The sequence below is a fragment of the Vagococcus allomyrinae genome (assembly GCF_017829975.1).
GTDB lineage: Bacteria > Bacillota > Bacilli > Lactobacillales > Vagococcaceae > Vagococcus_D > Vagococcus_D allomyrinae.
This window is the reverse complement of sequence record NZ_JAEEGA010000012.1, coordinates 57,672-173,014: the sequence shown is the minus strand read 5'-3', so window position 1 is coordinate 173,014 and position 115,343 is coordinate 57,672. Positions and strand designations below refer to the sequence as shown.

Annotated in this window: 107 protein-coding genes and 3 pseudogenes (2 of these 110 cut by a window edge); 92 read left to right on the top strand and 18 right to left on the bottom strand. The window is 39.5% G+C overall.

The window, feature by feature from the left end:
- The 3 genes in view from I6N95_RS17825 to I6N95_RS17815 are tightly spaced (each overlapping or abutting the next) and all read left to right on the top strand, a layout consistent with a single transcriptional unit that may run on beyond the window.
- Window positions 1-524: the 3' portion of a PTS mannose/fructose/sorbose/N-acetylgalactosamine transporter subunit IIC gene (locus I6N95_RS17825; protein ID WP_209530532.1), read on the top strand. The gene continues 280 nt to the left of window position 1, outside the view; only the last 524 of its 804 coding nucleotides appear in the window; its start codon lies off the left edge, out of view; its stop codon occupies window positions 522-524.
- Window positions 517-1,338 (top strand): PTS system mannose/fructose/sorbose family transporter subunit IID, encoded by an 822-nt coding sequence (locus I6N95_RS17820; RefSeq protein ID WP_209530530.1) that lies wholly within the window; start codon window positions 517-519, stop codon window positions 1,336-1,338. The genes I6N95_RS17825 and I6N95_RS17820 overlap by 8 nt, the downstream gene beginning before the upstream one ends.
- Entirely contained in the window at window positions 1,339-2,412 is a 1,074-nt protein-coding gene (locus I6N95_RS17815) for an SIS domain-containing protein (RefSeq protein ID WP_209530529.1), read from the top strand.
- 109 nt (window positions 2,413-2,521) lie between these two features.
- On the opposite strand, the gene I6N95_RS17810 is transcribed toward I6N95_RS17815, so the two are convergent.
- From I6N95_RS17810 to I6N95_RS17795, 4 genes are all read right to left on the bottom strand, one after another.
- Window positions 2,522-3,745 (bottom strand): carboxylate--amine ligase, encoded by a 1,224-nt coding sequence (locus I6N95_RS17810; RefSeq protein WP_430727547.1) that lies wholly within the window; start codon window positions 3,743-3,745, stop codon window positions 2,522-2,524.
- A gap of 331 nt (window positions 3,746-4,076) precedes the next feature.
- The gene (locus I6N95_RS17805; protein ID WP_209530525.1) at window positions 4,077-4,538 is read right to left on the bottom strand and encodes a GNAT family N-acetyltransferase; all 462 of its coding nucleotides are present in this window, start codon (window positions 4,536-4,538) and stop codon (window positions 4,077-4,079) included.
- A 100-nt stretch (window positions 4,539-4,638) separates the two neighbouring features.
- On the bottom strand, window positions 4,639-5,061 hold the full coding sequence (locus I6N95_RS17800) for a DUF3788 family protein (RefSeq protein WP_209530523.1): 423 nt from the start codon (window positions 5,059-5,061) through the stop codon (window positions 4,639-4,641).
- Between the two features lie 52 nt (window positions 5,062-5,113).
- A complete protein-coding gene (locus I6N95_RS17795; RefSeq protein ID WP_209530522.1) occupies window positions 5,114-6,034 on the bottom strand; it encodes a helix-turn-helix transcriptional regulator in 921 nt (306 codons plus the stop codon).
- A gap of 628 nt (window positions 6,035-6,662) precedes the next feature.
- On the opposite strand from I6N95_RS17795, the gene I6N95_RS17790 reads away from it, so the two are divergent.
- The gene (locus tag I6N95_RS17790; RefSeq protein ID WP_209530520.1) at window positions 6,663-7,346 is read left to right on the top strand and encodes a PRD domain-containing protein; all 684 of its coding nucleotides are present in this window, start codon (window positions 6,663-6,665) and stop codon (window positions 7,344-7,346) included.
- A 4-nt stretch (window positions 7,347-7,350) separates the two neighbouring features.
- Here I6N95_RS17790 and I6N95_RS17785 read toward each other — a convergent pair whose 3' ends face one another.
- Entirely contained in the window at window positions 7,351-8,163 is an 813-nt protein-coding gene (locus tag I6N95_RS17785; RefSeq protein WP_209530518.1) for a MerR family transcriptional regulator, read from the bottom strand.
- 140 nt (window positions 8,164-8,303) lie between these two features.
- On the opposite strand from I6N95_RS17785, the gene I6N95_RS17780 reads away from it, so the two are divergent.
- From I6N95_RS17780 to I6N95_RS17755, 6 genes are all read left to right on the top strand, one after another.
- A complete protein-coding gene (locus I6N95_RS17780; protein ID WP_209530516.1) occupies window positions 8,304-9,053 on the top strand; it encodes a tyrosine-protein phosphatase in 750 nt (249 codons plus the stop codon).
- A 591-nt stretch (window positions 9,054-9,644) separates the two neighbouring features.
- Window positions 9,645-10,937, top strand: coding sequence for a hypothetical protein (locus tag I6N95_RS17775; RefSeq protein WP_209530514.1), 1,293 nt, complete (start codon window positions 9,645-9,647; stop codon window positions 10,935-10,937).
- A 79-nt stretch (window positions 10,938-11,016) separates the two neighbouring features.
- On the top strand, window positions 11,017-12,207 hold the full coding sequence (locus I6N95_RS17770; RefSeq protein ID WP_209530512.1) for an amidohydrolase: 1,191 nt from the start codon (window positions 11,017-11,019) through the stop codon (window positions 12,205-12,207).
- 62 nt (window positions 12,208-12,269) lie between these two features.
- Window positions 12,270-13,466 carry a MalY/PatB family protein gene (locus tag I6N95_RS17765; RefSeq protein WP_209530511.1) on the top strand — a complete coding sequence of 399 codons (1,197 nt, stop codon included), beginning with the start codon at window positions 12,270-12,272 and terminating at the stop codon, window positions 13,464-13,466.
- A 123-nt stretch (window positions 13,467-13,589) separates the two neighbouring features.
- Window positions 13,590-14,102 (top strand): GNAT family N-acetyltransferase, encoded by a 513-nt coding sequence (locus I6N95_RS17760; protein WP_347340575.1) that lies wholly within the window; start codon window positions 13,590-13,592, stop codon window positions 14,100-14,102.
- Window positions 14,103-14,121: 19 nt separating this feature from the next.
- Window positions 14,122-14,646, top strand: coding sequence for a GrpB family protein (locus I6N95_RS17755; protein WP_209530509.1), 525 nt, complete (start codon window positions 14,122-14,124; stop codon window positions 14,644-14,646).
- 121 nt (window positions 14,647-14,767) lie between these two features.
- Here I6N95_RS17755 and I6N95_RS17750 read toward each other — a convergent pair whose 3' ends face one another.
- Both I6N95_RS17750 and I6N95_RS17745 read right to left on the bottom strand, forming a co-directional pair.
- Window positions 14,768-15,088: a YrdB family protein gene (locus I6N95_RS17750; RefSeq protein ID WP_209530507.1), complete on the bottom strand. Its 321-nt coding sequence runs from the start codon at window positions 15,086-15,088 to the stop codon at window positions 14,768-14,770.
- A gap of 398 nt (window positions 15,089-15,486) precedes the next feature.
- On the bottom strand, window positions 15,487-16,515 hold the full coding sequence (locus I6N95_RS17745; RefSeq protein ID WP_209530505.1) for an AraC family transcriptional regulator: 1,029 nt from the start codon (window positions 16,513-16,515) through the stop codon (window positions 15,487-15,489).
- A 166-nt stretch (window positions 16,516-16,681) separates the two neighbouring features.
- Between I6N95_RS17745 and I6N95_RS17740 the strand changes: the two genes are divergently transcribed.
- The 4 genes from I6N95_RS17740 to I6N95_RS17725 all read left to right on the top strand — a co-directional run bounded on the left by I6N95_RS17740 (window position 16,682) and on the right by I6N95_RS17725 (window position 21,829).
- A complete protein-coding gene (locus I6N95_RS17740; RefSeq protein WP_209530503.1) occupies window positions 16,682-18,109 on the top strand; it encodes a PTS transporter subunit EIIC in 1,428 nt (475 codons plus the stop codon).
- Window positions 18,110-18,138: 29 nt separating this feature from the next.
- Window positions 18,139-20,769, top strand: coding sequence for a glycoside hydrolase family 2 (locus I6N95_RS17735; RefSeq protein WP_209530501.1), 2,631 nt, complete (start codon window positions 18,139-18,141; stop codon window positions 20,767-20,769).
- 423 nt (window positions 20,770-21,192) lie between these two features.
- Window positions 21,193-21,456: a hypothetical protein gene (locus tag I6N95_RS17730; RefSeq protein ID WP_209530499.1), complete on the top strand. Its 264-nt coding sequence runs from the start codon at window positions 21,193-21,195 to the stop codon at window positions 21,454-21,456.
- Window positions 21,446-21,829 carry a hypothetical protein gene (locus I6N95_RS17725; RefSeq protein WP_209530496.1) on the top strand — a complete coding sequence of 128 codons (384 nt, stop codon included), beginning with the start codon at window positions 21,446-21,448 and terminating at the stop codon, window positions 21,827-21,829. The genes I6N95_RS17730 and I6N95_RS17725 overlap by 11 nt, the downstream gene beginning before the upstream one ends.
- Window positions 21,830-22,194: 365 nt before the next feature.
- On the opposite strand, the gene I6N95_RS17720 is transcribed toward I6N95_RS17725, so the two are convergent.
- The 3 genes and pseudogenes from I6N95_RS17720 to I6N95_RS17710 all read right to left on the bottom strand — a co-directional run bounded on the left by I6N95_RS17720 (window position 22,195) and on the right by I6N95_RS17710 (window position 23,187).
- Window positions 22,195-22,479, bottom strand: a complete 285-nt coding sequence (locus I6N95_RS17720) for a helix-turn-helix transcriptional regulator (protein ID WP_209530552.1) — start codon at window positions 22,477-22,479, stop codon at window positions 22,195-22,197.
- 99 nt (window positions 22,480-22,578) lie between these two features.
- Window positions 22,579-22,713: pseudogene (locus I6N95_RS17715) on the bottom strand (type II toxin-antitoxin system RelE/ParE family toxin); the annotation flags it as partial.
- 240 nt (window positions 22,714-22,953) lie between these two features.
- Window positions 22,954-23,187, bottom strand: a complete 234-nt coding sequence (locus I6N95_RS17710; RefSeq protein WP_209530488.1) for a hypothetical protein — start codon at window positions 23,185-23,187, stop codon at window positions 22,954-22,956.
- A gap of 350 nt (window positions 23,188-23,537) precedes the next feature.
- Between I6N95_RS17710 and I6N95_RS17705 the strand changes: the two genes are divergently transcribed.
- The 7 genes from I6N95_RS17705 (at window position 23,538) to dagF (ending at window position 30,891) form a co-directional block, all read left to right on the top strand.
- A complete protein-coding gene (locus I6N95_RS17705; RefSeq protein WP_209530486.1) occupies window positions 23,538-26,360 on the top strand; it encodes a sigma 54-interacting transcriptional regulator in 2,823 nt (940 codons plus the stop codon).
- 106 nt (window positions 26,361-26,466) lie between these two features.
- On the top strand, window positions 26,467-26,868 hold the full coding sequence (locus I6N95_RS17700) for a PTS sugar transporter subunit IIA (protein WP_209530484.1): 402 nt from the start codon (window positions 26,467-26,469) through the stop codon (window positions 26,866-26,868).
- A 22-nt stretch (window positions 26,869-26,890) separates the two neighbouring features.
- On the top strand, window positions 26,891-27,385 hold the full coding sequence (locus I6N95_RS17695; protein WP_209530482.1) for a PTS sugar transporter subunit IIB: 495 nt from the start codon (window positions 26,891-26,893) through the stop codon (window positions 27,383-27,385).
- Window positions 27,386-27,427: 42 nt separating this feature from the next.
- Window positions 27,428-28,177 (top strand): PTS mannose/fructose/sorbose/N-acetylgalactosamine transporter subunit IIC, encoded by a 750-nt coding sequence (locus I6N95_RS17690; protein WP_209530480.1) that lies wholly within the window; start codon window positions 27,428-27,430, stop codon window positions 28,175-28,177.
- On the top strand, window positions 28,177-29,022 hold the full coding sequence (locus tag I6N95_RS17685) for a PTS system mannose/fructose/sorbose family transporter subunit IID (RefSeq protein ID WP_209530478.1): 846 nt from the start codon (window positions 28,177-28,179) through the stop codon (window positions 29,020-29,022). The genes I6N95_RS17690 and I6N95_RS17685 overlap by 1 nt, the downstream gene beginning before the upstream one ends.
- Before the next feature lie 15 nt (window positions 29,023-29,037).
- Window positions 29,038-30,132, top strand: a complete 1,095-nt coding sequence (locus tag I6N95_RS17680; protein ID WP_209530476.1) for a DgaE family pyridoxal phosphate-dependent ammonia lyase — start codon at window positions 29,038-29,040, stop codon at window positions 30,130-30,132.
- Between the two features lie 21 nt (window positions 30,133-30,153).
- The gene (dagF, locus tag I6N95_RS17675; protein ID WP_209530465.1) at window positions 30,154-30,891 is read left to right on the top strand and encodes a 2-dehydro-3-deoxy-phosphogluconate aldolase; all 738 of its coding nucleotides are present in this window, start codon (window positions 30,154-30,156) and stop codon (window positions 30,889-30,891) included.
- A gap of 153 nt (window positions 30,892-31,044) precedes the next feature.
- On the opposite strand, the gene I6N95_RS17670 is transcribed toward dagF, so the two are convergent.
- Both I6N95_RS17670 and I6N95_RS17665 read right to left on the bottom strand, forming a co-directional pair.
- Window positions 31,045-31,257 carry a helix-turn-helix domain-containing protein gene (locus I6N95_RS17670; protein WP_209530461.1) on the bottom strand — a complete coding sequence of 71 codons (213 nt, stop codon included), beginning with the start codon at window positions 31,255-31,257 and terminating at the stop codon, window positions 31,045-31,047.
- A gap of 136 nt (window positions 31,258-31,393) precedes the next feature.
- On the bottom strand, window positions 31,394-32,305 hold the full coding sequence (locus tag I6N95_RS17665; RefSeq protein WP_209530459.1) for a GNAT family N-acetyltransferase: 912 nt from the start codon (window positions 32,303-32,305) through the stop codon (window positions 31,394-31,396).
- Between the two features lie 754 nt (window positions 32,306-33,059).
- Between I6N95_RS17665 and I6N95_RS17660 the strand changes: the two genes are divergently transcribed.
- From I6N95_RS17660 to I6N95_RS17645, 4 genes are all read left to right on the top strand, one after another.
- On the top strand, window positions 33,060-33,497 hold the full coding sequence (locus I6N95_RS17660) for a MerR family transcriptional regulator (protein WP_209530457.1): 438 nt from the start codon (window positions 33,060-33,062) through the stop codon (window positions 33,495-33,497).
- Window positions 33,494-34,699 carry a glycosyltransferase gene (locus tag I6N95_RS17655; protein WP_209530455.1) on the top strand — a complete coding sequence of 402 codons (1,206 nt, stop codon included), beginning with the start codon at window positions 33,494-33,496 and terminating at the stop codon, window positions 34,697-34,699. Before I6N95_RS17660 ends, I6N95_RS17655 begins: the two co-directional genes overlap by 4 nt.
- 320 nt (window positions 34,700-35,019) lie before the next feature.
- On the top strand, window positions 35,020-35,937 hold the full coding sequence (locus I6N95_RS17650) for a helix-turn-helix transcriptional regulator (RefSeq protein WP_209530453.1): 918 nt from the start codon (window positions 35,020-35,022) through the stop codon (window positions 35,935-35,937).
- Window positions 35,934-36,659 carry a phosphotransferase family protein gene (locus I6N95_RS17645; RefSeq protein ID WP_209530451.1) on the top strand — a complete coding sequence of 242 codons (726 nt, stop codon included), beginning with the start codon at window positions 35,934-35,936 and terminating at the stop codon, window positions 36,657-36,659. The genes I6N95_RS17650 and I6N95_RS17645 overlap by 4 nt, the downstream gene beginning before the upstream one ends.
- 67 nt (window positions 36,660-36,726) lie before the next feature.
- Here I6N95_RS17645 and I6N95_RS17640 read toward each other — a convergent pair whose 3' ends face one another.
- A complete protein-coding gene (locus I6N95_RS17640; RefSeq protein WP_209530449.1) occupies window positions 36,727-36,981 on the bottom strand; it encodes a hypothetical protein in 255 nt (84 codons plus the stop codon).
- A 128-nt stretch (window positions 36,982-37,109) separates the two neighbouring features.
- Here I6N95_RS17640 and I6N95_RS17635 point away from each other — a divergent pair, with 128 nt between their 5' ends.
- A complete protein-coding gene (locus tag I6N95_RS17635) occupies window positions 37,110-37,625 on the top strand; it encodes a TetR/AcrR family transcriptional regulator (protein ID WP_209530447.1) in 516 nt (171 codons plus the stop codon).
- A gap of 81 nt (window positions 37,626-37,706) precedes the next feature.
- Here I6N95_RS17635 and I6N95_RS17630 read toward each other — a convergent pair whose 3' ends face one another.
- Window positions 37,707-40,337 carry an ABC transporter permease gene (locus I6N95_RS17630; RefSeq protein WP_209530446.1) on the bottom strand — a complete coding sequence of 877 codons (2,631 nt, stop codon included), beginning with the start codon at window positions 40,335-40,337 and terminating at the stop codon, window positions 37,707-37,709.
- Between the two features lie 9 nt (window positions 40,338-40,346).
- The gene (locus tag I6N95_RS17625) at window positions 40,347-41,048 is read right to left on the bottom strand and encodes an ABC transporter ATP-binding protein (RefSeq protein WP_209530444.1); all 702 of its coding nucleotides are present in this window, start codon (window positions 41,046-41,048) and stop codon (window positions 40,347-40,349) included.
- A 156-nt stretch (window positions 41,049-41,204) separates the two neighbouring features.
- Here I6N95_RS17625 and I6N95_RS17620 point away from each other — a divergent pair, with 156 nt between their 5' ends.
- Window positions 41,205-41,756 (top strand): TetR/AcrR family transcriptional regulator, encoded by a 552-nt coding sequence (locus tag I6N95_RS17620; RefSeq protein WP_209530442.1) that lies wholly within the window; start codon window positions 41,205-41,207, stop codon window positions 41,754-41,756.
- Here the strand turns inward: I6N95_RS17620 and I6N95_RS17615 are convergent.
- Window positions 41,737-42,018, bottom strand: coding sequence for a hypothetical protein (locus tag I6N95_RS17615; protein WP_209530440.1), 282 nt, complete (start codon window positions 42,016-42,018; stop codon window positions 41,737-41,739). The genes I6N95_RS17620 and I6N95_RS17615 overlap by 20 nt on opposite strands.
- Before the next feature lie 390 nt (window positions 42,019-42,408).
- The gene (locus I6N95_RS17610) at window positions 42,409-43,878 is read right to left on the bottom strand and encodes an AcpB/EbpR/MafR family transcriptional regulator (protein WP_209530438.1); all 1,470 of its coding nucleotides are present in this window, start codon (window positions 43,876-43,878) and stop codon (window positions 42,409-42,411) included.
- 170 nt (window positions 43,879-44,048) lie between these two features.
- Here I6N95_RS17610 and I6N95_RS17605 point away from each other — a divergent pair, with 170 nt between their 5' ends.
- The 3 genes from I6N95_RS17605 (at window position 44,049) to I6N95_RS17595 (ending at window position 48,846) form a co-directional block, all read left to right on the top strand.
- Window positions 44,049-45,146, top strand: coding sequence for a DUF871 domain-containing protein (locus I6N95_RS17605; RefSeq protein WP_209530436.1), 1,098 nt, complete (start codon window positions 44,049-44,051; stop codon window positions 45,144-45,146).
- Between the two features lie 88 nt (window positions 45,147-45,234).
- Entirely contained in the window at window positions 45,235-46,569 is a 1,335-nt protein-coding gene (locus tag I6N95_RS17600) for a PTS sugar transporter subunit IIC (protein ID WP_209530434.1), read from the top strand.
- A gap of 321 nt (window positions 46,570-46,890) precedes the next feature.
- A complete protein-coding gene (locus I6N95_RS17595; RefSeq protein WP_209530432.1) occupies window positions 46,891-48,846 on the top strand; it encodes a heavy metal translocating P-type ATPase in 1,956 nt (651 codons plus the stop codon).
- 1,289 nt (window positions 48,847-50,135) lie between these two features.
- Here I6N95_RS17595 and I6N95_RS17590 read toward each other — a convergent pair.
- Complete coding sequence (locus I6N95_RS17590; RefSeq protein ID WP_209530430.1) at window positions 50,136-51,020, bottom strand: hypothetical protein; 885 nt, start codon at window positions 51,018-51,020, stop codon at window positions 50,136-50,138.
- Between the two features lie 324 nt (window positions 51,021-51,344).
- Here I6N95_RS17590 and I6N95_RS17585 point away from each other — a divergent pair, with 324 nt between their 5' ends.
- From I6N95_RS17585 to I6N95_RS17280, 62 genes and pseudogenes are all read left to right on the top strand, one after another.
- Window positions 51,345-51,557, top strand: coding sequence for a hypothetical protein (locus tag I6N95_RS17585; protein ID WP_209530428.1), 213 nt, complete (start codon window positions 51,345-51,347; stop codon window positions 51,555-51,557).
- 20 nt (window positions 51,558-51,577) lie between these two features.
- Complete coding sequence (locus I6N95_RS17580) at window positions 51,578-51,820, top strand: DUF2922 family protein (protein ID WP_209530426.1); 243 nt, start codon at window positions 51,578-51,580, stop codon at window positions 51,818-51,820.
- Window positions 51,821-51,878: 58 nt separating this feature from the next.
- Window positions 51,879-52,181 (top strand): hypothetical protein, encoded by a 303-nt coding sequence (locus I6N95_RS17575; RefSeq protein ID WP_209530417.1) that lies wholly within the window; start codon window positions 51,879-51,881, stop codon window positions 52,179-52,181.
- The gene (locus I6N95_RS17570) at window positions 52,150-52,437 is read left to right on the top strand and encodes a holin (RefSeq protein WP_209530415.1); all 288 of its coding nucleotides are present in this window, start codon (window positions 52,150-52,152) and stop codon (window positions 52,435-52,437) included. The genes I6N95_RS17575 and I6N95_RS17570 overlap by 32 nt, the downstream gene beginning before the upstream one ends.
- Window positions 52,434-53,399: a GH25 family lysozyme gene (locus I6N95_RS17565; protein WP_209530413.1), complete on the top strand. Its 966-nt coding sequence runs from the start codon at window positions 52,434-52,436 to the stop codon at window positions 53,397-53,399. The genes I6N95_RS17570 and I6N95_RS17565 overlap by 4 nt, the downstream gene beginning before the upstream one ends.
- Before the next feature lie 13 nt (window positions 53,400-53,412).
- Window positions 53,413-54,018: a helix-turn-helix domain-containing protein gene (locus I6N95_RS17560; protein ID WP_209530412.1), complete on the top strand. Its 606-nt coding sequence runs from the start codon at window positions 53,413-53,415 to the stop codon at window positions 54,016-54,018.
- A complete protein-coding gene (locus I6N95_RS17555) occupies window positions 54,015-54,218 on the top strand; it encodes a hypothetical protein (protein WP_209530410.1) in 204 nt (67 codons plus the stop codon). Before I6N95_RS17560 ends, I6N95_RS17555 begins: the two co-directional genes overlap by 4 nt.
- A gap of 13 nt (window positions 54,219-54,231) precedes the next feature.
- The gene (locus tag I6N95_RS17550) at window positions 54,232-54,447 is read left to right on the top strand and encodes a DUF2922 domain-containing protein (protein WP_209530409.1); all 216 of its coding nucleotides are present in this window, start codon (window positions 54,232-54,234) and stop codon (window positions 54,445-54,447) included.
- 1,198 nt (window positions 54,448-55,645) lie between these two features.
- A complete protein-coding gene (locus tag I6N95_RS17545; protein ID WP_209530401.1) occupies window positions 55,646-56,413 on the top strand; it encodes a signal peptidase I in 768 nt (255 codons plus the stop codon).
- Between the two features lie 74 nt (window positions 56,414-56,487).
- Window positions 56,488-57,699, top strand: a complete 1,212-nt coding sequence (locus I6N95_RS17540; protein WP_209530399.1) for a hypothetical protein — start codon at window positions 56,488-56,490, stop codon at window positions 57,697-57,699.
- Between the two features lie 44 nt (window positions 57,700-57,743).
- Window positions 57,744-58,424 (top strand): LPXTG cell wall anchor domain-containing protein, encoded by a 681-nt coding sequence (locus tag I6N95_RS17535; RefSeq protein ID WP_209530397.1) that lies wholly within the window; start codon window positions 57,744-57,746, stop codon window positions 58,422-58,424.
- Window positions 58,425-58,517: 93 nt separating this feature from the next.
- Window positions 58,518-59,402 (top strand): BsaA family SipW-dependent biofilm matrix protein, encoded by an 885-nt coding sequence (locus I6N95_RS17530; RefSeq protein ID WP_209530394.1) that lies wholly within the window; start codon window positions 58,518-58,520, stop codon window positions 59,400-59,402.
- Window positions 59,403-59,423: 21 nt separating this feature from the next.
- On the top strand, window positions 59,424-60,119 hold the full coding sequence (locus I6N95_RS17525) for a hypothetical protein (RefSeq protein WP_209530391.1): 696 nt from the start codon (window positions 59,424-59,426) through the stop codon (window positions 60,117-60,119).
- 21 nt (window positions 60,120-60,140) lie between these two features.
- Window positions 60,141-64,448, top strand: a complete 4,308-nt coding sequence (locus tag I6N95_RS17520) for a hypothetical protein (RefSeq protein WP_209530389.1) — start codon at window positions 60,141-60,143, stop codon at window positions 64,446-64,448.
- Between the two features lie 63 nt (window positions 64,449-64,511).
- Window positions 64,512-67,415 (top strand): SpaA isopeptide-forming pilin-related protein, encoded by a 2,904-nt coding sequence (locus I6N95_RS17515; protein ID WP_209530387.1) that lies wholly within the window; start codon window positions 64,512-64,514, stop codon window positions 67,413-67,415.
- A gap of 75 nt (window positions 67,416-67,490) precedes the next feature.
- Window positions 67,491-67,829: a hypothetical protein gene (locus tag I6N95_RS17510; RefSeq protein WP_209530384.1), complete on the top strand. Its 339-nt coding sequence runs from the start codon at window positions 67,491-67,493 to the stop codon at window positions 67,827-67,829.
- Window positions 67,830-67,866: 37 nt separating this feature from the next.
- Complete coding sequence (locus I6N95_RS17505) at window positions 67,867-68,409, top strand: LysM peptidoglycan-binding domain-containing protein (protein ID WP_209530383.1); 543 nt, start codon at window positions 67,867-67,869, stop codon at window positions 68,407-68,409.
- Between the two features lie 23 nt (window positions 68,410-68,432).
- Window positions 68,433-68,984, top strand: coding sequence for a recombinase family protein (locus I6N95_RS17500; RefSeq protein WP_209530381.1), 552 nt, complete (start codon window positions 68,433-68,435; stop codon window positions 68,982-68,984).
- A 19-nt stretch (window positions 68,985-69,003) separates the two neighbouring features.
- Window positions 69,004-69,333: a hypothetical protein gene (locus I6N95_RS17495; RefSeq protein WP_209530371.1), complete on the top strand. Its 330-nt coding sequence runs from the start codon at window positions 69,004-69,006 to the stop codon at window positions 69,331-69,333.
- A 30-nt stretch (window positions 69,334-69,363) separates the two neighbouring features.
- Window positions 69,364-70,080 (top strand): recombinase family protein, encoded by a 717-nt coding sequence (locus I6N95_RS17490; protein ID WP_209530370.1) that lies wholly within the window; start codon window positions 69,364-69,366, stop codon window positions 70,078-70,080.
- 28 nt (window positions 70,081-70,108) lie between these two features.
- Window positions 70,109-70,663, top strand: a complete 555-nt coding sequence (locus I6N95_RS17485) for a recombinase family protein (RefSeq protein ID WP_209530368.1) — start codon at window positions 70,109-70,111, stop codon at window positions 70,661-70,663.
- A 10-nt stretch (window positions 70,664-70,673) separates the two neighbouring features.
- A complete protein-coding gene (locus I6N95_RS17480) occupies window positions 70,674-70,988 on the top strand; it encodes a recombinase family protein (RefSeq protein ID WP_209530366.1) in 315 nt (104 codons plus the stop codon).
- A 43-nt stretch (window positions 70,989-71,031) separates the two neighbouring features.
- Window positions 71,032-72,768 carry a LysM peptidoglycan-binding domain-containing protein gene (locus I6N95_RS17475; RefSeq protein ID WP_209530359.1) on the top strand — a complete coding sequence of 579 codons (1,737 nt, stop codon included), beginning with the start codon at window positions 71,032-71,034 and terminating at the stop codon, window positions 72,766-72,768.
- A 45-nt stretch (window positions 72,769-72,813) separates the two neighbouring features.
- The gene (locus tag I6N95_RS17470; protein ID WP_209530357.1) at window positions 72,814-73,353 is read left to right on the top strand and encodes a hypothetical protein; all 540 of its coding nucleotides are present in this window, start codon (window positions 72,814-72,816) and stop codon (window positions 73,351-73,353) included.
- A 19-nt stretch (window positions 73,354-73,372) separates the two neighbouring features.
- Window positions 73,373-73,603: a hypothetical protein gene (locus I6N95_RS17465; RefSeq protein WP_209530355.1), complete on the top strand. Its 231-nt coding sequence runs from the start codon at window positions 73,373-73,375 to the stop codon at window positions 73,601-73,603.
- 769 nt (window positions 73,604-74,372) lie between these two features.
- Window positions 74,373-74,455: pseudogene (locus I6N95_RS17460) on the top strand (IS6 family transposase); the annotation flags it as partial.
- An 81-nt stretch (window positions 74,456-74,536) separates the two neighbouring features.
- Window positions 74,537-76,336 (top strand): Ig-like domain-containing protein, encoded by a 1,800-nt coding sequence (locus I6N95_RS17455; protein WP_209530353.1) that lies wholly within the window; start codon window positions 74,537-74,539, stop codon window positions 76,334-76,336.
- Between the two features lie 106 nt (window positions 76,337-76,442).
- Entirely contained in the window at window positions 76,443-76,790 is a 348-nt protein-coding gene (locus I6N95_RS17450) for a hypothetical protein (RefSeq protein ID WP_209530352.1), read from the top strand.
- A gap of 13 nt (window positions 76,791-76,803) precedes the next feature.
- Window positions 76,804-77,091, top strand: a complete 288-nt coding sequence (locus I6N95_RS17445) for a transposase domain-containing protein (RefSeq protein ID WP_209530350.1) — start codon at window positions 76,804-76,806, stop codon at window positions 77,089-77,091.
- Between the two features lie 631 nt (window positions 77,092-77,722).
- Entirely contained in the window at window positions 77,723-77,947 is a 225-nt protein-coding gene (locus I6N95_RS17440; protein ID WP_209530348.1) for a transposase, read from the top strand.
- Window positions 77,948-78,391: 444 nt separating this feature from the next.
- Window positions 78,392-78,751: pseudogene (locus tag I6N95_RS27855) on the top strand (tyrosine-type recombinase/integrase); the annotation flags it as partial.
- 139 nt (window positions 78,752-78,890) lie between these two features.
- Complete coding sequence (locus I6N95_RS17430; RefSeq protein ID WP_245249649.1) at window positions 78,891-79,487, top strand: site-specific integrase; 597 nt, start codon at window positions 78,891-78,893, stop codon at window positions 79,485-79,487.
- Between the two features lie 396 nt (window positions 79,488-79,883).
- Window positions 79,884-80,579, top strand: a complete 696-nt coding sequence (locus I6N95_RS17425; protein ID WP_209530344.1) for a prepilin-type cleavage/methylation protein — start codon at window positions 79,884-79,886, stop codon at window positions 80,577-80,579.
- 13 nt (window positions 80,580-80,592) lie between these two features.
- Complete coding sequence (locus tag I6N95_RS17420; protein WP_209530342.1) at window positions 80,593-81,285, top strand: PulJ/GspJ family protein; 693 nt, start codon at window positions 80,593-80,595, stop codon at window positions 81,283-81,285.
- A complete protein-coding gene (locus I6N95_RS17415) occupies window positions 81,272-83,290 on the top strand; it encodes a hypothetical protein (RefSeq protein ID WP_209530340.1) in 2,019 nt (672 codons plus the stop codon). The genes I6N95_RS17420 and I6N95_RS17415 overlap by 14 nt, the downstream gene beginning before the upstream one ends.
- Before the next feature lie 12 nt (window positions 83,291-83,302).
- Window positions 83,303-84,871, top strand: coding sequence for a GspE/PulE family protein (locus tag I6N95_RS17410; RefSeq protein ID WP_245249636.1), 1,569 nt, complete (start codon window positions 83,303-83,305; stop codon window positions 84,869-84,871).
- A 20-nt stretch (window positions 84,872-84,891) separates the two neighbouring features.
- Complete coding sequence (locus I6N95_RS17405) at window positions 84,892-86,061, top strand: type IV pilus twitching motility protein PilT (protein ID WP_209530338.1); 1,170 nt, start codon at window positions 84,892-84,894, stop codon at window positions 86,059-86,061.
- Complete coding sequence (locus I6N95_RS17400) at window positions 86,061-87,272, top strand: type II secretion system F family protein (RefSeq protein WP_209530336.1); 1,212 nt, start codon at window positions 86,061-86,063, stop codon at window positions 87,270-87,272. Before I6N95_RS17405 ends, I6N95_RS17400 begins: the two co-directional genes overlap by 1 nt.
- A gap of 86 nt (window positions 87,273-87,358) precedes the next feature.
- Window positions 87,359-87,868: a pilus assembly FimT family protein gene (locus I6N95_RS17395; protein ID WP_209530334.1), complete on the top strand. Its 510-nt coding sequence runs from the start codon at window positions 87,359-87,361 to the stop codon at window positions 87,866-87,868.
- A 67-nt stretch (window positions 87,869-87,935) separates the two neighbouring features.
- Entirely contained in the window at window positions 87,936-88,715 is a 780-nt protein-coding gene (locus tag I6N95_RS17390) for a prepilin peptidase (RefSeq protein ID WP_209530332.1), read from the top strand.
- Between the two features lie 19 nt (window positions 88,716-88,734).
- Window positions 88,735-89,757 carry a type IV pilus biogenesis protein PilM gene (gene pilM / locus I6N95_RS17385; RefSeq protein ID WP_209530330.1) on the top strand — a complete coding sequence of 341 codons (1,023 nt, stop codon included), beginning with the start codon at window positions 88,735-88,737 and terminating at the stop codon, window positions 89,755-89,757.
- 3 nt (window positions 89,758-89,760) lie between these two features.
- A complete protein-coding gene (locus I6N95_RS17380; RefSeq protein ID WP_209530328.1) occupies window positions 89,761-90,372 on the top strand; it encodes a hypothetical protein in 612 nt (203 codons plus the stop codon).
- Window positions 90,365-91,000, top strand: coding sequence for a hypothetical protein (locus tag I6N95_RS17375; protein ID WP_209530326.1), 636 nt, complete (start codon window positions 90,365-90,367; stop codon window positions 90,998-91,000). The genes I6N95_RS17380 and I6N95_RS17375 overlap by 8 nt, the downstream gene beginning before the upstream one ends.
- A gap of 28 nt (window positions 91,001-91,028) precedes the next feature.
- A complete protein-coding gene (locus I6N95_RS17370; protein ID WP_209530324.1) occupies window positions 91,029-93,809 on the top strand; it encodes a DUF5057 domain-containing protein in 2,781 nt (926 codons plus the stop codon).
- Between the two features lie 521 nt (window positions 93,810-94,330).
- Window positions 94,331-95,245 carry a M15 family metallopeptidase gene (locus I6N95_RS17365; RefSeq protein WP_209530322.1) on the top strand — a complete coding sequence of 305 codons (915 nt, stop codon included), beginning with the start codon at window positions 94,331-94,333 and terminating at the stop codon, window positions 95,243-95,245.
- Window positions 95,246-95,321: 76 nt separating this feature from the next.
- The gene (locus I6N95_RS17360) at window positions 95,322-96,068 is read left to right on the top strand and encodes a CPBP family intramembrane glutamic endopeptidase (protein ID WP_209530320.1); all 747 of its coding nucleotides are present in this window, start codon (window positions 95,322-95,324) and stop codon (window positions 96,066-96,068) included.
- A 29-nt stretch (window positions 96,069-96,097) separates the two neighbouring features.
- A complete protein-coding gene (gene lepB / locus I6N95_RS17355) occupies window positions 96,098-96,679 on the top strand; it encodes a signal peptidase I (RefSeq protein ID WP_209530319.1) in 582 nt (193 codons plus the stop codon).
- A 956-nt stretch (window positions 96,680-97,635) separates the two neighbouring features.
- Window positions 97,636-98,730, top strand: coding sequence for a tyrosine-type recombinase/integrase (locus I6N95_RS17350; RefSeq protein WP_209530317.1), 1,095 nt, complete (start codon window positions 97,636-97,638; stop codon window positions 98,728-98,730).
- Window positions 98,731-99,496: 766 nt separating this feature from the next.
- Window positions 99,497-100,237, top strand: a complete 741-nt coding sequence (locus tag I6N95_RS17345) for a signal peptidase I (RefSeq protein WP_209530315.1) — start codon at window positions 99,497-99,499, stop codon at window positions 100,235-100,237.
- 99 nt (window positions 100,238-100,336) lie between these two features.
- On the top strand, window positions 100,337-101,587 hold the full coding sequence (locus I6N95_RS17340) for a hypothetical protein (protein WP_209530312.1): 1,251 nt from the start codon (window positions 100,337-100,339) through the stop codon (window positions 101,585-101,587).
- Window positions 101,588-101,628: 41 nt separating this feature from the next.
- The gene (locus I6N95_RS17335; RefSeq protein WP_488225871.1) at window positions 101,629-102,321 is read left to right on the top strand and encodes an LPXTG cell wall anchor domain-containing protein; all 693 of its coding nucleotides are present in this window, start codon (window positions 101,629-101,631) and stop codon (window positions 102,319-102,321) included.
- 15 nt (window positions 102,322-102,336) lie between these two features.
- A complete protein-coding gene (locus I6N95_RS17330; RefSeq protein ID WP_245249631.1) occupies window positions 102,337-103,209 on the top strand; it encodes a BsaA family SipW-dependent biofilm matrix protein in 873 nt (290 codons plus the stop codon).
- Window positions 103,210-103,220: 11 nt separating this feature from the next.
- On the top strand, window positions 103,221-103,853 hold the full coding sequence (locus I6N95_RS17325) for a hypothetical protein (RefSeq protein ID WP_209530309.1): 633 nt from the start codon (window positions 103,221-103,223) through the stop codon (window positions 103,851-103,853).
- Window positions 103,854-103,865: 12 nt separating this feature from the next.
- On the top strand, window positions 103,866-107,015 hold the full coding sequence (locus I6N95_RS17320) for a C-type lectin-like domain-containing protein (RefSeq protein ID WP_209530307.1): 3,150 nt from the start codon (window positions 103,866-103,868) through the stop codon (window positions 107,013-107,015).
- 189 nt (window positions 107,016-107,204) lie between these two features.
- Window positions 107,205-107,864 (top strand): type II secretion system protein, encoded by a 660-nt coding sequence (locus I6N95_RS17315; RefSeq protein ID WP_209530305.1) that lies wholly within the window; start codon window positions 107,205-107,207, stop codon window positions 107,862-107,864.
- 15 nt (window positions 107,865-107,879) lie between these two features.
- Complete coding sequence (locus I6N95_RS17310) at window positions 107,880-108,572, top strand: prepilin-type N-terminal cleavage/methylation domain-containing protein (RefSeq protein ID WP_209530303.1); 693 nt, start codon at window positions 107,880-107,882, stop codon at window positions 108,570-108,572.
- Window positions 108,559-110,592 (top strand): hypothetical protein, encoded by a 2,034-nt coding sequence (locus I6N95_RS17305; protein WP_209530301.1) that lies wholly within the window; start codon window positions 108,559-108,561, stop codon window positions 110,590-110,592. The genes I6N95_RS17310 and I6N95_RS17305 overlap by 14 nt, the downstream gene beginning before the upstream one ends.
- A 71-nt stretch (window positions 110,593-110,663) precedes the next feature.
- A complete protein-coding gene (locus I6N95_RS17300; protein ID WP_430727548.1) occupies window positions 110,664-112,163 on the top strand; it encodes a GspE/PulE family protein in 1,500 nt (499 codons plus the stop codon).
- 16 nt (window positions 112,164-112,179) lie between these two features.
- Window positions 112,180-113,325, top strand: a complete 1,146-nt coding sequence (locus tag I6N95_RS17295) for a type IV pilus twitching motility protein PilT (RefSeq protein ID WP_209530297.1) — start codon at window positions 112,180-112,182, stop codon at window positions 113,323-113,325.
- Window positions 113,325-114,536, top strand: a complete 1,212-nt coding sequence (locus I6N95_RS17290; RefSeq protein ID WP_209530295.1) for a type II secretion system F family protein — start codon at window positions 113,325-113,327, stop codon at window positions 114,534-114,536. Before I6N95_RS17295 ends, I6N95_RS17290 begins: the two co-directional genes overlap by 1 nt.
- Before the next feature lie 83 nt (window positions 114,537-114,619).
- On the top strand, window positions 114,620-115,090 hold the full coding sequence (locus I6N95_RS17285) for a prepilin-type N-terminal cleavage/methylation domain-containing protein (RefSeq protein ID WP_209530293.1): 471 nt from the start codon (window positions 114,620-114,622) through the stop codon (window positions 115,088-115,090).
- 47 nt (window positions 115,091-115,137) lie between these two features.
- Window positions 115,138-115,343 carry the 5' end (the start) of a prepilin peptidase gene (locus I6N95_RS17280; RefSeq protein WP_209530292.1) on the top strand. 574 nt of this gene lie beyond the right edge of the window, so only the first 206 of its 780 coding nucleotides appear in the window; its start codon is at window positions 115,138-115,140; its stop codon lies beyond the right edge, outside the window.

The following is a 115,343-nucleotide window of genomic DNA, read 5'->3' as shown; positions in this document are numbered from 1 at the left end:
CGTTGACATTTGCTGTTCCGATTTCAATGTTAGGTTCATTTTTAATTGTGTTGGCGTATATTATTCGTGGTTTGTTTAACCCAAAAGTGGAACAGTTAATTAACGACGGGAATGGTAAAGGACTGGAGCGCTTGTATTATGGATTGGCTGTTATTCCAGAAATACCACGGGTGTTAGCCGCATTTATTACATTGCTAATCGGTTCCAATTTCGCCAAGACAATTATTGATTTTATTCCAGCGACAGTTATTGATGGCTTGAATTTTGCAACAGATTTGATGCCTGCAGTGGGGATTGCCTTATTATTAAGAATGATGTGGAACAAAAAATATGGGATTTATTATGTTCTCGGTTTATTGTTAGTCTCATTTTTCCAATTGGAAGTAATCGGTGTGGCTGCCGTTGGTGTCGTTTTGGCAGTGATTTTATACATTGAAGGAGATAAACTGTCTGGATCTGGCCAAGCGAAGCAGGTCGTAACGACGGGAGCAATGAGTGTAGAGGAGGAGCTATTTAATGATTAACAATCAAGTTTCGATTGAGAAAAATGATAAAAAAATGTTGAATAAAGTGTTCTGGCGAACCATGACCCTCAGTGTTAATTATAACTATGAAAGAATGCAAGCCTTTGGATTCGTCTTTACGATGATCCCTGTCATTGAAACGTATTATCAAGATCAAGCTGATAGGAAAGAAGCATATCAACGTCATTTTGAGTTGTTTAATACAACACCAACTATGGGTGGGTTTATCACAGGTCTAACAGCTTCAATGGAAAAAGAAGCGGCCTCTGATCAGCTGTTTGATAAGAGCTCAATTAATGCCATAAAGGTTAGTCTAATGGGACCTTTGGCAGGAATCGGGGATTCAATCTTCTGGGGATCATTACGAGTTATTTCATTAGGTTTGGGGATCTCTTTAGCCAGTCAAGGCAATTTTCTGGGAATCATTTTGCACCTGCTGCTATTTAATATTCCGGCAACCCTAGTTCGTTACTATGGCACAACTTTAGGCTTTGGCTTAGGTAGCTCATTCATAAAGAAAGCATCTGAAAGTGGTTTGTTCAATTCTATTACTAAAGGTGCGAGTATTGTAGGATTAATGACGGTAGGTGCAATGACCTGTACGCTGATTAGTTTTAAAATCGAAAAGGTTTTAACTTTTGGAAGTGAGAAGTTAGCTGTTCAAGAGATTTTTGACAGTATTTTTCCTAATATTCTGCCGATACTATTGACCTTTATTTGTTTTAAAGCTGTGACTAAAAATGTTAAACCGATAACGATTATGATTTGGATGATTTGTTTAAGTGTTCTTGGAAAAGTGATCGGGGTGATTTAGATGGAGACAGTGACCTTTTTGGATTGTATTAGAAGAATTCCCTCCCTTATTGAAGAGGTAGTTCGTGATGGGATACCCGCCATTCAACGATGGCTTGAGACTACGCCAGATCTTCAAGAGGTAACGGAAATTATCATTGTTGGGTCTGGTACATCGGATACAGCGGCACAAACAGCACGTCCCTTTGTGACTAAAATGAGCCACCTACCCGTTAGAACCATTGTGCCAACTGAATTTTTGGAAGCCACCTACCTGTATCCGGAAAATGCGTTGTATCTTTTTGTTTCGCAAACGGGAACCTCCACATTAACACGACACGCGTTGCAATTTGTAAAAAAACAAGGGTTTCTTCATGTGGCTTTAACGGAATCAGCTGAGACGCCGCTTGCAAAAGAGGCTGAGTACCATTTACTACTGGGCTGTGGCCACGAAGAATTTCCAATGAGGACCATCGGTTATTCAACAAGTGCATTTACCTTAATGATGATTGGGCTGGAACTGGGACGTTCCAAAGGGTTGATTTCAGAGACAGACTATCAAAGACAATTAAAAGAAGTTGAGCAAGCAACGACACATCAAGTAGAATTAGTGGACAAGACATTGAGCTGGATGGAGGGCTGCCAGCAAAAAATGAGTCAATCAAGTTGCATTTTGTTTGTGGGAAGTGCTGACCTAATAGGATTAGCTAGGGAAGGTGCAATGAAAATCTGGGAAATACCTCAAATTGCTTCTATTGGCTATGAAATTGAAGAAAGCTTACATGGGCCAAATTATGGCTATAACAGCAGTCATTGTGTGATTGTCCTGAATGATCATAGTCAAAATGAACAAAAGTTATTATCTTTGGCTCGATACACCAAAGATATTAAAAAAAATGGTTATGTTCTTGGAGAAACAGTTATTGATAAACATGATCTTCAGTTTGATATCCGTAATCATGACTTTAAGTTTCTGGAGTTTTCAATTGTCATCCAAGTCATTGCTTACAAGCTGGCATTATTTGTTGGCAGAGACATGGTTTCACCTCATGACAATTCAGTCATGTACAGCTATTTCACAACACATGATAACTAGCATAATGTGCTTCTGTAGACGAAAACCAATTAGTTAACTCCTAACTAATTGGTTTTTTTTATGTTTTAATAGTCGTCATAGCATAATCAGAAAGACTTCTGGGGGGAGGCTATTTTTCAGAAAAATAGGTTTTGAAGCCTTTTTTATAGTTGTAGTAAGCGTATTTCATCAAAATATATCGTCTCAGGTTCATATCTTTTGAATAAAACAGCGTATGACCACATTGTTTAGCTGCAATTAATGCCAAAGCCTGCTCTTTATCTGCTCCATCCTTAGCGTATTTTTTTAAGACAGATTCAGGAGCGCCTAGCCAAAGTTTCTGGCTTTTAGCGAAGGTGGTTTGCTCAAAAGGAGTGTTCATGATCCGATCTTCTACTAGGTATTTAGCCAGATTATAGCCATTCCATGTCACATAATAGCTGGAACGACCTTGTCTAATATTGATCTCAAATAACTTATATTGTTGATCTCGAGTATCGTACTTCATATCAAAGTTAGCAAATCCTACGTAGCCGATTCGCTCTAAAAAGGATTTGATTCGATCGTAGATCTCTTGATTAAAATCAGGCAAGATGGCGCTATAATTGCCGATTGAAGCGGGAGAAGGGTCTTCGAGCAGTGGATGTCCCAAACACATCATTCTCACTTTAGAATCCTGATCCACATAAGCATTTAAAACCCTCATGTTTTCATCGCCACCAGGGATAAAATCCTGACAGACCATTTCAGAGGTGTAACCACATTGATAGATTTTTTGACAGATATCCTTGACTTCCTCAAGGGAATCTAGAACATAGGCCTTCTTTCGTCCAGCGAAGTCAACATCCAAGTATTCGATACTGTTTGCTGCTTTAAGGGCAACTGGAAATGAAAAAGGGATTTTTAAGTCGCCTTTTTCAACGAGATCTTTCGTGATGATATAGGTATCGGGATAGGGAAGCTCGTATTGCTCACAAATCGAGTAGAAACTTACCTTATTTGTTAATTTTTCCATCAACTCCTCATTAATATAAGGACAAATAAAGAACTCTGACAATTCCTCCTTGTGGCGACCAACTAATTCAACGTAGCCGTCACCGCAAGCAATTAGAAGATAGGTGACATCTTTCTTTTTTTCTTTACCAATTTTTCTCATGGTATTGATGAAGACTGGATCAGTGTCGAAACCAGGTTCCACATGCACATTGACGATAGCTGAATACTTTGTTGGAGCTAAAGCCGTCGAAGCGTAGGCATCACTTACAATGCCGTATTCTTCATGAAATGATCTGGCCATACCGTATACATTAATATCGCTACCTAATAAAATAGGTTGAAATTTATTATTTTTCATTATCTTTTCCCCCATAGTTCCTAAGTTACAATGTTATTAAAATTCCCCGTTTTTTAAAAAATAATTCAAACATTTCAAAAAGTAAAGTGAAATCGTTCGTTTAGCTGTAGTTATTTGAGCGGTTATGTCTGAAACAAATCTCTCAGATAACACTCTATTATATCGGAAAAGTGGCATAGATTCAATTACTAACTGGAAATTGAATCTATGCTGTTGACTATTTAGTAGCTATATAGTTGAGAAAGACAATTTGATTAGTTAATAGGTAGCAGTCACTAGATCTCATGAGAAGGGCTGAAAAAGTAAGGAAGATGACCACCTTGCCCAGTGGTCATCTCTGAGATATTTTTCTCATCGTTACATAGCATAATACATCCTGATTGTCGGTTATAACCTGCTTGAAACCTGTCACTTGATAGCCATTTTTGAAATAAAATGCTTGAGCGGGTAAAGAAGTATCTAAGGTAACATTGCTACCTTTGTTAAAAATAAGCCTTTCAGCAAAGGCCAACAACAGTTTACCAATTCCTCGGTGTTGTTTTTCTGGCAAAATAAAGAAGCGAGTGATTTCATTGTCGATAATCGAGATGGTGCCTAGGGGAGTGTCATTCTCTAAAAAGAGATAGACATTACCTAAGGCAATATCTTTCGCAATTTGTGCCGAGTGGTGATGGGCCTGAAAATGACGAACGGCGCCCATGGGATAATACTTGGGATAGATTGATGCGATGGTTTTTTGGGTGATCGCTTCAATGCTTGCTAAGTGGCTAATATTAGCTCGTATAATGGTCATAGAGTGGTCCTTTCATTTTTTGTCATTGATTAAGCGCGAAGAAGGCACAGTCATATTAGTCTTGATGCTATTAATTGTAACCTAACGCCTCATTTGACTATTAATTGGTGTATTTGATTGCTAATAAACGCCTTACCTCATCAACATCTTCATGATCTACTATGTCAAACATAATTGGGCGACCTTCGGCGTAACTAGTGGCCTCTTTAAGTGACTCTTGAACAGTGACAGAAAAATTTTCTTTTAAAATCACTTCGGTGGCTTTTTGACCAAAGACAAAGTTAACTTTAATGGTGTCTTGGGCTGGTATTAAGTAAATCAAAGTTCGTTTATTGCTTTTAATTACGAGCGACCAGCCAGCCTTTTTGCTATAAAACTTCCATTCCTCGGTAATTTTGGGGTAACTTTCGTTAATTAATTGGCGAATTGCTTGCCATAACTCATATTGCTGATGATTACAGTGGCGTTCAACTAGTGCATCTGTTGGCATCAGGGTTTTATCATCAAAGATACTAAGGGACATCAAAATCTCTCCTTTTTTGAAGCGTTAGGTTATGATTATTTTAACATACCTATTATGACAACTGATTGTCATATTGGGCGACAATTTTTTCAGCTGCTAGTTTGACGTCATTTTTTAGACTGGCTGGGAAAATGACGGTCGCAGCCCCTTGAAATCCCAAAATTAATGAAACTAACCAGTCATTTATCGGCATTTTTTTTCGAACAATTAGTTGGTCTGCTTGTTCCTTAATCTCATCTTCTGAAAATAAATCCAAGACCTTTGCTTTAACCTGTTTGGTGAAATGAAGTTCAATGAGTTGAATCTCTGGTGCTAGCTCAAGATTAGTCAAAAGGGAGTTCAGATCTTCATGGCATATGGTTTGATAATGGTTAACAAATGTGGTGGTCAGCTGCTGTAAATCCCTTATTCTTGAGATGCGAAATAATCGGTAAGCCTCTCTGATCTGACAAAAGCCGTACAAATACCAGTGGTTAGCTTTATAGACCAAGTTAAGCGGGCAGACTAGACGCTGTGATGCTTCTCCTAGATAAGAGGTATAGCTAAAGCTTACTTTTTTAGACTCTTGGATAGCAGCGTCGATTAATTCAATAGGTTCAGAATTTATCTCCCATTGACTAAAATCGATTAGAAACGTGTCACTTTTAGCGGTTTTGAAAGGTTCTAATTTTTTGCTGATGGACTCAATCTCAGCCAGATTGGTAATCTCTGCTAAATTTTGGCTGAGATTAAGTAGGGTTTGCCGTTCTTGAGCTGTTAATAAAAAACCATCGAGCGTAAAATCCTGATCGATGAAAAAACCGCCAGACTGGCCTCTTTCAGTATAGATTGGGATTCCTGAAAGAGAGAGGGTCTCCATATCTCGATAAATAGTTCGAGTAGTGACATGATATAATTCTGCTAAATCTTTTGCGATTACTTTCTTTTTGATCAGCAATGTTAGCAGAATAGATAATAAACGTTCTACTTTCATAATACTCCTTTCAGATAATAGTTTGCTAATGAATGGTAGCTTATCACTGTTTGCTGACTTTCAAAATATATACATCATGTTAAATAATCAGACAGATAGTTCCATTGGATAATTCGCATAATCAGACCTAAAGAGTGGCACTTTCAGCTTCTTTTTAGCTGGAAGTTTAACGATTGATCGTCATTATTTAATAGGAGCTATATAGCTGGAAGTTTAACGGTAAAGTGCCTTCACTACGTTGTCCCTTATCTTTAACGAATAAATTCGTAAGAATAACGGCAAATCTCAGTGCTCAGCACATAGAATTTGATGAGATCGAAGCTTTGCGTAGTGATTATTTAATGGGAACTATATAGGTGAAATCCGCCTCTTTAAAATGCCAGACAATTTTGGAATAATGAAACTGCAAAATGTGATGCGTCGCTTGATAGTCTTCAAGGTATAAGGCTCAATCAGGAAGCCCTAGTGGCCAATGCCGATCTCCACCCACATCTTTACCATCTTCATTCTAGTGATCACGACCTGATAAGGGCTATACAACTTGATAAAGTAAAAATCCTGAAAAAGGGCTTGCTTGTATAGCCACTATACAAGTTATAATAAACAATAATGAGAGGAGAGGTTTAAGATGAAAGATGATCTATTAACGATGAACACCCAACCTTCTTTTAATGAGCGTGATGAATTAGTCTTAAAACTGATGGATTTGGCCAATACTAAGTATATATTTCGCAAAAATTCAGGTTTAGAGGAGAAGCTGCGCCAGCATCTGCCTCGCATACTTGAAGGAAGCACTCTAAGTCAATCTGGTGACAGTTGCTATCAAGGCATTCTTAGGAACGTTTTTCGGGAAGAATTTTTGTTTGCAGAAGAAGGACTGACGTGTCTGTCTCAAATGACAGAAATTTCCGTCGATCAAAAAAAGATTTCTTTTCTATGTGAATTGACAATCTGTGCCAATTATATGTTATCTTTTACAGCCAACGATCATATTGAATTGATTCGCTTGATTGAGGAATTAATCAATCAGATCAGTAGACAAATCAGCATTTCTCAACAATCACTAATTGAGGCATATCCGCGTTTTACTAATCACGTTAAGTTTTTAGCTTTGCAGATATTGGCGGATGATTTTAGCACCGCTATTTTGGGAGAGGATTTTTATGATTATATCAAAAAGACCTATCCGATATCAGCGACTGTTTCTGAGAATATCCAAGCCTTTGTTGCTGAAACCTGTAAAGTTAATCTATCACAAGACGATGTCAGCTACTTGGCTTTGCATATCGAAAGAGTTTCTACACTGCTGTGAAAGTTTAATTAGGTGTTTTTATGACGCGAACCATCATTTTTAAACGGAAATCGTTAAAGTTGTCTGCAATCAGTTCGTTGGCCACAAAATCAAGATAGAAATCACTATCGATTGACAGATGGTGTTTTTTGGCATAGTCGACCAGATGTTGATAGGGTTTTTCAAAGGCCAAAGAATTAGTTGTATAGATCGACAGATAATCACCCTTTGGTCGAGAACGATTTGAGACAGGAACTTTCGCATATAATTGAATACAAGCAGCTTGTTCGGGAGTATTGTCTAAGTCAGTTTGTCTTAGGACAAAGCCAGAGGGATAGGGAAACTCATACCCGTGACTTGAGCAATATTTATAAAAAGCCGTAATTGAAACAGAGAAGCGAAAGGATTTTTGTGAATAGGGCGACTCATCAAAAAATAGTGGAACTTCTTCATAGGAATTGTATTCAACCGTACAGGGATCGTCGGTTAAATTACGGCTGATCGACTGGATTTGCATATCCAACATTTGTTCCATTTTTGCGAAGTAGACACTTCGCTGATTGGCCATCTGCTTTTGTTTCTGAAGCATGGCTAAGATCGCTTCTGGAGTTTGTTCAGTCATATAGTTTTTGATTTCTTTTAAGGATATTCTGACCTCTTTTAGTGCAATGATCATATTGATCGTATAGAGCTGATGATAGTGGTAATAACGAAACCCTTTGTCACTGACTTTTTCAGGTTTGAGCAAGTCAATCCGGTCGTAATAAATCAGGGTTTTTCGTGGAACACCAGAGAGCTCAGCGAATTCTCCAATGGTTAGATAATCTTCTCGTGTCATGTTAATCACCTCACTAAAAGTCTATTTCTTAGTGAAGGAGATGTCAAGAGGTGTTTTATGGTAGGTGAGACGTGAGCCTTTGGAAAAGATCAGCTAAAGAATAATAGCGTTGTTTAATTGAAGAAAGGGAGTGGTGAGAGATGACGAATTCAGTAATAACTAATTTTAGAGATATTGGAGGGGATGAGACTCCTTATGGCACATTAGCGACTGGTTCTTTTTATCGAAGTGGTGAGTTAACGAACTTAACTGAAGAACAAGTCGATTTTTTAAAGAATGATAAAAAGATTAAACATATTTTTGATTTTCGCAGTGTTAAGGAAATTCTTCAAAAACCAGATACCGAAATCTCCGGTATCACTTTTGAGAATATTGATGTCTTAGCTTCTGAATCAAATGACAATGGCTCATTAAAGGGAATGTTGGCTAATGTTAAAAATCCCCATGGAGAGATGCTGAAAACCTACGAAGAGCTAGTGACTAATCAGTCGGCTCAAAAAGGGTATCGCCAATTTTTAGAAAAATTGCTCAAAATAGAGGGGCCTATTTTGTTTCACTGTTTTGCCGGGAAAGATCGGGCTGGCTATGCCGCAGCCTTAATCCTCAAAATTGCCGGTGTTCCAGAACGCAATATTCTCAAGGATTATTTATTGACGAATTCATTGCGCCAACAAGCCAATCAGCAGATTATTGACACCTATCAAGCTGAGCTGTCGGCCCCAGAAGTTACTCAATTAAAGCAACTGCTGAGGGTGGATCAAGCATACTTAGAACAAGCTAAAAAAGTGATGGAACAAAAGTTTGGCACCTTTGAGAATTATTTGTTTTTTGGACTAAAGCTAGACCCGATTTATCTGGAATTGTTTCGCAGTAAGTTTATCCTATCATAAGGGCCAAACACTCAGTGTCATTCGTTGTGAGAAGCGATATACCAATTTGGCACCTTGTGACAAAAATCGACAGCTAGATTCGTCTTGGAAAAATTATATTATCCATAATTGACGAGTGTTGGCCTTCCATTATTTTAAACTAAAAAGAACCATCGATGGAGTCAACCAACCCCTTCAATCGCCCTTACCAATAAGTTATTTAATAAAAAAACAGCTTGACAACGCTTACTTGTCGTCGTACAATGTGGGCGTTAGGAGCTACCCGTACAACTACATACGTTCCATTGGCTACTGCACACCGGAGTTGGCGCTCCAGTGTGAGTATGAAGCCTTGACCAATCAGCGATGACTGACTAATCAAGCACCAATAGGTTAACGCCGAAGCGCTAACATCTTTATTATACGCAATCCCTCCCCATTTTTCTAGGGATTTTTGGCGTATTGGCTAAAAGATATCAGTGCAAGAGCTAGCAGCTTTGGCAAGAGTCCTTTTTTAGTGACACTATTGAGCGGTATTAGACACGACGTCTGATGCCGCTTTTTTGTGTGTGATGGAGATGGTGCTGTAAGGGAAGAGGATTGACGAGTCCTGTGACTTTTTGGGTTGACGAATCTGGAAAGGTCCTCCTAATTTTGAATAATGTGGAAGTGTTGCTGTCGGCCGACTTAGGATCTGTTAGAGAGAAGGGATTGTGTAAGATGTTAACCCTTAATATGGGCTCGGCTTTGGCGATTGTGATTGTGACAATGTTGATCGGTGATGTTATCTCTAATCTTACCAAAGGCTTAGTGCCCCAAATGTTAGTTGTCGCAGTGATTTTTTTAGTTGGGTTTTGGACGGTGTTTCCAGCGGACATTTTGGAAATTGCTGGCATTAAAACCTTGTCGGATATTATGGTGTCCTTTATTTTAATTCATGTTGGGACAATGTTTAATGTGAAAGATATGATACGTGAGTGGAAGGTTGTGGTCATTACCTTGGCCGCCGTAGTGGGAATTGTGGCAGCCACCTTGGCAGTTGGAACTTTGTTGTTTGGTAAAACAACGGCTTTTACAGCTGCGGCTCCCATGACTGGTGGAGGTATGGCTGCCTTGATTATTCAAGGGGCGGCTAATGAAGCAGGGCGTCCTGATTTGGGAATGTTAGCTATGATGATTTTTGTGTTGCAGGGGTTCTTAGCGTTTCCTTTAACCGCCAGAGTTTTGGGCCAGGAAAGCAAGCGTTTGTTAAAAGATTATCGCCAACAAACTGTGACTCAAACTGAGACCAGTGAGGTTGTGGACGAATCCGAAACCAAGAAACGCATTTACGAGTATGTACCGGAAAGATTTCGTTCGCCCACTTATTATTTGGCAGTACTGGCAATCATTGGTTACCTTTGTGGCGTTCTCACAACTGCTACTGGTGTCAATAATGCCATCATTCAAATTTTAGTCGGAATTGTCTTGAGCTTTTTTGGCATTATTGAGCCAAAGCCTTTGGATAAATCAGCCTCAACAGGAATCTTAAATTTGGCCTTATTTGCTAGCTTTATGAGTTCCTTTGCGCTGGCCACCTGGTCACTAATGGTCGCTTTGCTAGCTCAAATCGCGGTCTTATTGGTGGTCGGAGTTATCGCCACCTTTGTGGCCACGTTTTTCTTTGGCAAACCCCTTGGTTTCTCCCGTCCGATGACGTTTGCCATTGGCATGAACTGTTTCCTGGGCTTTCCTTTTAATTTTGCCTTAACTACCGAAGCGGTTAAAGGGGCCACTGATGATCCTGCTGAAGCCGATTATTTAACGGCTTACTTAATGCCTAAAATGATCATCGCGGGTGTCGTCTCGATTTCCTTGGTGTCAGCGATTTTAGCAGGTGTCTTTGCGCCAATTGCGTTTCGCTAAGCAGTGTGTTGTAAGCGTTTGATAAACTGGGAGTAATTCACGATGAATGCTCCCTTTCTAAAAGAAAGGATGTTGACTGATGATTGATAATCAGGAATTACTGAAACGAATAAAAGAATTAGATCCCTATATGAGAGAGACGAGAGGCTATCTTCATCAACACCCGGAAGTCTCCTCAGAAGAATGGGAAACCCGTAAGTTTTTACAAGCTGAAGTCGCTAAACTAGACTTGCCTATTACCGATGTGCCAAGGACGGGATTTTATGTCACCTTGGATACGGGACGGCCAGGTCGAACAGTAGCGTTGCGAGCAGATATTGATGCCTTACCGATTCAAAAGCAGCCCAATAATTTAAAAGGGCCACGGAAGTGGGTCTCAAAGAAAGATGGTGTCTCCCATATGTGTGGTCATGACGGGCATATGGCCGTCCTTTTGGCGGCCATGGAACTGTTGTATGATCTAAGAGAAAAATTAAGTGGGAAGATTATTTTCTTGTTTGAAGAAGGTGAGGAAGTAGGGTCAGGAATTGCCGCCATGTTAGAAGCGATTGAACCTTTAGGCATTGAAGCGATTTACGGGACTCACTTGACGGCCTTTATGCCAACTGGTCAAATTTGCTTGGATGGGGGCCCGCGAATGGCCGGGGCGGCCGTGATTGACCTTGAAGTTGTCGGACAATCTGGTCACGGTTCGCGACCAGATCTATCGATTAACCCGGTTTTTGCTGGAGCCAATGTGTTGACAGGGTTAAGCAGTGCTTGGGCCAACCAAATTGATGTCAGTAAAACAGTGACCTTAGGTTTAACCCAATTTCATGCCGGTGCGATTAACAACATTATTCCCGAAACGGCTTTTATTGGCGGTAGTCTTCGTTACTTTGATGTGGCAGAAGGCTTAAAAGCGGTTGAAACCCTTAAGAAAGTGGCGGAAAAAACCGCTGAGGCTCACAATTGTCAAATCCGTTACTTGGATACGATGAGAATTGCGACCATTCCGGTCATTAACGACGATAATTTGGCAGAGTTAGCCCAATTAGGGGCAGAAAATCTCTTCCCAGGCAGTGTTGTGGAAGGGGTTCAATGGTATGCTTCAGAGTCTTTCTCTCATTATGCGAAAGTTGCTCCAAGTGTTTTTGCTTTTGTGGGCATGGGAAATGAAGCTGTCGGCAGCGGGGCAGAGCATCATAACGACTATTTTGATTTGGATGAAGATGCTTTGAGCTACAGTTTAGGAGCGACCGTGAAATTTGCCATTAACTTTTTAATGTAACTGTAAGGGACAGGCAGACCTGGAGAAATCCAGGTCTGTTAATGAGAGAAAGGATGACCATGATGACTCATTATAATTTTAATCAATCTGTTGGTCGTAGAAATCAAGGGTCTCTTAAGTGGGCCCAAATGGATGAACAAGTGAGAAACTTGCCTGAGGAAATTGTGCCATTTTCTGTTGCTGATACCGATTTGCCTCCTTTGCCGGAGCTGGTTCAGGGATTAAAGACGTTTCTCGACGAGATGGTCTTAGGCTATACAGGTCCGACAAAAGCCTACTATCAAGGGGTGATCAACTGGTTTAACACTCGTCACAACTGGCAGGTGAAAGAGGAGTGGCTGATACCAACAGCGGGCGTAGTTGCGGCTCTTTATCAATCAGTCAGAGCTTTTAGCGAACCAGGGGACGGGGTTTTGATTTTGTCACCTGTTTATTACCCTTTTAGAGCAGCCATTGAACATTCCGATCGGGAAGTGATTGCCAGTTCTTTAGTGGTAGAGCAGGGCCGATATACTATTGATTTTGATGACTTAGAAGCGAAATTAAAAAATCCGGCCTTGTCATTGATGATTTTTTGTAGTCCTCATAATCCAGTTGGTAGAGTCTGGACCAGAGAAGAATTAACCTTAGTAGACCGCTTGTGTCGCAAGCATCAGGTAACCTTGGTTTCAGATGAAATTCATTTTGATCTTATTTTGCCGGGCTTTGAGCATCAAGTATTTAGCACATTATCCTTAGAAGCCCAATGGAATAGTGTGATTTTAACAGCTCCAAGCAAGACCTTTAATGTGGCAGGCTTACAAACTGCCAATGTGGTGATTGCCAATCCTGATTTACGAAAAAATTTCCAAGCTCAGCTAGCGAAAGACGGGCAGCAGTTGCTGAACTGCATCGGTCCCAAAGCGTGTGAACTGGTTTATCGTCACGGAGCTTTATGGTTAGAAGAGTTTCTGGAATTGATCGAAGACAATCGCCTGTATTTTGAAACGTTTATGGTTAAAGAGTTGCCCCAAATTCGGGTTGTGCCACTGGAAGGGACCTATTTACAGTGGTTTGACTGTCACGGTCTAGGCATGTCAGATCAAGAGTTAAATCGCTTTTTAGTCCATGACTGTCAATTGTTCTTAGATCCAGGTAATTTGTTTGGCAAGGAAGGCGAGCAGTATCAACGCATGAGCTTGGCTTGTCCTAAGACTGATTTAAGTAGGGCTTTGGAGCGCTTAGCGGCTGGTGTGAAAGCCAGAGAAGAGCGGATGTGATTGGTTGTTCAGTAGCTGCTGTTTTTTTGTTTATGGTACAGCCTGAAGATATGATAAACTATTAGTAACAACATAGTCTGTCAAAAAGATGAGGTGCTTATAATAGAAACAGAAGAATTAATCGTGAGACGCTTTCAGCCAGAGGACTGGCAAGATTTATATGAGTATTTATCCGATGAAGAAGTGGTCAAATTTGAACCCTATGGCGTGATGACAGAGCTGGAATGTCAAAGGGAAACTAATAGACGGGTAACCGATCCAAGCTTTTGGGCTGTTTATTTAAAAAACTGTCACAAAGTGATTGGTAATATTTATTTTGCAAAAGAGGATTTTTTAACTTGGGAATTAGGCTATGTCTTTAATTCCCATTTTCAAGGGAAAGGTTTTGCCACAATGGCAGCTCATTTAGTGATTCAAAATCAACTTAAACAGGGAGACATCCACAGAATAATAGCGATGTGTGACCCGAAAAACCGTCCCTCTTGGCAATTGCTAGAAAGAATTGGCATGAGGCGAGAAGGACATAAAATAAGCAATGTCTACTTTGAGCTAGATGAAAAGGGGCAGCCTATCTGGAAAGACACTTACGAATATGGCATATTGATAAGGGAATACACAGCTAGTCACTCTGGCTAAAAGGGAGGAGAGAATCAACATGCAAAAAATAGTAGTGGTTCCTTATAACCCGCAATGGCCATTAAAGTTTCAAGCAGAAAAAAGTCTGATTGAAGGAGCAGTAAAAGATAACTTAGTGGCCTTGTACCATATTGGTAGCACGTCGGTGCCAAAGCTAAAAGCTAAACCAATCATTGACATGCTCTTAATTGTCGAAGATATTAACAAGTTGGATGAAGAGTCTCTTGTTTTTGAAAAAATGGACTACGAGGTGATGGGGGAGTTTGGGATATCTGGTCGTCGCTACTATCGCAAAGGTGGCAATCATCGATCCCATCAAATTCATGCCTTTCAGTTTGATCAGCTCTATGATATTCAGCGACATTTGGCTTTTCGAGATTATTTGAGAGCCCATGACAACGTAGCTCAGGAGTATGGAGAGCTAAAAGAAACATTAGCGTTGCTATACCCAGAAAGCATTGCTGACTATGGTGATGGAAAAGATGCATTTGTTAAACAGACGGAAAAAGCAGCTTTAATTTGGGAATGGCAAAATCGGGAATAGTGGTAAACGTAAGTCCTCCCAATGTGGAGGACTTTTGTTACGTTATCGTCAAAAAAGGAAAGTTTGGCTAAACGTTTGCTGATTATGGTGGATAAGCGATTAAGCGTAACTGCTCCGATCACTAGAGCATGTGATCGAGAAAAGTGCTGACAATTGCCCACACAGAATAGATTTTGAAAAGTTCTTTTTCTCCATTGTAATAGAGTAGAAAAGCGATACTGCCGAAAAGGATCAGTTCGATGATTAGTCGGAAAATTTCATTAACTCGATAGGCTGATTTAGGGGCCATCAAAATCGACCATAAAACAATAATGGCTATTGGTAGGATCAGTGCAACCACTAATTTAAGCAGTCCGGTGTAATGCTTAAAGCCAGAGATAACTAATAGCAGAATGGATGATACTTCCAAGGTGAACCTAAAAATATTACTAATGTTTTTCATCTTTACCTCCAAAGGGTTAGTGAATATCAAACTAATCATATTTATATTTTAACTAATTTGATTAGTTCGGTCAATTGGTAATGGTTGGAGATTGGTGTTTTATGGCTATATACCTCCTGTTAAATAATCAAACAGATAGTTCCATTGGATAATTCGCATAATCATCCGCCAAGAGTGGTACTTTCAGCTTTTTTCTGGCTGAAAGTTTAACGGTAAAGGATGATTATTTAATGGGAACTATATAGCTTGAGAGGAAGGGGAGGCAAAAAACAGTTTCCATTTTCTGTATATGGAAACTGTTTTTTTAAAGAATTAATTGTGAAAATAGAAGGCTTTAAAGATTGATTCAATCCCATCGATCATTGCCAACTGCTGGGAAGTGTTCACGCTGTTCTAGTCTAAACAGGATCAACTGTCTCAAGATGTGTCTTACGATACTCACTAGGAGAGAGACTATAGCGTTCCCGAAAAAGAGTGTTAAAGAAGCCATGGTTGCGATAGCCGACTTCGGCAATGATGGTTTCCACTGAGTCTTGGGTGTTGAGCAGTAGAAAGCTGGCTTTATTGAGTTTTTGCTCTTGTACCAACTGTTTAAAGCTTTTCCCCGTATGTTTGCGAATGTAGCGGCTTAAATAATTGGGATGGAAGGCAAAGGTTTCTGCCACACTGGCCAAGGTACAGTCACTGTAGTTTTCTTCAATGTGTTCCAGAATTTCTCTGACGTTTATCAAGGCACTTTCTTCAATCGCGGTAATTTGACTGGCTTGGTAGTGATACAAGAGTTCTGCAAAAATCAAGATCATATAGGCATTGATGACTTCTTTGGTACAAAAAGAAAAATCGTAATATTCGCACAATAAGTTTTCAACAAAAAGAGTGAGCTTTTGACTGGATTTGCTGTGAAACAAGATATAACGATCGTGCTCTTGACTTTTAGAAATGACCTCAAGTAAGAAATCAGAAATAATGCTATTGCTAGACAATTGGCTTAAAATTGAGGTATTAAAGTAACTTTTTTTCATCAAAAAGTTAATCACGATATCCTCTTCATTGACGTCCTTAATCGTGTGGGGGACGTTGGTGTCCATGATGCAGACATCTCCTTGATGAAGTGTCAATGTGGTGTCTTGAATGGTAACACTACAAGAGCCTGCATAGACATAGTTCATTTCGATATAATCATGGATGTGCATGGGAATAACCGAAAAACGGGAGTGCTTAACAATGCCTAGTTTGGGATTAAAGGTGTAAGGATGAATTTTATCTTTGACCTGTTCGTCAAATTTAAAGACGCAAACTTCTTGACCGTTAACATATTCCTTAGTTAAATCGTCGTAAGTAGTGTCAGTGGCACTAGCCTGCGCTTGATATTTCAATTCACTGGCTGTCATGGTCATGAGTTTTTCCCGCAATGTTTCGACATTCATATTACTACCTCCAAGGTTAAGTTTGGTAAGGCGATTGGTTAAGTATCGCAATTAAAGTTTAGCCTAAAACTTTGTATAATACAAATGAAAGCGTTGATAATTTTTAGTTTGGTAATTTAGTCGCGATAAATTCCGATTGTTAATGCTTTTATCAGGCCTGAAAAAGATGAGTAGAATGCACGTAGATGGTTACTTAATTGATAGAAATGGGGCAGACAAAATGAACGACAAAAAATTAGCGTCTGAGATTCTTGAACTTGTCGGTACAAAACGCAATATTCAAGGCGTGACACATTGTATGACACGATTGAGATTTAATTTAAAAGATGACACTCAGGCGGAGACGGATAAAATTAAAGAGCTCGAGGGGGTCATGGGCGTGGCTACTTCTGGTGGTCAGTATCAAATTATCATCGGCACGAATGTCTCACAAGTGTATCTGGAGGTAGAAAGTATACTGGCAGATAGTGTTACACCAAAGGAGCCTGAGACTTCACAAGCATCCGCCGTTGAAGAAGGCAATTTATTTAATCGCTTTTTTAAGTTAATTTCAGGTATTATTTTTCCTGTTATGGGGGTGATGACGGCAACAGGGATTCTCAAAGGGGTTTTGGCGGGGCTAACTTCTTTTAATGTTATTGGAACAGATTCTGGTATTTATTCCATCCTTTATTCGTTTGCTGATGGTTTCTTCTATTTTATGCCGATCATCCTGGGCTTTTCTGCTGCAAATAAACTGAAGTCTAATCCCTATATTGGGGCAACAATTGGCGCGGCTTTGGTTTATCCAGGGATTGTCACCCTGTACAATGATGGGGTTGACTTAACCTTTTTCAAAGTTCCTGTAGTGTTGACTAGCTATGGTAATTCTGTTTTCCCAGTGATTGCCGGTGTGATGCTAGCGGCTTGGCTTGAGAAAAAGCTGGAACCTAAGATTCCGGCGGCCATCAAATTATTTACTGTTCCCTTGTTGACCTTGCTAATCACAGTGCCTTTAACCTTTTTAGTCTTAGGGCCATTGATGACGGTGATCAGTGATGTTTTAGCTACTGGGACTCAATCCATCTACAATTTTAGCCCGATTTTAACAGGGATAATTTTAGGGGCCTTTTGGCAATTGGTAGTCATTTTTGGCTTACACTATGCCTTTATTCCCATCTTGATCAACAATATTGCCACACTGGGAGAAGATCCGATTAATGCGATTTTAAATGTGACAGTCTTTGCATTAGCTGGAGCGGCCATTGGTTTTGCTTTAAAACAGAAAGATCAAAAGAAACGAGCGTTAGGTTTTTCAACCGGGATTACCGGGTTATTCGGTGTCACTGAACCGATTATTTACGGGATTGCGATTCCTTATAAAAAACCATTCATAGCGGCTTTTATCGGAGGTGGCTTGGCTGGTGCCATCACAGCTGGTATGGGGGCCCGCATGTATGGGTTTGGTGGCAACGCCTTGTTTGCCGCACCGCTGTTTATCAATCCTAAAGGCATGGATGTTAGTTTTACAGCTTATTTAATCGCATCACTGGTGGCCTTCGTGGTGCCTTTAGTTATTTCTTATGTCATCACCAAAGCAGATGACACGATTTAGTTGAGACTTAAAGAATGGTAGGGATTAGAATGGAAAAAATTCAAAAATTATTGACTGATAAAGGTGACAATTACATTTTTCCTTTTCTCTGGATGCACGGAGAAGAGGAAGGGATCATTCGTGAGTATGTTGGGAAAATTGCGGAATCTGGGATAAGGGCTCTTTGTGTGGAGCCCCGTCCTCACCCTGACTATGTTGGGGAAGCTTGGTGGCGGGATCTAGGCATTGTGCTGGATGAAGCCGAAAAGCGGCAGATGAAGGTGTGGTTGTTTGATGACGCCCATTTTCCAACAGGCTATGCCAATGGCGCCATCTTAAAAAAGCATCCTCATTTACGAAAAAAATATTTGAAGATTAATCAAACAGATTACCATGGTCCGCAAAAAGATGCGGGGATCATCGTTAAGTGGCAAGCAGGTGGTAAGCGCCAATCGATTATGGAAGTAGGAACGGATAATCACCAGTTGAAAGCCGAATTAACCGCATCAGAAGATCAGATAATAGCCGTTTTAATGGCGAAAGTCATTGATTATCAAACCGTTGATACTACCACTATGGTGGATATCAGTCAATCACTAGTAGAGGGAACGATCTATCTGGATCTGCCAGCCGGCAATTGGCGGGTATTTACCTTAGTTGAAACCTTTGAAGGTGGTGAAAGTTCGACAGAAGGTTATTTAAACCCCTTAGACGAAGTCGCAACGCAAGTTTTAATCGAGGAAGTCTACGAAAGTCATCAGCGACACGTGGGCGAGCATTTTGGCAAGACGATTGCCGGCTTTTTTACCGATGAACCCCGTTTTGGCAATATTAAAGGGCCAGATGCCATTATCGGTCAAGACATGTTGCTACCTTGGCGGAGCGATATGTTGTCCCTTTTGCAGAAGGAACTGAAAGAAGAGGCCTTGCTGCTTTTGCCATTGTTAGTCGTCAACGGCAATCATAAAACTGATCTGATTCGTTTTACCTACATGGATACGGTGTCAACCTTATACGCCAAGAACTTCACTAAAAAAATAGCCGATTGGTGCACTAGCCATCAGCTTGAGTACGTCGGCCATTTGATCGAAGATAATAACGCCCATGCCCGTCTTGGTTATGGTGCTGGTCATTATTTTCGAGCGATTGAGGATCAAACTATGGCAGGAATTGACGTTGTCCTACATCAGCTCCTGCCTGGGCAAGACCAAGGTTATTTTAAATCCTTTACGTCAACTGGCTGGGACGGCGAGTTCTTTCATTATGCCTTAGCAAAAATGGGCACGTCATTGGCTTATTTGGATCCTAAAAAACAAGGCAGAACCATGGTGGAATTATATGGAGCTTATGGCTGGTCAGAAGGATTGAAGTTGATGAAATGGATGACAGATCATATGTTAGTGCGAGGCGTTAATCATTTTGTTCCCCATGCTTTTAATATGTCGCCCTTTCCAGATGCCGATTGCCCACCCCATTTTTACGCCCATGGGGAAAACCCGCAATATCCTCATTTAGCTAAATTGATGAACTATACCAATCGTGTGGCAGAGCTGTTAAGTGATGGACAACCTGTTACCAGCGCCTTTCTGCTTTATCATGGAGAAGCTGAATGGTCAGGGGAAGCGATGCTGATGCAAAAACCAGCAAAAGAACTGACGCAACATCAGCTTGATTTTACGATTATCTCACTTGACTTGCTTAAGCAAGCCACAAAAGAAAATGGTCGTTTACAGCTTAACGGTCTGTCAGCCAAGGTACTGATTGTCCCTTATGGCCAACGATTCCCTCGATCATTTGTGGACGAATGCCAAGAGATGCTGGCAGCGGGGATAGAAGTCTTGTTTATTAAAGACTATCCTTTGGAAACGACAGAAGGCGGCAGTGCCAAAGCTTTTCAACAGGCGGGCAAAATCGCCTTAGAGGAATTGGTTAATCACCTGAAAGAAGCAGGTCATTACGATATTCGCTCGCTTACCCCTCAAAAAGATTTACGTTTTTATCATTATCGTCAACCAGATAGTGAGGTCTTGATGTTCTTTAACGAAGGGCAAAGCTCGTTGATAACCACCATCGCCCTTCAGGAGACAGACTATCTTCATTACTACGATGCCATGAAAAATGAGTTGTTCTTAGTAGGGGATAAGCCTGTCTCACAGATTGAGGTGTCATTGGCTTCTCATGAAGCGGCCCACTATATTCTTGCCAAAGAAAGACTAACAGATCATCCTTTAATCAATTATCAATCTATCAGTTCAACAGAGCTGACGTTACCTTGGAATGTTAGCTTGTATCAGCGGTCGTCAACTGAAAAGTTTGCTGAGAGGCAATTAGCTGATTTAGTTAATTTAGCGTCACCAGCTTATTTTCCGGATTTTTCTGGAAAAATGGTCTACCAGACTGAATTTGATTTGGCAGAGTTGGCTGAGGGGGATTGTTATCTTGATCTAGGGCAGGTTTATGAAATCGCCACGGTTTTTCTAAATGGGACAGAGCTTGAGACCAAGATTAGTGGCCCTTATGAGTTTAAATTAGGGGAGCACATCAGACCAGGGCGGAATAGCTTGAGAGTTGAGGTAATAAATACTTTAGGCACTGAAATGAAAGACTACTTATCGCAATATCGACTTTTGGAGCCTAGTGGCTTAATCGGGCCTGTTAGGTTAGTGGTGAAGCATGAATAAAACTTAGGTAGTGAAGATGAACTATGAAGTAAAAGTCTTCCCTTTCCAAAATCAGAAAGGGAAGAGGAAATTAGAATAATAATCGAAATGAGGATGAAAAAAGAGGGGCCAAGGTTAGCACTGATAGTTAATAAGACCATCTGGTGTAGCGTTGGAAGGAGATGGGTGATGATGTTGAGAGCAAAATACGGACTCAACGCTAGCTTTTCTAAACTTAACATAATAGGTACCATTCAATAAGTTAAATCATTGCCTAAGTATATTTTTTGTAAGTTTGTTAGGCTTAGAAAAATTTGAAAACATTGATTCATCAATGTTCTGATGCTATAATATCACTAAAGAAGTAGTAACTATCTAAAGTGTTTTTTGTATTTACTGCTGCCAAAGATTATTTCACCTTATGTATAGAAAGGATTGATAGTTTTGACTATGCGATTAAATTTAACGCCAGAGCAAGAAAAGCTTGCAAAAGAAGCTATGTCGAAAGATGTTCAGACGGCCGAGGAAATTTTCATGAATTCTGTTTATCTTATTCTTTCAAGAAATCAAGAAGATGATTATCCTGAATTTCCTGACCTAGGTGATAAATCGGAATGGCTTCAAATGAAAGTCGATAAAAACGGTACTTTCGTTTTTCCTGAGAATACCCCAGAACATGTAAAGGAACTTCTAAAGTATGCCGAATAGACTAGAAGGTTATTCGGTATATGATGCCTTTGTCAAATTTGAAAATAATCCGCAAGAAGGTAAAAATCGTCCTGTTGCTATAGTAAGAATAAATCTTGAAGATTATTCAACTCAAGGTTTTGGTATTTATTCTTATAAGTATAAGTTTGAAAGTAAGTTTAAAACTAGTTTTTATCAAAAATTTCTTTATAAAATTAAAGATGTCGAAGAGGCAGGTCTTAACCCAAAGCTAATTTCTTATGTCGATGTTTCTAAGGTTGCACAATTTTCACTGATTGAAATGATGAAAGAAACAAAATATCGAGGGAGATTATCGAAAAGGGATGCTCATGGTCTGATTGACAAGTACAAATCTTATAAATCTTTGAATTAATTATTTCAGTAGTTTTTACGTTCTCGTCAGGTACGAGAGCGTTTTTGTTTGCCCAGCATGGACAAACTCTGATGGGAGAAGACTCCTAATGTGTCTTACGTTCATCGAAATAAAAATCGGACTAATTGTCAATGGAATGAGATCTAAGATTACAACACCATGGGACAACGAGTTAAATTCTTGGGTTTGGTTTATACAAAAGCAAAGGAATAACCCCTTTGTAAAGCGAGACCCGATCAAATTTCAGTAAAAACGTTGAATACAAGTTCGAGGAACTGATGGTCAGAAAATGGAGCGTTGACATGGAGTACCGAATAAACGATTTGATGTTAAGAAATAGCGAAAATTAAAAAGCTAGCCAAAGGCTAACTTTTTTGGACAAATCGGATGTCTAGCTTTTGATTAAAGGCTTCGGCAATTTCTTGCATTAGCTGAAGGCTTGGATTCATATTACCATTTTCAATTCTGGCAATAGTAGATTGTGGTTTTCTTACTTTTTCAGCCATTTGTCGTTGAGTCAAACCGTTAGCATGTCGAAACTCGGATAATAATACAGCAAAATCTAGGCGTCGATTTTCTTTTTCGAATGCATCAGCAAATTCTTTATTACGACTGTATTCTGTGATTAAGTCATTGATACTATTGGACATATTAAGACCCTCCTTCTTGATCAAAATAGTGTTGTCGCATTGGATGGCATGCGTGATTTCTTCGAGTGGTGTTTTTTGGGTTTTTTTGGTAAAACCATGAGTGATAATAAAGTGATTGCCTTGAACATGGAAATAACACACTTGCTGAAGGTTGTGGCTGTGTTGAGAACGGATTTCGTAGATGAGGTCATCTATTTTTCCCCAATTCTTGTCTTGTCGCAATAAAAAGCCCATGCTTTTCAATTGACGTCGATGGTATTATCGGAAGTGCCTTCTCGAAAAATGATTCGGAGACCTAAACGCTTTTGCTTCATCTCATGACATCGATGAAGCTTACCTGATAATTGCTTACCAGTAGTCATATCCATCACTTTGGGAAAATTAAGACCATTCATCTTCAAGTGAAGTCAAGCTTTGAGTGATTTGTGTCCCTCTAACTTCTTTATCACATAGCAACATAGTATTTGTGTGAAGTCATTGTTCGGCTGTTATATAGGTTAATTTTTCATTTAGTCGAGTAATTTCTTCAATCAACTCTTGATATTGATGAAGAAATGCGCTATAGGTGTCTGTATCCAATAAAACAGCGACGTCAATATAAACAGCGTCTTTGGATTTCTGTGCTTTTTCGACAAAGGTCATGGGTGCTTTCTTCAAATCACTGATAGAGACTAATTGATTTTGAATCATATTTAATGATGTCGTCATAGCGTCTAACCTCCTTTATGAGCTAATTTTAACATGAAACAATTACTTTTCAAGTACTTGATTTAGTTCTTGGCGAACGATGAAGGTGTGGAAAACCGAATTCAAAACTTAATCCCAATACTTCAAACTAAGGATGAGCCCCCCTAGGAGTTTACCACTAGCTATCGATAATAATTCACTTAAAACAGAGAGCACGAAAATTTAGAAAATGATGTTCAGCATAATACAGGGTTGTATAGATCCTTACTAGTCCGTACAAGACAAGTCCCAGCAACCTTTGAATTTTTTTATGAAAAAATGAGTAGGTGTGCTATATTGTAATCACTATGGAGAATCAATGGGGGGATATCATGAGGCGCATCGAGAAAGTGTTAGTTGATGTTGAGTTGAAAACGAGGCAGCTACTTAGTGACAGGAAGTCTGACGAGTTAACAAAGGGGATTACGGCTGTTGAGCTTAGTGAGAGTCTGGCAATAGCAAGAAATTCGATTAGTCAGGATTTAAACCAATTAGTTGCTGAGAAGAAAGTGATTAAGATTAAATCGCGACCGGTGCTATTTTTTGAGAAAAAAATATTAGAGGAAGAGTTTGAAAAAACTTTGCCAGTTTATTTTATGTCATTGGCTGAGCTTAATCAGACGCTTTTTCCTGAAGAATTAGTCGACCTGCCAGTATCAGCAGAAAATGACCAACAGGCTTTTGCTCAAATTATCGGCAGTGAGGGTAGTTTGAAATCAAGTATTGAAAAAATGAAAGCGGCTGTATTGTATCCACCTAATGGGCTTAATTTATTGATCGGTGGTGAATCTGGTGTTGGGAAAACTGCGATTGCGGAAGCTTTGCATCAGTCTTACGATGACTATCTTGGTGTGGCAACGCCTTTTGTTTATTTTAACTGTGCAGAATATTATAATAACCCAGAGCTGTTAACCTCTCAGCTTTTTGGCTATGCAAAAGGGAGCTTTACTGGTGCCGAGTCAGATCGACTAGGCTTAGTTGAAAGTGCCGACAAAGGCTTTCTTTTTTTAGATGAAGTCCATCGCTTGCCTAGTGAGGGGCAAGAAAAACTATTTACCATATTGGATAAGGGCTATTTTTCGCGAGTTGGCGATGTGGCAATGCGCAAAGTGACTATTCGGTTTATATTTGCAACGACAGAACCTTTTGAGCACACTTTTTTACGCACCTTTTTAAGGCGAATCCCAGTGGCGATTACCTTACCAAGTTTAAATGAACGCCCCATCAATGAGAAGATTCAATTGGTTCTTAGCTTTTTTCAAAATGAGAGCAATCGGATTAAAAAAAATATGGTGGTCTCTCATAAAATTGTGGAACATTTTATTTTTAAACAGTATAGTGGCAACGTTGGTCAGATGAAGTCTGAGGTTCAGTTTATTTGTGCTCAAAGCTATTTGAAACAAATGAATTCTCAAGATGACTTAATCATTGATAAGGTTCACGGCGAACCAGAAAAAGTGGAAAAAGATGCCAATGATATGTTGATTGTTAACAAATTGTTGCAGGGAAATGAGATTGTCATTCAGACAGGTAATGATAGTTCTCACGGTCAGCTTTACTTAAAGCAAGAGTCGTTTGAAGAGGATCTGTTTTATCGCTTTCTGTTAAGAGAGTATTCAAACCTCAAAAATAGTAATATTCCCGAAACGGAAACGGCTTTTATTTTGGAGAAAAAATTGGAACAGTTATACGATATGCAGCTCTTTAGTGAAGAACAGACACCTAAAAGTTTAATGCGAGAAATGGATGAGAGCTTTACTAAAAAGATTGAACAAGTCTGTCAGTTTATCGAAAAGGAGACCGGTTTTCAATTAAGTGAACAGTTAAAGCAAATCATGTCGAAGCATCTCTATGCAACGTTGATCTTTATCGAAGTGCCTGATGATGATTTCTATGAGTATTCCAGTCAACTGATGTTAGGAAAAATGGAAAATTATCAGTTGGCAGCTAAAATTGTCGACTATCTTTCTGACCTGTTTAATCTGGCGTTTCCCAAAACTGAAGTAACTTACTTTGGTTTGTTGTTAAGAAAATTGACTTTGGAGCAAAATAATGGGGTCAAAGACAAAGATTGTGGCATTGTGGTGATTGCGCATGGGGAAACGACTGCGACGAGTATGGTGGAGTATTGTAATACTTTATTTGCTACTAATTTACTAAAGTCAATCGACATGCCGATTTATCAGTCGGTCGAAGATACCCTTGAAAAATTGCGAGCAACCGTTCGATCGTTGCCTTATAAACGCTTGATACTCTTGGTGGACATTGGCTCCTTAGTTTATTTTGGCAATTTGATAAGTGAAGAATTTGAGATGGAAGTCCTTTTAATTAAAAACATCAATTTACTGACCTTGTTGGAGCTTTCCCGAGAAGTATTGTATGAGTCCACGGATTTTAACTACTTATTGCCAATTATGAATGAAAAGAACCACGAAACATCACTGTGTAAAAGAGGGCAATTTAACGATCGGCGGGTCATCATTGTCTCTTGTATGACTGGGTTAGGGACGGCGATTAAAATCGAAAAGCTGTTGATTGAAACCTTTAAAGAAGAAATTCTGACGAATATTCGGATAGTGACCTTAGAGAATAAGGAGATTCAAAGTATTGAGAAGATTCATCAGTATGTTTTTCCAGATGAACGATTAGTGGGAATTGTTGGCAATATGCCGACGGAAATTCCCGATATTCCCTTTATTTCACTGGAGGAACTGTTCTCGGAAAAAGGGGTCGAACGCTTATTGTTCTTGTTTGGCTTTGACTTGACCAAGCAAGACAACTTGGAAATCAAGCGAGATGTTTCTCAGCGTTACATGCAAATGCTGTCGGTCGAAGCGATTACCAATTACATTAACGTCTTAAATCCACAAAGGTTGACAGTGGAGGTGAAAGAGATCTATAAAGGGATTGACAGTCAATTAAGGCTACAAGGAGACGATAAGATCATGTTGCGCTTTTTAATTCACTGTTGTTGCACCATTGAACGCTTAGTCATCGACAATTCTTATAATATGACAGAATATGAAGTGTCATATAAGGATATGCCAGATGAAGCATCTGTCATAAAAATGGCCTTTCGTCCGCTGGAAGTGTCATATGGCATTCAGTTTTCCCCTTTGGAAATTAAATATATCTACGAATTACTCTATGGTTAGTCGTGATTGACTAGCCTTTTTTGTATTGATTAAAGAATGTGACAGATTAGTTGGCACGCTTATTGCTTATATAAAAGTATGGAAAGTTGGAAGGAGGGAAAAATGAATGAGACAACCGATTTTAATCTTAACCCATGGTGGTTGGGGAGAACATTTACTAGCCAGCATCAAGATGATTGTTGGGGCTGTGGAAGAGGTTTATGAAGTGCCACTAGCTCCAGAGGATAATTTAAACGACTACATCGAACGAGTGGATCAAAGGATCAAAGCATTGACTTGGTCAGATCAGTTACTTATTTTAACGGATATTAAAGGCGGTACTACCAGTAATGTGGCATTGCGATTGTCGCGAGAGTATCAGATCTTAGCCATTTCAGGGCTAAACACAGCCTTATTATTAGAGGCGATTATGAAGCAAACAGCTCCCTTTACAGAGAGCACGGGACAGGAATTATTGGCTGCTTCTCAGGCTAACAACGTTATTTTAGAAATACCAAAAATTAATTAGAAGATAGAAGGGACGTTTTAGTATGTCAGAAATTGTATTATGTCGCGTAGATAGTCGGTTAATTCATGGGCAAGTTGTCACAAAATGGTTACAACAATCAGGAGCCAATGAAATTTTTGTGGTCAGTGATGAACTGGAAAAGGATGAATTTTTAAAAAGTATTTATTTGATGGCGGCGCCTCCAGGGGTTGAGGTCAAAACCTATGGTGTGGCAAGTGCCATAAGTTATTGGCAGGCAGGAACAAGTTCAAATTCAAAAGTCTTGTTTTTAGTGCCGGATTTACCAACCGTTGGGGCTATGGTTGATGCTGGTATTATCACGAAAGATATTCAAGTAGGCGGTTTAGGCGGTGGGCCAGATCGCAAAAATGTCTTAAAAAACATCAATTTGTCCGCGGGTGATATTGAGGTCTTAGATCATTTACTAAATAAAGGCATCAAGGTTTTCTTTCAAGCAATCCCAGAAGACAATCCGATTGAGATGTCTAAGTTAATTGAAAAGTATCATTCTTTATAGTCGATTAGATGATTTTTAGTTAAATAAATAGGAGGAAAAGAAATGGGAGTTTTAGGAATTTCGATTGTCATGGGGCTTTATTATTGGTTTGCTCGTTTAAGATTTGGTTACACCTTTTCAGGAATGTTATCCCAACCCCTTTGCGCCGCATTGATCGCTGGTTTAGCAACGGGGAAAATCGCTGAGGCGATGATTATTGGAGCTGGTATCCAGTTGGTTTATTTAGGGGTGACTTCCACACCAGGTGGGAATGTACCTAGTGACCCAGCTCTGGCTTCAGCGATTGCCATTCCGATCGCTTTAGGAGTGGGCATGAATGCTGAGGCGGCGATTGCTTTGGCTGTTCCTTTTGGGGTTTTAGGGGTTTTTATGGATCAATTAAGACGCACGGTCAATGCCACTTGGGTTCACATGGCTGATAAGTATGCAGAAGAGTTAAACTATCGTGGAATTTATCGTGCAGCATTTATTTACCCAGCAGCGGCTGGCTTTGTTATTCGTTTTCCATTAGTTTTTGCGGCCAATTATTTTGGCCAATCAGTGGTGACTAAAATTTTAGACATTATTCCGACTCAATTGATGCACGGCTTTGAAGTCATGGGAGGCATTTTACCTGCCCTCGGGTTTGCTTTAACCTTAATGGTCATCGGCAAAAAAGAACTGTTGCCTTATTTCTTTATCGGCTTTGTCGCCGTTATGTATTTTGGTGCCGAAGTTATGGCTGTGGCGATTATCGGTCTTTGTGTGGCATTTTTAGTTAGGAATTTAGGAACAAAGGAGGAGGCTGTCTAATGGCTAGTGTACCAGAAACAAACGTCTTAACGTCAAAAAAATTAACGAAGAAAGATCTCAGTAAATCGTTTTGGATTTATCAATTAGGGTGTGAACTATCCAACTCCTATGAACGACTTCAAAGCTTGGTCTTTTGTGCGTCGATGATTCCGGCGATCAAAAAACTGTATCATGATGATGAAGAAGCTCAACGAACAGCCTTGAAACGTCATTTAGCCTTTTTTAATACGGAAGGAACGATCGGCTCGTCCATTCAAGGCATCAGTTTAGCGATGGAGGAAGAAAAAGCCAATGGTGCTGACATTAGTGATATGGCTATTACGTCGATCAAAACTGGGTTAATGGGACCATTAGCTGGAATTGGTGATTCGATTATCTGGGCGGCCCTGATGCCGATCATCATTTCAATTTTTATTCCTATGGCTAAAACTGGCAGTATGATCGCAGGGATCGCCCCTTTAGTACTATATACGGCGATTACCATGTATATCAGTTGGGTATTGATCAATAAAAGTTACACCTTAGGGCGAAATTCGATTATTTCATTGCTGCAAGACGGTAAAATCAAACAGGTGATCTACTCGGCTAATGTTCTGGGAATGATGATGATGGGGGCTTTATCAGCCAGTTATGTCAATATATCCAGTCCGATGGAGCTAGTAGTTCCCGGTGGGGCGACGATTGTCTTTCAAGAAATATTAGATCAAATTTTGAAGGGGCTTTTACCTTTAAGTGCGGTCTTTATCATTTATTATTACATGTTGAAAAAAGGGCCGCGCTACGGCGTGATCATTTCAACGATCGTGATTGTCAGTATTATTGGCGCATTGCTAGGAATATTATAGTTAGAGGGGAAAAGCATGACCATATATGAGAAATATGGCTTAAAAGAAGTCATCAATGCTTCAGGTAAAATGACGATTTTAGGCGTATCTAAAGTAGCTAAAAGTGTTCAGGAGACGCAAGCTATGGCTGGTGACTGTTTTTTTGAGATGAGTGAATTAGTTGAGCGAACTGGGGCCTATATTGCTGAATTATTAGCTGTGGAAGAGGCGGTGATTGTTGCCAGTGCATCAGCCGGGATTGCTCAATCCATCGCGGCGGTGATTGGACAGGGGGATCGTTATCACCTGTATCATCCTTATGATAACCGCTTTGAACGACGTGAGATTGTCATGCCAAAAGGGCATAATGTGGACTATGGTACCGCTGTGGAGGTGATGATTGCTCAAGGGGGTGGTCAGTTAGTTGAAGCGGGCTACGCCAATATGTGCTCAACTAGTCACTTGGAGATGATGATCACCCCACAAACCGCTGCCATCCTTTACATTAAGAGCCATCATACTGTGCAAAAAAGTATGCTAACAGTGTCGGAAGCAGCTCAAGTGGCGAAAAAGCACGGCCTACCGTTGATTGTCGATGCAGCTGCCGAAGAGGAGCTAACTTCATACTATCATCAGGGAGCGGATTTAGTGATTTATAGTGGTGCCAAGGCCATAGAAGGCCCAAGTTCCGGTTTGGTTTTGGGAAGAAAGCCCTTTGTTGAATGGATTCGTCTCCAAAGCAAAGGAATGGGTCGTTCCATGAAGATTGGCAAAGACAACATATTAGGGTTGACCCAAGCACTTGAGAATTTTGTCAAAGAGGGCAGTGAATCTGGTCAATCAATCAAAGAACGATTACTACCTTTTGTCGCAGAGCTCAATCAGTTTCCAGAATTAACAGCGGCGATCATTCAAGATGGAGCAGGACGAGATATTTACCGAGCAGAAGTCAGGGTCCAAGGAAAAGTGACAGCAGCAGAAGTGATTGACCAACTAAAATCACAAAGCCCAGCCATCTACACAAGAGACTATCGAGGGAATAATGGCATCATTGAATTTGATGTCAGGGCGGTTACCAAACAGGAGATGGCCAAAATAATTCAGCGGTTGCAAGTGATATTAGGTGAATAAATCGTGAAAGAGGGTAAATCAGTGAAAAAAGTTCCAAATTTTTATCAGAATAAAATTAGTTTAAACGTCTTAGCCAATTCTGTTGAGAACGCCAAAGCCTGCTACGAAGCGGCTGAAGGATTTACGATTTTAGGCGTGTTATCAAAGAACTATCAGTCGGATGAAGAGGCTGTTAACGACATGAGCTTATACCAGGCAGCCACTGATAATGCTTTATCTGTCGGCTTAGGTGCCGGTGATCCCAAGCAAAGTCAGATGGTCACGCGGATTTCCGGCATCTTGCAGCCCCAGCATGTTAATCAGGTTTTTACCGGCGTCGGGGCATCAAGAGCATTGCTAGGTCAAAAGGAAACAATTGTTAATGGCTTGGTTTCACCAACAGGCCGTGTTGGTTATGTCAATCTTGCAACAGGTCCTTTAAGTAGCCAGATGCCAGCAGGAGAAGTGGCGATAGAGACCGCGATCGCTCTTTTGAAAGACATGGGAGGAAGTTCAATTAAGTTTTTCCCGATGAAGGGCCTGGCTCATCGAGAGGAATACCAAGCCGTTGCGGAAGCTTGTGCCAAGTATGATTTTTACTTAGAACCAACTGGTGGCATTGATTTAGCAAACTTTGAAGAAATTGTCGCCATTGCCTTACAGGCTGGGGTGAGTAAGATCATTCCTCACATTTATAGCTCAATCATCGATCCAGTTACGGGAGACACTCGTCCTGAGGATGTTAAAAGATTGTTTGAGATAGTCAAAAGCTTAGTGTAGTGAATCGGATAGAATAAAAAGGCCACAGAACCCGCTGATTGAGGGGGCTGAGGCCTTTTTTGAGTTAATTAGCCAGTCAAGAGGCAATAAAACGAACGACTTAATAGTTGATTTAGGCATGGCTCTTCAGAGCTTTAAATGTTGTTTGCAGGTTTAATTGAGTACATCATCTGCAAGGATAAAGTCGATCGACACAGTAAGTTTTAAACAAAGGTCTTTTAAAAGCAAGGCGTTTGGAATAACCTCTCCTTTTTCGATTTTACTAACTAAGCCTTGGGTGCAAAGCCCATCAGCTAAATCTTTTTGTGATAAGCCTTTTTTTATTCGTGCTGATTTAATTTTTGACCCAAAATTAAAATATGTCATCCACTCATTCCTCTCTATATTCTTTTTTCTTAAGATAAGTATAGTTGGAATAACCCCAAAATTTGTGTCTAGATTTGCTCAAAGTACTGCAAAAAAATTGATCGAAGGAGAATAAGGCCTATTGAAATGGCTATTCTTAGTGATTAATTAGAGCGTTTAATTCATCAAGTTCTGGCGGCGGTCCAATCGGTCGCGTTTCTGGTCGATAACGACGATAATAAAAGTGATACAAAGCTAACTGATTGAATCCCAGGAGCTCATAGAGCTGTTTGGCTTCGTTTCCATCATCGACCCAGAGCTGAACCTTTTCAGCACCGCGAGCGATCAGTTTGTTGACGAGAAACGAGATGAAAATACTGCCAAATCCTTGATTCTGAAAGGCTGGTTTAACTGCGATCGCTTCAAGAATATTATCAAAAAGAACGCCAACAGCGATAATTTCGCCCTTTACAAGCATAACATAGCGGTTGCCTTTATCTGCTAGAAAACGTCGACGATCTCTTTCAGAGGCTTCACGGTACCAGAGAGGGTATCCAAGACGTTGACGCAACTTATAGAAGACCGATTCCAATAGTGATTGGAAAATCAAGTAATCATTGTCATGATAAGGGCGTATCTCTGCAAGACTTTCTTTGATTGGCAATAATTGGGTATCCCGCTCCATTAAAAACATAGCATAATCTCGTTGGTAGTTGGCTGCCAATAAAAAGGACCGCGAGGTATTATCTTGATCCAAATAAGCGCATTTCGCCCTTTCAACCGACTCGTTTTCACGAAACATTTGGTCCGCAAGGGACAGTAAGTATGTTCCAATTCCTCTATTACGATAAGCCGGATCCACAAAAATTGTCAGTTCCGTGCCTCTTTGAAGTCCATCGTGGAATAAGACACCAGTTAGTTGCGTCTTTAAATAAACCACCCAAATACATTGACCATTATCAGCTGATTCTTTGAACATAGTGCTGTAATAATGATGGCCTACCAGTAGTTTTTCAAGAAGCGTGCGATCTCTTTTAGCTATGTAGGGCAGAAGGGTCATGTTTTCCATGTTTGTTATTCCTTTCTTGAACATGAGTTGGTTTTGGTGTTGAGAATTTCTCTATTATATCATAATGAAGAGGGGAGAAGATAAGAACTAAGGTAAGGGGTGTTTGATACCTTTTTTACTATAATTCCAAAAATAAAAAAACAAAGCTACAAGCTAAACATGCCGATACAGCATTGGCGGTAAAAACGAATAACCACAAAGCGCTATCTTTCTCTTGGGACCACCAGCTGAACCCTATAATGGAAGAAAGGAAAGGAAGTATCCCGTGTACAACTAAAAAATAAGCACTAGAGAAGTTGAAAGAAAACAATGAATAACCAGACATAAACCAAAAAAATGATAAGACTAGGGTAACGATTGAAAATGGAAAATTTGCAGCATAGATATGCTTAATAAATGAATATTTTGAAATAAGTTTTTTCCATAAAAAGTAACTAATGCTGAAGACGAGTAAAAATAGCAGTAGAAAAAAAGAAATGCCAAGGGAAGAATGAGTTTCAAACAAGGGAAGACCTCCAAGTTTTTTTCATAAGTATATCTCAAAAATTAGAAATTTCTTAGGAAATTTGACAATAGTTGGCTTTAGTGGTTAAAAAAGGAAAAAGATATCATGTCATCTAATATAAATAAGAAATGTCTATCAGAATAAAAATAGCTATTCCCAAAAATGTGAAATTCTATAAAATAATCAAAATAAATAGTTGACCTTCCACTTAGGTTTAATGTTAAACTGATGAAAAAGGGGGTGAGTCTGATGCCAGAAAAATCAATTAACGAGGCGGCGAAGGAACTCGCTATCTCAAAATCATCATTACGGTACTACGAAAAAGTAAAGTTGATCCAACCGTCGCGAACAGAAGGCGGCTATCGCTCATACAGTGACTGGGATTTACTGCTGATTAAATACATCTTAGTGCTAAAATATGGTGAGTTTAGTCTCGAAGATATTCAAACTGTTTTATCTTTTATACAAAATGAAGGAACTGAGGATTGTTTGTCCAAAACAGAAACATTGATTCAAATTAAAACTCAAGAATTTCAGCAAAAGGTTAACTATTATCAACAGATGCTGGCTATTTTTGAAGGGATGCCTAATTTGGCAAAAGCTGATTCAGAAACGGAAAAAGAGCTGGATCATTATGTGGAGCACTTATTTGAGGACTTAAAGGGAAATGGTGGGTTGAACAGATGAAGAAACTTCTTTTTGCACCGGAAACCTTTAATTTAGCAGAGACCACCCGCATGATTGAGGTTGCCAAGGAATGTCGGGGACGAGCAGAGTGTTTCTTTATGGGCTATAGCGACAAGTTTTCCGGCTACATTGAAAAAGCCGGTTTTCCATTTTACTTATTATCTCCAAAGTTGGACGAAGAAACGATTACTAAGATAATGGATTTTGATCAAGGCCGTAGCTTTAAAATCCCTTTTACTTATGATATGTTGAAAGAACGTATCGAGAACGAACTAGCGTTGATTGAAGCTCTAGAGATTGATGGTGTTGTAATTGGCAGTACAGTCAGCCTGTTTGTCAGTGCCAGAGTAAAAAAAATCCCACTGACCTATGTGAAACCCTATGTTTATTCGCGATCATGGGTTGAGGGGAATCAGTTTATGGGCAAAGCTCCTGAATTTCTAAAAAAAGGCGGACGAAAACTTATTCTATCACTTAATTACTTGCCTAAAGATATTAAAAAAATTGTCAAAGAGTATCACGTCGAAGACCATTTTCCAACACTCATTGATTCTTTAGATGGGGATCTAAATTGCATAACGACGCCAGAACTATTGACTGGTAACCCAAACTTAAGTAAAAATAGTATCTATGTGGGCCCTATTTTTGCTGATTTGCCAGAAGATATCCCAGCGAGTTTGTTTCAGTTGTTTCGGGCAACTGATGACCCTATTATTTATTGCAGTATGGGAAGTTCGGGAACGAGTGAGATAGTTTATAACTTACTTAAAAAATTTGCAGGACTACCTGTTCAAGTTGTCAGTCCAATGAAGAGTTTTCTGTCTCAAGAACAAACAGCGTCATTACCTGCTAATATTCATTTGTACGACTGGTTGCCCGCAAAACAGGTGCAACAGCTGGTGACTGCTTCAGTTCTCCACGGCGGTGAAGGAACAGTTCAAACTGCATGTGTCGCAGGGAAACCTTTTATCGGGATTGGTCTGCAAAAAGAACAGGAGTACAACATAAAATGCTGTGTTGATTATGGCAACGCGATTCAGCTAAAGAGAAAGCAATTAAAGGATAAGGAGTATTTTAAAAAGGCAGCCGCAGAACTGCTTCAAAATCCTTCTTATCAAAAAAAAGCTCAAAAATTGCAGCAAGAACTTAAATCGATTAACGGTAGCAAGTTGGCAGCTCAAGCTATTTTGGAAATAAGTTAAGTCTTCAGAGAAATCACTATGATGTTGATTTCTCTTTTTTTATTTGAAGGGCTAGAAACCAAGGCTGAAAAGAAAAGTTTTGAAATAGGATTTAAACAAGGGGAAGTGTTAGGAAAACTGGAAGAATTGAATAAATGCTTGAAAGGTAGCTGTTTTATAGGGGAGGAGTGTAATATAGAGATAGAGTACTAAGACAAGGGATTGATTGCCATCATTCTCTTGTTTTTTTGACTGATCCACTACTTAACCAAAGTTGTACGAAAAATGTCATGCAAACTTTCGATAAATTAGGTAAGATAGAATCAACTAGGAGGTGTGAAATGAGTAACTTTATGACGGATAAGCAACAAATTATTGAGGAAATAGAGGCTCGTTTGCTGACATTTGAGTTGTCCGAAGTTGAAAAGATAACAGGTATTCCCTTAGGGTTATACCAACGTTTTTTTTCTTATATGTATGGCATTAGTCTATCAGCTTATCTTAGAAAAAGAAGATTGACTTATTCAGCGGCTCAGTTACTTCGTGGTGAATGGAGTGTGACGACGGCTTCGCTGGCATGCGGATATGAAGAGACCTCATCATTTTCAAGGGCCTTTAAAGAACAATTTCAAGTGTCGCCTTCTGCTATAACGTTAAAGGATTTTAAGGAACACCGCTATGAGGTTCTTCAGTTAAATGACAATAGTAAGGCTAAGCTAGTCTTAATTGAGTACCCAATTATTTGTGAGCAGTATTTGATTGGCATTGACACGGATCAATATCCTCAGACAGTAGGCAGTGAACTTTGGCGAATTTTTGGCGAAGAAAATATCGGGGCAAAGCTTGCTGAGCTAGAGGGAAATCTTACCGGACAGTGGAATGATCAGTATGTGGCGATTGGCTATATGAGTGATTTTCCAGATTCAAGCAGTTTAGGAAAAGAGTATATGGTTGGTCGTCTGTTTAGTGAACTTCCTTCTCAGATAGAGGGGTTAAAGATTAAGAGGTTGCCAGCTATGCAGCTGGTTCATGCTAAAATCAAAGGCAAAAACTTAGAGGATATTCTTGAGGGAGCCTATGCTTTAACCTGTGATAATGCCCTTAAAAATGGTTATGAAATCGACTATCAGTCATTTTTTTGGTTGGAATATTATAGCAGTGAGTATTTTGGGCTAACTAGTTCAGATCAGGAGGGACTAGTTTTAGATTTTTATTTGCCTTGTAAAAAGCAGGAAACATCCTTTGGAGGAATTCAATGACAATTAAACGACAATTAATCGGAACAGGAAAAATGGCTAAGATCTATGTGGATGAGGGCTTTGCCTTTAAAGTATTTCCCGACGGCTACCCATCGGAGTGGTTGGTCCATGAAGTTAATGTTCAAAACGAAGTGAGGACAAGGACAAATATATTAATCCCAGAAGCTGAGTTATTGACTCAACAACGAGAGATAAAAATGACTTATCTTCAGGGAGGAACCTTAGCAGATAGGATGCGCAAAGAGAAATACAAAGGTGCTTTGGAAGATTTGGTGGAACTTCAATTGTCCATTTATCAGTATGAGGACTTGGATTTACCACAGTCACATGAGACTTTTGAATATCAAATTCGGGAATCCCAGTTGGATAAATGTCTCAAGGAAAAGGGGCTAGGGATATTACAGCAAATTGACAAGAAGCATCTGCTTTGTCATTATGATTTTCATTTTTTAAACATACTCTACGATGAGCCCAATTATTACGTGATAGACTGGGGTCAGGCAAAGTTAGGAAATCCAATTTTAGACATAGCCCGTACCTATGTTGTCTTAAAGCAGTATGCTCAAAGGTTAGCCAATAAGTATTTGCAGCTAATCGTAAGCAAGGGGGCGTTTAAGCTGGAAGAGGTCCAAGGAGCTATTCCTTTAATGGCAATCCTACGCTTACTTGATGCTGATGCAAGTGATTTTCAAGCTCAGTTGTTAGCCATGGCTCAGACTTAGTGTTTTCAGCTTATGGTTGGTCGATCATAAACTGAAAACACTTTTTTTATTCATGTTAGAAATTGCCTTATTTTGAGTGCTTTTTTTCTAGACGTTCTTTTCGTTGCTGGCTTTTTTTGGCTTGTTCTTTTTGGTGGGCAGTTTTTTCAAGTTCAACTCTGTGTTTGGCTTCTTCGGTGCTTTCGCCTTCTTTTTTTAGAAATGAGTCGACAAAGGAATCTTCGACTTTTTGATAACCACTTACGACAGTGTTTTCAATTTTTTTGTAAGCTCCGACAACATTTTCCTCAATTTTCTTATTAGCATCGATTAGTTTTGACATGGTAAACGCTCCTTTAATTTTTTATTCCAACTGTTGTTGTGTTAGGATAATTATAGTTTATGCTTTTTGAGAAAAAAGACAATCATCAATATCCAACAATCTGTTGGAATAATGAAAGGAGTTCGTCAATGAACACGGTAAATAATCAACGGAGGAAAGCCTCGATCAAAAAAATAGAAACGGCTTTTTTGCAGCTATTGCAAGTGACGGATATGACTAAAATATCAGTGACAGCTATTTGTCAATTAGCTGGTATTAATCGTTCGACATTTTATGCTAATTATTTGGATATTTATGATTTAAGGGATTGCATTAAAGAGAGTTTGGAAACCAATTATTTAAGCTTGTATGACGAAGAGGTAGTAAAGCAAACTCAAGGGGACGTTTTTTTAAGACTATGCCAACACATTAAGGAGAATCAGACTCTCTATCGAACGTATTTCAAGTTAGGCTTGGAGAAGACTATTGAAATTGCTGAATATGACAATCAGAAAGTACTGTCTTATGAAGGCGGAGCACTTGCTGATTATCATGCCGCCTTTTTTAGAGCAGGTATCACGGCCATTCTCAAATTATGGCTGGAAAATGACTGTCGGGAATCAGCTGAAGAAGTGTTTGAATTGATTAAAAGTAAGCATTTATAGCAACTATTTTGTGGTCGTATTACTGATTATAATAAGAAAAAGAGTGATCAATGTGTCATCGACCACTCTTTTTCCATTTTGTTATTCATTAGATTTTAAAGAATCAATCATGTCAATATGTTTCAATTTTACATGGGTAAAGAGCAAGACAATAATCGAAAAGACCATGGTCAATATGCTGGAAAAAAGGTAACCATCTTTGCCGATAATAATCGGAAAAACTAAATTGTCCATTTCAGCCGTTCGGATAATAAAGGTGGTCAATAAGTTACCGATGCCAAATCCGCAAATTATCCCGATTAAGGTAAAGATTAGATTTTCTCGGACGATGTACATGGTGACTTCATTGTTGTAAAAGCCTAATACTTTCAAAGTTGAAAGCTCTCTGACTCGCTCGGAAATATTGATATTGGTTAAGTTATAGAGAACCACAAAAGCTAGTAAGCCAGATAAGACCACAAAAATCACGATAACGGGTCCGAGGTTTTTGGTTAAACTTTTTTGGCTGCTAATTTGATCTGATAAGAAAGTCACATTTACCACATCGTCAGTCTTATTTAAGGTTTCTGCTAGTTGGTTTTCTTGATGTTGATTAAGATCTGCCTTAAAGAGATAGGTATTAGCTAAAAAGTTTCTGTCAAAAACATCTTCGTAATAACGAGGTGTCAGGTAAATAAAATGGCCTACATAGTTGTCAGCAATCTGACTAATTTTCAGTTGACGAATTTGATTATTACCATCGGTCATCTCGATGGTGTCACCGATTTTTACGTTCAATAAGCGAGCTAGTTTATCAGTTATCACCGCTCCTTTGTCAGCCAAGGTGATGGTGTTACCTGAGCCATCTTTCAGGGTGAGGTAGTCTTTAAACACTGACGGCTCTGTCGGAACGAAGAGTGAGGCGGTTTGATTGCTGATGCCTTTTTGTTTAAAGGTCACTGTTTCATTAAAAATCGCTAAGTGAGTCATCTTCGCTTTTTGATCGAGAACCGTTGCCACAGCAGAATCCGCCACTGTGACGCCCTCATCTAAGGTAATAATCCCGTCATAATGGGTGATCGGTCCAAATTGTTTAGTGACTGTGCCATCGATGGAGTTTTTAATGCCAAAGCCTGCCATCATTAAGCCTGTACAGCCGGCGATGCCAATAATGGCCAAAATCATTCGCGATTTAAAGCGAAATAAATTTCGATAACTGACTTTTTGATTAAAGCTTAAGCGTGACCAAAGGGGTGTAAGATATTCCAGCAGAATTCGTTTTCCTGATTTAGGTGATTTCGGCTGCATCAGAAAGGCTGGTCGCTCTCGTAAATCTTTAGTTAGGACGACAATGGCTGAACCAAGGGTTGCGATCAGTGAGGCGGTGATTGCTAGACTGATGGGCAACCAATAGAACTGAATGATCAGCTCTTTAAAGATAAATTGGTCACTCGTAATTTCAAAAAGCAGATAAGGAATTCCGTAAGTGCCGACGATGACGCCTAAGAAACAACCGATAAAGGCGGCTAACGTGGCATAGATGAGGTATTTTGCTGAGATCTCCATTTTGGAATAACCAAGGGCTTTTAGGGTGCCGATTTCTTTCCGTTTTTCTTCCACCATTCTAGTCATCGTTGTAAAGGTGATCAACATGGCGATAAAAATAAAAAAGACGGGGAAGATATTGCCAATGGCGTCAATGCGATCGGCTAAACTGGCATAACCTTGAAGTCCGGGATTAGCCTCAATCCCATTAAAGTAATAGCTGGGTGTGCTTAATGATTTTATCTCTTCTTCGGCAGCCGCTAATTCTGCTGCACCTTGGTTTAATTCTTGCTCTTTAGTGGCAAGAGTCGCTTGTTGAGCGGTTAATTCAGGAGAGCTACCCATTTGCTCGACTAAGGCCAGTTGTTGTTTTGCTTCAGTTAGCTGATTGAGCCCATCAGCCAATTTGGCCTTTTCAGGTGCTAGCTTCTCCAATGCCATGGTTGCTAGTTCTTTTTTTCTAGCAGTGGGGCGCTCTTTAAAGAGCTTGTCTAAGTTGTCCTGATTGGTTTCCATCTTTTTTTCGTAACTCGTTTCAAAGCGATCCACACCGGTCACATTATCAAAGCTGAGATACATGATGGAATAGATGTCAGAGGTGAAATTGGCTAGGGGCACATAAGCAAAATAGCTGATGGAACCATCGCCAATGTTTGTAATGCCCCGCTCTTCATTGTCAATAAACAAAGGCGAATCGACAAATCCTACTACTCGATAGTCTTTGGTCGCTAAGTCTGGCTCAGCGATGGTGTAATCCTGATTGAGGGTGACTCCATAGGTTTTTGCCAAACTGTCTAAGACAATTTCATCATCCGCTTCAGGGAGTCGTCCAGCTGTTAGGGTTAGTTGGTTTTGGTCGCTATTTTTGTCATAGGAGAAGACGTCGATAATGTGTTTGCTATCATGAATGTAGGGAAAGCGATAGCCTAATTGAGCTGTCACCCCAGGCAGTTTTTCAGCAATCTTCGCATCTTCACTCGTTAAGCCACCAGTTGAAACGACTTGGGTATCAGATAAAGCCGTTTGGTCCAGATAGTGATTGGCGATGGCTAGCCTAGAAGGGCCTGCTGATTTAATCCCGACAAACAGCAGAATTCCTAGGAAAATAATTAAGATAATCGCAAAAAAGCGTCCTTTGCCAGCCATAATATCCTTAAAGAGGGTTCTAAGATAGATATTTTTTTTCATTGAGTTCACCTACCATTCAATCGAATCCACAGAAACGGCCGTGGGATTCTCTTCAATGGCTCGAACGGTGGCATCATTAATGTGAATAATCCGGTCGGCTATCGGGGCAATCGCAGAGTTGTGGGTGATAATCAGGACGGTTTTATTAAACTCACGACAAGCTTTTTGCAAGAGTTTTAAAACTTGTTTGCCAGTCTGATAATCCAGTGCACCTGTTGGCTCATCGCATAAGAGTAGTTTAGGATTTTTAGCCAAAGCTCGAGCAATCGAGACTCGTTGTTGTTCGCCACCAGATAACTGGGAAGGAAAATTAGCCATGCGATCGCCTAAGCCCACTTGTTTCAGCACTTCTTCTACATCTAAAGCGTTTGGCGCTACTGCAGTGGCTAATTCGACATTTTCTTTGGCGGTTAAATTTGGGACTAAATTGTAAAACTGAAAGACGAAGCCCACATCTGTTCGGCGATATTGGGTCAGTTGGCGATCATTAAAACGGGCGATATCGACACCGTCGATGATGATTTGCCCTTCGTCAGCGGAATCCATGCCGCCTAAGATGTTTAAAACGGTCGATTTCCCGGCACCACTAGGGCCAAGAATCACCACTAATTCTCCTTCTTTACACGAAAATGAAAGGTTGTTGTTAGCTGTAATGGTGGTTTCCCCCATTAAGTAGCGTTTGTATTCGTTTTTAACTTCGATAAATCCCATTAAGATCCTCCTCATTAACTAGACACCTTGTTGATTTTAAGGTATGAAATTAGTATAATTGGCGGTGAAACAGGAATCAATACGCAATAGTAGGCAGATTGTTATTAACTCAACAAATTAGGCTATTGTGTTGAATTGATTGGAAAGAGGTGGCAAATGGTTGGCACTAAAAATAATCGACGAACGATTTATACTAAAACTGTTATCAAAGAAGAATTTTTGACGATCTTGGAGAAAAAGGAACTGGGAAAGGTGACGGTGACGGAGATTTGCAAGGCCGCTAATATTAATCGGGGTACCTTTTATCTTCACTACAGTGACCCTTATGACTTGTTTGAACAAATTGAAACAGAATTAATCGCTCAAATCGTGCCGTTAATTATGGTGGAAAGCAAGGACATCAGCGAATGGTTACAAGTCTTTTTGACGGTCATTAAAGAAAATGAGAAGGTCACCAAACTCATTTTAAGCGATTATAAAAACAGTAAGCTGTTAAGTTCGATTTTGTTTAAAGTCCATGACTTAGCGATTTATGAGTTTAGCCATATCTTTCAAGAAGAAGATCCAGAGTTATTAGAGTATTACTTTAGTTATTTTGTTGCGGGAACTATCGGTATTATTAGTGAGTGGTTGGAAAAGGGGCAGCAGATTTCCGTGGAGAAGATTGGGTCGGTGATTGTCACTCTGATTATGCGAGCAACCCATTAATGAGCGCTAACCTTTTGATAAAAGATGTGGCACGTCTAGTCAGTGCCACATCATGAGAGTCGTCAGCCGTGATTTTGTTTGTCAATGACACAACTATTAGGCGTCGGCTGTGGCTTGCCTCTGATAAATCCTCTTTGTCTGCTTTCGTTTGTGTCATTAATTTAACCAACTCATTTTCTGAGGTTGGTTCTGTCTTAGCCATCCAATTGATTAAGAAATCGACAAATTCCTGTCTTGGCGAATGATTATGCGAATTATCCAATGGAACTATACGTCTGATTATTTAACCTGATGAATATAGTATTTAATCCGGTCAGGCTCATTACGAAGCATTGTCTCTAATTCTTCAATACAGAGACTTGCTGTCTTTTGAGAACGATTATAGATCCGTTTTCCTTCAGCAGTCCCCCCACAATCCCTTCTTTTTTATTTCCTGTTATGATAGTTCTCTACGATCTTTAACTGCGTTAATTTATTGACTATATAGTTCCCATTAAATAATCATCCTTTACGGTTAAACTTTCAACCAGAAAAAGTAGAAAGTACCGCTCTTGGCGGATGATTATGCGAATTATCCAGTGGAACTATCTGCTTGATTATTTAACATGATGTATATACCTTTGTATAGCAATTGCGGATTAATTTTCCTTTGCTAAATCCTAATATCTTGCAGCAAGAGGAGTTGCTGCTTCCTTTGGAGTTTATCCAATTGTTCCCAATCAGCAGTGGAAAGCAATTCGTTAAAACAAATCATCTCCATCTTCTGAGACGTTAAGCCGGGAATATTCGTCAGCAGAATGCCATTTTCTTGAATAGAGTTCTCGCTTAAATACTGTGAGTAGTCTTGGATAATCGTCACATCAGACATGACTCTGGAATAGCTTTCGATTTCCTTTTTTAGGTAACGGCTATGCTCCTGATCCGTATCTAGTAATAGATACAAGCTCACTTTAGGCAAGGCGTGCTCCACTTTACTGACAAGCTCAGGCCAGTGAGTGACAATAATATAAAGGAGTTCATTCATTTCGAATTCCTGCCATTGATCAGGCAAAATAGCGAGAAGGGCTGCCTTGATTAATCCCAGTAAAAACAGATTGTTTCCACCGGTCTGTAGAGTTCTTAAAAAGTATTTGCGTTTGTCATATAACATAAAGGGTTGTTGTTTTACCCGGTGAAACAAATTAAATAAGTCGACAATCAAACTACTGTTGTCAGAGCTCTCCAAGTCGAATTTGGTTGTAAAGTCATCGATTAAATGCTGAATGAGCCGATAATTGTGTTTTAATTGCGGTTGTTTTGCAATTAAATGGAGCATATGTTCAAAATTGTAAGCATATTCCGGTTTAAACCAAATGGAATAGAGTTGATTTAAAATACTGGTCGATAATTTTATCTGAAAAAGAGTTAAAAACTGGTCACAAAATTGAATGTTTTCTAGTATTTCCCAATGATTAGCTGCTAACGGGTTATTGACTGGCGAATGATGGCCTCGTTGGATCCGATTGAGGTGAACATACACACTGTAGTTGATTCGTTTGGTGCTGGCAAAATTTAACTCTTTATCAACTTCAGTTGCTAAAGAGGTCGTTAATTGATCGAGAAGAAGCATTTGTTCGTGGTTGAATATTTCGTTAGGCAGATAGTATTTTTCTGAAAAATAATAGTACATAAAGCCGAGAATTTGTTCTTCGTCGCCGACTAGAGAAAATGGGGACAAGCTAATCTGGAAGTGGCGTTCTTTCAGACTTTGGTTGACTTTTTTTATCAGCCGTTTTGTGGTTGAGAGGCTAATAAAAAGTCTTTCAGAGAGGTCTTCAAGGTTTTTTTCTTTTTCAAAAAAAGCTAACTCAATCAAGCTAAATTCCCGACTTTTCTGAATCAGTTGTCTAAAATAGTAGCGAGGAGAGTAGTGATTGGGAATCGTCAACTTGAATCCAGCAGTTGATGATTTGATGACAATCGGTTTGGCATAGTCATTCATTTCCTGAATATCACTGTAAATCGTTCGGGTCGGGTAGTTCAATTTTTGATGGAGCTCATGTAAGGTCACCCATTCTCTGGTCAACAGTTCATCAAATAAGGTCATCTGCCGGAGATGGGCGGTTGAGAGTAGTTTTTTCATAGGATCTCCTTTCTTAGAACCCAGTTATAGTTGTATCATATCATAATTTCAGCTCATTTTTGGTAAAATAGGTTGTTAAAAGTGGCCTTGCGGGGATCCAAAGGACTAGCTACAATGAGATTGTAAAGGGATACACGTATAAAGTTAGAGTGACAAAGGAGGAAGTAACGGTGCCAAAATTTGGGATTTCAATTTATCCAGAACGTTCAACATTTGAAGCAGATCGAGAGTATTTAGATTTGGCTTGGAAATATGGGGCCACTCAAGTTTTTACCAGTTTATTGGAAATCAAGGGTGATGGCAAAGAGGTTGTGGCCAATTTCAAAAAAACTATTGAGTATGCGAGACATAAAGGGTTTCAAGTCATGGTGGATATCAATCCCTATATCTTTAAACAGCTGGGGATTAGCTATGATGATTTAAGCTTCTTTGCGGATTTAGGAGCAAATGGCTTGCGTTTAGACATGGGCTTTACCGGACGAGAAGAAGCGGAAATGACGCGCAATCCGTATAATTTGACAATTGAGGTTAACATGAGCAGTGGGACCGATTACTTAAAGCAAATAACGGCTTTTTCGCCTAATAAAGCAAATTTAACTGGTTCTCATAACTTTTATCCAATGGAATATTCAGGTCTGTCCTTTGATTTCTTTGTGGCGTGTTGCCAACAATTTAGGGTGTTAAATGTGCCAACAGCCGCTTTTATCACCTCTCAACATGGTGACCTTGGTCCTTGGCCTGAGCAATTAGGACTTTGTACCTTAGAAGAACATCGTTTTCTGCCAATGGAGACCCAGTTTAAGCATTTAGCGTCGACGGGTTTGATTGACACAATCTTTGTAGGGAATGCTTATGCGACAGAAGAGGAGTTAGCGCAGATTGAGTCAGTCTTAAAGAAGACCCATCCGGTTATTAAGGTGGTCTTAGCCTCGGGTATTTCGGAGGTGGAAAAGGAAATTGTTTTAAATAATCTACACAGTTATCGCGGAGATCGCTCAGCTTACCTGCTTCGCTCTAGCTTACCGCGATTTAAGTATAAGGAAGAAAAAATCCCGGCTCATGATTGTCAAAAGATTTTGCCTGGTGATCTTGTTATTTGTAACGAACATTATGGTCAGTATAAAGGGGAGTTACATATCGCTTTAAAGGAAATGGAAAATCGAGGCAAGGGCAATGTGGTAGGGAAGGTTGCGCTAGCGGAGCAAGGCTTGATTGCCAGTATTAAACCTTGGTCCAGGTTTAGGTTTGAGGAACTATTAGCGAAGTAAACACTGATAAGCTGATTCTCGCCTTTATTTTTGGGCAAAAGAGAGAGTCACTTGAGTCATAACAATCGATTATTAGGAGGAGATAAAAATGAGTAGTTTTGACAAGGTGCAAGAAAAATTACAAAAGACCGCTACCATAATTCAAGGGAATAAATATGTTAGTGCGATTACTAACGGGTTAATCTCAGCGTTACCCGTTACGATTGTCGGTGCTTTGGGGAGTTTGGTTAACACACTGCCGATCGACGCGTATCAACGATTTTTGGAAACGAGTGGCTTAAAAAGTATCACTGGCGTGCCGACAATGGTCACTACCAATTTACTGTCACTGTATGTGGTCTTTTTGATCGCAGCGAAGTTTGCCGACGGTCATAAATTAGATGGAACACCTGCAGGGTTGCTAGCGTTGATGGCCTTTTTGATTATTACCCCATTAGGAAATACCACAACTAGCATTACCACCTTTTTGACGACGAATAAAATAAGTTTACCAGACGGTGTGGAGCCTTCGGGTGGCGACTTTTTACCTTTGGATTGGCTAGGGGCTGCCGGACTGTTTACAGCTTTTATTGTGGCTTTGTTATCAGCTCAGCTTTACGTGATCTTTAAGGAGAAGGGCTGGGGAATTAAAATGCCTGCAGGAGTACCACCGACCGTGTCCAAATCATTTTCTAGTTTGGTACCTGGTGTAGTACTTGCCGTAATCGCTGCAACTATTCGCTTTTTGATGTCATTGACTGCTTTCGAACATTTGCACGCGGCAATTTTTGCCATTATTGCGACCCCTCTTAAAAGTTTAGGCGGCAGTATCTGGGCAATGGTCATTGCTATTTTAGTTTCTCATATTTTGTGGATTTGTGGGGTTCACGGTTCGCTAGTCATCTACAGCGTTTTTGCCGGGATTTGGGTGCCGATGCAAATGGAAAACTTAAGTGCTTTTAATAGTGGTCAGGCTATTCCAAATATGGTGTCAATGAGCTTGTTTGGGATGGTTGGCTTTATGGGATCTGGGGCGACAGTCGGTTTAGCGGTGGCGATGTTACGAGCTAAATCCGAGCAATATCGAACCCTAGGTCGAATTGCGATCATTCCCAATTTATGTGGCATTAATGAGCCCCTTATTTTTGGATTGCCAATTATCATGAACTTCACCTTAGCGATCCCGTTTATCGTGATGCCGTTACTTATTTTATTGGGCTCATTTATCGGGATGGCCACGGGGATATTACCCTATTTAACCGGTGTGGCCGCACCACTAGGGACGCCTGTGTTGCTGAGTGGTTTGTTACTTGGTGGCTGGAAATGGTTAGTCTTTCAAGTCTTGATGTTGGTAATTAGTTATTTTATGTACTTACCATTCTTTAAAGTCACAGATAAAATTGCCTATCAAAGTGAAATGGAAGCTGCACGTGAACAGGAGTAGTACCGAAACAAAAGTTAAATAGCGTCTAAAAGCCATGTGATCAATTTTTACTCGATTACATGGCTTTTTTATTAGCCATTTTATGATAACTGAAAGGGGATTGAGAGCGTAGGTTTTATCTTACCGTGGTAGGATCCTTTTATTGTGGAAATGGTTAAAAATAATTCTTTAAGCTTGACACATGTCTAATTGTTCATGTATTATTAGGTTATACATATGAACGACTTTTCATATGTATAGGAGAAATGGTTAACATCAAAGAGTTGACTCTTGAAATGATTATTTACAAGAAGTGAACCAGTAGAAAGAGGAGGAAAAAAGATGGAAACAGCAAAAGAACATGATCACAATCACAATCACGATCACGATCATGACCACGGAGACGATCACAGCGGCCATGACCATAGTCACGGGAAATTCCCGATTGTTTTATTTTTTACAGGATTAATTTTGTTTGGCATGGCTTTTTTCACTGGTGAAGGTAGCCTAGTGCAAAACACACTATTCATATCAGCTATGTTGCTATCAGGCTACCATATTATTTTTGAAGGAATCAGTGATACGATCACTGATACTAAACGGTTACGCAAGTTCACACCTAATGTTCATATTTTGATGACTCTGGCGGCTGTTGGGGCAATGATTATTGGAAACTTTGAAGAGGGGGCCTTATTAATTGTTATTTTTGCCGGTGCCCATTTTTTGGAAGAATACGCTGAGGGACGTAGCAAGCGCGAGATAACCAATTTGCTGAATATGAACCCTACTGAGGCTCGTTTAATTCAAGCCGATGGCAGTGTTCAAACAGTTCCTGTCTCAAGACTTCACATCGGGGATAAATTACAGGTCTTAAATGGGGATCAGATCGCCACTGATGGGGTTATTCTATCAGGAGCAACCTCGATTGATGAAAGTTCGATAAACGGTGAGAGTATTCCCAGAGAAAAAACGATCGGGGATGAGGTCTTTGGCAGCACCATCAACGGCAATGGTAGTTTCACAATGGAAGTTACAAAAGAAGCTAGTGACACGGTGTTTGTTAAAGTCATGCAACTGGTCAATCAATCTCAGTCTAACCTATCTAAAACAGCTACTAAGATTCAAAAAATTGAACCAATTTACGTGATAGCTGTGATGATTATTGTACCGATTTTTATTGCTTTAGGACCGACTATTTTTAATTGGTCATGGAACGAAAGTTTTTATCGGGGAATGGTTTTCTTAATCTCAGCTTCCCCTTGCGCACTAGCGGCCAGTGCCGTATCAGCCACCCTTTCAAGTATTTCTAATTTGGCTAAGCGCGGTGTTTTATTCAAAGGTGGCTCCTATTTAGCTAATCTAGCGGAAATTAAGTCCGTTGCCTTCGATAAAACGGGGACCTTAACGAAAGGTAAACCAGTTGTGACTGATTTTCATTTTGAGACGGTTGAAGGTTCTAATCTTGAAGAACAATTGATAAATATTGTCGTTGCAATGGAAAAATCAGCGAACCATCCGTTGGCAGATGCGATTTTACAGAAGTTTCAAGCAACCAAAGAAATCGACCTGGATGTTGCTAATGAAATTGGTAAAGGCTTATTGAGTCACTATCAAGGAAACACCTATCAAATTGGTAAACCAGAAATATTTAATCAAGTCCCATTAAAAATTGAAGATTATAATGATCGCTATTCAAGAGCGGGAAAAACCGTTGTTTATGTAGCGAAGGACGGCTACGTTATTGGCTTAATCGCCATGATGGATGTGCCAAATGAAAATGCCCGCAAGGTGGTAAGTTATTTAAAATCACAAAATATTCATACGACAATGATTACTGGAGATGCCGAATTAACGGGTCAAGCAGTCGGGAGACAAATTGGCATTGATGAAGTGATTGGCAATGTGTTACCTGAAAACAAGGCGGCTATTGTTGATGATCAGCAAGCCCGTTTCGGCACTGTATCTATGCTAGGAGATGGTGTAAACGATGCGCCGGCTCTAGTTAAAGCTGATATTGGGGTTGCCATGGGCGATGGCACAGATATTGCGATTGATGTAGCAGATGCTGTCTTAATGCAAAATGATTTAACTAAGTTTAGTTACGCTCATAAAACAGCCAAACGTCTTGATCGAGTGGTCTGGCAAAACATCGGGTTCTCAATGTTGATTGTGTTGATGCTGGTCACCCTTAATATTTTGGGTAAGATGGATATTACCCTTGGAATCATCGCCCATGAGGGAAGTACCTTAATCGTGATCTTTAATGGTTTACGGTTGCTATTGCCGACCAAAATGTAAGTTGAACTTTATTACATACAAACAAAGCCGAAAGCTTTATTCTTCGGCTTTTTTTGTGTGATATTGAGATGTGATTTGGACTACTAAGCGATGAGTGTTGAAGTAATGATACTGAAGGCGCGGAGGTTGTGAGACAGCTTAGCGATAGTTAGTTGTTAAGATCTTTTGTGATAAGTTAATCAAGGAAAGATTGTGAGGAATAAATCAATTTAGGAGGTTCTCTTAACAGTGATGGATAGTTATTTTAACCAAAGAGCTTAGCAAACTCCAATTCTTATTCAGTTGACAGTGATGTTCACTGTAATTTGCTCATTTACAGTGAAACACTATGAAACTGCTGTGTTTGCTAGATCTTAGTTAAAGGGTGATACTTTTTTTAGGCTATCAACTGATTCACTTTTTTCTTTATTGTGATGTGAAAAGGTTGTTATAAAATGATAGTTCATTCGAAGCTGAACTGTGAGATAGGGCGATTTTTCTTCCTTTTGACACGGGCTTTAAAAATTCCTTTAGATGAGTTTTTGTTATTCAATCATTTTGCTGTTTTCAGTAGGTGTCAGTTCCAGTTGACAATTATCAAGGAGGGAAAAGGGCTGATTATTGATTAAATGGCGGTTGTTCAAGCTTCATTGAATGTTGTTAAATAATATTTCTATCCTATGAAGAGTCAATTGAATCACTTTTTTTATTGCAAGTTATCTGAATGATTGTTATTAAATTCGATCGTGTTGAGATGAGTTGATCTGAGTAACATCCTTATTTTACCCAGCGGATAATGGTCAAGTTACCGAAACTTGGCGTTTGTTAACTAGACTGTTGGCGGGACAGTCTAACTGAGACATTGTCGCCTAATGATCGATTTATTTTTTATATACATCATGTTAAATAATCAAACAGATAGTTCCATTGGATGATTATTTAATGGGAACTATATAGTCAAAAGCTTGTCAGTTATTTTTGGAAGATAGTGAGAAGCTCATGTTAATTCATTCCCGCTGAAGTAACACGAGCTATCTTAATGTCTTCGTGCTAATCTTAAAAATAATATTATGCGCCTTCTTTACGGATTTATTTTAAATAACCTGATTTTTATTGTGTCAATACGATCGGCATTTATACATTGACTTTGGCATAAGCGGTGAGATATCAAACGATTATCTTTAGTATCAAGCATTGGAATTCGATTGAGTTGCTCTGAAAAAATAATCGGATCGAGATTGTCTAAAAAATGTTTAACACTGGACTTCCTAATTTGACCACGACTACTTTTATGAGTTAGTTCTAGTTTTTTACGATGATTTACCACGATAGCCATCTTCCTTCCATTTCAATAAGCGTTTAAATAAATTTCGTTGATTGCGAGGCATGTCTTCAATATCTGCATCTTGAATAAATCCTTCTTTTTTTAAGGGAATGAGTTTTGTCAGAATGTGGAGGACTTCAACAAATTCATCATGAGAGATATCGATCGTCTCAATTGGTTTCTTCTTGTCGCTGCTAGCCCCCATTCGATTATTTAACTCAATCTGTTTATTTGCATTGGCAATTTTTTTCTTCATATAGTCATTTTCTGGATTGGTTACACCTTTAGTATGGGTTAGTGGTTGAGCACCCAATAAATGATTCTTTTGGATGGTCCATGCTTCTATTACATCCCTATAAAAGGTTTTGCGGACACTTTTAATACCGGTATGGATTTCCATAGATATTCCAAAGGAGAAATCGATCATACTGTGGTTTAGTTGGTCGGCTCTCTTTTTTTTACGGTAAAACTTTGTGGCCAAGTTTAGATTAACCCAGACGTAGTGATTAAACCGTGAATAAGTTGTTTCTGGTGTTACAAAGGCCGCATATTTTGGCCTTTTAATCAGATAAAAATTCAGTGCTTGTCGCAGAATGTGATGGTTTGAGACGCCTCTCTTGTTTGCAAATAATTTGTGTAATTGACACGGAGGGACTGGTGTCTTTTTTATATCTCCATTGATAAAAATGAGAAGTGTCTTCTGCTCCTCGGTCACTTCTTTTCCAATCATGATGGCAAACACTTCCTCCGTTAACTCCACCTCCTTTTCTTCAATGGCCCCTGCGATGTATGTTGGAATGTGTTCTTGACTGACAGTATGACGAGCCAAATCTAGCTTACCAGTTGCACAAAAAAAGTTATTTGTTTCCATAAAATCTTCCTCCATTTTAATTAAAAGAAGACATTAAGATTATTTTATGAATCTATTTTGCCATGAAATAGAAATTTTGTAAAAGCGGCTAACTGACCTCTTTTTGTCACTTTTTTGCTTTAATTAATGTGAGAGGAATTGGGAAGAATACCATTATATAGGGGCTGATGGCAGTTTTAAGGGCCTGTCAACTGATGCTTAATTCCTCTAAAAGGGGTCAGTTAGAGGGTTTGAAATTTATTTTTGAATCATCTACACTATGGGCATAGATCAGGCCTGGTCCATATTGGTAAGTCGCAATTGGCAAAAGAAAGGGTGGTAAATATGGCAGAATCAGTATTTTTGCAGCATGGTGTGGAAATTGGTTATACATCTGGTGGACAAAAAAGCAAACAAGCGATTCCCAATCTCAAAGAGACCATAACGTCGGATAAAATGGTGGCTCTCGGTCAGCTGTTTGTGCAGATGATTCCAAAAGATGTGGTTAAAGTTGATGAAGTTGTGACGGTCAAACGAACCCGTCACCAGTCTTCGTAAAAAGCAAAGGAGAGGTTATGATGGATGAGGTTACGACAGAACGACTGCAATTAGCTTTTTTTAACAGCAATGGTAGTCAAAGTACGATTAGCCCAAAGTTTTTTGATGAGACATTTGTTAATGACAAGGAAAAACTACAGAAATGGATGGATGACTTTAGTGCACTGGAACTATTTTACAGTACGGAAAAGGAAATCAATTTATACACGGAAGCAAAGGAAGCACATCTTGTTCAAACGATTCGTAGAAAACTTTTAGGGTAGAACAGGAACCTGAAGGGGAAATATTCCCCTTTAGGTGTTTATCAAGGAGGAGAGAGAAATGACCATTATTGGCTTAAGTATTCCAGAAGTTGCTGCGCTTTTAAGTATTTTATCACTGTTGATTGCAGCCATCAGTCGATTTTATCACAAGTTTAAAACCACGATCAGTGCACCCTTGATTGAAGCGATGGACAAGTTAAGACATGAAATTAATCAATTGGAGGGTTATCTAGTGACGGAGTATGAAACATTAAATAATAAAACTGAAAAGTTGGCTGAGCGATTACGGCGTCAGGAGTGCCAGTTAGAACAGAAGGGGGAAATGACCTATGACGATTGTCGATTGGTTGACAAAGGTTAATGGTTCCTATCTAGTTGCATTGGCTTTGGTAGTTTTTTTGCTGGTTGAAGGTTTAAAGACTAGTGAGCAAGTATCCAGTAAGTTCTTGCCATTAGTGGCTAGTCTAATAGGCGTTATTATTGGGTTAGTGATCGGTGTAATTTATCAGGAGTCTATAGTAATGACAAGTCTCAACGGGTTTATCGCAGGTTTGTTGTCAGCAGGCAGTTTTGATTTTATGAAGGCGGTATGGCAGTTACCAAGGGAATTTAAATGAAGCGGCCGAAGCCCGTTATTTTGGATATTAGTGAGCATCAATCACCAGAAAAACTAAATTATGGGCAATTAAGTCAAGAGCTGGATTGGGTGATAATCAGAGTTCAATATGGCAGTTGGCATCAGGATCGTTTTTTCGAGACGCATCTTGAGCGCTTCAGAGCATGGAACATTCCAGTGAATGTCTATGCTTGGGTACGGGGAATAGATGAAAGTGATATGATCCAAGAGGCAGAGGATTTTTATCGGCGAGCCAAGAGCTATCAACCAAGCTTTTGGTGGTTAGATATTGAAGAGCGAACTATGGGAAACATGGTTAAGGGATGTGAGGTATATCGGCAGCGGCTGAAAGACCTTGGTGCTAAAAAGGTTGGAGCCTATATTGCCAATCATCGTTATCAGGAATTTGGTTTTTCTAGTCTGGCTACTCAGAAGTATGATGGGATCTGGTTACCGACATATGGCAGGAATTCTGGTAACTATGAGGGGGCTAATCCGACAGCTACTAGTGTTTATGATTTACATCAATATACGAGTAATGGTCGTTTGGTCGGATACAACGGTCCTTTGGATTTGTCCCGTTTGGCCAGTGCTAAGTCAGTTGATTTTTTTACGGGAAATGATTCAATAAATCAGTCAAGCTATCACCTAGGAGAAAGGGTCCAAATTACGGGAATTTACGAAAGTTCCCGTTCTCAAGTTCTCTTAAAACCGTTAAGAACTCAAGGAAGGATCACAAAAATTATTAGCGGAGTCGCTAATCCCTATTTATTGGACGAAGGGATGGGTTGGGTGAATGAGTCGGTGATGTCAAAAATAGGGGATCATCAGTATCAAGTGAAACCTGGTGACACCTTGTCAGAAGTTGCTCAAGGATTGGGTGTTAGCTGGCAACGACTAGCGACACTTAATCAGTTAGCTAACCCAGATCTGATATATCCTGGACAAATGCTTAATTATTAAGGAGGAGTTTAGCGTGAGGAAAGAACAAACGATAACAAACTTAATTAAGCGCCAGTCGATTCATTTGGAAGTGGCCCAATTGATCAAGGAATTACGGCTGGCAAAAAGGTTGAATCAAGGAGAATTGAGTGAGAGAGCGAATGTTAGTCGTCAATATATTTGTGAAATAGAAAATGGACATCGGCGGCAATTAAATTTAGTGAAAATTCAAGATTTGGTTAATGGCTGCGGCGAACAATTGTTTGTTACCACAAGTTATGCTAATCCGTTACAAATTTCAGATCAAACAGAAAAAGAAGACCAAATTTTGCGCGCCTTTGCCGAAGGTAAAACAGAGTTAGCTGAAGAGTTATTAGGTGACATACGTGGCTGGCGCTACCCAACGGAACATATTGTGGCAAAATGTAAACGTAACATGGCTGTTGCGATTAGTTATCATTTTCGCGGTCTGCCAAACTACGCCCATGGTAAAATGAACAATTTAATTGCGGGTTTGTCTTACTTGGATTGTGGCGAAGAGGCAGAGTATTTCGCCGAGATGTTTTATCGAATTATTAAAAATGGGGATAAAGAGTTATACAGGATGTATTTAGAGACTCAGAAAGGAGTGTCATCATGATTATTTGGGAAGGAACGGATGTGGTTTGTTGTTTTAATGTGGTAGGAGAGACTAAACTCAAGCGAATTAGACTGAGTCATTTGCCAAAGGAGCCAGATCCAGACAAAGTATTGGCATTTGCTGATTTATTTTTAGAGGTATTGCCAGCATCATACAGTAAAGATTCTGTTCAGTTGTTAAGTCGCACGCGATATTTATAAGGGGGAGAGGAAAATGGCTAAAAAACTGTATTTGTATTTTTTAAATGAAGATGAACAGCCAACGACCATTTTAGTGCAGGAACCAAACCAAACATTGGATTCAGCGGCAGTTCGTAGTTTTATGGAAAAAGTGATCGCCATGGAATTGTTTACCCATAAAGGGCAAAAGAAATATGCTTCGATTAAAGGTGCTAAGTATGTGGATAAGAAGACGGAGATTTTGTTGTAGATGTTACAGGTAAATAGATTAGCAAGGTCAGAAGATAGTGTGAGCTATGTTTTGACCTTTTTTTGGCAACTAAAGTCGTTATCACTAAACTTGAATAATGGTTTGGAATCTATTATAGTGTGAAGTTTGATTTATATATCAAAGAACTGTTATTTTATTTGCATGATAAGTAATTTATTGTTGACTTATATAGATAGTTCCGATATTCTAGTATAGAATGCATCATTAGGGAAAGTAATTAACTTTTTTTTGATGGAAGTATGTTGGGGATCGTTCGTAAAAACGAAATTTTAGAACGAACTAATAGAACTTAACTGCAATATGAGGATATAAGTGAAGAGAGATGGGGATTTTGGTCGGATAATAAACAGAACTTAATATTTGAACGAAAGAGGACTAAGGCAAAAATTGCGATGCAATTTTTGCCTTAGTCCTCTTTTTTCTACTTAGTATAACCTATCTTATGTAAACTAGCGGTCCTTTTGTATCAACAAATAAACTATACCATATTCGAAAAACGATGTACACCCCCAATTAAAATATTCATAAAAGGAAATTGTAAGGGTTATTTAATCACTGTTCGTTTTTAATGTCTCTTTATAACTCGACCTTTAATGAACTGTCTAAAAATATTTCCAAAATTAAGTAGGCCTTAATTATTTTTATTTTACAAAGTGATGATATTCACAATGGTAAATATCCCAATTTTCTTAAAATACTCCTTTTTTCCGACATCTAATTAAAATGTGTTTGATGCAGTAAGGATGATTTATGATGTTTATCTCCATTTATTTATGTTGGTATATTCACAAAACGGTCGTTTGATGTTATTTTATGAACGAAATTATGTGTGAATAAGTATGTTATTTGTTCGTAACAGTACATTTCTCTAGTTTACATAAGATAGGTTATAACAAGTTGTTTGTTTATAATTGTTATTTATAGTTAGTGAAACGTGGGAGATGATCTTGGTTTTCCGGCTTTTACTAGTGAAGAATGAAGTAATCTATCGATAAAATAGCATCTTTCAATTTGTTCAATGGAGTGATGATGAAGGCAGATTGATGTCAGAAAAAGCTGTGAAATATGCACAATCTCTTTTTTGAGCGGTCGTTCGTTAAGTAGTAGATTAATGGTTTGGCTGGAGAGGTTCATGTTTTAAGAATGCAGGGTTAGAAAGTAGTAGGTGAGGGATTGAATGGGGAAGAGAAAAAGACGGCGAACGACAAATCGAGAGTCAGATAGACAAAAAAGAGATAAAGCAAGTTCTCTTGAGCGGGAGAGGCATGAGCGTCGAAAAAGTCAGTCTTCCAGAAAAGGAGATTCTTCGCGGAGCTATTCGTCTTCTAATCAAAGAAGTAAAAGAGAGTACGAGAGAGTGGTTGTATCTAAACCGTCTGCAAGGCATCGAATCATTAAAACTTTACTAAATCTAGTGTTCTATTTGTTAACAATTAGTATTTTAGTAGGAGCAGCTCTCTTTACAGTAAGCAAAGATTCTAATAAATCGTTCTTTGGTTACCGCTATTATAATGTGTTGACTAATTCAATGATTCCTAAAGATCCTAAGATACAAAAGGGTGGCTTTCAAGCTGGGGATATTATTATCGTACAGATGACTAATCCTAAGGAGCTTAAAAAAGGAGATATTGTGACTTATAGTTTGTTATCAACAGAAACTGCGGTATTAACTCATAGAATTAAAGAAGTAATTCCAAATTTTGAAGATACTGAAGAACTATATTTCATTACACAAGGAGATGCTAATGATGCAGAAGACAATCCAGTCAGTGCGGATCGCATAATTGGTAAGAAAGTTTTTACGGTTCCTAAGGTAGGTATGGTACTTGATTTTCTAAGGGGAAATTTATTAGTTAGTCTAGGATCACTGTTTTCAATTTTCGCTTTGATTATCAGTTTGAAGTATTATTTTTCATATTCTGATTCACCCGATCCACTTAAATAAGAGGATATAAACCGTTACATCCTATTTGGGTGCAACATTTATATAAACAAAAAATTGTAAGGAGGTTTTTGTCTGTGAAAAAGGCGAAAAACAAAAAGAAACTTCTAGCAGTAGGGGCGGCACTGTCGTTGTGTGTCTTAATGCTAGGAACATTTGCATGGGATGTATATCAAACATCCAAAGAGAATAAATTTGGGAATGCGGTACTTGGTGGTAGCATTGTAATCGAAGAAATCTTCCCCGATCCTGTGTTAACACCTGGAGCTGAACTACAAAAGGAAGTTTGGGGTGTTAATACCAGTCAAAATGATGTGTTTATCAGAATGTCATTTGAAGAAAGATTGGCATTATTAGTTGAAGAAGGTGCAACAGGGCAAGCTGAAAAGCAATATTTAACTGATCCGACTTTGGCAACTGCTAAAGAGATTCCGGTAGTGATGGATGCCATTTATTTAGATGGACTAGCTGCTGCTAATACTGCTGGAACTGAGTTTGACGATTGGAAAGATATTACTGCTAAATTACCAGTAGGAACTGTAACAGCAGATACTAAAGTTTTAGCCAAAGCTACTAAAAAAGATATCACTCCCCCCGGTGGTACTGCTACTTGGCAAGTAAGTGTAGAGTATACCGCTTATCGGAAAGTTCCAGTAGCGAATACGAATATGGGAGAGGTATCGAGAGATAAAGTTGTAAAATATCCAAATGATGCAGCGTCTGTCGCTCAAGAAGTTGTTTTTGAAACAGATGCTAGTGGTAAAGTTACTACGATTTCTGCGACTGTTAATCCAGCTACAGGTGATATAACAGGTTATACAGCTGATGTGGGAAAACCTGCTAAATATTCATTCTACACAGGTCTTGATACGGATGAATTTTATAACTGGGCAGGTCCTGTTGTTCATGCTGGTCTTACTACGGATCCATTAATTCCTTTAGCAAACATTGACCGAAGTGCAATTGATCCGTTGATCTCTCTTAAGTATGGTGCAGACTTAGATACAACGGCTGCTGCTAACACTTGGATTTATAATGAGGATGATGGTTACTTCTATTGGATTGGTATTGTTTCTTCAGGAGATAAGACTAAAAATCTATTAGAAAAAGTTGGGTTGGCATCAAGTGCGTCATCTATGTATGATTATTTAGATTATTCATTATGGATTACTGCTGATGGTGTTTTAACAAAAGAAGCTGCTATTGTTGAGCAATTCTTTAAAGGAACAGTGCCAGCTGGAGGAACATCTAAGACAGTTTATGATGCGTTGGTAGGATTAATCCCTTAGGGAGTAGCATATTTTATTTGATTAACATTTAGGAGGAAGAACTCATGAAAGTTAAAGCATATGGAGTTCGTATAGCTGTGTTGTTTATTTTAATACTTTTTGGAGGTACTTTTGCTCAAGCGGAAGTTCTTCCTCCTGGAATGTTAATTGGGGATTCAGAGGGGATAAATGTAGATGGAACTGGTGAGTACTATGTACATAAAGAAGATCTCCATCCAGGAGAAAAATTCACCAAAAAAATAAAGATGATGAACACAGAAAAAAATGATCGCCCGTATCTTTTGGAAATGGATATTGCTCCAACAGAAAAGGATGGAGAGATTGATTTTTATGAGGCGATTTTCGTAACCATGACTTTAGATGGTAAGGAAATTTATAGAGGAAATTTGGTTGGCGAAGGAACACCTAATATGCAAACCAAACGTTTGAATTTGGGTTCTTATGCTTATGGAGAATTTGCGGAGCTACAAGTGACTTTTGAGGTGGCCGACAATTTACCGGAAGAGGTTTGGCAGTCCGAAAGTTACGCCATTATAAAATGGAACTTTTATGCGACTAAAGCAAATAATCCAGACAAACCGGATCCTAAGCCTAAACCAGGGATATTACCTCAAACAGGTGAAGAATGGCGAAGTTTACTCTATAAAATTATTACAGGGATTTTTATTATTTCGGTAACGTTGCTGTTTATTCGTCGTAGAAAGAATCGAGACAGTCAAGGATAAGGAAAATAAAATTTCCTTATCACTGTATAGTCCTTAATGGAGTGTCTGGTGATAAGGAAATTTTTTAAGTATAAGATTTGGAGGGAATGAAGCATGTCTCGAAAACATAATTATCAAAAGAAAAGACGGCAGCCGTTGGCTATTTGGTTGAAAAAGTATCATAAATCATTATTGTTAATATCTGTCTCTATTTTGTCTTTTTTTCTAGTGATAAAGGCTACATATGCCTGGGATACCTATAGTACTAGCAAAGAAAATAAAATCGGAAATACAGCTTTTAGCGTTAAACTGAAAGAACAATTTACACCTAACAATCAGTGGGAGCCTGGAAGAGCAACGGTTAAAAAGGTTTACGTTTTAAATGATGGAAATATCCCTGCCTTTGTCAGACTAAGAGCAGAAGAGTTCTTGTTGTTGTTTGAAATGGAGATTGAAACGAGCGCTCTTTCTGAAGGGTCAGGTAATGTTTTGTCTAAATGGCCAGTTACACCTACTGCAACAATTGAGCGTAATCAAGTTAATACTTGGAAAGTAAATCATTATTATGATAAACAAAATAGTGGCGTTTTTTACAAAGGAGAAAAAACGATCCCATCTTCTCTTTCGATTGATGGAAAAGGATTGGTTTACGAGTGGGGAGAAGCTCAACGACAAACAACAGACTTGGCTTTTATTGACTTGAAGTTTGGCGATGTTGCTGGAGATGACAGTTCCTTTACAAGTAATTATTGGCGGTATGGAAATGATGGGTATTTCTATTACTCAGAGCGGTTGGAACCTGGAAAAGAGACATCGTACTTTTTGACTGAAACTTTCTTATCTCCGTCAACCCCTAACCGCATTAAAGAGTCGTTGTATAAGCTAAATATTCTAATGGGCGGAGATCAGGCGCTTAAAGAGACATTGTCTGAGTGGGGACATGATTCATCAACTGACCCAATTTACTTGTTATTAAAAGACAAGGTGATCCCTAATTAAACATGACAGGAGAAAGCGACGATGAAAAAACGGAAAGTACATGTACGTAAGAAAAAAAAGAAAAAAATTAATCTTCTCATTGTTGTGGCAGTTTTTGTGATTTTCTTAGGAATTAGCTTATTGGGATACAAGGGATACACTTATTCAATTGAGCGACATTCTGAAATGAAAACCAATGATTTCTCTATTGGGGATTTAAAAGTTCAAGTAGTGGAAGAATTTACTCCTGTAACAGAAACGACAATTGACAAACCTTATACTAAAAAAGTCACAGCAAAAAATAACGGTGAATTGCCAGCCTTTGTTCGTATTTTGGCTTTTCCTGAAGTGCTTTCAAAAGAGGATGATGATGGGGTCAACGTTTCATTACCTGCTCGAATTGGCACAGAAATTCTCCTATTAGATAGTTCGGACAATCCGATTGCTGATACTGCAGATTGGGTTGATGGAGAAGACGGTTATTATTATTACTTAAAAGCATTGTTACCAGGAGAAACGACAGCGCCATTATTTGAAAAAGTCAAACTCTCGGATCATGTGAAGGATTATGTTGACAACTGGTATGAAGGTGCTTCTTTAACGATTGATGTTAGGGCCGAAAGTATCCATACCACACAATGGGCATATCGTGATGCTTGGTGGCAAGGGCAGACACCAGCTAATGGCAAACTACTATTAGTTGAAAATGCACTTAAAGGGTCAGCGCATGGTTTATAAGAATTTGAAGGGAGAATAACTGTGAAGCATAAAACCAAACGGAAAAAAAGAGCTCTAGCCGTTATGAGCATTTGCTTTTTGGGAATGATTACCTTCTTCCTAATCTTTATTAATACGTCACCAGAGACGTTAAGTGGTGAAACTTTAAAGAAAACAATTGTTGGTTTCGAAAGAAAGTCAGTTGTTTTTTCTGATACTGAGAAACTTGGGACTTCTGAACGTGATGTTGAGCTACCCGAAACTATCAGAGGTATTGTAAAACTCACTAAAAAAGAGAAAAAGCAAAAATTTGTTCATGGAACTCCTGTACCTGAAGCTGATGGAAATTATAGCTATTTTGATTATGGGTATGTGGATACTAATAATGAAACAGGTGTCTATACTGTTTTTATTCAAGGGCAAGAAAATTCTTATCGTGTTTTTGGTTCTTTAGGAGGTAAAGAAAATCAGTGGTATGTTAGCGATGAGAACGGAAATATCATAAACCTTGTGAAAGATATTTCTGTGAAATGGAGTAGTGATGATTATCAAGCTGATATTGAAGGGACGTATGAATTTACTGGCGAAATTGACAAGGCGTTTGTTCTTGATGCAAAGGTGCCCATTGCTGAAATAATTATTCAAGATATCGATGAACAACATAGTCATAGCGATGAGGAGCATAACGATGGTGATCTTGAAGAACTAGATGCGGAGATAATGAAAGCGGGAAGTGAAGCAGCCCAAAGGCAGATGGAGGCAAGCATTCCTACAACTAGAGCATCAGGTAATGGCACTTATGACAAATTAGGTGATAACTATATGTTGACAAGCGCTAAAACATCTGGAAATGCCAACTACACAACACCTATTAATTCATTTGTCGTACCAGGAACTTGGCGTGATTATGTGAATACTATTTGGATGAACAAGGCGGCCAATGAATTTTCGTGGAATAGTACATCCCCAGGATATAAGGGATGGAAGTATTCAGGCGTTATTGCAAATCAAACGACCGGAACAACAACTGATAATCCTAAAAGAATTCCAACAAAAGACAGTAGTAAGGTTTGGACAGTTTATTCTGGTGAGCAACTTCGTTATGCGTTAACTAATTTTGTTACGAATGACGTAATAAAATTGGGTGGCAATTTAGATATGGATGGCGGGAATGCTAATTGGGTAACTATATCAATTGGTAATGGCAAGTTACTGAATTTGGATGGTAATAATTTCACTATTTACAATTTAGGAATTTGGGTAGCCACTGATATGCAGGTTCATGCTGCATTTGTTTCTAATATTCAAGCTTCAGGAACGAATACTATTAAAAATTTGACTTTCTCAAATGTAAAGGCAATAAATTCTAATAATCAAATTGTTTCCTATACAGGTTTGTTTAGTTCTGGTGCCAATGGCGTTACGGCAAATAAGTCTAGTATGACGAATGTTCATGTAAAAAAATCAATGTTTTATTCAATTGGGGATGGCGTTGCCCCTTTTGGTGCACGACTATACCGAACAACTTATCGAAATTGTAGTGTATCGGATTCTTTTGTCTATGGGAGAGATCATGTTAGTGGCTTAACAGTTTGGGGAGGGAGTGCAGGAACTGGTGCCTCTACAACTCCTGGAGATGTAGTTTCAAGAAGTTATTCTGTTGGAACTCTTCTCGCAACTTATGGCGGCCACAGCGGGATGTTTTTTGGTTGTGCTAGTTACAATAATAACATTGACAGTTCTTTTACGAACAACGAGATGTACGCAACGATGTTCGCTGGTGGTTTTATGGCTGAATCACGAGGTAAATTTACCAATAACTATGCAACTGGAAAATTAGAAGGATTTAGTTATATGGGAGGATTTACTGCTGGAACAGGTGATCAACCTCAAGTCGAAATAGATAGTTCTTATTCCACTGTATTAGTAGGACTGAGAAAAACAGGAAGTGTAGAAGGAGGATTTCAATCTCCATCAACTGGGACAGATAGTAAAATTTCAAATAGTTATGCGGCAGGAGAAGTCGGAAATTTTACAACTAATATGACAGCCCCTGTTAACATCGGTGGCTTCTTGAGCGCTAAACCAGCAGCTACTGGGCGATTGGTAAATAATTATTATGATAAGCAAACAACGGGAATGCGTGAATGGGCGACGGGCGCCGATAAAGTGGTTCCAGGTATTACGGGTTTATTAACAAGTACAACAACAAAATCTGGAACAGGAATGGCCAGTGGAAATGATTTTGGGTTAGGGACAGCTAATTGGAGTTATCAAGCAGAACACTATCCAGAACTTAAGGTTTTCTCAAATGCTTCAGAAGCTAATTGGGGTTCTGCTGAACAAGTTAATATAGTTAAGGCTAATTCGTTAGCATCAGTATCGACAGTTATGCTTAATACTTGGGATAAAGGATATGATTGGGATAATACTGGGATTAGATCAGAAGCAGAGGTGAGTTATGACCGAACTCCTACTCAATATAGGGGTGGGACAACTACCTATGATACTGTGAGAGAAATTGTCACTAATTTTAAAGTGACATCTCCAGGCGATTGGCAGCAAATTATTCCTGGAGGTGCTCCTGTTGACACTGACAATGATGGTGTTGGAGATGCAACAGCCCTTGATGTTTCTAATGGAAAGGGAACCATTAAAAATCCGGGATTGGATTGGTATCAGCCCGTCCAAACAGTAGATACCGCTAAAGCTAAACGCCCTATTAGATTGGTTTCTTATATGGAGATTCAAGCAGGAGAGGATGCTGAGGTATCAGCAGGGATCTTGTATAACCATCGAGAAGATGTTGAGTTGAGAATGATGGATAGTATAACAGAGGATTTAGTAATTGGGTTTCATGATGATAAAGTGTGGTCATCTGCCTTATTAGGAGACTATCCAAATTCAGACAAGTTTTGGAAAGTAAAAACAGATAATATGCTAACGCAATTTTCTGCTAGTAAAGATGCCTTACTCTACACGGAGATCAGTTTAGTTAAACGTGACACAGATGGTACTTATTTAAAAGATAGTGGAGGTAACTACCTTATTGATAAATCCGTTAAAGTGACAGGGGCAGGAACGGGGATTGATGGTAATCCCAATTTAGATGAGCAAAAATGGAATGGTGACAGAGCCCTATATGCCGATAATTCTGCAGGGTCAAAATATATTGTTACGTATTACTGGCAGCTAACAGATGGACGCTATCGAACAGATGAAAAAATAATCGATGTAGTTCCTGCTAAGTATGATACTAAAGTCGATGTCTTTAATTCCAAGGATAATTCTGCTAATGAAGATGCTTTGGCTATTGATGCTAAGGCTGATGTAGGCGCGAATCCCAATTATGTGGTAAGTGGTCAATCACCAGCGAAGCATACTGAATTATTACAACAACCCTTTGGAACAAATGTAACAACAGCCTGGGGACGTCAAGCTAAAACAACTATTATTGATAAGTTATCAGTTACTTTCAAAGGGCGAGAATCGGAACGAAATAAAACCTTTGGTGAGGTAACGGTTGATGGCCCTATTGTAGCAGGGAAAAAAGTGATAATTCCTGTGTATTATTCGTATCCTACTCTTGTTACTGAGAATGGCATACGCAGAGAGGTAACAAAAGAAACCATCATCAATTTAGAATATGAGGTTAAAGAAGATTCAAATGGTGATTGGTATATTAGTTTTAATAAGGTTTTAAACTATCCTAATGATTTGTCAGGGGCAGTTGGTTTAGGACTAGGCGATAGCACAGGCATTGAAGCTAAAGATGGCGGCGTGATATCTGATGAGCTCTATATTGACAATATTGAATACAATATGGAAGTGAAATTGTGGGTGTCAGAGGTTTCTTATTTTAATATTAGACAAGTGGTGTTAAAAGAGCACGAAGAGGTGGTTAAACCACTTCAAGGCTATTTTGAGTTACGGAATGAAAAATCACTCACTAAAGAAAAGCTGTTTAATATCAGTAGTCAGTCCACTACTAAGGATGCTCCAAGTGACATTAATCAGAGTCTATTTAAGAAAGTCAAGTTTACCTTGACAAAAGACAGTAATCTTTTAAAGGTCTTGCCGACAATTCCTGAATATTATGAATATGTCGGTCATATTCAATCGACAGATAAAGCGACGCTGGCTAACGATCATTTATCTATGAATTTAGGCATGAACGCACAAAATGACTTACCTGTTTTGGATTATATAGCTGCTAATGAATATTGGGTAACCATCTATATTCAACCAAAATTAGGGAAAACAACGACACCTGTTCCAAAAGATGAGGAAAGTCCACGCCCTTATAGTTGGAGTCATGTGATCAATGAATTTAACAAGATTAAAAAATAATAACTCAAAGGCTAGTAGAGCAGTAGCGATTAGTACGGCTTTAATAAAAGGGGAGAAGCAGTGATGAAACCACTACAACGGAAAATTTTATATATTGTCGGAATCGTGTTGGGACTGACTCTTTTAGTCTTTGGGATTAAGCAAAGAGAAGTTCAACTACGAGCAGAGGAACAAGTTAGTCAGTCCAGTGAGGTTGAGGACGCCTTTGATGAGACTTTTATCGGGCCACAGCTTCCTGAATCACGGGCAATTGCTTTTACTCAAACTGTAGCCCAAATGTTTGGTATAAATAATAATATTGCTAATTGGATCCCTGCTAGTACAAATATTAATGTGTCAACTGATGAATGGGTTGCTGGTAAAGGAGAAATAATTCCGTCAGAGTATTCCTTTTTTATTCAACCTAACAATCAAACCTCGGTTACATATACAAAAACAAAACCAACTGAGGCGAATGTTAGAAAAGAATGGTACTTAAGAAAGCAAACCAAAAAAGATGATATTCAGTTGCTATATAAAAATATTGGAATGTATGAGGGAGAAAATATTCATGTCAGAATTAGCGTTTTAGATTGGAATGATTTAGCCCGTGCAACTTCTGTTAGTGGTGGAATATTCCGAGCACCAATCTCTCCTTCAGCTAATATTCGCTTTGATTTGACCCCAGGTGGGCAAAAGTATAAATATGAGTTCTTGAAAACTGCTACCAACGGTTCTTTAGTTCCAGCAAAAGTGAAAGGTTATTTAACTTTTATGGATATTGACGGAACTGAAATATTAGTTCTAGATCCTAAAAACTCGACAGTCGCATCAAGAATTGAAAGAATTTATCAAAGTGATGAAAATGAAGTTGTGCCTGCAGGTAATCCTCCAGCCACTTATCCTTCATTTACTACTAATGGTACATCATTGACAAATTACTGGAGCAATAACAAATTTATTTCTACAGGTGTACAAGGATACAATGCTGATGTAGAGAACTCGAAGTGGGCATTTTCAACTATTACTTTTGAAGGCTCGGAATTAAGTTTTTCATATGCCTCTAGAGGTTGGTTGAATACTGATCCAAGAAAGACACCAGCTAGTCCACCAATTCAAGAAAATACAGGATACTACTCAGATTATTCAACTTTTTGGTACTACACTTTCATGACAACGAGCTATAAAGCCAGACAAACTGAGCCAGCTATCCCAACTAAAATTGTAACGGATAGCGATGAAGAAGGCCTGGAAAACACATTAAAGAAAATTGATGAAAAATTTAAGTATACGGTATCTCACATTGTCTCTGAGGAGCGGTCTGAATGGCACTTTAAGGAGTATGTCTTCAAGGACAAATTGGATGAAGCCTTACAAATTGAAAAAGATAGTAACAATGATTATAAAATAAAAATTTATAACGACTTGACAGATGCAGATGTTACCAACTGGTTTACTATTGATCAGACTGCCGCTGCCAGTGGGGATGTAAAAGTGACTCTAAAAAGTGGGAATAATGTTCAAGCTTTTTATGGTACTACTTATCGCTATGAAATTGAGGTTGGTGTCAAACCTGGTGCAGACTTAACACCTAATATTGACCCTATCAAAGATAAAGTAGTTTTTAATAATATCGCCAATGTTGAAGTTACAATGAAAAATAATCAGGTTGTCAGTAAAGACACCAATGAAGTTGTTACATACGCCCCAGCTCCCGGTAGAATCCAAATACTGAAAGTGGACAGTGAGTTTACCACTCTCCATTTGAAGGACGCCGAGTTTGAGGTTTATAAGAAAGCGGACTACAATCAACCGAATGCAGTTCCTGTCTATAAAGGCAAGACAGATGAAAAGGGCACTCTGGCAACGGATTTATGGAAAGGGGATTATGTGGTCAAGGAAGTTACGGCGCCAGATGGCTATAAGATTGACACCATAAAAGAAGAGGTGACGATTGATCAAAATAAACTGGTCGTGCCACCGATTTCGGTGACCTTTACGGATACCTTAATTAAGCCAATACCTAAGGTGACCAAGTTCTCAACGAATGAGTCCATTACGCCAACAAAACTAGCAACGGCCGCTATTAATGAAGTCTTTGATTATGATATTCAAGTGGAAAATGAACAGACTTCACATGGATTGTGGACTGACGTTGTCTTAACGGATGAGGTACCGAAGTATTTGGCAATTCAAGCTGATTCATTTGTACTAGACGGTGGCCCAGTGTTAGACAATGACCTAGCTAGCAAAGGATTAACTATCACAGGCAACAAAATTAAGTGGGAAATGGGTGACATTGAAGCTTTAGAAGTTAAAAAACTAAGCTTTAAGGTGAAAGTGGTGTCCACCCAAGCGGATGACGGCACAACGATTGAAACCATTAAAAATGAAGCCAAGGCCACTGGTGGTGATGCTCATTCTAAAGAGCCGAGTGTGACCTGTACGGAAACCTACTCTGACCAGGATGAGGATGAGATTAAACTGCGTCAACGTTATTTACACATACGTCAAGTGGTTTTAAATGAGAAAGAGGAGATGGTATTGCCTCTTAGTGGTTATCACCAAGCTAAGAACAGTCAGTTAGCTGGTACGGCACCATTTGCTGCCATAAGTTCAGTGGCTTCAGTCTCGACTACTGAGACGGCCAAGCCGACGCCAAGTGCTAATTTGTTTAAAATCGTTCAGGTGATTTTAGCAACGGATCATCCGTGGTTAAATGTGGCAACCAGTATTCCAGAATACTACGAGTACGTCGGGCATGTCGCCACAACTGATAAAGCTAGCTTGGCAACGGACCATCTGGCAGCTAACAAAAGTGGCCCGATGAGTTTGCCAGAATTGGATTACACCTCTGAAACGGATTATTGGGTGACCGTGTTTATTCAGCCGAAATATGGCAAGAACGATGCAGGGGACCCAGAAGAGAGTCCGCGGCCATTTAGTTGGAGTCACGTTGTGAATGAGTTTGGCAAAATTAAGGAATAAGGGATGCAACAGATAGAAGGGAAGGCTCTTCCTGCTTTTTAACCGAAGAGCCTTGAGATAAGAAGGAGTGGTTGTGTGCTTAAGGTAGAGGATATTTGTTTTACGGAAGAGATGATCTTAAATAAAGGAAGTTTTCTTTTAGTGGAGCTATCCCCCATGTTTGAAGAGGGGCAGACCACAGAAGAGTTTCGCATAGGGACGAAAGCGGTCGTGGCGTTAACCAAACATCGCTTGGAGAAAATTACGGTGTTGATTGACGACGTTATTGCCTGTTCACCATTTAGTGACACGGAATTGATGGAAGTGAGATTTAATGGGTTTGAAGGACGTTATCAACGAGAAGCCGAAGGAGAGTATGTCTTTAACGCTCGGGCGCGTCAACTTCAGATTATCAGTAAGCCCTTTGCCTTTTAACAAGGGAAGGGGGCAGACTGTGACAGGAGGTAATAGGATGGAACCGCAAGGGGCCAAGAAGAAAAGAAAACGACGGCCTTCTGCCAAAGGGCAAGGTGATAAGGGGAGACGTAAAAACCGAGTGGATGTCGCAGATGTTTATGCGAGCTATGAAAGGGTGGCATCTAAGCCAACCGTTAATCAAGGAGCGACGAGTTATCTGTGGGTATTTATTGGTTTTATTATTTTAATGGGCGTTATTCTCGGGATTACCGTCTGGTTGATGATCGGCATCAAAACGGAAATGGCGGCTATTAAAAATAAGCAAAACCAAGCTGTTTATTCTAGTTCTCTTGAGTTAAGGGAGTCTCAAAACTATCAAGAATGGGTGTTAGACGACACGATGGATGAAACAAATCAACAAACGTCAACCACCCAAGAAACGCTGGTAGTTAAACGCTATGTGGTTGAAGCAGGAGATACGCTAACAGAGATTGCCGAAACGCATCACGTGAGTGTGGCGGAGATTCAATACTGGAATCAGTTAACAGATGAACAAGGGATTACAGCTGGACAAGAATTAAAATTGTCAGAAAATTAAGATTAATGATGAGGTGGGAAAAAATGAAGAAAGTCGGGTATACAGTCAAAACGGAAACAGATGAAGAGACACGGTACCTTTCCGAGGTGCTTGGGTGTCAGATTGTTTTTGAAGCGAATGATGAAGGGGACAACTACAGCCAGTTTGAAACCTTTTTAAAGGAACATAAAGATCAACAAATTGTCTTGATGAGTTTTGAGAGTATGGGGTTACAACTGGGACAGTTGGCGCCTATTTTTCATTATATTCGTGACGAAGGGATCGACTGTCATTTCGTGGAGAAACCGTTTGAGCGAGACGAAGATTATTTACAGCTGTTAACAGGGTTGGCGCTGAGCGAAAAAGAAATTGTCAGTAGGAGAACCTTAAAGGGCTTGCGAGTGGCGCATGCTAAAGGGGTAGTAAGTGGCCGGCCAGCGATTAACGAACAAACAATTGACCGAATTCGGTATCTGCATACCAGTCAGAAAAAAAACATCCGTCAAATCTCCACAGAATGTGGTGTGTCGCTGGGAACGGTGCACAAATACATCAAGAGGGAAGAGGAAAAATTGGGAAAAAAGGTCAGTAATTGAGTAAAAGGAAATGACAGGAATGAAAATGGAAATGGTCAGCTATAAAGAATACGAGCGACTGGAAAGTGCGATTAAGGGACTAAGTTGGGTCTGGCAAAGTTATCAGCGTGAAATTCCTGATGGCTGGTATGAATTCAAATACCAGCACATCTTACGGGGATTTTTATTGAATGAAGGGGAAGAAACCTTGCTGGCACAAGTCAAACACAAGCGATTTCCCAGATGTGTCAAAATTCCTAAACCAGTCTATCACGAAATGAAAGAGTTAGCGTCTATTTATGACGAGTTGCAGGATGTCCTGGCAAATCCTCCATATGGCTCGAAACCTATGAAGGAGTTCATTAACTAGGATATTTCGGAGGGGAAGTGAGGATAAAGAATGAGACTGGGATATGTGCAACTGATGACGAAGCATCAGAATGGGGAAAAGGAGTCACATGATTTAACCAAAACTGGGTGTAAGGTCTACATTGAACGAGAAAAGGGTCGGAAGATGGACTGGAAGAAACGGCCTAAGTTACGCCAGTTGTTTGAAGAGTCTGAGCCAGGTGATGTGCTTGTTCTAACAGAGCTGAGTCAATTCAGTGATCACTATCAGATTTGGTTGGAATTTTTAACGGAGCTAAAACACTGTCACCTCGAGTTGGAAGTGTTAAGTAGTCCCCATAATACCTTGGCCGATTGGCAGGATCTATTTAAATGGATTCAGTCAAGTGCTGAGGGACAGCAAGCAGGGGTGAAAATCAAAAAATTTAGCAAAGAGCGCGCCTCAGAGCGGTCTGATTACCGGTTTTTTTCTCGAAATCCCTACTTTAGGCGCGTTTATCGAGAGATTTTGCAACAGGTGATGGCGGGCAGGTCCTTGCGGCAAATTACCAAAGAAAGTGATGTCCCATTAGGGACGATTGTCAGGATTCGCAAGGAGTATGCCAAGCTTAAACAAACCTGTTTATTGGTGGGCACCTTTCTTTTGACGATTATCAGCTTGAAAATGGTTCAAAATTATTCTTCTAATTTATTGTTACAGATATTAATTTGCGGTGTGATGACGTTACTGATTATCTATTTCTCTTATTCAGACAGTCAGTTAGATTAGGGTAGTGAAAAGAAGGGAGCACGATGTAATGGCAATTTATGGATATGTTCGTAAGGGGTTTCCCAACAATGAAACAGAACAGTTAACTTCAGTAATGACTTACTCCTGCGATGAGTTGTTTTTTGAAAGCTCGTCTTTATTGGAGGCAACAGAATTAGCCGAGTTGATTTCCAGATTAAAGGAACATGATAGTGTGGTCGTGGCTAGTTTAAAAGTATTTGGCATGAACCTGCAACACTTGCGGCCCATTTTAACTCAATTTCAACAATTGAAAGTTCGTTTAGTCAGTATTATTGACCATGTGGATACCGAGATTGACACGTTTTTTTACCCGTTGTTTGATGTTTTTTCGGAAGTCGATTTTGATTGTAAGAGTGAGCGAATCAAACAACAAATTGTTCATGCACGGGAGATTGGCAAAAACGTTGGCCGACCGACCCTTGATGACCCAACGATTGAGCAGATTTACAGTTTGTATCACGAGTACAAGTGGTCCATGAGGCGAATTGCAACAGAGTGTAACGTGTCTTTGGGCAGTGTGTTTAAGTACACTCAGGAAAAACAAGCAAAAGTAGTCAGTTAGGAGTGGTTAGATGGCGACATATGGTTATGTCAGGCGACAACACCCTTTACCAACAAATGATCAGCTAAAGATTGTGGTGGATTATGATTGTCAAGAAATTTTTATTGACAGTGCGAATTACCAGCAGACAGAAGAGTTTGAGCGGCTGTTGAGTCACTTAAAACCGGGCGATACGGTCATCATCCCTAGTCTGCAAGTCTTTGCTGCATCGGCAGCGGATATTTCCAACATCCTAAAGCGACTGCGTCAGAAGGAAATTCAACTGATTAGCTGGAGTACCCAGCTTCACCTTAACTATTATAAGCGAACGGCTGGTTTGCTCTAAGCGAACCAGTTATTTGCTGAGAAGGGAGTGAGAGAAGGAAGCTATGAGTGGCGTACGTGGGAAATGGAAATTAATCGGAATTAGTCATCAGTATGAAACGGTGTCAAAAAAAGGACAAAAACGTGAGTTACTGGCGTTAGATCGAGTCAGTTTGACTCAGAGTTATGGCGAAATTGTGGGCCTGATTGGTGGCGAGGGGGCTGGCAAGACAACGTTGGCTCATATTTTATTGGACAGGCTGACCCCAACGGAAGGGTTGGTTACTGGCAGTGCCGATCGGGCCTGTTGGTTGCGTTTACCTAATCGTCGCAGTGAGGAACGAACAGGTGAGGGGTATGTGACGCATCAGTTAACAAAGTGGGGGATCAGTCGCAAAAAATTACCGCAAATGGTGGAAAAAATTGCCGAGTTCGCGGAGTTGGGGGAGTTGTTTTTTCAGCGAATCCGCTCGTATTCCAAGGCTGAAAAAGTTCAGCTGGAGATCAGTTTGTTGTTACACCTTGCTCCGACACTGATTTACATTGATGACTCCTTATTGACGGTCAAGGAAGATTTTTACATTAAAGTCTTTTTATTTTTGGAGAAGCTAAAAGAGTTGGGCTCCAGTATTTGGATTGAAACCAATCACGTTAAGCGGATTGAAGGCTATTGTGACAAGTTGTTGTGGCTGGAGTTTGGTCAGGTGAAGTACCACGGCAGTGTGACCGATGTGTTGACTCATTATTATGAGTATTATTTTCAAATTCAACGGCGGCCTTTTGAGCAACAACAGTCGTTTTGGCAAAAGGGGTATCGCGGCCAGTATCTTAGTCAAGAGCCTGTGTCTAAAGAAATAATTGAGCCTCGGCGACCGGTGTTGAAATTAGTTAGTTCTGCTGAACAAGAAGATATGGAGAAGGCACAAAGTCGCGATGCCTCAACCACTGAGACCTTAGCCATGGAAGAACCAGTGATTGAGGAGCAAGAGCAGTCCGAGGACAGGCTGGCTGATTTGTCACGAGCACAAAAAAATCGCTTGGTGATGAAGCAAGCCAATCTGAAACTGTTAAGTGGGGTTGCGTTAGCCTGCCTACTAGTCGGAGGTGCCTTCTTTGCCTTAAAGCATTCACCGATTATGGCAGGGAAACAGCAAACCGCACCAACAACCAGTTCTGTTACTAATAGTCAGCCGAATAGCGATACTTTTCCCACGTCCAGTAGCTCGGCAGCGACAGCTCTTGGCGTAGTACCAGAGACTCATCAGGTTCAACGTGGTGAAACCCTGTCACAGATTGGCGATCGTTACGGCATAAGTCTGCGGAAACTACGGTCGTGGAATCAATTGGAAACCGATCAGATATCAGAAGGGCAGGTCCTTAAGTTGCGCGCATCAGTTGAAACATCTATAACAACGGCAATCGCTACCCCTGGTCCCTTGACGTATCAGGTAAAAGGGGGGGACACCTTATTGGATATTGCCGCAGCTTATGGGGTTAGTTTAGACGCTTTGCAGGCCGTTAACCAGCTGTCTGATGAACGGATTTATACAGGAGCAACCTTAAGATTGCCTGATACCGCTAAAGCCCCCACAACGAATCAGTCGTCAGAGGAGTCAAAAGAAAGTACGGTTGCGCCGACTCCAACCTCGACACCAGAGCCAGTCACACAGCACATTGTGGCGAAGGGAGACACTCTTTATGCCATTGCCAAGACCTATGGGGTGGAGGTTATGGATTTACAAAAAGCCAATCATTTGCAAACGGAGCAATTGTATTTAGGCCAAGAACTGATTCTACCGTAACGCTTATTTGAGTGAAGATAGTTGAACGAAAGGTGGTGCAGGAGGATGCATGACCCGCTGATTTCTCAAAGTGATCACTCACTAGCTGATCGGCAAGAAGAACAACGGCAATTAATGATCAGGGAAACGAAACGGCTCACCCATGAAATCGCCAACTTAACAGAGGTCAGTGGCCAATTAGTGGCGGTTATGGCGAAACTAAAAGACATCAGCACAGAAGCCAATTTTGGCACAACTGCCGATTGGCAGCCGTTAAAGGAACAGATTGATTTGGGAATGATGTTAGGTGAGATTCTTGATAGACGAATGTCAATCGATGAGTGGATCGGCCGTTATCTGATTGGGGCAAGGGACGAGGCCCGATCGATTGTCAAGCAAGCCTTGGCAGTCTCAGAGATTATCGCCACTCCCTCATTTCAAAACAAGCACAAAAAAATCGCCTACGATGTGACAGATAGTCAGATCAATTTGCCGACAAAAGCTCCCAAACCCAGCACTTATCTTGAGCAGTTAAAATGTGTCTCCTACGAGCTTGAAAGTCAGTGTTCAGAGTTAAGGCAGATTTTGGAAGGGAAAGTACGTTAAAAACAGGGAGGAACAGAAAATGACCGAATTAGTCAAGGAAGTCGCAGAGGAATTGAAGCAAACGATGTTGGAAATGACGGTGATTTTTAAGGGAGAATTGACTGAAAAAAATCGGCAAATCATGATGCTTGAAGAGGCGTTACGGGCGCAACAGAGCCTGACAATTCAAGCAAATGAACGGCTGAACCAGTTGGAACAAGGGAAAAAGATGACTAAAAAAGAGAAAAAAAGCAGCAAACGCCCTGTTTAACTTAACGAATGAGACCGTATTTATGAAAAAGAGAACCCGCCATTACTCTTGAAAGTTAGTAGGTGATCCTCATTGTTCTACAAAAAGGAAGCCTATAAAACAGCAAAGTTGAAATCTTGAAAATGTCACTAAAAGGAAAAGTTAAAAGGGGCTTTTTGTTGTCACTAAACGTTTAACTAATGATGGTAATTTGGAATATAATGTACCAGTGAATTAGGAGGGATAACGCGGCAAGCAAATTGGGAAATTCACGGCGAATGGGAATCTATCAAGAGATACTAAAGAGGAGGTAGGGGGCTTTTATTGAATCATTGCCGCTGTGATTCTATTTGCTTCTTTTTTACGTTATTGGCCACTCTAATTTATCACCGTAGCTTGGTGTTACTCAATTATACAAGTACAAAAAAGAGGGTGTTATTGTGGGTCAAGAAATTGAAGAGTGGTTGTCTTACAAAGGGCAATTGGATGATTTGACTAATCCCAAAAGCTATGTTTCGATTTAACTTACAAAAACATTGGTACCTGAACAAAAAGCCACCGGATTCCCCTGATGTTAGATGATAGCGATGTTTCAGATAGTAGTAAATGCGGCGAAGAAGTAGAGAACGTTTATCAGGAGAGGCCATTGCCTTTTTTGTGGATATCATGATTAAGGGGGATTCGGTAGGAGTGGGAACTAACCTGACTCGTTTTCAATTCAAATGAATGGTATGGTCTTATTTTATAAAGAAAAGATTGAATTTACTGACAGAATATACGCAACACCAGTTATAAGAAAAGTCGAAAAGAAGGAACTCTCTTCGGCCTCTCAGTATGCATAGAAATTAAATGCTTATTGGAATCCCGGCTTAAATTGACTAGTACATTTGGAAAGATTTGTCACTATTTTAACTTTGCAACAGAATTTCACCTATTATATGAGGAGGATTTTTAATGAAAGTACTTAAATGGTGTTTAGTATTGTTAATGTTATTGTTCATGTTCGCCCATCAGACAGAAAGCGGGTTTGCCGAAAGTTTAATAATGGAAGAGGGAGAAAGTGAATTTAAAGAAAATAATGAAATGTTTCAAAGGTCGTTTATTCCTTCCGACCAGTCGGAATTAAATGAAAATAGAATAGAAAAGAAAATCTTAAACTTGATAAATAGTGAACGAGTGGCTGAAGGGGTAAGACCGTTAGTTCTTAACTTGGAGCTATACAACGGGACTTTTATTAGAAGTAAAGAGGCACTGGCTAAGCAAATTGGAATGGCGAGTGTTGGACAAGTCCCAAGTACGGGAGGTCACTCTAGACCCAATGGAAGTTGGTGGACAACAATTTTCGAAGAAATTTCCTATGACTATAAAGCTACTGCAGAAAATATTTATAGCTTTGCTTCTGGTGATCTTAAACCAGGTGCAGTTGGCAACTATACCGAAGACTACTTAGCTCAACGCACATATGACGGATGGAAAAACTCATCTGATCATCGTGCTAACTATATGAATCCTGCATATAAAGAAATTGGCATTGGTATTTCTCTAGGTGACGGTATTTACCCTTCAGCTGGAAAAACATACTATATGTCCTTTTATAACGCTATTTCAATTTTGGGAACTCAAAAAGATCATATTGACCCAACATCTATAAAAATAAAGAGTGATAAATCTATTGTTTATGTTGGAGATAAGCTGCAACTAGATTACACCATCACCCCTCTCAATACAACTTTAAAAGAAGTTGCTTGGAAAAGCCAAGATGATACTATTGCGACTGTAGATGGAAATGGGGTTCTAACAGGAAAAAAAACTGGAAAAGTTAAAATTTATTTGGAGCATCCATCATCAGGTGTTGATGATGAAATTGAAGTGGAAATACTTAATCGTGATGGTCTGGCTTTCGAAAGTGCCATTAAGATTAATCCAGTAGATAATGAGACAGAGATACATGAAAATGGAAATCAGTTGTATTACTCTTTTACAGTTCCTAAGACACAAGAGTATCAGCTAATTCATAATGGACAATACTCAGACTCTGATCTTTATGATAAAAATCAAAAGTTAGTTGTTACAAAGTCGAGATATCATAGTTATGTCTCAGTTTCTCTTGTGGCAGGAGAGACCTATGTCTATAGAACGCAATGGACAACAGGAACCCGTGCTTCTAAGCTTCTTTTGAGAAGTATAACTGAAGTAGGACTAGCATCCCCTACAACGAAAATAGATGTGGGACAGCAGCTTCCGCTAACATTGATTACGACTCCCAATGCTGATTATGAAGGAGTGATAACGTATAAGAGTTCAAACCCAAAACGTGTATCGGTTAATGAGGAGGGAATGCTCACAGGTATCGAGGATGGGAAGGCTACTATTAGTGTAACTACATTAGGAATATCGAAGTCTTTTGAAGTTCGGTGTGTTGGGGAATTGAAAAATATTACTTTCGAAAGTGCCAATAAGATTAATCCAGTAGATAATGAGACAGAGATACATGAAAATGGAAATCAGTTGTATTACTCTTTTACAGTTCCTAAGACACAAGAGTATCAGCTAATTCATAATGGACAATACTCAGACTCTGATCTTTATGATAAAAATCAAAAGTTAGTTGTTACAAAGTCGAGATATCATAGTTATGTCTCAGTTTCTCTTGTGGCAGGAGAGACCTATGTCTATAGAACGCAGTGGATAACAGGAACCCGTGCTTCTAAGCTTCTTTTGAGAAGTATAAATGGTTCTGTTGCAAAGTTATAAATAAGGGGCCCAAAGAGCCTATTAGCAATATGAGTTCTGTTGCAAAGTTAAAAGAATGACAAACCTTTCCTTATGTACTAGTTAATTTAAGCATGGTATTTCGGTGATGCTTTACAATGAGGAAAAGAAAAGCCTGGGAAACACCTCACCTTACGGCCTCAATTATTCGCCTAAGAAAGGGGTGAGTTTGAAAGAGGGAGACGTGATCTATTTTGTTGGAGAAATATTTTACATGCGTGGGTTGGCAGTTCAAGATTTTAGAGAACTAAAACTAGGGTTTGAAGATCAGTCAGCAATTATTTATGAAGGTCAGTCGAAACAGTTGAAGGTGACCAATGAACGAAACGAAGAGGTGCCATTAGCTAAGGTTAACCTCACATATGATAAGAACATGATCAAGATTGACGACAAAGGAATGGTGACAGGAATCAAGTTGGGGAAAGGAGTCATATGAAAGGTGGTTTTAAATGGATGTTGTACCCGTTCAATTAACTCAAAGCACCAAGCCTAGCCAACCAAGCTCACAATCAACCAATTCTTACACTCAAAAGAATCCCTTAGTTTGTCGTGTTCGACTCGAAAAAAATCGTGATGTTCAATTCTTTCAAGGGGCAGACCCTAATGGGTTAGATACCTATGAGTATTTGAAGTACTTCTTTGAGCGTCTCCCTCAATTACCTATCTATCAACAACCGGAATTAGTTGAGGCATTTCTGCCATGGCAACCACAGGTCCAGTCTGCCCTAATTAAATAGGCTTAATCATGATTCTTAGCATAAGAATACCTTAATTAGGTCTATTTGTCATACCGTCATTCTGTTTGACGCTTACACAATAAGTCGTTTGCTGGAATTGCCAGGAGACATTTGTCGCAGAATCCAAAGAAATTCAGCCCAATTGTTTAATTGCCAATCGAGTATAGTAGGCCATCGCACTTGAGCTTGGGGATGAGTTGTCCTTAAAGAAGTTATCCAAACGTTATTTAGTGTCACCGACAATCATCAATCGTTTCAAAACTGTTGGGATAATTTGACTTTGAAAGACCGGTATAAAAAGCGGTTCGACACTTTAAATCAAACACGCGCTCAAACGATGAAAGTCTTCTTTTCATTCAACTCTGAAAAAATGAAGAACCCGCGTAAACTTAAGACTTACTGGCATTTTTAAAAATTAACAACTGAACTCAATTATCAAGACTAGCATTATCAGCGGATTTCAAACAGCCCATGGCTGAAACGAAGGTGGTCGATTATTTAGTGATATTATATCCAATATTGATGGATGGCGACTTACCATGTCTATCAGGAGTTGCTTTTTCACTCCAAAGAAATGACTTTGATATCTTCCAAATAAGCTGTTGAATCAATGTCAGAAGGGGGCACCTTGATGACAACGTCTGTAAAGGCCTTAGCAAGGAATTTATCACGAATCGAAAATACGTTTAACTATTCCTTTTCAAATGGCCCTTTAAAAGGAACGATCAATAAAATGAAAGTTATCAAAAGAGTGGCCTATGGGTACCAGAGTTTTTTGAATTTCATATATCGAATTTTAGTTAGCTGTAATTTAATGCAAAAAAGCAATCTTGCCAACATTGACAGAGTCGCTTAATTTGTAGATAATTTTGAGTAATTTCTAGCCATATCGTTCCTATTAAATAATCACGATCAGTCGTTAAACTTCTGCTAAAGAGAAGCTGAAAGCACCACTCTTCGCTTGTTATTATGTTGATAATTTAATGGGACTATATGTTCAGATTATTTTGTGGGGTGGATATATTTACATTATTTGATGTAGAGCCCAAAAAGTCCTGTTTTATGTAAAAACAAGACTCATAAATAACGATTGCTTCTTAATTATAGAATAAGAGTTATTGCACTATTTGTCAACCCTTTTTCTTTCATAAGTTAACTTTATAAAAATAAAATCTATTAGACGTCTTTATGTTAAGTGGCATTTAAAAACAAGAAACAGAGAGAAAACACCCAGATACAGCCAGTTGATTGCTTGTTTTTTTCAGCCGTCATTTCAGCCGTCAATTATTAGGAGGTCACTATGTCAAAACGCGGACTAAATATTTATAAACGCAAGGACGGTCGTTGGGAAGGACGCTACCCAAAAGGCCGTAAAGAAAATCAAACATTGTATTACGGATACGTCTATGGCGAGTCTTATAAGGAAGTAAAAGACCAGATTATTCGTTTACGGGCCGCTTTTTCCTTTGAAAATAAGTCATTGTATCAGTATAAAGGCAGTGTTAAGGACTGGTTTGAACGCTGGCTAGTCCAACAGATCGCCCCAAAAGTCAAACAAAGTACGTATGTCAGTTATCAACATAAACTAACCACCTATTTGTTTCCTGATCTGGGCAACAAACCACTGGTTAAACTAACCCAGGAAGACTTGCAGAACTGGCTCCAGCATCTACAAGAGAGGCTATCAGCTTCTTCGATTCGCGTGATCTTTCGTCTGGTTAATTCCGGATTGGAGGCGGCAGAAGCCGCTCATTTACGAGTCGACAACCCCGGTCAAGGGCTGTCAATTGCCGAAAGTGATGGCCAGTCAGGCCAAGGCGTTAACCACGTCACAGCAACGTCAGCTAACCAGTCGGGCCAAGGCCTCAGACCAAGGGTTTCCGATCTTACTGGCACTGGAAACAGGCATGAGAATTGGCGAAATTTGTGGCTTAAAATGGCAAGACATTGATTTTGATGAGCACTTTTTAGTGGTCCAACGAACCCGTCAACGAATTTTAAAGAAAGATGACAGTGGGACAGAACTAATTGAAAGTTTGCCAAAAACCCTTTATTCTCAACGGGTGATTCCCTTGTCAGAGTCACTGGTTAAGGCGCTACAGGTTAGAAAAGGCAGGGACAACTGCGACTACGTGATTCATCAAGCTGGTTTGCCGCTAGAACCACGGATCATTGGTCGTCAGTTTCACAAGTTAGTTAAGGGCTTTGGCTGGACGGATATTTCCTTCCATTCCTTACGACATACCTTCGCTACTAGGTGTGTTGAGTCAGGAGTTAACATTGCCGCCATCAGCAGTCTGATGGGACATAGCTCGATTAAGACGACCTTGGATATCTACACGACCACCTTTTTCTCTGAAAAAGCAGCGGCGATCAAACAAGTCACCACTTTTTAAAATGGCATTGACAATCAATGCTCTCTTTTTTTGTTTTTGTTCATAAATAGATCATTTTAAACGGGGTGGTCTGTTCCTTTTAGCACAAGGCAAGGCATGTTGAGAACCGTCAACCTAACCGTCAGGGGATAGCCATCTGGTTGTTTCCTCGCTTGAAAACTAGGCTAAGTCTTGTTTTTACATAAAAGAGGACCCAGCTTGACAGTTAATCATATGTAGGTGATTCCCGTTGTTCAACAAAAAGGGAGCCTATAAAACAGCATAGCTGACTTTCTTGAAAATGTCACTAAAAAGATTTGTTAGAAAAAAATCAAAGAGGACTTATTACTGGCAATGAACGTTCACTTAATTATAGTAATTTGATACAGATTGTACCAGTGAATTAGGAGGGATAATGTGGGAAGGCAAAACAAAAAGACGTGGCGCAGGCGAGCCTATCAGCGGGTAAAAGAAGAGGCAGGGTTTTCGTTGATTGAAATCATTGCGGCGGTGATTTTATTAGGCTCCTGTTTTATGTTGCTGGCCACCCTGATTCATCAAAACAGCTTGGCCATTCAATTAAATAAGCGCAAAGAGGAAGCTGTTTTCGTGCGTCAAGACATTAAAGAGTGGTTGTCTTACAAAGGGCAAATGGATGACTTGGTTAGCCTTAATAGCTATGTGTTGACTCAAACCGCCAAAACACTGACCCCTGAACAAAAAAGTCGTCGAGAACACCTAATTTTAGATGATAGTGGTATTCAACTCGCGTCAGGCAGTAGTAAATACGGCGAAGTGAAAGTGGAGACGGCGGCCAATCGAGGAAGCTTTGTTCAGAAGGTTAAGTATTACAAAGATCAAGCGACTTTTTTACCTGAAAGCTTGCGTTCGGCCGACAATCAGCTTTACATTGGCGAATACCGCAACCGAGGCGGCGAGGCCACTGACTTTTTAGTCGATGTGACAGTTAAGCGAGACGATGCAGGAACGGGCAAGGAATTGATGTCTTATAACCCGCGACGGGAAGGGTTGGATTTGGTGATTAAAGTCTATGATAAAAAAACCGGCACCTTGTTGACGTCAACTGTCATGAACTGGGTAGTGGAGGCTTAGGGAGGCGATGACAATGAAGATCTTAAAAGATGAACGAGGCTTAAGTTTAATTGAATTGTTAGGCGCCTTGGCGATTTTTGGGCTAGTGGCGATTCTCTTATCCAGTGTTCTGTTTAGTATCTCTAAAGCGTCGACTGTTCAAGGCCAACAGGTTGAGTTTCAACAGACGGCCAATTTAATGGTGTCACAAATTGAAAGCATCAGCAAAACACCTGGTATTTATCAAGACGCTCAGTATTATGGCAAGTTTACAGCACCTGATAAGTGGAAGGACATCCACATTGTTAAAACGGGAGCCGATGCTAGTAATCCTAGCGCAGACGATAAATACGCTTCAGGAGCCAATAAGATTTATGTGACAGACATTAATGACAACGATAATACAAAAGCCGATACCTATCAAATAAAAGAAGCAGGAATTAAGATCAAGGTGTTGCAACAAAAAAATGAGAACGATGAGCGTAAAACCCACTATGGGACAGGAAACTACCGTGATTCATTTTCGATCCAAACTAGCGGCATTGTCTTATTTTACAAAGAAGAGATTGAATTTTCTAAATATTACGACAAGTCAACGGGTACATGGCAGTTGGAAAAACTGTTAGCGGAAAATAGTAACAAGGTGAAATACAGTCGCAAGTTTGTTTACAGCTATCGAGACGATCAAAAAGCGAAAGGAGATGTCCCAGGAAATGGCAGGTGGTAAGGTAAAGGAAGAATCAGGCTACGCGTTACTGTATGCCTTAGGGGCGATCATTTTGGCAAGTTTGATTGTTGGGGCGATCTTTTTATTTGCCATGCGAGCGAATTCTCAAATCGACCGCGTGGACAAATTGAAACAAAGTAAAGATGTGGCCGAGTATGCCTTGCAAAAGGGCAGTAAAGAAATCAAAGAGACCTTGGAAAAAGAATTGGCTGTGGCCATAACGACCGTTGATTTAAAAAAGGATGAAACCAAGCTTCGTGATTTGGTTAAAGACTGGTTGCCTAAAGTTGAGCAGAAAAAGACGAAGATTGGTGATAACGAACAGTTTTCTTATGAGTTGCAGTATGAAGCCAGTCAGTTAACGGCGGCCATGGACAAACCGTATCAATTAGGGAAAAGTGATGGGGCCTTTGGTTGGACTCAGGAAGCCTCTCTTGACCCAAATGGGGAGCGAATCAATGTTCAATTGACTTTTCCTTTAACGGTTAAGGTGACGGAAACCAACTATGATAAAACCTTTACGTCTACCGTAAAATCAGATTTTATCTATGAAGTTCAATGGGAAACGATTGATGTCAACACTGATATTTTAGCGATGGACGTGTGGCGTAATGTCTTTTACTCCTATTATTTACCAAATAGTGGGCAACACGTGTCAGCCGATCAGTGGTTAAAAAAAGTCAACCAGCTTTATACATTCCAAGAGGGGTTTACTAAACCCTTTGATTATGGCAGCTACACCAATACTAGCAATCCTTTATATGGCGAATTTCAAAGTCAGATTACCGATGTGACCGATGGCAGTGCCTTAGACTTTACCACAGGCAATAAAAAAATTGCCCAGCTGCGTTTTGCCGGTTCTTTTTTAGTGGAGCATGGCGCCAGAATGAAAGGGAGCACTAGTAGTCTCCTCCAAGCTGGCAATTTGTTGGCTCTTCGTAACCAATCCACGGATGCTAGTGGCGATAATTATCTGCAAGTGGCAACGGTCAAGGCAGTGAATGGCACCTTTATTGAGTTGAATCACGCTAGTTCTCAATTACTTTTGGATGTGGTAGATTTTCAAACGAGTAATCTGTTGATTAACCAGACCAATGCGCCTAAAAATAAGTTGAACACCCAAGGAGTTATTTTGGCTAAGGGACAGTTGGATATAAAGAATGTAGCAGAGTCCAATAGTTTTAGCTTTAATCAGTATGCAGTTAGCCCGATTTCTCAAGACCCTAAAAAGACCAATTGGCAGGAGTTTGTCAACGGGTCACTGGTTTTGGCCAGCAGTAATCTCTATGCCGGAGACATTAATAAAAATGGTATCAATTCTTCGGTGACGGATAGTCGCAAAATCAACGTAGACGGTAACTTTATGTTGACCAATGTGGGAATGACGACCAGTTCGACTGCGCCAGAGTTTGATTACTTTAATGGCAATCAGCCACAGGCCCCTTCTCACCTAACCTTGGTTGGGGAGAACACGGAGTTATCCGCTAAGGGCATCAGTTTTATTGATTCTGTTAAGACGTCACGGCGTAAAACCTATACGGAATCGCCAGCGCCCAATCCTGACTCCCGCGAGTTTTCACAGTTTTACAACGATGAAGACTACTGGAATCAGATCGTTCTTAAAGAAGGAGCCTCGATGACCTTAGGCTATACCGGGGTGGAACCCTTTCACTTAGAAGTTGCTAAAAAGTCCCACCTGTCCTTAAAGGTATTGCCTGAGTTGTTGTTATTTGACGATGCTTTTTTGGAAGAAGCGGTCAGTAACGGTCGCCTAAAGGGCAAGGTGATTTTAGAGCCCTTTAATAAAGAAGATGCCACTAAGTTAAAAGAACGGTTGGCACGAAAAGGGGTGACGGTCACGACCACTGACAAGTTGGAGACCGCCCTTGGCAATACGGTTGACGAAGGGCAAGTCATCATTATTGAGCCAGTCAATACGGCCAATAAAGGGGATCGGCGGATGTTAAGTCGGACCTTTGATTACTTAAAGAGTATCGATTATTAAGGAGAGGATAGCTTGAGTCAGCGTGAGCATTCAAGAAGTAAGGGGAAAAAATCCCGCAAAAAGAAACACCACTCTCAGACTGTTGCCCCTGTAGATAGTACCTTGGATTTGTTTAGTCAATCCTTTGATAAGGCCTTGCTTGAGTTAATCCCCCGGAGTTTTGCCAAACAATACAGTGTCTACCCCCTCAGACGGGAAGAGGATCGTTTGGAAGTGGCCATGAGTCAGCCGAAAAACTTTTCCGTGTTGAATGAGCTGCGGATTATTACCGGGTTAATGATTGAGCCGGTCAAGGCTGAGGAAGGGGATATTCAACAGCTAATTGTGCGGGATTATCCCTCGGACTTGAACATTGATAATTTGTTTGTTGGTCAGGATTTTGATCAGGTGGAATTGGTTCAAACGAGCGCGGCGAATGAAGAGTCGCCCGTTATTAAGACGGTTAATGCCCTGCTTGAAGAGGCGGTGGACCGGCGAGCCAGTGATATTCACTTCGATCCTCAGGAAAAGTATTTAGCTGTTCGGATTCGGATTGACGGTGAAATGCGGGAGCTGAAACGGTTGCCGAAAAATGTGCAACAAGCGGTGACCTCCAGAATAAAAATCATCTCGTCCTTAGATATTACGGAAACGCGTCTGCCTCAAGATGGCCGAGCCATGTTAAATAATGAAGGACGAGCTGTTGATTTACGGGTTTCGATTTTGCCAACGATTCACGGGGAGAAAATCGTTATTCGGATTTTGGACCGCAGTGTGGGCATTAGAAAACTGGATGAGTTTAAGTTTGATCCACTGGTCCTAAAGAACTTTCGTCACGCTTTAACCCAACCTCATGGGATTATCTTGGTGACAGGACCCACAGGATCAGGGAAGTCCTCTACCCTTTATGCGGCCTTACAAGAGTTAAATACGTCCGATGTGAATATCATCACCGTTGAAGATCCGGTGGAGTTTCAGCTGGAAGGAATTAATCAGGTAGCCGTTAATAGCAGTATTGGCCTAACCTTTGCCAGTGGCTTGCGCAGTATTTTGCGGCAGGATCCGAACATCGTCATGGTAGGGGAAATTCGTGATAAAGAGACAGCGGAAATTGCCATTCGGGCCTCAATGACCGGGCATTTGGTGCTGTCAACCCTCCATACCAATGATTCAGTCAGTACGATTAACCGATTGATTGACATGGAAGTGGACAGCTTTTTGGTGGCCAATGCCTTGGAAGGAGTCTTGGCGCAACGGCTAGTTAAACGAGTCTGTACCAGTTGCCGGGTCAAAGTTGAGGCAACGGAACAGGAACGAATTTTCCTGGAAGAACACGGCATGTATCGCACGGAACTGGTTAAAGGAAAAGGCTGCGCCAAGTGTGGTTCAACCGGCTATCAGGGACGAATTGCCATTCAGGAACTGATGTTGATGACCGCCGAAATGCGGCGCATGGTAACCAATCAAGCCACTAATGACGAGCTGTTTGGCTACGTCAAACAACAGAACATGAAATTTATAGTCCATGATGGCATCGATAAAATTATAGCAGGCGATACGACAGTTGAAGAGCTGTTGAAAGTTGTCGCAGAAGACACATAGTGAGACAGGAAGGTGAGCAAGTGAGTGAGACAAGTCGGTCGCGAAAACGGGATTCTCGCAGGCGAAGTCGTTCGAATTACGGGGACGTTTATGAATCTTCAGAGCTAGTTAGGATCAATACTGGCATACAGTCAGGGGACACTCCGCGGGAAACAATTGACCGTTGGCTACAGCTGGCAGTCAAAAAAAAGGTCTCGGATATTCATGTTGTCGAAGGATTGCCGCCAATGTTTCGCTTGCACGGCAATCTGCAAGCCATTGAAGGGACCAGCACTCTTTACACAGCGGAGATCGAAGCCATGGGCAAAAGTCTCTGTACCGACAAGCAGTGGGCGGAGTTTAAGGAAATGGGCGAGGTCGATTTGGCTTATGAGCTGAAAGATGTCAGCCGGTTTCGGGTCAATGTCTTTCGGCAAATGGACACTGTGGCCATTGCCTTGCGGCAAATTCCTATTGACATTCCCAATCTAGCTTCCTTAGGGATGCCGGAAGTTTTACGGGGAATGGTTCAGAAAAATCAAGGTTTGTTTTTGGTGACAGGACCCACTGGTTCAGGCAAGTCGACGACGTTAGCCGCCATGTTGGATTATTTAAATGAAACTAAAAAGACCCATATTTTAACCTTGGAAGACCCGGTGGAGTATTTACATAAACATAAAAAGAGCATTATTGCTCAAAGAGAAATTGGCCGTGATACAGACTCCTTTGCCAATGGCTTACGAGCGGCTTTACGTCAGGATCCTGATGTGATCTTAGTCGGGGAAATGCGGGACTTTGACACCATTTCAATTGCCTTAACCGCCGCGGAAACGGGGCACTTGGTATTGGGAACCTTGCATACTTCCAGCGCCCCTTCGACGATCGAACGGATTGTCGATGTCTTTCCGGCGGAGCAGCAGTCGCAAATTCGGACCCAGTTAGCTGGGGCTTTGGTGGGGATTCTCTCTCAGCGGTTACTGCCGACGATGGACGGCAAAGGACGAGTCGCTGCAACAGAAATGTTGGTTAACACCAAGGGAATTGCCAGTATTATTCGTTCCGGTAAAACCCATCAGATTACCAACATGTTATTGATGGGGAAAGACGAGGGGATGCATACCATGAGCACCTCCGTCTCCCAACTGTCCAATGCGGGACGGGTCGATGCCGATGTGGCGTCGAGTATTTTAGAGGATGGGAGTAGTGTCTAATGGCGACGTTTGCGTATCAAGGAAAAAAATACACAGGCGAACTGTCTAAGGGTACCATTCAAGCCAGCTCTGTCTTGGAAGCCAGTAACCTGTTAAAGAAAAAGCGAATTAAACCCCTGTCTGTTATTGAGCAAGAGGAAACCTTTGCCAATAAGGAAATCAGTCTGTTTTCCCAAGTCAATCAAAAGTTATTAGTTGGCTATCTCCAGCAGTTTTCAACCTTAATCAATGCGGGGATTACCGTATTAGATGCGTCGAAAATGTTGGAAGAGCAACAGCGAGACAAAAACTTTAAGAAGATTCTTTTCGAAGTGACCCAAGATTTAGAAGGGGGTTCCACCCTGTCTGACAGTTTTAAGAAACACCCTAATGCGTTTCCACTGCTATTAACTAATGTGATTGCGGTGGCAGAGGTTTCTGGTTCTTTGGAGACGAACTTGAAGAAGATGGCTGATTATTATGAAAAAGCGTCTGCCAATCGCAGTAGTATCATTACGGCGATGATTTATCCGATTATGATGTTGATCGCTTCGATTGGTGTCGGAATTTTTTTGATGGTGTCAATTGTGCCAATGTTTGTCACAGTTTTTGAGGGATTTGATGCAGAGCTACCGGGTATTACCAAAGTGACAATGAAAATCAGTATGTTTTTACAAACTAAAGGAATCCCCGTAGTGATTGTGATTATTGGAGTGTGTGTGGGGGTGTTTTTCGCCAAGCGTAATATGGCCTTTCGATTGAAATATGATTTGTTTATGTTGAAGTTACCAGGTTTTGGTGAGTTGATCCAAAAAAGTAATTTCTCGGTTTTTTTAACCACCTTATCATCTTTACTCACCAGTTCAGTTCCGATGGTCAAAGCTTTGGATATGAGTAAAGAAGTCGTGAAAAATACGTACATCAAACAAATGGTGCAAGAATGTGAAGCTGAAGTGTCTCAAGGTGGACGGATTAGTCAAGTGTTTTCAAGCAATTTCGCGGTTCCTTTGTTAGCGACTCAAATGGTAAAGGTTGGCGAAAATACGGGCTCTTTGGAAGACATGTTGGAAAAACTAAGCCTCATTTTTGAGAGAGAAGTAGATGAATCGTCTAAGCGAATTAAGACTATCATTGAACCACTGGTTATTGTTTTAATATGCGGGATTGTAGGCTTTATTGTGGCAGCGATAATGTTGCCTATGTTTGCGATGTATGGGGCCATTCAGGGGTAGTGTTCACTACTAATAAGGTTATTAACTAGAAAACTAGACTTCTAGCTAATATATATATTTTGTTTTAATTTTAGGAGGATGAAGGAATGACAAATGTTGTAACTTTACAAGGAAAGAAAGAAAATCGTTTAAACGCTATTTTAGCAGATGAACGTGGTTTAACAATGATCGAGCTCTTGGCTACTGTAGTGATTTTAGCCATTATTTTGGGAATAGGGGCTATGGCGATCGGACAAGTAATTCAAAATTCTAGAGAAGACGCCACTATTTCAGAAGTTAAGAATGCTTATCAAGCTGCTAAGCTGTATCTAGCTAGTACTGAGGGAGCTAAAGCAGCACAAACTTCAGGGAGTTTTACATTTAAGGCAGTTGTTGATGCCAAGCATTTTGAACCTCAGACTAATAATTGGGATACTGCTAAATATGCAAGTGTTAAATTCTACGTAAAAGATGGGCAGCTTAGCTTGTTTATTCCTAAAGGGGCACTGAAAGCAGGAACAGCGATTTCCACAAAGGATATTGGGGCAGACACTCAGGTTGGTAGCCTTACTCAAAATCAGGTTCTAGATCTTGCTCGTAGTGCTGCTTTTGGTTAATACTACCTGCCATTGTCAGAATAGTAATTGTAGGTAACTCCACTTAATTAATGGAAAGGAAGTTTTTATGAATATATTTGGAGTTTATGTTCCAGAAATAGTCATGTATCTCTATATTTTTATCATAGGAATGTGTCTAGGCTCCTTTTTCATGGTGGTAGGCTATCGTGTACCTAAGGGGGAGACGCTGTCAGGTCGTTCACACTGTGATGCTTGCCATCATCAGTTAAAGGCCTGGCAGTTGATTCCTGGTATTTCCTACTTACTATTAAAAGGGAAATGCCACTACTGTTCTTCAAAGATAGGTGTTTTTTCACCTGTCTTTGAGGTTATTTCAGGGGTACTGTTTGTGATGTCAGCTGTGTTATTACAGCTGACACCAGAGACAATTGTTAGTTTTACGATGATGTCATTGTTGTTGATCATCACCGTTTCAGATCTGGAGTATCAAGTTATTCCGAATAAAGTGTTGTTGCCGTTTTTTATTTTAGCGCTGGTTGAGCGTTTGCTTATCCCTCAAAACGACTACTGGTGGTACTCTTTTGCGGGCTTTTTAGTTGGGTTTTTACCACTGTTTTTATTGACTATGGTGAAGGATCAGTCCATGGGTGGGGGCGATATTAAGTTATTTGCGGTCTTAGGCATTTTTATTGGGCCACTTCAAGTCTTGTTTGTCTTATTTGTGGCCTCGTTAGTAGCACTGATCTATTATATCGTGATCTTTTTGATTAAGAGAACCAGTCAAAAACAAGTGCCTTTTGGCCCCTTTATTGCCATTGGTACGATCATTGTTTACCATGTTTCAATAGTAGATTTTGAACTGTTAATAGAGTTGTTTACTAGATAAAGTGAAGGTAGGGGAAAAAATGTTTAAAAAGATCTCGCATCATGGTATTGGCATTGACATTCAAAAAAATGTGATGCGTTACTGTGTAAAAAAAAATGGTAAATGGGTATACGGCGAATTCGTCAACAATGGCTCTTTTTTTAAAGGGGATAAGCTTCGGAATTCGGAACAGTTTATCAATGTCCTAAAAGATATTTACCGGAAAGCTCGGGTTAAAAATTCGGAAGTGGTCATTAGTGCCCCAAGTTCCAAGTTGTTGATTCGACAAGTACCAGTCCAGCACTTAAAATCCGAAAAAGAAGTCCGTGAATATTTGTTTTTTGAGTTGGGTGAATCAATTCCTCTACCTTTTGAGCAGCCGATCTTTGATTTGTTGGTTTATGACCATGGTGAAACTAAGCGACAAAAGGATAAGAAGAATCGCAAAGAGAAAAAAGTCAAAAAAATCCAAGTGAAAAAGAATCAGATGTTTATTGATGGGAATGTTTCGGTGATTGTGACTTCAGAACCCTTTTTAGAAAAAATCGGTGATGGGATTCAAAAAAGTGGTGGGCAGTTAATCGGAGTGGATTGTAGTGCATTGGCTTATGGACGTATTTTCCAGAAAAGAATCAACTGGTCACAAAACTTTATGATGGTTGAACTAAATGCTGGGACGGCTACGATTACTATTTTTGAAAAGAATGTTCCCGTCTATGTTCAACACGAAAATTACAATCAGGTGAACTGGAAATACTTGGAAAAGGAAGGCAAGGTTAAGGCTGAATTTGCGAATGCCGTTGAATTAGAGGCGTTAGAGGGTTTTGCAATAACGGTTCAGGGGATTATCGATTATTTTGAAACGGAGATTTCACCAGGACATGAGTTATCTCAGGTTTATTTAGTGGGAGAACATCCGTTGTTAAGTCGACAAGTGGAAGAGATCATTCAAAAGCGGAATGAACTATCAGTCAAAGCGTTAAGCTCCCCCTTAAAAGATAAACAGGGAACGATACCTGAGCGCTTTTTATTAGCAGCAGGATTATCGATGAAAGAGGTTTAAGGGATGAACATTAATTTATTACCAGATAAGTTTATAAAAAATAGAGCAATGGAAGTTATCTTGTTTATTACAGCAATTGCTTTTGCGGCAATTATATTTTTATTAATTTCGCTTTTTTTAATTAATCAATTAAGAGTGGCAAGTTATACCAGTGAGGTAAACAATAAAAAAATGGAAAAGATTACCGTGGAAAAGCAAGTGACAGAGCTGGAGCAATCCCAATTGGTTGAGTTACAAGGTTTTGTCACACTCTTAAAAGAAGGACAACCTTTGATGATGCCTATTTTGAAAGCTTTTAGTCAGACGGCGAGTAAGGCAAATCTGGTGTTGATGTCTTATGAGGTTGCGTTAGTTGAAGGCGATGAACAGGGAGAGGGAAATTTAGGAGAGGATGGCTCAGAGCTCTTGCCGGTTATCATGATTCGTGCAAGAGGTGATTTTTATAAAGCCGGTCCTGCTTTTATGGAAGCCATCGAACGGTTAGAGTGGGTCTATGATTGTAAGCCGATTTCAGTCTCCAAGGAAGCTGATTACGCAGAATCTGATTATGTCGTTCGTCTAAAAAAAGCAGATATCCCTATGGTTTCTCGATTGGAGGCAAAAGCAAATGACTAAAGTGTTTTTTTCTCGTAAACACATAATTATTTCAGCTGTAATAGCAGTGGTCTTAATTGGCTTAACCCTGTTGTTTTGGGGGATACTGATTCAGCCAAAATCAGCAAAGATCGGTGAATTAAGAAAGCAAGTAGTTACATTATCTGGAGATATAAGTAAGAAAGAAAACGAGCTTCAGGAATTAAAACAGTTACCCGCATTGTTGGAAACAACAATGGTCAAGGATGAGCCGAAAATATCCAATGGCATGGGAATGTCAGAGTATTTTCAAGAGTTGGCGACTAAAAATAGTGTCTCCTTACTACATGTGAACTTTGATGATGAAGGTGCTTTTCCGGTGGCAGAAGAAGGAGTGGAAACGGGTGCTGAAAGTCAATTGAGACGTATGACTTTCAGTTTTGATGTTGTTGCAGACACAGAACTTGATCTGTTGACGTTTGTGGATAAGTTGGAGAACGATGGACGATTTACTAAGGTCCTTCATACAGCCTATCGTCATAATCCTGACGCTTCTGGTGAAGGCAGTTATGGCTATTCTGCGACGATTAATGTGGCAATGTACTATCTCTCACATTATGAAACGGGTAAAGTTTTAAGCGGTGGAGCGGAGACAGAGGAAAGCAAGTAGTTGGATATTAATGAAAGAGGTGAAGGAAGTGGGAAGAAAAAGGCGGAAACAGAATAAGAATAGTCATAAGAGAAACAAAGTCAAAACGTTTGGAATTGTGATGATTACGGCTATTAGTCTATTGGTAGGAGCAATCCTTTATCGTAATTTCACTGGACAAATCAAAGGGTCAACTGTTGTTCAAAAGCGGGATTTCAGATTAACAGCTGATAATAAATGGGATGTTCCCAGCAAAAAAAATTATGCGGCTTTAAAATGGGACGCTGTTTCTGATTTGAGTCGAGAAGGGTATCAATTGTATCAATCTGCTGACGGTGGTTCAACTTGGGAAGGTAGGTCGATGAATTACGGGAAGAAAATTAAGGTATTAAATGTCTATCCCCACGTTAATAATGCAAAAGCTCCGGGACCAAATACCTTGAAAACTTGGATGGATAGCTTGAATTTGAAAGATGTCAATGGTGAAAATCTGATTCAAGTAACGCCAGTTAAACTTTCTGATTTTAATAGTAAGCCTATCGAAACCTTAAAAAGCAATAATGGTAAAGGTGACTGGATTTATGATGTGGTAATGTTTGGAACCTGGGACTGGAACGACCAAAAGGATCTTGTTCAGTGGAGTGCTAAAGATATGAGAGCTTTTGTTGATTCTGGAAGAGGCGTTCTTTTTGGACACGATACGATCACTGGATCGACTCATAACGGCGCAGCTAATGGACCGACTCACCCTTGGTTTAATACATTTAAAAATGATTTAGGAGTTGAATTAGGTTTACAAAGTAGTTATCGAGTGGGCAGTACGAAGGTAAAAATCACTAATAATGGTTATTTGATGAAATATCCTTTTGAGTTACAAAATAACTTGGAGTTTACAGTTCCACTTACCCACTCTTGGGGACAGGCCCTCTCTAGTTCAACTGAAGCAACAAAATGGTTGGAATTTAAAGCGCCTTACACTTGGAATATTGACAAAGGTGCTCATAATGCTAATTTTTATTTAATTACGAAAAACAACCTAGGATTAATCCAAACGGGTCACAGTAATGGTCAGTCTACAATGGATGAACGAAAAATTATTGCAAACACCCTATATAATGTGGCTCAAGTGTCACTAGATACCTTTGCCAATGATTATACGGTGATTGATGATAAGGCACCAGATAAGCCGAATGTTCCTCAAATTACAGCTGGGAATGTTAATTCGTTAGTTGTGCGTACTGATGCAAAAGATAATGGGAAAGAATATCAGTGGTATGTTACGGCGGATACGAAAAATAGTGGTGTTAAAAAATCTGATATTGTGAAAGAAACCATTACTAGTAACACGGCTGGTTATTTTTATGAAATATCAGATTCAGCAACTTCAACTTTGAGAACCACGGTCGAAGGGTACAAAGATAATTTTGGAAGAATTGATAAAAGTAAATTTCATGCCTATGTAGCTCCAGATAATGATGCGGTAACTTATCCTACAGAAGCATCTTTTGCTATCCCAGCTCCAAAGGGCTCTAAGAAATATTTACATGTTTTAGCAGTTGATCGTGCCAATAATATTGGTCAAGTAACCAGTAGTGTAATTGGTGACTTGATTCAATATGTTGATTTTGAAGTTGAGCGTACAAAAGATGAAGCCAAAATTGTTGATTTGACATTAACTAATTTCACTGACAATAAAATGGCTTCTGTTGAAGTTAAGATTCCAAATACGGCTGAGATTAAAAACTTTGATAGTTTAACTTTGCCAGCCCAGTGGACTAAATCAACAGGGACACCAACGTCACAACATCAGACTATTATTTTTGAAATGACTGGTAATAATGATTTGGCAACCATTAAGAAATTCCTAAATTCTTTGATAGTAGTTATTACGGAAAAAGATATAGCTAATCAGGCTGGTAGTATTAAACTCGTTTTCAATGAAGACAAAGTGAAAGATATTGGTTGGGAAGACGATATTCCACAGTTGGTGTCATTACTAGCTTATGATGAAAAAGGTCTTCGGTTGGAAGATGGAGATATTTTGCTGGACCAAAAGCTGAAAATAGGTAGTAAACAAATCGTAGTACCTAAGGAAATTGATTTACATGATTTTCTGAGATTGACTAATTTGGATGATTCAGTTCATGAATTGAATTATATTATCAGCAATACTCTGCAGCAAGGTAAGTTGATTTATCGCCGAAAAGCTACGGCGATCAACATGCGGCAGATCATAGTGGAACCTGATGGCAATGTTGAGCTACCGAAACAGGGATCTATTAGGATCAACAGTCAAGCTCATACTTTGAATAAAAAGATTGAGTCAGGTACTGATGGTAGCTCGGTAGGCTTTACCTCTAGTGAAATGTTGCTAGACAGCGGTGGTGAGATGTTGAATGTTACACCACTAAACTTAGGTTTTTATCAGCTGGTGGGCCATCTCTTAACTACTGATAAAGTAGAGCATCTTGAAAAGGATATGGTAGGTGGCAAGATTGAAATCAATAGTGCGACTAGCCCAGAGTTTTGGTTGACGATTTATGTGAAACCAAATATTTCAACGTCTGTCTACCTGTCAATGGTTGATGACAAACTCCATGTCTACTATTCAAATATTGAGGCCTTTAAAGTGTACATTGATGGCGACTTGTATAAAGAATACGATGTTAAGCCAAGAAGTCCAGTCACTGCGACTAAGATTTTGGATATTCCTTTGAATGAAGCGCGAAATAAAATCGAAGTGACATACATCGATAAGGATTCCAATCTTAAAAAAGCGATTTGGAATGATAAGGATAATTGGGATATGGTGAAAACACCTGATAAGTAATCAAGTTTTATGAATATTAATGATTAGTGAAGAAATAGAGTAAAAGGGAAATCCTCTTACTCTATTTTCGCTATAGTTCTATCTGTCATGAATGGTTATGCAATTTCCCAGTGGAATCATTCCTAGGATTATTATCGTTGACTTACGCTGTTAATCTTTTCAATAAATGATGTACCATATTGAGTTTCAACGAATATAAATGATTTAATCATGTGAGTCAAATTGCTGCATTTTTTTGATAGATATTAGAATCGAAAAAAAATATGGCATTCGTTCGATAAACGAGTTTTTGTTGTGTTTTCTTTTTGATATGATGTATTTACTCATAAGAGGAAAGTAAAAAAAATGATTTTTTCGATTTGCGACAAAGGTCGCTAAGGGCATTATGAAGGTTTGATAGTATTGCTTCTATAATGTGAAGCTAGTAATATTACTCCTTGTATTGATGCGGTTTGAATGAGTATATTGGATGATTAAAAAGGATAAACTAGCAGTTTGGCCAGAATGAGTGGGGTAAGAGGATGAGTGTACGAAGATTATTACTCAGTGTCGTATTAGTGTTACTGATGTTATCAGGTTGTAAAGAGAAAGCACCAGAGATAGTTATCACTAACAATGAAAAGTCGAAAGAGTCGCCACTGATAAAAGAGAAAGAGCCTCATTTTGATGCGTATGAGGTTGTTGCGGGGGATACATTTAGCAAGATTGCTAGAAAATTTAATGTGACTGAGGAGAAATTAAAGGAATGGAATCAGGAAGTCGTCCCTGAGGCCTTAGTTGCGGGACAGTCGCTACAGCTGGTAAGTCCAATTCTTCAATATTTGGGAAAAGAAGAAGTTGTTTTTCAGGAAGGATTTACCTATCAAGTACTATCAGACGAGATGATTCAGAAAATATCGGGGTACAGTTATCGAGAGGGGACGCCTGTTGATTATACAGAGCTAAGGCTAGTGAATGTCTTGTATATTGATCTCAAGGGGAAAAATCAAACAGGTGAACTGATTGTCAATCAGTATCTTGCGCAAGATATGGTGGAAATTTTTAGTCACTTATTCGAAGAAAAGTATCCGATAGAAGAAATCTCCTTAGTGGAAAAATATCAAGCAGATGATGAGTTGTCCATGAGCCACAATAATACGTCGGCTTTTTGCCATCGTCCGATTGAAGGCAGTGCTGAGGTTTCTTATCATTCCTATGGTTTGGCAATTGATATTAATCCGTTAATCAATCCGTATGTCAGAGAAGAACTTGTTTTACCAGCCAATGCTAGTAGTTATCGAGAACGAGACAAGTCACAATTTGATAAAGAAATTGCTCAGATGATGATTGCTCCTGGGGATCTGATTTATCAGCTATTTATGGATCGTGGTTATGAGTGGGGAGGCGATTGGACTACACCAAAGGATTATCAGCATTTTGAAAAACACATCAATTGAGTTGATAGTGCGGTTCTCGATAGATCGGTCTGTAGAAATATCAGTGGGAAGACTAATTAATAATAGGAAGTGACGTATGTTATTACAGGAACAAATTAAAATCGAAGAAAAAGAAACGCAAATATCAACTGGTTATGCTGTCTTTTTATTGTGTTTGTATTTCGTGTTGAATCTGTTGGGGCAAGTGATTGTGATGGTGCCACAAATGATGAAGAAAGTGTTGGTATACAATGAGGAGTTATTAACGGTTGATCCGAATGAGATGGCTCAAAAAATTATGGACGAAATGAGTTATCCTTGGTTCATTAATTTAGTGCAAATATTGATTTTATTGGGAATTTTATGGTTATTTAAGAGAAAAAATGTTGCATTTTTTTCTCATAGCCCTTTTGCCAGAAAGGAAATTATTCAAATAATTAGTTATGGCGTGATCTTAGTGGCGGCTTCATTGGCATTGGAACAGTTGGTCATGTATTTTCAACCAGAGTTTACTACTGCGAATCAAAGTGCTTTGGAAGGGATTTTTATTCGGTCTTCTAAGATTACCATGTTTATCTCGATTGTGATTGTTGCGCCGATTACTGAGGAGATTATGTATCGTGGGATTTTTTCTGTTGTTTTTAGAAAGTTACCTTTAGTTGGCTTTTTTGTTTGTGCGATTGCGTTTACGTTGGCTCATTCGCCAACTAATTTAGAAAGTTTTATCTTGTATTTTGTGATGGCACTGGGATTAGGCGGTATTTATTATAAAACGCAGCGAATCGAAGCGTCAATTTTTGCTCATATGCTTAATAATTTTATTGGGTTTCTGTTAATGTTATGAGCACGAAAGATCAGGGAGGAGGCATGGTGGTGAGAGTGAGGGAATACATCAAAAGAAGGTATGGTTTCTTACTGCGCTTACTCCTACTGATCTTATCAAGGATTTTTTATTGGGAAATCATCACGGTTTTCGGTGATTCAATGGCTCCTGCTTATGTTGATCAACAACGGTTAGTCGGGGTTAACTATTCTCAAATTTCAAGGTTTGATGTGGTTATGATACAGAAAGGGGATGTTTCCGATACTAATTATTTAAAACGAATTATTGGGTTACCAGGAGAACAGATTGACATGGTTGAGGATGAATTAAGGGTTGATGGTAAAATCATTAATGAAACCTTTCTTTTGCCATATCAGATTGAATTTTATCAAGATAAACTAAAGAAAGTGTATGCGGGTCATACTGATTATCAACAAAGAGCGGAGGAAGCTCGTTGTTTTACAAGTGATTTTAGTCTTGTGGTTCCTGAGGGACAGTATTTTGTGATGGGGGATAATCGGATTATTTCCCTGGATAGTCGAAGTGAGAGCTTTGGTATGATAGCAAGGTCTGAGATAAAAAAGGAAATAGTGCTGACTGTTTGGCCTATTTCAGAGTTTAAATTGAAATAATATGGATAAGTCGTCTTCGTCTGTACTTGAAATGGTGAGTGTGGATGGAGCTTTTTTGTGCTGAAATTTAGTGGAAATTCTTTGAAATGGTCGGCAAGGATTTTGTGAATAATGAATCTTAATCTTAAATGAAAGGAAAATTAACTGTTGGTTTGTTTCAATTATCGCGTACATTTTGTTGCTGTGCTCATCTTGACACTACAAAGTCCTTAAGGTATGCTTAATTTTATACAATAAAATTCAATTGGTTATTTTAATGTTATTTACGATAAGGTCGTTTTTCGAAAGATAGCCTGCGTGAATAAGTTCATAAAAAGGTTGTTTGTTACTACAGTTTGTGTGTTTATGTGCGTTTATTCACTTGAAGTAAGGTATGTTGATAAGTATTTTTAGTCGTGTGAATAAATAGATTATTATCGTTATTTATGTGTTACTTAATATGAAACATGTGATTATTGTGCGTAAATGAATTGTAAACGTTTAGAGTTGTGTTGTTATGGGGATATCAGAGATGATGGTGCAGTTTATTAAATCAATTGTATGAAGTTTATAGAAGTAAAATTAATTGAAACGAATCTTTATAAGAATGATAGGGGAGTTAGTTACGGGGAAGACGCGATTTGAAGTAATGATACTGAGTCATAGGGATTAAAGTAACTGGGTTGATTAAAGAGAGTTTCCAATGTGTATGAGATTAAAAAAAATCTTGTTTTAAAGAAAAACAAGATTTTTGCCAGAGCATTGGGCTCTTCTTATAGGATAGTTTTTTTGAAACTATTTGTCAAGCCCTTTTCTTTTGTAAATTGATTATTAACTAAGGGGTAGTTTTATTAGCTTAGGTTAATTAATCCTTGGCCAACGTTGGGAGATCGGCCCTTAACACAGTATCTCGCTTGACTTACGGGGTGTTTTTAATCGCCGTCAGTTTCGCCGTCAGATTTAAGGAGTGAATTGCAATGTCAAAACGAGGGTTGAATATTTATAAACGGAAGGATGGCCGTTGGGAAGGCCGATATCCTAAAGGTAGGAAAGAGAATAAAACTTTGTATTATGGGTATATTTATGGGGATTCATATAAAGCGGTAAAAGAAGAAGTTATTCGCCAACGTGCGGACTATCAGTTTGAAAAACAGTCAGTTAATGCTTACTATGGAACCTTGAGGGAGTGGTTTGAATATTGGTTGGAACATCATATAGGGCCAAGGGTGAAACACAGTACATATGCGAGCTATCATCATAAGCTTCATACATATGTCTTTCCTGACATTGGCCAAAAAAAATTAGTCAAGTTAACTCAGGAGGACATTCAAGACTGGGTTGATAATTTTGAATCAAAACTATCATCTTCCTCGATTCGGGTAATTTTTAGGTTGGTTCAATCTGGGATGGAGAGTGCTAAAAAACAGCGTTTTAGAGTTGATAATCCTTGTGAAGGGTGTCGATTACCAAAGACAGAAATCAGCAAAACTAAAGCATTGTCTCAAGCTCAACAACAGAAAATTATGAAAGTAGCTCATGATTCTGAAAAAGGCTTTCCAATTGTTCTTGCTTTAGAAACAGGTATGCGAGTTGGAGAGATTTGTGGCCTAAAGTGGGAAGATATCAATTTTGATGATAGCTATTTATCGGTTCAGAGAACTCGTCAGCGAATCACTCAAAAATGTGGTAAAGGAACTATTTTGACCGAAAATAGTCCTAAAACAGCTCATTCGATACGGGAGATTCCTTTATCAAGGCAGTTGTTGCAGCTGTTAAAGAGGAAGTATTTACAGTCTACCAGTTCTTATGTTATGGAGATAGCAGGGCGTCCTTTGGAACCAAGAGCGGTTGATCGGCATTTTAGGGAGTTAACAATGCATTTTGGCTGGTCTGGCATATCCTTTCACTCATTACGCCATACATTTGCCACGAGATGTGTAGAAATGGGGATAAACATCGCTGCTGTTAGTGCTTTAATGGGTCATAGTTCCATTAAAACTACTTTAGATGTTTATACCACGACATTTTTTTCTGAAAAGCAGGCAGCTATTCAACAAATCACCTCTTTTTAAAAAAAACAACCAAAAAGAATCTGTTTATTTTAACTATGAAGTTCAAAAAACATCCGTTCGTAATCGTGGTTAAATAAACGTTTATTTGTCATGAAAGCTACAAATCATGGTCACTTATTTTGTAAAGATAAAATGCGCATACTTTTCTTAAACGCCGTCCTTGAAGCCGTCAGTTCAGTGAATGAACTGGTGATTATCAGGGCTTTTTTTTCGTGTGTCTTGTTTTTCTTTAAAACAAGACACAATCATCGAAAAAACTAAGGAAAGTAGTTAATTCTTTTTGGCAACAAGAAAAAAATATGGCGACAACGACGTTTGGAGAAAAACACCTCTCTCATAGATTACATAAAAATTGAACAAAAGTCACTTAAAAAGCATAGAATCTCAAGGGGATATGGACTTATTTGAGACATAAATCAAGTGAATCTTAGATGAGCAAAATTCATTTAGTGTCAGTTTTTCAATAATCGACAAGTTTCCTTGAAATTTCATTGATATTGCTGAAGAGAAGGCTCGTTCATATAAATGTTGTTTTTATAATAGATATATAGCTCCTATTAAATAATGACGATCAATCGTTAAACTTTCAGCTAAAAAGAAGCTGAAAGCACCACTCTATGCTCGTCATTATGTTGATAATCCAATGGAGCTGTATGTTCCGATTATTTTACGGGATGTATATAGACTTAGATTGCTAAATTCGATTTACGAAGGAATTTTGGGTGTCTCTTGTGTATGTTGAGAGATTATGAGGGGGAGAGATTGAGTGGCAGTACAGCGTAAACGAAAAAAGAAACGGCCATCGGTTCGTCAGTCTCAGATCCATGACAATAATAGAGATAAATCGAAAAGAAGAATAGACGAAAAACAGCACCGACGAAAGAGGCGTTCTTCAAAAAAGCAGGCTCTTAAAACGCGAGCGGAGTATATTCGTCAAGAGCAACGTGGAAAAGAGTCGAGGTCTATCTCAAAAAAATGTCTTTCGTTTGGCTACAATTTACTTTTCTATGGAATAACGCTTGGTATTTTGTTAATGGCTTTGATGTTTTCCTTCAGTTCTAACTCAAATGCGTCAATTTTGGGCTATCGTTTTTATACGGTTATGTCTAATTCAATGGCACCACAGGCAAACGGCCCATCAGGTGGTTTTTATGCTGGAGATATTCTCATCGTTCGAGGAATGAAAGGGAACCAGGTGAAAAATGGTGATATTGTGACATTTGCTGTCGGCGATGGTGGCAGTTACTTAACTCACCGAGTTGTTGAAAAAAGGAACGAATTAAATGGTGAGTCCGGCTCGTATTTAATTACTAAAGGGGATGCTAATAATACGAATGACCCGCCGATTGAAGCGGATAGAGTTTTTGGAAAAGTGCTGTTTGCTGTTCCGAAAGTTGGCGCTGTTCTCGATTTTGTGCGTGCTGAATTTTGGGCATGTTTGGTAACAGTTGTGTCACTTTTTGGTTTTTTCTTAGTATTAAAAGCTTATCTATTTTCATCTGAATGATTTTCAGTTGTTTCGTAATAGTAGGTAGCGCGTAAACAGGTAGGATCATTTGTTAGGTCAAATGTGAATATATAAACCAAAATAATAGGGGGATGGAAAATGAAGTCTACAAAGAAAAATAAGAAAAAGAAATTAGCGGCTGCCGCAGCAGCGCTAGCAATTATTGCAGCAGTATCGGGAACGTTTGCTTGGATAAGTTCTCAGGATCAACGAATTAACCGAGTGAAGACTGCGGCGATTAAAGATGGCAGTGTGACGGTATCGGAAATCTGGCGACCAACGGATATTATTCCTGGCACTGAAACAGACAAACAAGTCACGGTTACTAATGCGGGAGCGACGTCGGTCTTTGTTCGTGTCTCTTATGAGGAAGTCTTAAAACACTTGGCTGATAAAGGTGTGGTGAGTACTTCGACAACTGGTTGGGTAGCTGCGGCTACGCCAAGTATAGAAGACAGTATTCCAGTTGAATTTGATGGCAAGAAATATGTAGATAATGTTGATTATGCTGATATTACCTCTGCAGTGAAAGTAAGCGGAGCAGTTTTGCCTGCAAATGTCAAAGTTTATGGTAAAGGAGCAGAGACGATAAATCCGCTGAATGGAGAAAAGCATATTGATTTTGACTATGCCATGTTCTTCGAATACGAAACGGGTAAGTATCAGGCGATGAGACATACAGTTAAGCCTGTTAATACAGGTGCTAACTTTAGTGATTGGACTTTTGAGGCGACTGATCTTGAGTATGAAATTTATGCTAATGGTTATAAGTATGAAGTAGCAAATTGGGCTAATTCTACCTTAGTAGGTAATACGACGGAAGCAATGACTGCTAAGGCAGCTCTACTGGGAACCGCAGGCACTAAATACGGTGTTGATTATGATTATAAAGCAGCATCTATGAATCTAGGTGCAGAAAAGTTAAATAGAACATTAGCGGTTGTGGGACAATATCCAACAACTTCAGGTGCTACATCAAGTGTTCAAACGGATAAGAATGCACTGAATATTTCCGGTATTCATATTACATATGGTACGGACATTGTTACGCCGACTTCTTTAGTTAATAAAAAATGGGCTTACAATATTGAAGATGGTTATTTCTATTATACAAGTCCTCTTGGTGCTAGCGAGACTACACCAAATTTGTTAGAAAAATTAGTCTTTGATAATAAAATTGATCAGCAATACACTAATGCAACTTATGATTTAGTTGTGAAATTAGAAGCAATTCAAGGAAATAAAGCAGCTTTAGTGGACGATAGTGGTTGGGGCCTAAGTGATGATGAACTATCGACTCCTAATACCAAAAAAATCTTAGAACATTTATCTGGCCAAGCACCAAACTAATATTATTCTCAGTAAAACTCAAGAAAAGGAAGGGGCTTATGATGCACAAAAAAGTGTTAAGAATCATTCAATGGATGATAGTGTTAGCATCGATCATGACCGCTTTCAGTGAGTATCAGGCAGTTGGTGAAACCCTCCCTGTTGGTGTTGTGATTGGGGATGATACAGGTCTTTATGCTACAAGTGAAGGCGAATATTTTGTGGATCTCCCCAGTGTGCTACCTGGAGAACAGTATGAAAAAACGATTACGATTCGCAGTCTTGATATTGAAAACCCCTTTGAATTAGGGCTATTGGTTGAACCAATTTCTCAAACAGGGGCTCTTGATTTTAGCGAGTTTGTGACGATGAGTTTGACTCTCAATGAGCAACTGTTGTATCAAGGTCCACTTTTGGGTGATGGCTCCTTTGATTGGAGGGTGACTCCTTTATTGATTGGGACGTGTGAATACGGAAAAGATCAGATATTAAAGGTTGATTTTATGGTTTCTAAGGAATTGTCAGTGAAGGATTATTCTGAGGAAAGTGAACTTAAGTATAAGTGGACATTTATTGGGACAAAACGACCAACTACTACGGATGTGAGCAAAGAAAAACCAACACCGAAGGATCAGGACGGGCATGGCTTACTACCAAAAACTGGTGAGGAAGTAAAGAACGCCATGTATAAAGCATTAATCGGATTGTTGTTAATTCTTATCGTACTGTTGCTTTGGAAAAAAAGAAAAAAGTAGAGAAGGATGGGTGACATGGCTAAAAAGAGAAATAGGATTAGACGGTCTCACTCAAAATGTCACCATCTTTTTCTCACTTTTTTGGACAGTAAGGTATTATGGATGCTTTTCTGCCTCTTACTGAGTCTGTTATTAGTTGTGGGGAGCACATATGCCTGGATTACGTATAGTGATGAGCGCATTAACCACACGCAAATGACAGTTAAGGAGTTATCCTTGCTGATTGACGAGTTATTTAAACCGGATTTACAGTGGCGTCCGGGGAAAGAGACTGAGAAAAGGGTGACAGTTCAAAATAATGGTCAGATACCGGCGATTGCCCGTGTCTCGTTGTACGAATTTTTATTACAGTTTGAAGTTGATTTACGAGATGGTGAGGGGGTGGGAAATGGCGGCTTAAAAAAAGTCAATAAAGCCAGTAGTCAACCCATCGAAGCTGAGCAACTATCGACTTGGAAAGTGGGAAATACCTATGATGCCTCGGGAGTATTTTTTGTTGCAAGTAGTGTTTTTCTAAGTGATACGCAAAATAGTGAAACGGCTTATAAGTATAAGGGAACGCCTTCTACGGAAGGCTTGGCTTATCTTACGTTGCATTTTAATGAGTCAGCTATCTATGATTCAACTAATCCACCTCATAGTAACCTTCAAGACTATTGGTATTATGAATCTGGCTATTTTTATTATTCTGAGGTATTACAGCCTGGTGATAGTACGATTCCTTTATTAACAAGTGTCTCTTTAGCAGAAACAATTCCCAACGAATATAAGGGGGCTTTATATCAGTTGGTTCCAGTAATGGATGGACATGATATTAGCAAGCAGTTGTTGGATGACTGGCAACTGTCTGGTCCTGTTGCATCATTGTATAACGGAAAGCTTCATTAGGAGGTGTGTGAATGAGAAACAGGAAAAAACATAAAAAGCCTCCTTATCTGATGTTACTAGTGATGATGCTGGGACTATGTCTATTGATTGGTGGAATAGTAGTTTATGCTGCTGGGATGATTAGAGAAGAAAAGAATAATCTTTTTCAAATTGGAAATTTAGAGAGCAAAATTGATGAAGTTTTTGATGAGCCTGAGACGGTTCAACCTAATCAAATGATAAAAAAAGAAGTTACATTTACTAACACTGGCACATTAACGCAATTTATTAGGGTGATGGTTCAGCCAAGTATTAAAGTGAACGTTGCTGGAGAGACGGTAGAACGGGTTTTGCCTTCAAGAGTTGGCCAAGAAATTATTCTTGAACCAAGCTCTTATTGGAAATTAGGAGAAGATGGTTACTTTTACTATTTGAATGCTTTAGCTAGTCAGGAAAAGACGGAAATGTTATTTAGTGAAGTTGGATTGGCTGCTACTTTGCCAAAGGAGTATCAAAATGGAAAATTTAGCCTGTTACTTAAAGTTGAAAGTGTTTCAAATGGGGCTCTGGGATATCGGGCCGTTTGGTGGTCTGGGAAAGTTCCAGAAAATGGGGAATTGCATGAAATTGATTTAACGTTGGCGACAAAAATTGACAATGATTAGGAGGCAGCTGAGATGAATAGAGGTCAAAATAGACGATCTTATGTGGCCTACTTACTGTTTGTTCTATTGATTGTTTTAATTGGTAGTGGGTACCTTTGGGGAAGACAGGTCAAGAGTGGTGGGGCAGTGCGAGGGGCAACTGTTGAAAAAAATGGGGATTTTCGTTTAGCAGCAGAAAACAAATGGGAACCAGAGACTAAGAAAAATTATGCCAAGCTTGATTGGGACGCTGTTTCAGGGTTATCCAACATGGGGTATCAGCTGTATCAGTCAGAAGATGGGGAGAATTGGTCTCTTAGATCTTTAAATTATGGTAAGTCCATTAAAGTGTTGAATATCTATCCAAATGTGAGTTTATTAAAAGGATGGATTGAGTCTGTCAGTAACGATAGTCCTGAGATTATGAAGGATCAGAATGGAAATAATCTGATATCAGTAGATGAAGTGAGCTACGCTTCCTATAATGCTAATCCAAATGCGTATTTGAAAGATAGTAGTGGTAACTATCAATATGATGTGTTGATGTTTGGGACGTGGGACAGTAACAATATGAAAGATTTGACCTCATTAGCTATTGCGGAAACAGAAAAGTTTGTCCAGTCGGGGCGAGGTACCTTGTGGGGGCACGATACTCTTGCAGGTCGAAATCCTAATCAGGTGAAGGCTTTTGGTCCATATTTAGGTTTGGGTTATCAGCAAGTGCATCCAGGAACTGTTCAAAATGGCGAACCTTTGGCTAGCGTGTGGACTGGTTCAACAGAAGTGAACATTAAAGACAATGGCTATTTAATGAAATACCCCTTTGAGCTGGCAAATAGTGCGAAATTTACCATCCCGTATGCTCATACGATTGAACTACAACAGGTTGATATGGGGACGGTTTGGCTGGAGTTTGGACAACCGACTGGTAGTTGGCCAAATCCAATTACAAATTTTGTAGGAAAAGATAACAAGACCTATCGGAATGGCTGGTATTTAAAAACTAATGGCAACGTAGGTATGATTCAGACGGGACACAGTAATGGAGCCTCTACCTTGGATGAACGTAAAATCATTGCCAACACATTGTACAACTTGGCTCAAGTTTCTTTGGATAATTTTGCCAATGATCAAACCGTTCGTGATGATCAAGCTCCAACCAAACCTGAAAGTCCAGTTATTAGATGTGGGAAAGATGGTCAGTTAAATGTCAAAGTGAAGGCTATTGATCGTGGAAAAGATTATCAGTGGTATGTGGAAGCTAATACGAAAAATCAAGGTGTTAAACGATCAGATACGGTAAAGGAAACGATTGTCAGCAATATAGCCGGCTATTTTTATGACGTGTCTGATTCACCTACATCCAGTCTTGGGTCTACTGTGGAAGGCTATAAAGATGCTTATGGACGTATTGCTAAAGAGAAATTTGACTCTTATGTGGCACCTGACGATGATGCTCTAAACTATGAGACTGAAACTTCTTTTACGATTGATGCCAGCAGAAAGTCTGGTCAGTATATTCATATTCTAGCAGTAGACCGCTCTAATAATGTCAGTGAAGTTAGCAGTCACCTGATAAAAGAATTGCAGCAGTATGTGGATTTTGAGGTTGAACGGACAAAAGATGAAGCTAAGTTGATTAATGTTGTGTTAGATGACTCGTTAAATAAAAAAATGAAATCTTTGGAAATCCAAATTCCTAAAAATACCGTAATAAAAAATTTTACTAGTTTATCTTTGCCAACAGGCTGGTATTCTTTTGAAAATAGTGAGACAGAAAAAAGTCGCTCATTTACTTTTGCGATGGAAGGTAATAATCAACTTGCAACGATTTATGATTTTCTGTCTACTTTGCGAGTTACTATGACGGACAATGTGAATCAGCAAGGGAGTATTCGCTTGGTTTTTCATGAAAAAGTCTACACTTCTTGGACAGATCCAGCAGGAGGAAGTCATTATTATACCTTTGTTAATGAAACTATCAGTTGGTCTAAGGCTTATAATGAGTCCAAAAAGCTATCCTACAAAGGGTTACAGGGGTATTTGGCGACTGTCACTAGTTCCGAGGAACATGATTTTATCTTTGACAATATAGCCAAAATGCCAGGTTGGTTGGGTGGCACAAGACTGTCAAAAACGTCTGCTGCTAATTCGTTGATTATGGACGAAAAGCAAATACCAGAAACGCTGTATGACAGTGGAAAAGGTTATTGGTACTGGGCAAGTGGGCCTGAGGCAGGTTTGATGTACTTGACTAAACCTACTTATGATGGAGGGGGGCGCGCTCCGCTTGGGGTTCATGATGGCTGGGTTAGAAAAAGCAATAGCGGCACGGCAGTTGCTAACGAACCTAATAATTCAGGAAATGCAGAAAATGCCATGATTTTTGCTTTTAAGAATAAGTGGTTCAACGATATTCCTTATACCCACGTTGGCGGAAGTAATGCAGGTTACTATGTAGAATTTTCCGAGTATGGCAGTCAAAAAGAGCAACAAGAATTGACTGATGTTTGCTGGGAGGCGGATATTCCCCAAAAGGTCAGCTTAACGATCCATGATGAGGAAGGAAATCAATTAGGGAAAGTCATCATGGATCAAGGCTTGCGCATTGATCAGCAGCAAACCGTGGCGATACCTGAAATTGATCTACATGATTTTATTAAGTTAATTAATCTTGATGGAACAGAACACTTGTTAACTTATGACATAACCAACACTTATCAAGAAGGTCAGCTAATTTATGGTAATCGTAAAGTGGTGGTTCATATTAGACAGATTATCAATGAGCCAGATGAGTCTCTGGTCATTCCTCAAAAGGGATTCGGTGCTTTAATTAGCCGTAATCATGGGAAAGAAGGTCAGGTATTTAATCTAGAGATGACTTCTTCTAACACCAATCTGGGGGGATTCGATACTTATATCATAAAGTATCAAAGTGATTATCCTTTAGTTGATTTCAAGGCAATAGTACCGATGAACTATCGATTAGTGGGCTATGTGGTGACACAGACTGATGGAGGGCATGAGGTATCAGCCAGTGTAAGTCCATTTGAGTCTATTGATGTCTCAAATAGTTCTGAGTTTTGGTTAAGTATTTATCTTCAACCAATTTCGCGTGATGAAGTATCTCTCTATCATTGGGAGTATAAAAACAATCAGTTGGGAGAAATTGAGTTGCCATAAGTAAGGGTGAGTGGATGACAGTTATAGTTTATGGGATCATGATTGGTCTTAGTCTGATTTTATTGGTCCACAGTTTTTTGTTACTGTCAGTGAATCGAAAACAGGAGAAGATGAGTCGGCAACTTAAGGAATTGATGAGTGGAAAAAAAAGACGACGAAAGCAGCGTACAAAAATAAGGAGGCTGTAACATGACGGGTGTCATTCGTTTGTTCAGAGACGAAAAAGGGTTTTCGTTAATAGAAATTATTGTGGCAGTCATTCTTCTTGGGAGTTGTTTTATGTTGCTAGCGACGTTAGTCCATCAAAATAGTCTAGCTATCCAATTAACTAAACGAAAAGAAGAAGCTGCTTTTGTCCGTGAAGATATCAAAGAATGGTTACTTTACAAAGGGCAGATTCAGGATATTGCTTATTTAAATAATTATGTCTTTGTACAGATCCAACAAGGGAAAAACTTAACGGATAAGCAGATCGCTCGTCGCGGCCACCTTATTTTGGATAATACTGGAATTCAACGGGATGGGTCTCTTCCTGTTTATGGTGAAGTTGAAGTGAAAGAGGTTGACAGTAAGCGAGGCAATTTCGTGAGAAAGGTAAAATATTACCCGACAGAGGCTAACTTTTTACCTGAAAAACTGCGGTCGGAGGTTAATCAATTGTATATTGGTGAATATCTTCACGGAACGAAGGGAACAGATTTTTTAGTAGAGATTCAGGTGAGCACCCCAGAAACAAATGCTTCGTATAATCCTCGCACTGAGGGGGTTGATTTAACGATATTAGTCTATGACAAAAAAAATGGGAGTCTGTTAACATCAACAGTTTTAAATTGGGTGATTGATTCTTGATAGGAGGGATGGGCGATGAGATTAATTAATGATGAGCGGGGATTGAGTTTGATTGAGGTTTTAGGTGCAATGGTGATTTTTGGTTTGGTCGCCATCTTACTTTCAAGTGTATTATTTAGCATTTCTAAGGCGTCGACTATTCAAGGACAGCAGGTGGAATTTCAACAGACTGCTAACTTAATGGTCGCTAAGATTGAAAAAATAAGTCGCACACCAGAGGTATATAAAGAGGCAAACTATTTTGGCAAATTTAGTGGTGGAAGTTGGAAAGAGACTCATATTATCAAAATCACTGAGGGAAATGTTACAGAGTCTTTGGTGAATAAGCCTTCGGATGAGGGAATTAATCCTATTTTTTTGACTGATATTAATGATAATTCAAACCAAAAATCAGACAGTTATTATATCAAAGATCGAAACGTCAAAATAAAAGTTCTTTTACAGAAAAATGAGAATGACAACCGTAAAACAACTTACGGGACAACTAGTTATCGAGATACTTTTACGATTCAAACAAGTGGCATTATTTTATTTTATCAAGAATCAATCGATTTTACTCCTTATTATAACGGTGCAACTGGTGTCTGGGACATGGAAAAATTATTGGCTGATTCCAAAAAGAAGATTCATTATAGTCGCAAGTTTGTCTGTAGTTATCGTGATGATGAAAAAGCGAAAGGAGATACTCCAGGTAATGGTAGGTGGTAAAGCAAAAGAAGAGTCAGGCTATGCCTTAATCTATGCATTAGGGGCAATTATTTTGGCCAGTGTGATTGTAGGAGCTATCTTTTTGTTTGCGATGAGGGCATTTTCACAAGTTGATCGAGTGGACAAATTCAAGCAAAGCAAGGATGTAAGTGACTATGCCATGCAAAAGGGCACTCAGAAAATAAAAGAAGTTCTGGAAGATAAGCTATCGATAACGATTGCTGAAGGCAAGTTGGGAAATGATGAAACAGTTTTAAAAGGATTAGTAAGTCAGTGGGTATTACCTGAAATGTTTGAAGGAATTAAAGATGCCAATATTGGGGCGGAAAAACAGTTTTCTTATGAGATTTTTTATGATTCAACTAAAAATAAAGTATTAAAAATTGATCCGTACAAATTGGATGAAGGAACAGGGGCTTTTGGCTGGACGAAAGATAGTTACAAAATAGGCGATAGTCGGACCAATAGTCAATTGATATTTCCATTAACCGTAGAAGTGACAGAGAAACGGCGTGATGCTGTGACTAAGACCAAAGTAACAGCAAATTTTATCTATGAAGTGCAGTGGGAGCAAGTGGATGTGGATCAAACTATTCAAGGTATTGATACCTGGCGCAATGTCTTCTATTCCTATTATCTAAATGAGAGTGGTCAGTATTTATCAGCTGATGAGTGGTTAAAAAAAATGGATCAGCTTTATCGCTTCCAGGCTGGAACTGAAAAAAACTTTGATTATGGGAGCTATAGTAGTCAAACTAGTCCATTATATGGTGATTTGACAGAACAAATCGTTGATATCACCGATGGTAGTCCACTAGATTTTACTACAGGTGATAAAAAGATTGGTAATTTACGATTTGCCGGTTCTTTTTTAGTGGAGTATGGGCCAAAAATGAAGGGCATTGGAGGGAGTCAGCTTCAAACTGGAAACGTGCTCTCTTTGCGAAATTCAACAGAAAATCCCCAATTGGTTTCTTTTATTCAGCTGGATGCGGTTAAGGCGGCTACAGGTACTTTGATTGAGTTACCAGTTCCAAAATCAAATTTGATTTTGGATGTTAAGGACTTTCAAACGAATAATTTGTTGATAAATAGTACTTTTTCAGAGGCCAGTGGAAAGTCTTCTCAGGGTGTTCTATTTTCCAAAGGACAAATTCAAGTGACGAATCAATTGGAAGCTAACAATTTTTCTTTTGCTCAGTATGCTACAAATGCCGTGGTTCAAGATCCTAAGGGAACAAATTGGAATGAATTTTTGACTGGAGCAATGGTCTTATCAGGCGGCAGTCTTTATGCTGGTCCAGTTAATCAGAATGGCATAAATTCAAGTATTACCGACTCTCGAAAAATCGAGGTAACTGGCAACTTTCTCTTGACGAATGTCTTAATGAAAAACGAGGGTGGGCACTTAGAATTTTCATATTTTAATGGTAATCAACCTGAAAGACCGTCCAGTCTTACTTTGGAGGGCAGTAAAACGATTTTATCAGTGAAGGGTCTTAGTTTTATTGACTCAGTCAAAACCACTCGTCGGAAATCTTATAGTGAGTACCCTAAAGATTTTTCAGGGAAAAAGGATTCAGAATTGTTTACATCATTTTATGATGATGAGACTGCTTGGAACCAAATTGTATTGAAAAGTGGGGCTAAGATGGAGCTAGGATACGCGGGTGTGGAGCCGTTTCATTTGGAAGTGGCAAAAAATTCCTATTTGTCATTAAAAGTATTGCCTGAAAATTTGCTTTTTGATTCTCGATTTATTGAAGAAGCTGTCAGTAAGGGGCATTTAAAAGGAAAGGTAATCCTCGAGCCATATAGCCAAAAAGATAGTGAAGAACTAAGAAATGATTTGGAGAAAAAAGGGATTAACGTTACTCAGGTTGAAGAGTTAAGTAAGGCGAAGGAAACTGGTATAGCAGATGGTCAAGTAGTGATTGTGAAACCGACAAATACGGGCAATAAAGGCTCGAGCCAAGTGATAAACCGGACCTTTGATTATGTGGAAAATCTGGTTTATTAGAAGGAGGTCATTGGGTGAGTCAGCAAGTGTCAAAGAAAAGAAACTCACGAAGGAAACGACGGCATTCTACGATTAAGGACGAAAATGATTACGGGTTAGATTTGTTTAATACGCCTTTTGATAAGCAATTGCTTGAGTTAATTCCCAGAAGTTTTGCTAAACAATACAATGTCTTTCCTTTGAAAAGGGAGGATGATCGTTTGACTGTTGCTATGAGTCAGCCAAGAGATTTTTCAGTTTTAAATGAATTGCGCATTATTACAGGTTTAACCATTGAGCCGGTTCAGGTAGATGGAGGGGATGTTCAGCAGTTGATTGTCCGTGACTATCCGTCTGATTTGAATATTGAGCATTTATTTGCTGGTCAGGAGTTTGAGCAGGCTGCTGTGGTTAATACCAACACTAATGAAGATTCTCCAGTTATCAAAACAGTTAATGCACTTCTTCAAGATGCTGTTGATAGAAGGGCTAGTGATATTCATTTCGATCCTCAGGAGAAATATCTAGCTGTTCGAATCCGAGTTGATGGGGAAATGCGTGAATTGAAACGATTACCCAAAAATATTCAACAGGCTGTGACTTCTAGACTAAAGATTATTTCAGCTTTGGATATTACTGAAACTCGCTTGCCTCAGGATGGCCGGGCAATGTTGACTAATGGCGGACGAATAGTGGATTTACGGGTATCAATTCTGCCGACCATTCACGGTGAAAAGATTGTGATTCGGATATTGGATCGAACTGTTGGTATTAGAAGCCTAGATGATTTCAAGTTTGATAAAACCTTATTACAACAGTTTAGAAAGTTGTTAAAACAGCCACACGGTATTATTTTAGTTACTGGACCGACTGGATCAGGAAAATCTTCGACATTATATGCTGCTTTACAAGAGTTGAATCATCCTGATGTCAATATTATTACGGTAGAAGATCCAGTGGAGTTTCAATTGGAAGGAATTAATCAGGTGGCGGTTAATAGCAGTATTGGCTTGACTTTTGCGAGTGGTTTACGAAGTATTTTGCGTCAGGACCCCAATGTTGTCATGGTTGGGGAAATTCGTGATAAAGAAACCGCAGAAATTGCCATTCGGGCTTCAATGACTGGGCATCTGGTTTTATCTACCTTGCATACTAACGATTCTGTTGGGACGATCAACCGTTTGATTGATATGGAAGTAGACAGTTTTTTAGTTGCTAATGCTCTTGAAGGTGTGCTGGCTCAGCGCTTGGTTAAGAAAGTTTGTACCGGTTGCAAGAGGGAGTCACCTATAACTGAGCAGGAGCGAATCTTTTTACAAGAACATGGCTGTGTTGAAAGCACCCTTTCAAAAGGAAAGGGATGCGCCAAGTGTGGCTATACGGGATATCAAGGGCGAATCGCGATTCAAGAATTATTAACCATGACAGCTGAACTTCGTCGCATGGTGACCAATCAGGCGACTAATGATGAGTTGTTTGATTATGTGAAAGAACAAAAGATGACGTTTCTAATTGATGATGGCTTAGAAAAAGTTAAATCTGGTGAGACAACAGTAGAAGAATTATTGAAAGTAGTGGCTGAAGATGGCTAAAGGGAGAGATGGATAGGTGAGTGAGACACGGAGAAAGCAATCACGAAAGAGAAGTCGAAACATTGATGTAAATCTCCCTTTGCTGACCCCAGAAGAAAAGCTGGCGAAGGGACAGGCTAAAAAGAGAATTGAAAGCTGGCTGAGATTGGCTGTCGAAAAAAATGTGTCGGATATTCATTTGGTAGAAGGGTTGCCACCGATGTTTCGCTTACATGGCAATTTACAAGGGATTGAAGGGACAGAGACACTGTACTCCAGTGAAATCGAAGCCATTGCTAAAGTGATATGCACCATAAAGCAGTGGCAGGAATATCGAGATCTAGGGGAAGTTGATCTGGCTTATGAGTTAAAAAATATCAGTCGCTTTAGGGTAAATGTTTTCAGGCAGATGGATACTGTTGCCATCGCTTTAAGACAGATCCCAATTGAAATTCCCAACCTAAGTTCCTTGGGAATGCCGGAAGTGTTAAGAAGTATGATTCAAAAAAATCAAGGGCTGTTTTTAGTTACTGGGCCGACGGGATCAGGGAAATCAACCACATTGGCAGCCATGCTGGATTATTTAAATGAAACAAAAAAGACACACATTTTGACTTTAGAGGATCCTGTGGAGTACCTCCATCAACATAAAAAAAGCATCATCTCCCAACGAGAAGTTGGTCGAGATACGGAATCTTTTGCCAATGGCTTAAGAGCCGCTTTGCGTCAGGATCCTGACGTGATTCTGGTAGGGGAAATGCGGGACTTTGATACGATTTCCATCGCCTTAACAGCTGCCGAAACTGGACATTTGGTCTTAGGAACGCTGCACACGTCTAGCGCACCCTCAACGATTGAGCGAATTGTTGATGTTTTCCCAGCTGAACAACAAGCCCAAGTGCGAACTCAATTGGCTGGGGCCTTGATCGGGATTCTGTCTCAACGTTTGTTGCCAACAATGGATGGCGGAGGGCGTGTTGCTGCGACAGAAATGTTGGTGAACTCTAAGGGGATTGCTAGTATTATTCGTTCAGGAAAAACGCATCAAATCACCAACATGTTATTGATGGGAAAAGCTGAAGGCATGCACACTATGAGTACTTCAGTCACACAATTATCTCAGGCTGGCAGAGTCGATGCTGACGTGGCTGCTGGGATTTTAGACGATGGAGGTGGGGCCTAATGGCGACGTTTGTTTATCAGGGGAAAAAATATTCTGGGGAAACTTCTCGTGGGACCATCCAGGCAAGTTCTGTGATGGAAGCTAGTCAGTTATTGAAAAAAAAACACATCAAGCCTCTATCGGTAGTGGAACAAGAAGCAACCTTTGCCAATAAGGAGATAACTTTATTTTCTGGGGTCAAACCTAAGCTATTAGTAGGATATTTGCAACAATTTTCAACGTTAATAAATGCGGGAATAACTGTCTTGGAAGCATCCACTATGTTAGAAGAACAGCAACAAGACAAGAATTTTAAGAAGATTTTAAATGAGGTCACTCAGGACTTGGAAAATGGGTCGACTCTTTCTGATAGTTATAAAAAACATCCAAATGCGTTTCCTCCACTACTCGTTAATGTAATCGCCGTAGCTGAAGTATCAGGCTCGTTGGAGAGTAACTTAAAGAAGATGGCTGATTATTATGAAAAATCTTCTGCTAATCGTAGCAGTATTGTGACGGCCATGATTTATCCAATTATGATGTTAATTGCATCAATAGCTGTTGGTATCTTTTTGATGGTATCGATTGTTCCGATGTTTGTGACGGTATTTGAGGATTTTGATGCTGAATTACCGGCCATTACGAAACTGACAATGTCGATTAGTGATTTTTTGCAAACTAAAGGTATTGTTGTGGTTTTGGCAATTTTGGGTATTTCAATTGGATTGTTCTTTGGGAAGAGAAATCCTACTTTCCGCTTGAACTATGATGCTATGATGTTAAAACTCCCTGGATTTGGAGAGCTCATGCAAAAAAGCAATTTCTCAGTCTTTATGACTACTCTATCTTCTCTACTTGGGAGTTCAGTCCCCATGGTAAAGGCATTAGAAATGAGTGGAGAAGTAGTGAAAAATACATTTATTAAACAGATGGTACAACAATGTGAAGTAGAAGTGTCTCAAGGTGGACGTATAAGTTCTATCTTCTCCAACAGCTTTGCCGTGCCTTTATTAGCGACACAAATGGTGAAGGTTGGCGAAAGTACAGGTTCTTTAGAAGATATGCTCGAAAAGCTGAGTGTGATTTATGAAAGAGAAGTGGATGAATCCACTAAACGGATTAAGACTATTATTGAACCTCTAGTGTTATTAGTGATTTGTGGCATTGTTGGATTCATAGTAGCTGCAATTATGTTGCCGATGTTTGCAATGTATAGTGCAGTACAAGGATAATTTCTCATTATTAATTTAGTTATTAACTAGAAACCTAGACTTCTAGCTAATATAGATAAAAAGATTTTCAGGAGGATGAAAGAATGACGAATGTTGTAACGTTACAAGAGAGAAAAGAAGGAAGATTTAATCGTATTGTTGAAGATGAGCAAGGGCTAACGTTAGTCGAATTATTAGCAACTGTGGTAATCTTGGCTATCATCATGGGAGTGGGTGCACTTGCTATTGGTAAGGTCATTCAAAATTCGAGAGAAGATGCGGCAATTTCCAACATTCAGCAAGCTTTGAATGCTGGTAGTTTATATCAAATGAATGAATTGACAGATGGAGCAACAGGGGAATTTGGTTTAGATGAAGTGAAAACTAAAGGCTATATTAAGCAGGTCAAAAGTTATGGAACTTTAACGGACATTAAATTTACAGTAGGAACGGATGGAGAACTTAGTGTTAAATTTCCAACTGGTCAGTTAAAGGCAGGTTCAAAGTCAAGTAAAGAATTTGATGGTGATGTGGATGCTGCTTCAAACCTAGATAGAACAACTTTATTCGACTAAACGTCGTAGTTGTTTAAAACTATCATATTATTGAATGGAGTTTCTTTATGAGTTTATTTGGATTATATGTTCCAATTATTGTTGTGTATTTCTATTTGTTTATCATAGGAATGTGTCTGGGCTCCTTTTTCATGGTGGTAGGCTATCGTGTACCAAAAAAGGAATCGCTGGTAGGCCGTTCGCATTGTGATGATTGTCACCATAAATTAGTGGCCTGGCAATTGATTCCGGGGATTTCCTATATATTCTTGAA

Excerpts from the sequence above, each read along its gene's own strand:
- I6N95_RS17820 (WP_209530530.1), top strand. The coding sequence starts at position 517 with ATGATTAACAATCAAGTTTCGATTGAGAAAAATGATAAAAAAATGTTG.
- I6N95_RS17815 (WP_209530529.1), top strand. The coding sequence starts at position 1,339 with ATGGAGACAGTGACCTTTTTGGATTGTATTAGAAGAATTCCCTCCCTT.
- I6N95_RS17810 (WP_430727547.1), bottom strand. The coding sequence starts at position 3,745 with ATGAAAAATAATAAATTTCAACCTATTTTATTAGGTAGCGATATTAAT.
- I6N95_RS17805 (WP_209530525.1), bottom strand. The coding sequence starts at position 4,538 with ATGACCATTATACGAGCTAATATTAGCCACTTAGCAAGCATTGAAGCG.
- I6N95_RS17800 (WP_209530523.1), bottom strand. The coding sequence starts at position 5,061 with ATGTCCCTTAGTATCTTTGATGATAAAACCCTGATGCCAACAGATGCA.
- I6N95_RS17795 (WP_209530522.1), bottom strand. The coding sequence starts at position 6,034 with ATGAAAGTAGAACGTTTATTATCTATTCTGCTAACATTGCTGATCAAA.
- I6N95_RS17790 (WP_209530520.1), top strand. The coding sequence starts at position 6,663 with ATGAAAGATGATCTATTAACGATGAACACCCAACCTTCTTTTAATGAG.
- I6N95_RS17785 (WP_209530518.1), bottom strand. The coding sequence starts at position 8,163 with ATGACACGAGAAGATTATCTAACCATTGGAGAATTCGCTGAGCTCTCT.
- I6N95_RS17780 (WP_209530516.1), top strand. The coding sequence starts at position 8,304 with ATGACGAATTCAGTAATAACTAATTTTAGAGATATTGGAGGGGATGAG.
- I6N95_RS17770 (WP_209530512.1), top strand. The coding sequence starts at position 11,017 with ATGATTGATAATCAGGAATTACTGAAACGAATAAAAGAATTAGATCCC.
- I6N95_RS17765 (WP_209530511.1), top strand. The coding sequence starts at position 12,270 with ATGACTCATTATAATTTTAATCAATCTGTTGGTCGTAGAAATCAAGGG.
- I6N95_RS17755 (WP_209530509.1), top strand. The coding sequence starts at position 14,122 with ATGCAAAAAATAGTAGTGGTTCCTTATAACCCGCAATGGCCATTAAAG.
- I6N95_RS17750 (WP_209530507.1), bottom strand. The coding sequence starts at position 15,088 with ATGAAAAACATTAGTAATATTTTTAGGTTCACCTTGGAAGTATCATCC.
- I6N95_RS17745 (WP_209530505.1), bottom strand. The coding sequence starts at position 16,515 with ATGAATGTCGAAACATTGCGGGAAAAACTCATGACCATGACAGCCAGT.
- I6N95_RS17740 (WP_209530503.1), top strand. The coding sequence starts at position 16,682 with ATGAGTAGAATGCACGTAGATGGTTACTTAATTGATAGAAATGGGGCA.
- I6N95_RS17735 (WP_209530501.1), top strand. The coding sequence starts at position 18,139 with ATGGAAAAAATTCAAAAATTATTGACTGATAAAGGTGACAATTACATT.
- I6N95_RS17725 (WP_209530496.1), top strand. The coding sequence starts at position 21,446 with ATGCCGAATAGACTAGAAGGTTATTCGGTATATGATGCCTTTGTCAAA.
- I6N95_RS17720 (WP_209530552.1), bottom strand. The coding sequence starts at position 22,479 with ATGTCCAATAGTATCAATGACTTAATCACAGAATACAGTCGTAATAAA.
- I6N95_RS17710 (WP_209530488.1), bottom strand. The coding sequence starts at position 23,187 with ATGACGACATCATTAAATATGATTCAAAATCAATTAGTCTCTATCAGT.
- I6N95_RS17705 (WP_209530486.1), top strand. The coding sequence starts at position 23,538 with ATGAGGCGCATCGAGAAAGTGTTAGTTGATGTTGAGTTGAAAACGAGG.
- I6N95_RS17700 (WP_209530484.1), top strand. The coding sequence starts at position 26,467 with ATGAGACAACCGATTTTAATCTTAACCCATGGTGGTTGGGGAGAACAT.
- I6N95_RS17695 (WP_209530482.1), top strand. The coding sequence starts at position 26,891 with ATGTCAGAAATTGTATTATGTCGCGTAGATAGTCGGTTAATTCATGGG.
- I6N95_RS17690 (WP_209530480.1), top strand. The coding sequence starts at position 27,428 with ATGGGAGTTTTAGGAATTTCGATTGTCATGGGGCTTTATTATTGGTTT.
- I6N95_RS17685 (WP_209530478.1), top strand. The coding sequence starts at position 28,177 with ATGGCTAGTGTACCAGAAACAAACGTCTTAACGTCAAAAAAATTAACG.
- I6N95_RS17680 (WP_209530476.1), top strand. The coding sequence starts at position 29,038 with ATGACCATATATGAGAAATATGGCTTAAAAGAAGTCATCAATGCTTCA.
- I6N95_RS17670 (WP_209530461.1), bottom strand. The coding sequence starts at position 31,257 with ATGACATATTTTAATTTTGGGTCAAAAATTAAATCAGCACGAATAAAA.
- I6N95_RS17665 (WP_209530459.1), bottom strand. The coding sequence starts at position 32,305 with ATGGAAAACATGACCCTTCTGCCCTACATAGCTAAAAGAGATCGCACG.
- I6N95_RS17660 (WP_209530457.1), top strand. The coding sequence starts at position 33,060 with ATGCCAGAAAAATCAATTAACGAGGCGGCGAAGGAACTCGCTATCTCA.
- I6N95_RS17655 (WP_209530455.1), top strand. The coding sequence starts at position 33,494 with ATGAAGAAACTTCTTTTTGCACCGGAAACCTTTAATTTAGCAGAGACC.
- I6N95_RS17650 (WP_209530453.1), top strand. The coding sequence starts at position 35,020 with ATGAGTAACTTTATGACGGATAAGCAACAAATTATTGAGGAAATAGAG.
- I6N95_RS17645 (WP_209530451.1), top strand. The coding sequence starts at position 35,934 with ATGACAATTAAACGACAATTAATCGGAACAGGAAAAATGGCTAAGATC.
- I6N95_RS17640 (WP_209530449.1), bottom strand. The coding sequence starts at position 36,981 with ATGTCAAAACTAATCGATGCTAATAAGAAAATTGAGGAAAATGTTGTC.
- I6N95_RS17635 (WP_209530447.1), top strand. The coding sequence starts at position 37,110 with ATGAACACGGTAAATAATCAACGGAGGAAAGCCTCGATCAAAAAAATA.
- I6N95_RS17630 (WP_209530446.1), bottom strand. The coding sequence starts at position 40,337 with ATGAAAAAAAATATCTATCTTAGAACCCTCTTTAAGGATATTATGGCT.
- I6N95_RS17625 (WP_209530444.1), bottom strand. The coding sequence starts at position 41,048 with ATGGGATTTATCGAAGTTAAAAACGAATACAAACGCTACTTAATGGGG.
- I6N95_RS17620 (WP_209530442.1), top strand. The coding sequence starts at position 41,205 with ATGGTTGGCACTAAAAATAATCGACGAACGATTTATACTAAAACTGTT.
- I6N95_RS17610 (WP_209530438.1), bottom strand. The coding sequence starts at position 43,878 with ATGAAAAAACTACTCTCAACCGCCCATCTCCGGCAGATGACCTTATTT.
- I6N95_RS17600 (WP_209530434.1), top strand. The coding sequence starts at position 45,235 with ATGAGTAGTTTTGACAAGGTGCAAGAAAAATTACAAAAGACCGCTACC.
- I6N95_RS17595 (WP_209530432.1), top strand. The coding sequence starts at position 46,891 with ATGGAAACAGCAAAAGAACATGATCACAATCACAATCACGATCACGAT.
- I6N95_RS17590 (WP_209530430.1), bottom strand. The coding sequence starts at position 51,020 with ATGGAAACAAATAACTTTTTTTGTGCAACTGGTAAGCTAGATTTGGCT.
- I6N95_RS17585 (WP_209530428.1), top strand. The coding sequence starts at position 51,345 with ATGGCAGAATCAGTATTTTTGCAGCATGGTGTGGAAATTGGTTATACA.
- I6N95_RS17580 (WP_209530426.1), top strand. The coding sequence starts at position 51,578 with ATGGATGAGGTTACGACAGAACGACTGCAATTAGCTTTTTTTAACAGC.
- I6N95_RS17575 (WP_209530417.1), top strand. The coding sequence starts at position 51,879 with ATGACCATTATTGGCTTAAGTATTCCAGAAGTTGCTGCGCTTTTAAGT.
- I6N95_RS17570 (WP_209530415.1), top strand. The coding sequence starts at position 52,150 with ATGACGATTGTCGATTGGTTGACAAAGGTTAATGGTTCCTATCTAGTT.
- I6N95_RS17565 (WP_209530413.1), top strand. The coding sequence starts at position 52,434 with ATGAAGCGGCCGAAGCCCGTTATTTTGGATATTAGTGAGCATCAATCA.
- I6N95_RS17555 (WP_209530410.1), top strand. The coding sequence starts at position 54,015 with ATGATTATTTGGGAAGGAACGGATGTGGTTTGTTGTTTTAATGTGGTA.
- I6N95_RS17550 (WP_209530409.1), top strand. The coding sequence starts at position 54,232 with ATGGCTAAAAAACTGTATTTGTATTTTTTAAATGAAGATGAACAGCCA.
- I6N95_RS17545 (WP_209530401.1), top strand. The coding sequence starts at position 55,646 with ATGGGGAAGAGAAAAAGACGGCGAACGACAAATCGAGAGTCAGATAGA.
- I6N95_RS17535 (WP_209530397.1), top strand. The coding sequence starts at position 57,744 with ATGAAAGTTAAAGCATATGGAGTTCGTATAGCTGTGTTGTTTATTTTA.
- I6N95_RS17530 (WP_209530394.1), top strand. The coding sequence starts at position 58,518 with ATGTCTCGAAAACATAATTATCAAAAGAAAAGACGGCAGCCGTTGGCT.
- I6N95_RS17525 (WP_209530391.1), top strand. The coding sequence starts at position 59,424 with ATGAAAAAACGGAAAGTACATGTACGTAAGAAAAAAAAGAAAAAAATT.
- I6N95_RS17515 (WP_209530387.1), top strand. The coding sequence starts at position 64,512 with ATGAAACCACTACAACGGAAAATTTTATATATTGTCGGAATCGTGTTG.
- I6N95_RS17505 (WP_209530383.1), top strand. The coding sequence starts at position 67,867 with ATGGAACCGCAAGGGGCCAAGAAGAAAAGAAAACGACGGCCTTCTGCC.
- I6N95_RS17500 (WP_209530381.1), top strand. The coding sequence starts at position 68,433 with ATGAAGAAAGTCGGGTATACAGTCAAAACGGAAACAGATGAAGAGACA.
- I6N95_RS17495 (WP_209530371.1), top strand. The coding sequence starts at position 69,004 with ATGAAAATGGAAATGGTCAGCTATAAAGAATACGAGCGACTGGAAAGT.
- I6N95_RS17490 (WP_209530370.1), top strand. The coding sequence starts at position 69,364 with ATGAGACTGGGATATGTGCAACTGATGACGAAGCATCAGAATGGGGAA.
- I6N95_RS17485 (WP_209530368.1), top strand. The coding sequence starts at position 70,109 with ATGGCAATTTATGGATATGTTCGTAAGGGGTTTCCCAACAATGAAACA.
- I6N95_RS17480 (WP_209530366.1), top strand. The coding sequence starts at position 70,674 with ATGGCGACATATGGTTATGTCAGGCGACAACACCCTTTACCAACAAAT.
- I6N95_RS17475 (WP_209530359.1), top strand. The coding sequence starts at position 71,032 with ATGAGTGGCGTACGTGGGAAATGGAAATTAATCGGAATTAGTCATCAG.
- I6N95_RS17470 (WP_209530357.1), top strand. The coding sequence starts at position 72,814 with ATGCATGACCCGCTGATTTCTCAAAGTGATCACTCACTAGCTGATCGG.
- I6N95_RS17465 (WP_209530355.1), top strand. The coding sequence starts at position 73,373 with ATGACCGAATTAGTCAAGGAAGTCGCAGAGGAATTGAAGCAAACGATG.
- I6N95_RS17455 (WP_209530353.1), top strand. The coding sequence starts at position 74,537 with ATGAAAGTACTTAAATGGTGTTTAGTATTGTTAATGTTATTGTTCATG.
- I6N95_RS17450 (WP_209530352.1), top strand. The coding sequence starts at position 76,443 with ATGCTTTACAATGAGGAAAAGAAAAGCCTGGGAAACACCTCACCTTAC.
- I6N95_RS17445 (WP_209530350.1), top strand. The coding sequence starts at position 76,804 with ATGGATGTTGTACCCGTTCAATTAACTCAAAGCACCAAGCCTAGCCAA.
- I6N95_RS17440 (WP_209530348.1), top strand. The coding sequence starts at position 77,723 with ATGACAACGTCTGTAAAGGCCTTAGCAAGGAATTTATCACGAATCGAA.
- I6N95_RS17430 (WP_245249649.1), top strand. The coding sequence starts at position 78,891 with ATGGCCAGTCAGGCCAAGGCGTTAACCACGTCACAGCAACGTCAGCTA.
- I6N95_RS17420 (WP_209530342.1), top strand. The coding sequence starts at position 80,593 with ATGAAGATCTTAAAAGATGAACGAGGCTTAAGTTTAATTGAATTGTTA.
- I6N95_RS17415 (WP_209530340.1), top strand. The coding sequence starts at position 81,272 with ATGGCAGGTGGTAAGGTAAAGGAAGAATCAGGCTACGCGTTACTGTAT.
- I6N95_RS17400 (WP_209530336.1), top strand. The coding sequence starts at position 86,061 with ATGGCGACGTTTGCGTATCAAGGAAAAAAATACACAGGCGAACTGTCT.
- I6N95_RS17395 (WP_209530334.1), top strand. The coding sequence starts at position 87,359 with ATGACAAATGTTGTAACTTTACAAGGAAAGAAAGAAAATCGTTTAAAC.
- I6N95_RS17390 (WP_209530332.1), top strand. The coding sequence starts at position 87,936 with ATGAATATATTTGGAGTTTATGTTCCAGAAATAGTCATGTATCTCTAT.
- pilM (WP_209530330.1), top strand. The coding sequence starts at position 88,735 with ATGTTTAAAAAGATCTCGCATCATGGTATTGGCATTGACATTCAAAAA.
- I6N95_RS17380 (WP_209530328.1), top strand. The coding sequence starts at position 89,761 with ATGAACATTAATTTATTACCAGATAAGTTTATAAAAAATAGAGCAATG.
- I6N95_RS17375 (WP_209530326.1), top strand. The coding sequence starts at position 90,365 with ATGACTAAAGTGTTTTTTTCTCGTAAACACATAATTATTTCAGCTGTA.
- I6N95_RS17365 (WP_209530322.1), top strand. The coding sequence starts at position 94,331 with ATGAGTGTACGAAGATTATTACTCAGTGTCGTATTAGTGTTACTGATG.
- I6N95_RS17360 (WP_209530320.1), top strand. The coding sequence starts at position 95,322 with ATGTTATTACAGGAACAAATTAAAATCGAAGAAAAAGAAACGCAAATA.
- I6N95_RS17350 (WP_209530317.1), top strand. The coding sequence starts at position 97,636 with ATGTCAAAACGAGGGTTGAATATTTATAAACGGAAGGATGGCCGTTGG.
- I6N95_RS17340 (WP_209530312.1), top strand. The coding sequence starts at position 100,337 with ATGAAGTCTACAAAGAAAAATAAGAAAAAGAAATTAGCGGCTGCCGCA.
- I6N95_RS17335 (WP_488225871.1), top strand. The coding sequence starts at position 101,629 with ATGCACAAAAAAGTGTTAAGAATCATTCAATGGATGATAGTGTTAGCA.
- I6N95_RS17330 (WP_245249631.1), top strand. The coding sequence starts at position 102,337 with ATGGCTAAAAAGAGAAATAGGATTAGACGGTCTCACTCAAAATGTCAC.
- I6N95_RS17325 (WP_209530309.1), top strand. The coding sequence starts at position 103,221 with ATGAGAAACAGGAAAAAACATAAAAAGCCTCCTTATCTGATGTTACTA.
- I6N95_RS17320 (WP_209530307.1), top strand. The coding sequence starts at position 103,866 with ATGAATAGAGGTCAAAATAGACGATCTTATGTGGCCTACTTACTGTTT.
- I6N95_RS17315 (WP_209530305.1), top strand. The coding sequence starts at position 107,205 with ATGACGGGTGTCATTCGTTTGTTCAGAGACGAAAAAGGGTTTTCGTTA.
- I6N95_RS17310 (WP_209530303.1), top strand. The coding sequence starts at position 107,880 with ATGAGATTAATTAATGATGAGCGGGGATTGAGTTTGATTGAGGTTTTA.
- I6N95_RS17305 (WP_209530301.1), top strand. The coding sequence starts at position 108,559 with ATGGTAGGTGGTAAAGCAAAAGAAGAGTCAGGCTATGCCTTAATCTAT.
- I6N95_RS17290 (WP_209530295.1), top strand. The coding sequence starts at position 113,325 with ATGGCGACGTTTGTTTATCAGGGGAAAAAATATTCTGGGGAAACTTCT.
- I6N95_RS17285 (WP_209530293.1), top strand. The coding sequence starts at position 114,620 with ATGACGAATGTTGTAACGTTACAAGAGAGAAAAGAAGGAAGATTTAAT.